The organism is Embleya sp. AB8 (assembly GCF_049739465.1).
Classification (GTDB): domain Bacteria; phylum Actinomycetota; class Actinomycetes; order Streptomycetales; family Streptomycetaceae; genus Embleya.
Genome location: NZ_JBMHHY010000005.1, coordinates 1 through 115,343, shown reverse-complemented (window position 1 = coordinate 115,343; position 115,343 = coordinate 1). Strand labels below are relative to the sequence as shown.

The window sequence follows — 115,343 nt, the reverse complement described above, 5'->3', positions numbered from 1 at the left end:
GACGGTGAGGTTCTCCCGGCGACGCGGGGTGGGTCGCCGTGCGCTCATGCTCCGCCAGGAACGCACCGTTCGACAAACCTTGTTGCCGACTCGGCAAAAGATGTGCCCACCCGCTCCACCCGTTGCGTTCACCTCGATGGCTGCGGGTTCAGAAGCTGCGGGGCGGCCTGCTCCGGCCCCGCAGCCCCCGGTGTGGCCGGCCGTTGGCCGCGGTTCGGCGTGTCAGCGCCCCCGACCGTGGCCGCCCCAAGTGATCGACGCGCGAAGCGCGGAGAGCGGCGGAGCCGCAAGTTTGGACGGCGTGGCCCGGAGCGAAGCGGAGGGACACGCCGTCCCGAGCGAGGTGCCGCTTTTTTGCGGAGGAGCGAAGCGGAGGAGTAAAAAGCGGCACCTCGCGAGCCGGCGGCGAAGCCGCCCAATAGGCAGAAGTCGCCCAATCAGAAAGTGACGTCCGTGCACTGGTAGAAGGCGTTGCCCGTGTCGGCGACGTCCCAGACGGCCAGGATCACCGCCCGGCCGCTGCGGCCTCCCGGCAGCGAGCCGGTGTGCGAGATGATCGCGTCCGGTTGCACACCGTTGTAGGGCACGGTCAGGAACGGGGTGCTCTCCAGTTGGGACCTGGTGACCGTCTGGGTCGGGTCCCAGCCCTGCTTGGTGACGAAGTAGCGGAACGACGTGGTCGCGTGCCTCGCGGTCAGCTTCCAGGTGAAGGTCTCGCTCGCGCCGGAGCTGACCTGGGTGCTCGGCCACGCGCCGCCGCGCGGGTCGTCCAGTTCGGCGAAGCGCGCGTTGCCGCCGGCGCAGAGCGTGCCGTCGTCCGGCCCCCAGGCCGGGAAGCCCTTGGGGCCCTCCACGCTCTGCGGTTCCCACTGGATCTCGCCGCAGTTGGCGACCGTGCCATCCGCGCAGTACGCGGAACGGCTCGGCGGGCCGGTGATCCAGCCATGGCCCTGGGCCGAGCCGGCCAGGATCAGCGGTATCGAGACGATGGGCACGGCCAGCGCCGCCAGGATGGTCCTTGTACGCATGAAACTCTCCTTGGGGACGAGTGAATGCGAAGGACGTTCGAACGGTCCGGGTCCGCGTCGTACGTCATTTTCACCGGATGCTCACATCCGTACTGCGTTCCTCAAGTTAAGAGGTCCAGACCAATCGGTCAATGGTTCACACCAAAACGGGACATACGAACTCACCGGCGATACAAGGGGGTTGGTGATCCCGCTCTACGGCTGCTCCACCCCGACACCGAACTCCGGTGCCAGTACCTCCAGTTCGGCCATCGCGCCGATGGTGATCTCCCGGGTCAACCGCTCCGCCTCCGGCGCGTCGCCCTCGCGGACCGCCTCGGCCACCCGGACGTGCAGCGTCACCGCCGCCGGGTCCGGGTCCGGGAACATCACGTGGTGGTGGGTGCGGCCGGTGAGCACCTCGGCGACCACGTCGCCCAACCGGGCGAACATCTCGTTGCCGGACGCGGCCAGGATCACCCGGTGGAACGCGATGTCGTGCACCAGATACGCCTCCAGCTGCCGGCCGCGCGACGTGGACACCATGCCCAGCGCGTGCTCGGTCAGCGCGGCACACTGCGCCGGCGTGGCGGACGCCGCGGCCAGCGCCGCCGCCGCGGGTTCGATCGCCGAGCGCAGTCCGGTCAGCGAGCGCAGTTGGCGCGGGCGGTCGACGCCGGCCAGCCGCCAGCGGATCACGTACGGGTCGAAGACGTTCCACTGGTCGGGCGGACGGACGGTTACCCCGACCCGCCGCCGCGACTCGACGAGCTGCATCGATTCCAAAACCCGAATCGCCTCGCGGACCACGGTGCGCGAGACCTCGAAGCGGTGCTCCAGCTCGTCGGTGCGCAATACCGTGCCGGCCGGGTGGATGCCGGCCGTGATCGCCGGCCCGAGGGATTCCAGCACCTTCATATGCAGGCCCACCTGCGAGATGGGCAGGCCCCGGCCCTCGTTCTCCATGGCCGAAGCCTACTGGGCGGGGTGCGGCAAGCTGCTCGGATTACGTATGACTTAATTGCGCCCAGCTCTTGATTAAGTCATACCTATGCGTTTGGGTATGGGACGGCGCCCGTGCACAAGCCGGGCAAAGACAGCGAGGTATCGATGAACGCCCCCCACGTCGTGGTGGTCATGGGTGTGTCCGGCACCGGGAAGTCCACGGTCGGTCGGCTGCTCGCTGCCGAACTGCGGGTGCCCTACGCGGACGCGGACGACTTCCACCCACCCGCCAACATCGCCAAGATGTCGGCCGGGATCCCACTGGACGACGTGGACCGGGCACCCTGGCTGGACGCCATCGGCGACTGGCTGGGCGCACACCGGCACACCGGCTGCGTGATCGGCTGCTCCGCACTCAAGCGCGCCTACCGCGACCGGCTGCGCCGGGCCGCACCCGAGGTGCTCACCCTCCACCTCGTCGGGGAGCGCGCGTTGATCGCCGAGCGACTGCACCAACGCACCGGGCACTTCATGCCGGAGGCGCTGCTGACCTCACAGCTCGCCGACCTGCAAGCACTGGAGCCGGACGAAGCGGGTGTCACCCTCGACATCTCGCCCGGCCCGCAGGCCATCGCCGAACAGGCCGTCGCCGCACTGCGACGCCTGGAAACACCTCGAACGAACACCGCGAATCAACCGAATCAGGGGACCCCGTGACCACCATCGACCTGCCGATGCTGGCGGCGGCACCGGCCGCGCCCATCACCTCGGCCGGACACGCCCAACTCGGCCTGGCGGTACTCGTCGGCATCGGCGTGATCGTGCTGCTCATCGGCCGGTTCAAGCTGCACGCGTTCCTGGCGCTGACCATCGGCTCGCTGGTCCTGGGCGCGGTCGCCGCCGCGCCGCTGGACAAGGCGATCGCCAGCTTCACCTCGGGGCTCGGCTCCACCGTCGCGGGTGTCGGTGTACTGATCGCCCTCGGCGCGATCCTGGGCAAGCTGCTCGCCGACTCCGGCGGCGCCGACCAGATCGTGGACACCATCCTGGCCAAGGCGAGCGATCGCACCATGCCGTGGGCGATGGCGCTGATCGCGGGCATCATCGGACTGCCGCTGTTCTTCGAGGTCGGCGTCGTACTGCTGATCCCGGTCGTCCTGCTGGTCGCCAAGCGCGGCAACCACTCGCTGATGCGGGTCGGCATCCCGGCGCTGGCCGGCCTGTCCGTGATGCACGGTCTGGTGCCGCCGCACCCCGGCCCGCTCGCCGCGATCGACGCGATCCACGCCGACCTGGGCGTGGTGCTCGCGCTCGGCGTGGTGGTGGCGATTCCGACGCTGGCCATCGCCGGTCCGCTGTTCGGCCGCTACGCCGCCCGCTGGGTGGACATCGCGCCGCCGGAGCGGATGATCCCGGAGCGGCCCTCGGCCGAGCTCAAGCAGCGGCCCAGCTTCGCCGCCACCGTCTGCACCGTGCTGCTGCCGGTGGTGCTGATGCTCGGCAAGGCACTGGTCGACATCGTCGTGGACGACCCCGCGGACCGGGTCCAGCGGGTCGCGGACGTGGTCGGCTCGCCGCTGATCGCCCTGCTGTCCGCCGTACTCGTGGCGATGTTCACCCTGGGCCGGGCCGCCGGTCTGGGCCGGGACAAGTTGTCGACCACCGTGGAGAAGGCGCTGCTGCCGATCGCCGGCATCCTGCTGATCGTCGGCGCGGGCGGCGGCTTCAAGCAGACCCTGGTGGACGTCGGGGTGGGCCGGATGATCCTGGACATCTCCCAGGACTGGGCCATCTCGCCGCTGCTGCTCGCCTGGCTGATCGCGGTCGCCATCCGGCTCGCCACGGGCTCCGCGACGGTGGCCACGATCTCCGCCGCCGGACTCGTCGCGCCGCTCGCCGCGGACATGAGCACCACCCATACCGCGCTGCTCGTGTTGGCCGTCGGCGCCGGGTCGTTGTTCTTCAGCCACGTCAACGACGCGGGCTTCTGGCTGGTCAAGGAGTACTTCGGGATGAGCGTCGGCCAGACGGTCAAGACCTGGTCGCTGATGGAGACGATCATCTCGGTGGTCGCGGGCAGCTTCGTGCTGCTCCTGTCGCTGGTGTTGTAACGCCGCCGCGCCAACGCCACCGCCGCCGCACCACCGGGTCGCGTCGCCCGGCACGCCGCCGGGCGGCGCGGCCCTGGCACCAGGTTCCACCGCGATCGCCCGGCCAGGCCGTAGGCTGCCGGCATGTCGGGTCCTCAGGATGTCGATCGCGACCAGGACCGGGTCCGCGCCGCCGCGTTCCGGCTGGTGTCGGCCGGCGGCGGCGCCCCGGTGGCCCCCGAGGCGGTGGCCGCCGCGCTCGACCCGCCGGTGGCCGAACTCGGCCTGGCCGACGCCGACGACGTACTGCTCGCCGCCGTGCACTGGTCGCATCGGCGAATCGCCCGTCGCTTCTTCGACCTCACCGCCGGCCGCCTCGGCCTGGCCGCGCTGCGGGCGGGCCTTGCGGATCTGCTCCCGCTCGATCCGGACCGGGTCGAGGAGACCGTCCTGGAACTGGCCGTCTGGCACCGCGCCCTGGTCGCCACCAAGGTCGCCGAGAACAACCGCCGCGAACGTGAGGACCTGAGCGTGATCGTCCGCGGCATCCTGCGCGACGCCCGCGACGGCGGCGAACTGATCGACGACGCGGACGTGGACACGATCGCGGCCGACGTACTGGCCCTGATCGACGGCCTCGGCATCCACGTCCTGCTCTACCCCGACCGGATGCCCCCGGCAGCCGCCGCCCGCGCGCTGACCACCGAACTCGACCGGATCACCCGGCCGGGCCCGATCACCGGGACCGGCTGACCCCGGGCACGGGCACATCGGCCCCACCGGCCCGACATCGCCGACCACCCCCACTCGCCCCCGCCCCCGCCCCCGCAAGCGCACCGACCGACCGCGCCTACGGCAGCCGCGCGCCGATCCGCAGTAGCACGTCACCCGAACCATCCGGCGCCGGATGTACCGACCACACCCGCTCCGCGATCGTGGTGCCGGCGGCCGTGGTGTACTCCGCGACCCACAACGTCACCCGCTCGTCCGCGTCGATCAGCACCTGCGCCGCCGTCCGCGACCCGTCGGCGAAGCGCAGGTCACCCGGCTCGGTCGGCACGTGGTGCGGGTCCACCGCGCCGAGGCCGTGCAGCCGGACCAGCGCGCCGGGGTGCAGATGCGAGCCGGCCGCCCGCAATTCGGGGCGCTCCGTCGGATCGCTCACGCGTGCCTCCTCCATCGGGTGCGCAGCCCACGCACCGTGGCCGGCGGATCCCAGCGGCCGGCCCGGTCGCGGACCAGCGGGTAGCAGGCCAGACCGAGCAGCGCGGCGGTGAAGTGCCCGACATCGGTGAACGTCCGGCCCGAGATCAACGCCTGGCCGTAGCTCGCCAGGATCACCGCGAGGTAGAGATAGCGCCACGGCGCGACCAGCAACCAGGCCAACACCGCCTCGATCCCGGCCAACGCGTAACTCACGCCCACGTCGAGGGTGTTCACCGCCGACCCGGGCGCGAAGCCGTGCCGGATCGCCAGGTACAACACGCCCTCGCTGAGATACGTCGCGCCCACGTGCGCGATGCCGAGCACCAGCAGCCAGCGCCAAGTGCCCAGCCAGCGCTCGGCGGTGGCGTGGAAGACGCTGTAGAAGAACGCGTAGTTCAGCCATCCCCCGCCGTCCAGCCAGAACAGACTGGAGATCAACACCCGCACCGGGTTGGTCGCCAACTCGTGCAGATTCGTCGACCGCTGCGCCAGGAATTCCTGCTCGAACTCCGGGTCCAGATGCCGCAACACCCGGGTGGTCACCAGCAGGATCGCCAACCAGATGTAGGTCCCGGGCGCGCTGCGTACATAGCGCCACACTGCGGTCGCCCAGCGCCGCGGGCGGGGGGCCGATCCACCCGACGCGAGCGGATCGCCGGTGGGATCGTGGGTGCGGTGCGGCTGCGACACGGCCGACTCCTTGTCCGGATCGCGGCCGGCGAACGGGGGGTGCCGGCCGGCCGGTGATCGATGGGCGGCGGACCCGGCGGGCAGGGCCGATCCCCGGCCCATCCAACGTCATCCGGCGGCGGGCCGCCCGCCGTGGTGCGCCCATCGGGTGACCCGGGCGGAGCCGGCGGGCGGCCCGGTCAGGTCCAGTCCCAGCCGATGCCGAGGATGCCCGGCCCGACGTCCTGTTCGGCCAGGTGGACGATGCAGTGTCGGCCGTTCAGGGTCAGATCGCGCCGACCGGTGCGCGGCCCGCCCGCCGTACTCTGCGCGAACCGCCGGCAGTGCACCGGCAGAGCGGCGGGGTCGAACCGGACCTGGAGCACGTACTGCCCGCACGGGAAGGTGAAGCCGCGCAGATACTCGTCGCTCGGCCCGCCGGTGCCGTCCTCGAAGCCGTAGCCGAACACGTAGGTGTCCCCCGCCCGCAGCCGGGCGTCGAACAACAGCTCCGCCACCAGCACGGTCGAGTTCCGGCTCCACCGCACCCGGCCCACCCGGCAGTTCTCGGTCGCCCGGACCCGTACCCGCTCGGGCACGCAGCCCCGGTCGCCGATGTGGATGGCGAGGTAACGATCCACTCCGTCGCGGTGCGCGCGCACCACGTGTTGCGAGGCGCGGCCCAGGAGTTCGCGGTCGGGCCCGACCCGGACCCGTTCCAACTGGCAGACCGTGTGCAGGCCGCCGTCGGCCGGCGACTCCAAGTCGGCGAGCAACCGGCCGAGCGAGACGGACTCGTCCATCACCGCGCGATACGACCGCGACGCGGTGCGCTCGGCCGCCTCCGGTTCGAGCAGCCTGGTCAGCGCCCCCGCCGGCAGCTTCAGCACCTCCTCCAACTCCCGTACCGCGCGCAACGATTCCGGCCGTTGCGGGCGGCGGGCGCCCTGCTGCCAGTAGCTCAGGCTGGTCACCCCGACATGCACACCGCGCTGAGCCAACCGGTGTTGCACCCGGTGCAGGGCCAGCCCGCGCGCGGCCAGCGCGGCGCGCAGGGCCAGATGGAACGGACCGGTGCGCAGGGCCCGCGCCAACTCCGCCTCGACCGGGACGCCTTGGGTATCGGTGCGCGGCATCGTTCGCCTCCCTTGTGAATGTTCACGCCCGGCCGGTCGGGGCCGACGGCCTCGACGCGGGTATTCCAGCCGACCGGACACGTGTCGTTCACAGGCCGGTCCAGGCGTTCACATCACCGCTTCACCCCGCATTGAAGCGTCTTGAAACACACCACGACAACACCCGATGCTCCACCTTGCAGCGTCCGGACGCGCGCCACGCCCCACCCGTCCCTCCTCTCGGGAAGGAACGCCATGACTCGAACGTCCCCACGCACGGGCCGCTTTGCCGGCCGTCGTCGTTCCGCGCTGACCCTCACGGTGGTCGCGCTGCTCTCCGCGCTGCTCGCGGTGCCCTCGGCCGCGTCCGCGGCGCCCGCCGCGTCCGTCCCCACCGCCGCATCCATGGCAGCGGACGCACCGGACGCGCAGGCCCAGCCGCTCGCGCTCGGCGCCAAGAAGTTGAACATCACCATGCAGGCCCAGCAGAAGACCAACTGGTGCTGGGCGGGTTCCGGCAACACGATCGCCACCTGGTACGGCCGCAACTACAGCCAAAACCAGTTCTGCAACGCGGCGTTCGGTCGATCGCAGAACTCCGAGTGCCCCAACTCCCAGGCCAACCTGGGCAATGTGCAGAACGCGCTGGACTGGGCCGGGATCAACTCCGGCTCCTACGTCAGCGGTTGGCTCCAGTACAGCACCGTGCAAACCGAGATCAACGCCGACCGGCCGATCGAGACCCGGATCCAGTGGTCCTCGGGCGGCGGGCACATGCACGTGATCTACGGCTACGACACCTCGCAGAGCTGGGTCTACTGGGGCGACCCGTGGCCGAGCAACTACCGCTACAACTGGGGCGCGCACGACTGGTACGTGGACAACAACGAGTTCTCCTGGACCCACTCGCTCTACCGGATCGGAGCGTGACGCGATGACCGGAATCGGCCTCAAGCGGCTGTTCGCGGTGGGCACGATCGCCGCGGCGCTCACCCTGACCCTCACCCCACAGGCCGCGCACGCGGCGTCGGTGCCCGCGCCGCCGGCGCCGGACGCGGCGAGCGTGAGCGCGGCGCGAGACGTGGCCGCCGCGCCGGGCACGTTGGACACGCTGGCCAGGTTCTTCGCCCGGGACGGCGCACTCACCGCGACGGACGCGGCGCCGCGGATCGACGGCTCGGTGGTCGCCGTGTACACGCTGTCCCCGGAGTTCGTCGCGGCCCGGCCGGGGGCTTGGGCGGTGCCGATCGCCCGGCCGGAGTTCCTGGCCGCCACCGCGGTGTCCGCCGACGGTCGCCGGGCGTCGGTGTGGACGGCCGACACCCCGCGCGGCCGGCAGGTGGTCAACATCGCCGAGGGCGACGACGAGACGCGCTACGCGGCGGCGGGCGCGCGGCTGTCGGCCGGCGGTGTGGTCTTCCGCGAGCCGCAGATCAACGCGTGGTACGTGCAGGGCGGCGACCGGGTGTTGCCGCTGAACGCGGACGCGGAGCGGGCGATCGGCGCGGGCGGGACCACCGTGGTGGCTTATCAGCAGCGGGTACACCGGGCCTACGCGGACAAGTTGCCCGGGTCGGCCTACGACGCGAAGGGCCTGGCGGGCGGCTATGGGCCGGGCGCGGGGCGGACCGACACCGGTGACGATCCGTTCGGCGTCGGCCCGACGGCACTTGCCGCGGGTGGCCTGCTCGGCGTGGTGGGCGCGGGCGGCGTGCTGGTACGGGTACGGCGCCGCCGTTCCTGAGCCTGCGCCGCAGTAGGTGACCAGGGCCTTCCCGGGCCCGGGGTCGGCGTCCCCCGCCGACCCCGGGCCGGGAGGGCCCTTCCGGCGTGCCGCCGATCGAGGCGAGCGGCCGCGGAGCCGGTGTCGCGGCCGGTTCGGCGGCCCGGTGGGTTCGGTGTCTCGGCCGTCGGCCCTTAGCATGTGGCCGGAATGCCGATTCGCCGGCGGCGCTGCGGCGAACCGACACGCAACGATGATTGAGGAGCGGTTCGTGCGAGAGATCGCCGTCTTCAGCGGTAGCGCACACCCCGAACTGGCCGCCCAGGTCTGCGCGCACCTCGGTGTCCCGCTCAGTCCGACCCGGGTGAACAGATTTGCGAACGACTGCCTCGAGGTGCAACTTCAGGCCAACTGCCGCGAGCACGACGTCTTCCTGATCCAACCGCTGGTGGTGCCGGTCCAGGAGAACCTGGTCGAGCTGTTGTTGATGTGCGACGCCGCGCGCGGCGCCTCGGCGGGGCGGATCACCGTGGTGATGCCGCACTACGCCTACGCCCGCTCGGACAAGAAGGACGCGCCGCGCATCTCGATCGGCGGGCGACTGGTGGCCGATCTGATGGTGGCCTCCGGGGCGAGTCGGGTGCTGGCGATGACGCTGCACTCGCCGCAGGTGCACGGCTTCTTCTCGGTCCCGGTCGACCACCTGCACGCGCTGCGCGAGTTGGCCCAGCACTTCCGCGGCCACGATCTGTCCAACACCACGGTGGTCTCCCCCGACCTGGGCAATGCCAAGGAGGCCGCCGCGTTCGCCCGGATGCTCGGCGCGCAGGTCGCCGCCGGCGCCAAGCAGCGGTTCGCCGACGACCGGGTGGCGATCAGCTCGGTGATCGGTGAGGTGACCGGCCGGGACGTGATCGTCCTGGACGACGAGATCGCCAAGGGCAGCACCGTCCTGGAACTCCTGGACCGGCTGCGCGAGTTGGGTGCACGATCGATTCGGGTGGCGTGTACGCACGGGTTGTTCGCGGCGGGCGCGCTCAAGCGCCTGTCGGATCAGCCCGATGTACTGGAGATCGTCTGTACGAACACGGTTCCGATCCCGATCGAGGAACACACCGACAAACTCCGCGTATTGTCCATCGCCCCGGCCCTGGCCGAGGCGGTCCGCCGGATCCACAACGGGGAGAGCGTCAGCGCGCTGTTCGACATGTGATCGGCGGCGGGCCCCGAGCCGGGTATCGATCCGGGCACCTGACACCACGTCAGCGCGATGGTGGCGCGGCCCGCCGATCCAGTACCGCCGTCACCGCCGCGACCAGTTCCGCGGCCAACGGCTGCTGCTCCGAAGCGGGTTGCTCCGAGGCGGGTTGCTCTGGGGGCACCGCGGCAAAATCCTCGCCGTCCCGCCAGTGCCCGGCCGGGATACCCACCAGCGGGTAGAGCGTCCGCACCGGCGATCGTCGCCACAGCAGCGTGGTCGCCGCGATCGGTGCGAAGAGCAGCAGGCCGAGCGGCCAACCGCACATCCGGATCAGCCCGCTCGCCAACAGGGCACCTACGAACGGCAGTCCATGCACGCCCGCCGCCGCGATCGCCACCGCGACCGGCTTGGGCACCTTACGCTCGGCATCCGCGCCGGGCAGCCGCCACCCCTCGGCCAGCCAGCTGATCTCGGTGAGGAACAGGAGCAGCAACACCGGGCCGCCGAGGAAGACCAGGGCGAACATCGTGCCGGAGTTCGCGAAGTCCAGCACGTTGCGCCCCACGCCGCGCCGGGACCAGGTGGCGAAGTCGTGGCTGTTGGTGGTCAGTACGCGCCGATACCCCGAACCGTCCGCGCCGTGCACCAGGATCAGGAACATCACGAACCACGCGGCCACCGCCTGGACGAACACCCAGTACGCCGCGCCCACCAGCACCAGGGCCTGCCCTGCCAGGAACCCGGCCAGCACGGCCAGTACACAACCGCCCGCGTAGACCAGGACGAATCCCGCCCACACATCGGTGTGTCGGTGTGCGCTGTGCATGGTCTGCCAGGACGGGTTCTGCCACAGCATGAACACGCCGGTGGGCACGAGCAGTACGGCCGCGAACAGCACGGTCAGGCACAGGTACGGATTGGCCGTCCGGGCCCGGATCCGCACCGCGAGTTCCGCGGGCGCCCGGCGCCCGGCGGCGCGGCGCTCCCACGCCTGGAGTTGCCGGGCCGACGCGAGCGCGAACGTGGCCCCGACGGCGTAGGACAGGAACAGGACCGCCTGGATCGGAATCATCCCGCTTGCCTTTCCCTCGGAACGGGCTCAGCTCAGGCGCAGGTCGGTGGTGATCTTGTCGGTGGTGACGAGGGCCTGTTCGGCCCGGACGTCCGTCATGAACACGAACGGCGGGATGATCGGCGGCAGCGGCAGACCGTCGGCCGCGAAGTCCAGGCAGAGCAAGCCCTCGATACACCCGTGCAGTTTGGTGAGGTAGATCCGGACGTGCCCGTCCAGGTCGAGGCGAGTCGTGTCGATCCGCATCCCCGGCCCGCCGCCGCCGTCGCGTGGCGCCAACCGGTAGTCCCGCAGCCGCGCCGAATCCATGGTCAGTACCAGCACCCGCAGCGGTCCGCGTACGGTGTCCACCGTGGTCACCCCGGCCAGCGCGAAGCCGATCGGTGCGAAGAAGCTGGCCGTGATCGCCGGGGGTGTGGCACCGGCGACGACCCCGGCCGCCGGTGCCGGTGCCGCCGCCGCTGCCGTTGCGGTACGGCCGCACATCGCCGAACTCCCATGCGCCGTACAGGGATCCGCGGCGTGCTCGGCCGCTCGGGCCCGGGATCCGCCCGGGCCCAGCACGGACGCCACGATCAACAGCGGCAGTACCACCGCGAGCGCCGTCGCCGCGCCGCCGACCGTACCCGGCCCGGGTCGATCCTCGGTCGGGCCCTGCCGCCGATCCGAACCCGGCGCGGACCCCGAACCCGGTGCCGGCCCCGACCCCGACCCTGACCCCGACCACCCGAGCACCGTGATCGAAGTGACCGATCCGATCGGCGCGGTGGGCAGCGCCGGGTTCGGCTCCGGCTCCGGCTCCGGCGAAGCGGTGTGCGAGGCAGCCGACTTGCCGAACCCGTGTCGTCGATCCACCCACCGCGTCCGGGTCGTCCCCGCTGCCCCCGCCGCCCCCGCCGCCCGCTTCGGCCGCCACGCGAACCCCATCGAACTGCCCAGCACCCCGAGCAACATCCCCAGCAGGAACCCGCCGAGGTTGGCCGCGACGAACGAGGCGATCGAGGCGATCAGCGCGAAGATCCCGACGAAGTGGCGGTGTTGGGCGGCGAACCACATGAACAGGCCCGCGACGATCAGGATTGCCCCGATCGCCAGACTCGCGATGCCCGCGATGCCGAGACTGACCATCACCGGCAACGGGGAGAGCGGTACGGCCAGGATCTCCAGGCCGGCCGCGATCAGGTACACCCCGCTCCAGAACGGCCGGGTGCGCCGCCACCTGCGCACGGCCCGGCGCTCGGCCCGAAACGGCAGGTGGCGGTCCAACCACGATCTGGGCTCCATGTCGGGCCGCCCTTCGCAGGTGACGCGGAACAGATGACGTGGAATCAGAAGCAGCCGTTGCCGTCGAGACTCACCGCGACCCGCAGGCCCTTGAGGTTGAACGTGCCACCGGTGGCGGACCACGCGTGCGAACGCACCCCGGCCACCGAGACATCGCCCGCCTGGAGGCCGAAGCTGCCGCGCTCCCCCTGCGCACCGGGCACCTTGTCCAGCGTCGAGGCATCCCGGCCGATCTCCACGGTGCCGAACTGGGCGTCGCCGACCAGGTCTTCGGCGCCGATGATCAGGTTCTTCGCGGTCACCACGCCCGCGTCGCCGCCGGCGGTGAGCTTGAAGGTGATGTCCCCAAGCGGGGTCTTGACCTTGGCCGACTGACAGATGTCGCTGAGCGTGGCGTCGCCGATCGCGAGCATCGAGACCGGGTGGCCCTTGCCGTCGAGCGAGCTGTTGGTACTCACGTAGGAGGACAGGCCGGTGCTGGTCAACTTGCCCGAACTGACCTGGAAGCTGGTTCCGGAGACGGCGAACGACGCGGCCAGCGCGCCCTGGGCCATGGCCAGCGTCAGGAAGCCGACCGTGCCGATCCCCACCACGCCGAGCGCCGCCGCGCGGCGCCAACTGGTACCGCCCTCGTCGGCCTCCGCCGACGGGTCGGTCGGGTCGAGGTCGCGTTCCGAAGCCGAGCCGTTTCGTGCGGACACTGTGTTCCCCTCTCTCGTGGGACCTGGCCGTTCACGAGTCGCCGAGGCGACGCTCGCGCACCCGGAAGGAGCGGATGCGCCGACGCACACAGTGGCGGGGCAGCAAACGTGCGGGGCCGGATTTCGACTGCCGTGGGGCGGGGAGCGGAGCTGCCGTCGCCGCTGTGCGGATACCGTGCCGGGCCCGAGGGTAGGCTCCGGTTTGAATAAAAGTCAACGAACTTCCGGGAACTTTCCACCACTTCGTCCCGCGCGGGAAGGTGGCGGGGCGGCGAGGGCGGCGGGGTCGCGGGGCGGCGGGGCGGCGAGGTAGCGGGGCGGCGGGGCGGCGGGGCGGCGAGGTAGCGGAGTAGCCGCGAGGGTCAGGGTGGCCAGGCGGCCGGGATGGCCGAAGTGGCCGGGACAGTCAGGGTGGCCGGGGTGGCCAGGCGCGGGGCGGCGGAGGCGGCCAGGCGGCGGGGCAGCCGAGCGCAACAGGCCCGGAGACAGGGCGCGGCTGGCGGGGGCACAGCAGCGCGGGCACACCCGGCGGGAGCGCAGCCGTCGGGAGCGGTTCCGGCACGGGCCCAGCTGGCACGGGCGATCCCGGCACCGGCCCAGCCGGCACAGGCGGTTCCGGCACGGGCGCAGCCGGCACAGGCGGGGCTCCGGCACCGGCCCAGCCGGCACGGGCGATCCCGGCACCGGCCCAGCCGGCACAGGCGGTTCCGGCACGGGCGCAGCCGGCACAGGCGGGGCTCCGGCACCGGCCCAGCCGGCACGGGCGATCCCGGCACCGGCCCAGCCGGCACAGGCGGTTCCGGCACGGGCGCAGCCGGCACAGGCGGGGCTCCGGCACCGGCCCACCCGACACAGGCGATCCCGGCACGGGCCCAGCCCGGCACGGGCGATCCCGGCACGGGCCCAGCCGGCACAGGCGATCCCGGCACCGGCCCACCCGACACAGGCGATCCCGGCACCGGCCCACCCGACACAGGCGATCCCGGCACGGACCCAGCTGGCACGGGCCCAGCCGGCACGGACCCAGCCGGCGGGCGCGGTCCCGGCGCGGGTCAAGTTCGGGTTGGGCGTGGGTGGGGCGTCGCGTGGCGTAGTACGTCGGCGGTCTGTGGGTCTCGGGTGGCGGTTGCGGTGAACATCGTGCTGATTTGGTCCACCAGCCAGTCGGCCAGTTCCGGTGCCGGTACGTGTGTGTCCGCCAGCCAGATCTGGGCCGTGGCCTCGATCAGGGCGATGGCCGTGCGTACCGTCAACTCCAGCCAGGGGCCCGGCTCTTCGATCTCCAGGTGCAGGCACATCTGCTCCACCGCGTGCCGCCGGACCCGGTCGATCACCGCGGTGGCGTGCGACGCCTCGACCGCCGAGGCGCCGCGCAGCAGCGCGAGGTAGCCGGCCGCGTGCCGTTCCACGAACACCAGGTAGGCCAGCACGATCCGGTGCAGCCGCTCGGCCAACGGACCTTCGTGCGGGGTGTCGAAGCGGGTGATCAGCTCGTCCGCGGCCTGGGTCAGCGCCGCCTCGTACAACTCCCGCTTGGACGAGAAGAACCGGTAGACCAGTGGCCGGGACGCGCCCGCCTCGGCCGCGATCTCGTCGATGGTCACCCCGTCAGGTGCCCGTCGGCTGAACAACTGCTGGGCCGCCGCGACCAGTTCGCCGCGCCGCTGGGCGGCGGAGAGCCGGCGCCGCCGGGATTCGGGCGGCGCGGAACGAGGTTCACGGCTCATCGGCACAGCGTAGCCGGCCCGATCTCCCGTGGGTATTGCCCTTATGAGACATGGCGTCTAATTTACGAAACGTCCGTACGCCTCGAGTTCCCGGCGCGCCGCACGATCCGGCCGCCGGAACCGGCCGGACGTTCCGGCCGGAGCATCTGGAGGGCCTGTGACCACTCAAGCATTCCGCCGGCTCGAAATCGCGCTGGCCGCCCCGCCGCCCGGCAGCTTCGACACCCTGTCCGAGGCCGACCTGGAGTTCCTCGCCACATCCCTGGCCGCCGGCCGCGAACGGCAGTCGGCCGGACTCGACGAGGCGGCCGAGAACGCGTTGCGCCTGGTCCCCGCGCTCGCCCGGGGTCCGGTTCGACGCATCCTGTTCCGGTGATCGGCGTGGACGTCCTGTTGACTCGGATCGAGATCGACAAGCTCGCCCGACTGCTCGAAGTACCGGCCGAACGGCTGGACTTCCTGCACGACCGACCCGCGGCGGACGTACGGCGCTTCCGCGAGCAGACCACCGCGACGCTCTTCGACACCCGGCCGGACATGCTCGACCGGATCGCCCGGGCCACCAAGCTGGTGCCCGCCGTGGTGGCCGCGACCATCTCGCAGAAGGCGCTGGGCCCGCAGCTCGCGGCGCGCGTGGCCGGGCGGTTGGAGGCGGCCCGCGCGGTGGACATCATCGAGCGGGTGCCGCTGGCGTTCGCCGTCGCGGCCACGCCCCATCTGGACCCCCGGCAGGTGCGCGACCTGGTCGACCGGCTGGACGAGGACCTCCTGGTGGGCATCGCCCGAGCGCTCGCCGACGCGGGCGACTTCGTCACCATGGGCCGGTTCGTCGGCCGGATCCCGGACGGCGCGCTGCGCCGGATCCTGGCCGAGGTGGACGACACCGTGGTGTTGCGGGCCGGCTGCTACATCGACGACGCGCAGTGTCTGGACCATGTGGTGGACCTGCTCGGTCCGGACCGGCTCGAGTCGGTGATCCGCTCGGCCGCGGCCGGCCTGTGGCCCGAAGCACTCACCGTGGCGGGCCTGGTCGGGCCCGGTCATCGGGTCCGGATTGCCCGGCTGACCGCCCGTCAGGACCCGGATCGGCTGGACTCGTTGGTGCTCTTCGTCCACGAACAGGGGTTGTGGGAGGCGTTGTTGCCGCTGGTTGCGCTGCTGGATCCGGACGACCTGCGCGCGGTCGCCGAGTTGCCGACGTTGCGAATCGAGGAGGTGCTCGGCGCGGTGGTCCGGGCGGTGGTGGCCACCCGGCTGTGGGCGGAGTTCCTGCCCCTGGTCGAGGTGCTCCCGGAGCCGTCCCGGGCCGTGATCGCCTCGGCCGCCGGTCGGCTCACCGACGCCGAACTGGACGCCCTGGTCGGCACCGTGTCCGAACGCGACCTGTGGGACGTGGTGTTGCCGCTGATGGAACTGATGGACGACGGCGCCAAGGAACGGATCCTGGCGCTGCCGGTCTTCCGGGAGTACGCGGAGGAGGAGAGCCCGTAGGGCGTGGGTCCTCGGCGCGGCGGAGGCAGGCGCGGGGACCGGGACGCGGACGGTCGGCGCCGATTGCGCCGACCGTCCGCGCCGAGCCGGGCTTCGCCGGCCGCCGTCCCTGCTTCACCGGGCGGCGATCGCCTCCCCGTCCTGCGGAACCGCGACGGGCGTGGGGGCACTGTTTCGGCGCAGCGCGAGCGTGACCAGCAGGCCGACGATCATCCCGACCGCGGTCAGCAGGACGACCAGGAACTCGCCGTCGGCGGTGGCGTCGCGCAGTGCCGCGCCGCTCTTGCCGCCGGTGCCGAGGTCGGCGATCGCGGTGAACACGGCGAGGCCGATGGCGTTGCCGAGGTTGAGCGTGGTGGACGCGATGCCGTTGGCGACGCCCTGTTCGGCGGCGGCGGTGCCGGTGGCGGCGGCGATCCACATCGCGGTCCAGACGATGCCCTGACCGACGCCGGAGACGACCAGGCCGGGTACCAGGAGGGCGTAGCCGGCATCGGCGTCGAAGCCGGCCGCCAGTGCGGCGGTGCCGAGCGCGCCGATCACGAAGCCGATCAGGAGCGTACGGCGATTGCCGATCCGAGTGGCCAGGCGTTCCCCGCCCTGGGTGCCGGCGGCGATCGCGATCGAGGGGATCAGGAAGGCGAGTCCGGTCTCCAGTGCGCTGTAGCCGTGCACGCTCTGCATCAGCACGGTGAGGAAGTACGGCAGGACACCGAAGGTGGCCATGTAGATGAAGGTGATGCTCATCCCGACGGTGAGGCTGCGGTTGCGGAACAGCCGGAACGGCATCAGCGGGTCGGCGGTGCGCGCCTCGACCACCGCGAACAGCGCGAGCAGCAGCACCGCGAGCACGAAGGCGCCGACCACCACCGGGCTGCCCCAACCGAGTTCGGGTCCCTCGACGAGGGCGGCCACGAGCAGCGTGGAGCCCGCGGTGACGCTGAGCGCACCGGGGAAGTCGAAGCGGCGGCGAGCCCCTCGGGCCGGGTCGCGCGGGATGACGAACAGCGCGGCCACCGCGACCAGTCCGGCCAGCGGCACATTGACGAAGAACACGGCGGGCCAGCCGAAGTTCTCGGTCAGCACGCCGCCGAGCAGGGCGCCGATGGTCAGTCCGCTGGCGCCCGCGCCGCCCCAGACCGCGAGTGCCCGGTTCCGCTTGGGGCCCTCCTCGAAGAGGGTGTTGATCAGCGCCAGGGTGGCGGGCAGGAGCAGCGCGCCGGCGACGCCCTGTACGGCGCGCGCGGCGATGATCGTGCCGGCGTTCGGCGCGAGGCCGCCCGCCAGCGAGGACACCGCGTAGCCGGAGAGCGCGACGACGAAGGTCCGCCGCCGGCCGAGCAGGTCCGCGGCGCGCCCGCCGACCAGGAGGAAGCCGCCCGCGAAGACGACGTACGCGCTGACCACGAGTTGTTGGGTCTGGCCCGGGAAGCCCAGGTCCGAGCCGATCTCGGGGAGCGCGACGAAGACGATGTTGAGGTCGAGGGCGTAGATCGACTGCGCCAGGGCCAGCAGCGCGAGCGTCCAGCCGAGGTGTCGCCCGGCGGAGCCGGAGCTGGTCCCCGGTCCGGCCGGCGCGGAGGAAGCGGACATGCGGATACGCCCCATTTCGGGTCATGTATCGGTCTTGTGGCATGGATCCGGCGATCGACGGGCGTGGTCGTCCGATCGATCGCAACCGTACGAATGATTGCGTACAGTTGGACTATCCGGCAAGGCCGATCCCGCTGCTCCGGGCCGATCCGGGCCCGTCCAGGCGCCGAAATTGCGCAATAGGCGCAGGTCAAATGGCAGGCCACGGCGGATTGTTCGAATGTCGCGGTACAGTTGGAGCATGAGCTTCCGCCACCCAGACCGCGACCAGATCCGGATCGAGGGCGTGCTGACCGCCCTCGGCAACCCGCTGCGACTCGGCGCCGTACGGGTGCTGGACGCCGGCGGTGAACACAACTGCGGCAGCGTGCTGGCCGTGCTCGGGGTGACCTCGAAGTCGACCATGACGCACCACTGGCGCGTACTCCGGGACAGCGGCGTCATCCGCCAGGAGCCGTCCGGCCGAGAGAATCTGCTGTCGCTGCGCCGCGCGGACCTGGACGCCCGCTACCCGGGTCTCCTCGACGCGATCCTGACCGGCGCCCGGAACGACGGGCCGGACCCGAAGCACCCGGAGGCGGCCGGGACGGGCGCGTGGGCGACGGGCACGGCATCGGGCTCGCGAACGGCGGACGCGCCGGGCCGGTGAGCGGCGGGCCCGACTCGGCGTTCACCGGGGCGGTTGCCCCGGCGCCCAAACAGTGGCCCCCACCCGGCACCCGCGAAGGGACCGCGCCGAGCGGGTGCGCGGCACGGCCGACCCGACGTCTGTGGCGGCAGCAGTCCGCAACCAGCCGCCGGCCGTGGTCAGTTGCCGGCGGCCACGGCCTTGAGTACGGCGAGCGACTCGCGCATCAGCTGCGCCAGGTCGAGCTCGCCCGAGTCCTCGATCCAGCGTTGGCAGGCGACCCTGAATACGCCGATGCCCACCTCGGCGGCCAGGCTCGCCGCCGGTTCCGCGACGCCGCGCCCGCGCAGCGCCTCGGCCAGGGCCGCGGCCAATGACGCGAGCTTGATCAACTCGCGCTCCCGCAGGTCCGCGTTCGCCGCGATCGCCGCCCACCGCCGACGGGCGAATTCGCGCCGCCCCACGAACAGCCCGGCGGCGGCGTCGAGGGCCGCGGCCATCGCATCGATCGGCGGCGCGCCCTCGGGGGCGTCGGCCACGCCGGTCACGAAAAGCTCCTGAAGCGCACCCGCGCCCCCGAACAACACCTCACGCTTGTCGGCGAAGTGCCGAAAGAACGTACGTTCCGTGAGCCCGGCGCGCTTGGCGATCTCCGCGACCGTGGTCTGCTCGTACCCGCGCTCCCCGTACAGCTCCAGCGCAGCCTGTTCGAGCCGCCCACGTGCGTTCGGCTCCCATCGACCCATGTGGGCGATCCTACCTTGATGACAGTCACTGACATCAAGTGCTACGGTCGTTGATGACAGCGACTGACATCAACCTGTCTCCCGACCATCGCTTGGAGTTCCTCCCATGCGTGTTTTCGTCACCGGCGCCTCCGGCTTCATCGGTTCCGCCGTCGTTCCCGAACTCATCGGCGCGGGCCACAAGGTCGTCGGCCTGGCCCGCTCCGACGGGGCCGCGCAGGCGCTGGTCGCCGCCGGGGCCGAGGTACGGCGCGGCGACCTCGAAGACCTCGACAGCCTGCGGGCCGGCGCGGACGACTCCGACGGCGTCATCCACCTCGCCTACGTCCACGACTTCTCCCGGATGCCGGACTCGGCGCGCATCGACGTGCGGGCCATCGAAACGCTCGGCGCCGCGCTGGAGGGCTCCGATCGGCCCCTGGTCGTCGCCTCCGGGACGCTGGGTCTCGCCCACGAGGGGATCGCCACCGAGCGTGACCAGCCCGACCCCGCCGCACCCGGCGCGGTGCGCGCCGCGGCGGCGCGGGTCACCCTGGACCTCGCCACGCGCGGTGTGCGCTCCGCCGTACTGCGCCTGCCCCCGTCGGTGCACGGCGAGGGCGATCACGCCTTCGTGCCGGCGCTGATCGACATCGCCCGGGCCAAGGGTGTCTCCGCCTACGTCGGCGACGGATCGAACCGCTGGCCGGCGGCGCACCGCTTCGACGCCGCACGGCTGTTCCGGCTCGCGGTCGAGCAGGCGCCGGCCGGATCCGTGCTGCACGGCGTCGCGGACGAAGGAGTCCCGACCCGCACCATCGCCGAGCTGATCGGCCGCCGACTCGACGTCCCGGTGGCCGCCATCGCCCCCGAGCAGGCGACCGAACACTTCGGCTGGCTCGGCACGTTCTTCGCCACCGACATCCCGACCTCCAGCACCCTGACCCGCAAACTCCTGGGCTGGCAGCCCACCCACCCCGGCCTGCTCGAAGACCTGGACCAGGACCACTACTTCCGAACCGCCTCCGTGTAGCCGGCGACACCGAAGCGCGTTCGCCCGGTTCGGTGTCGGGCCCTAGGGGGGCGTCGGGGACTCGGTCACCAGTGCGCCGAGTTCGAGCGGCGGGGTGGGTCGTCCTCCGGGAGTTCGACCGCCGCCGCGCTCGGCGCCGGGCGGGGGCGGCGCGGGACGTACTCGCCGGCGGCGCCACCTCGGCCTCGATGGATGTGCAGGCCCGCGATCGGGTCGGGCACCGCGTCCAGCGCCGCCCGCACGGCCGGCAGCGCGCGCCACGCCTGCCAGTCGGCCTCGTCCCGGAAGGAGATCTCGAAGACCAGGCCCCTCGAATGTGTCCGCCACTGCCACATCAGCGCACCGGCGGTCAGCGCCGAGGCCGCCGGCGGATCGGCGGATCGGCGGATCGGCGGATCGGCGGATCGGCGGATCGGCGGATCGGCGGAGGCAACCTGCCACGACCGGGCCGACGTCCCGGCGTCGAATACCTCGATGGACCACCACTCCGCCGCCATGTCCTTCACGGTAGCCCGGCCGTCGGATCGGCAAAACCCATATCCCGCCCAGGATTTCGGCAGGAACGAGGCCGGCGCGTCGGCGACCGGGTCGGGCTGTTCGAGCCCCATCATGTGTGCGGCGTCGGGCACCCCCTACATCCCGGCGACCCGTCGGACGATCTCGCGGCACAGGGGGCCCACGCCGGCCGGGTCGTCGGTGTACTGCGAGGGTTTGACGCAGATCGTGGTGAAGCCGCGGGCCATTTGTTCGGGGATTGTCTCCAGGGCGGGGGCGATCGGGGCGGGGCGGTGCGCGTCCGGGAAGGTGGGGCGGATTCCGCCGACCATTTCCAGGGCTTCCGGGTCGCGGCCGGCGGCAAGCAACTCGGTGCGCAGGCGGGTGAGTTCCGCGTCGGTGGGCTGCCCGAGCGGGTGGAACCCGTGGCCGTAGCGGACCAGCCGGCGCAGCAGCGCGTCGTGTACCGAGCTGCCGCCCACCCACAACCGCGGGCCGGACGGGCGGTAGGGCTTGGGCACCAGGTAGGCGTCGGTGAAGCGGTAGTGCTCGCCGGCGAAGGAGGCCGGGGTGTCCCGCCACAGCACCTCCCACGCGGCCAGGTGCTCGTCCAGGAGCCGCCCGCGCCGCTCGAACGGGACGCCGAGCGCGGCGTATTCGGGCCGATGCCAACTCACGATCGGCTGCGCCACCAAACGCCCCTCGGCGAGCAGATCGAGCGTGGCCAACTGCTGGGCCAGCGCGAGCGGATGGCGCAGCGGCGCGATCACCCCGGCCGCGATCAGCCGCACCCGGCTGGTCCGCGCGGCGATCGCGGCCAGCAGGAGCAGCGAGTTGGGCCACGGCGTGGCCGGGTCCTGGTTGCCGGGCAGCGCGTATTCGCGCGGGTTGGCCATCAGCCCGTTCGCGTCCGCGCCGGGGCCGAGCACGATGTGCTCGCTGACCATGACGCCATCGAAGCCGGCGTCCTCCGCCTCGACCGCCATCCGGACCAGGGCGGGCAGGTCGTGTGGATCGGTCAGCGTCCAGTTCTCGCTGAGCACCAGGATCAGGCGTGGTGCGGGCATGGTGGGTCCTGCCTTTCACTGTGGTGGGATTCGCGGTGTGAGGGGGTGCGAAGTCCGGTCCTATTCGGCCGTGTACACGGTGAGGCGACGGTGAGTTCGGGGATCTTGTGTGCCTCGGCGGCAATCAGGTCGCCGTCGGGGACGTAGCCGATGTCCCAGCCGTTCCCGATCACCCACGCGTCCGGGGGCAGGCTTTGCGCGTGCCGGGCGGCGGCGGCCACGTCGGCGATCGAGCCGGCGGCGGGGTGGGACACGTCGACCGCGAGCGGTGGCCGGGTGGCGCCGAACGCGCACGCGTGCAGGTGCGAGTCGTTGATCCCGGGCAGCGCGGTGCGCCCGGCCAGGTCGATCACCTCGGTGTCGGGGCCGATCAGCGGCCGGATCTCGGCGTCCGAGCCGACCGCGACGAGCCGACCGGCGCGCACCGCGAGTGCCTCGGCGACGGTGAACGCGGCGTCCACGGTGAGGACGCGGCCGTTGCTCAGGACCAGATCGGCATCGACCGGCATACGGGTCTCCGTGGGTTGTCGGACGGACACCGGGGCACGCTCACCCGATATTATTTGAGGCCAAACGATATGGACCGGACCCCAGCATCACAAGACCTTGCGATGTCGGCCGAGCCGTGCCTATCGTTTGGGATCAAATTTTTGCGAGTCGGGTCGAGTCGGGGTCAAGGTCGAGCCCGTTCGTGGACGGAAAGCCGGGTTTCGATGCGTGCCTTGATCATTCGCCACGACCATCCTTCGCACGCCGGATACGTGGGCGAACGACTGGTCGAGCGCGGCTACGAACTGCACGAGGTGACGGTCGTACCCGAGGAGCGGTTCTACTCCCCCGACGTACGGGTCACCTTCCCCGATCCGGCGGACTTCGACGTGGTGGTGCCGCTGGGCGCGCCGTGGTCGGTCTACGACACCGCGACCATAGGTAGCTGGATCGGCGACGAGCTGGCGCTGCTGCGCGCGGCGTTCCGGGCGGACATACCGATACTCGGGATCTGCTTCGGCGCCCAGGCGCTGAGCGCGGCACTCGGCGGGCGGGTCGAGCGAGCCCCGATGTACGAGATCGGGCAACATTCGATCGAGACCGACGACCCGGGCCTGATCCCCGCCGGGCCCTGGTACCAGTGGCACTTCGACCGCTTCACCGTGCCGCCGGGCGGCCGGGAGATCGCCCGCTCGCCGATCGGCCCGCAGGCGTATGTGGTGGGTCGCTCGCTCGGCGTGCAGTTCCATCCGGAGGTCACCCCGGACGTCGCGGGCGCGTGGCTGGACCACGGCGGCGACGTGCAGGCCGCCGAGCTCGATCTGGATCTCGCCGAACTGCGCCTGGTGCCGGACGGGGCCCGGGAGCGGGCCGCCGGGCTGGTGGACGCGTTCCTGGCGCGCGCGGTGAGTCACCGGCGGTAACGCACGGGGTCGGTCGCACGGGGTCGGTCGCACGGATCGACCCTGCGGCGGGCACCGATGGTTCCGGCGCCCGCCGCGGGGGCTTGATCAGACCCGGCGGCCTACTTCTGCTTCCGCCTCCGGATGCCGACTCGGATCAGCACGAAGCCGATACCCGTCAGCGCTACGGCGAAGGTCGCGAGCAGGACCGGGGAGAGTCCGACGCCGGTGCCCGGGAGGGGCTTGGGCCCGGGTCCGCTCGGGTTCGCCCCGCCGGCGGGCGGGGTGGTGGACGGTGTCGGGTGCGGATGCGGGTGGGTGGGCTTGGCCGACTTGGTGGGTTGACCGGACTCCGCGGGTCCCGTGGGCGGAACGAGCGGACACGTCGGCGGGTTGGGGGTGGGTGACTCGGACGTCGGGGGCTGAGTCGTCGGGGGCTGAGTCGTCGGCGGACAGGTCGGCGGCTGAGTCGTCGGCGGGGGCGACGTAGGTGGCTGCGAGGTGGGCGGCGGGCTCGTCGGCGGCTGCGTGGTCGGCGGGTTGGTGGTCGGCGGCTGCGTCGTAGGCGGCTGCGAAGTCGGCGGAGGCGTCGTCGGGGGAGGTGTCGTCGGCGGCTTGCTCGTCGGAGGCTGCGAAGTCGGCGGGTTGGTGGTCGGCGGCGGCGAGGTAGGCGGCTGCGAAGTCGGCGGCGGCGACGTAGGCGGCATCGTCGTAGGCGGCGGCCCCTCGCGATGGCTGTTCGTCACCGTCACCGCTGCCTGCGTACCGACCTGGACCACGCCGGGCGGCAGGTTCGGATCGGTGTCCACAAAAGTCACGTCGGTGTCGGCGGGCCGGTCCACCTCGTCGACCGTGCAGCGCGCGCCGGACGGTACGGCGATCGTCCGGCTCTGGTCGGCGCCCAGCGTGAAGCGCGCGTCCGCGGCGGGCAGCACGATCGGCAACTCCGTGCCGTCCAGGTCGCGCACGACACAGTCGACGGTGAAGGTGTAGGGACCCTTCCCGGTCGCGGCGCCGGTCACCTTCTTGGTGACCACGAGTTGCCCCTGGTCGAAGGTGTTGACCGCGGTGATCGTCACCGTCCGGTCGGTACCGACGACCACGGCCGTGTCCGGCGAATGATGGTCCACCGCCCAGGTGCTCGCGCCGCCGTTCTGCGTCTCGGTGGCCCAGCAGCGGGCCCCGGTCGGCAGCGGGAAGCCGAGGTCGACATCACGTTCACCGGCCCCGGTGAAGGTGTACGGCCGGCGATCGGCCAGGGTCAGCACCCGGCCGTCGCCGGTGTCCAGGGTGCAGGACAGCAGCAGGGTGTACTGCCGGTCGGCGGCGAATCCGGCACCGGCGCCCGCGACCTGCTTGACCAGGCGCAGCTTGCCGGTGGCGAAGGTGTTGACCGCGGTGATCGTCACGTCCGGCGCGTCCTTGGTGACGATCACCGCGTCGGCGTGGCTGCCGTGGTCGACGGTGACCGTACCGGCTCCGCCGGTGGCCGTCTCCTCGGCCCAACAGCGCGCGCCGATCGGCAGATCGGGGATCCGCAGGCTCTCCCCGGCCTTGAGCTGGTAACGCTTGCGGACCACGAAGGCCACGGCCGGCGAACCGCCCGTACCCTCGGCCTCGCGGATGCAGGTGACCCGGAACTCGAACACCGCATCGCGTACGTACGGCGCGTCGCTCGGCGCGCCGGCGACCTCCTTGTGCAGGGTCATCGAGCCGGTGGAGAAGGTGTTGGTGAAGCCCACCACCACCGTGTCGGGCTGGTCCGGGCCGGGTCGCACGGTGACCGGGCCGACCGGCGGCGGCGCCTGGTCGGCGCCGGCCGGGTCCACCTCGGTGACGATGCACTCGCTGCCGGCGGGCAGGTCGTCGAGTTGTCCGGTCAGGTCGGGGGCCTTGAGCGCGAGGGTGCGCACGACCGCGTCGGGCTTGCCGTTGAAGGTGCAGGCGACCCGGAAGCGGAAGGTGCGGTCGGCGAACGCCGCACCCGGGCCGTCGATCTGCTTGACCACCCGCAGGGATCCGGTCGGGAAGTCGTCGGCCACGGTCAGGCCCGCCATCTTCCCGGGCACCGAGTCGACCACCGCGGTGCCGGTCGGGCCGCCTGCGGAGTCGGTGGCGGTCACCGTGACGGTGGTCGCCCCGCCGTTGACCGGTTCGGTCGCGGTGCACTGGGCGCCGGTGGGCAGTTGGTCGATGCTCTGCACGCCCTTGCCGTCGAACACCAGGTCCTTGGGGAATCCGGCGAGTCGTTGCCCAGCGAGGGTGCAGTCGACCCGGATGGTGAACGGGCCGGTGCCGACCTCGGCCGCCGCCGCGCCGGTGACGGTCTTCTCGACGCGCAGGCCGGCCTTGGTGTACTCGTTGGCGATCACCAGGTGTTGGCCCTCTTCGTCGGGCCGCGCCGGGGTGATCACCGCGGTCAGTGCGTTGGCCTCGCCCAGGTGTGGGCTGTGCGCGCCGGCGGAGTCGGTCTCCCAGACCCGGCAGGTGGCTCCGGCGGGGACACCGACCAGTGCCATCGGCGTGTACGGGGTGATCTGCCAGGTGCCCTCGCGGACCTTCTGCGGCGTGCCGCCGGCGGGGGTGACGGTGCACTGGTAGGCGACCGTGTACGGGCCGGGCGGCAGGCCCTCGGGCAGCCCGGTGACCGCCTTGTCCACGCGCAGGTTGCCGAAGCGCATCCCGATACCGACCTTCGGCGGCTCGGTGACCGGGAGTTCCTCCGGGGCGCCGTTGCGCACCACAGTCTCGGAGTGGGCGAAGGAGTTCCAGGCGATCGCCGGGTCGCCCGGTTCCTGGAGGTCGACGGGCGAGGCCATCGGCAGCCGGACCAGGATCTCGCCGCCGGGGGCGAGCAGCGGGTCGAAGGCGACGCCCATCTCCACGCCGGTGGTGTCCGGGGTGAAGCCGTCCTGCCAGTTGCCCGGCGCACACGCTCGGCTGGGGGTCTCGATGGTGGTGCCGCACGGGTTGGCGACGGTGGAGTAGCGGGTGCTCAGCGTGCCGGGGCCGACCAGTTGGGGGGCGCCGGTCAGGGTCGGGCGCGGGACCCACTGGGTGCCGCGCTGCTGGTTGCCCAGCAGTACGCCGGTGTCCCCGCGATAGGGGAAGACGTCCAGGAGGCGGATGTTCCTGCCCGGTTCGGTGCCGGTGTTCACCGCGCGGATCAGGTATTCGAAACGTTGTCCTGGCTGGACCAGCGCGGTGCACGGGTACTGCGTGTAGGTGAGGCCGCCGCTCTTGAACAGCGGGCAGGTCGGCGAGTCGAGCGGGACGTAGGTCTGGGTGACCGAGTTGTACAGGCCCAGACTCGGGTCGCCGGTCACCCACTTGGATGCCTCGAACGCGGTGCCGGGCAGTGTGGTCACCTCGGCGCGCGAGGTGCAGTAGGTGCCCTTGCCGAAGTTGGCGACGTCGTCCACCGCCTTGCCCTCGCGGGCCGAGCCCGGCGCGCAGTCCAGGTCGGGGCGCTGGTCGGAGCCGGCGCCGGCGATGTTCTGGATCACCGAGTCGCCCGGCACGCCCGGGGCCAGTCGGACCTGGAAGGTGATCTTGAGTTCGGCGCCCGGCAGCAGGGCGAAGCCGGTGAAGCGCCAGATCACCTTGGTGATCAGGCCGGTTCCGTCGCGCTGCGGCTGGTAGAGCGGAACCGGCGTCGGGGTGGTGCCCGGACCGGTCGCGGTCACCCGGAAGGGCATCCCGCCCGGGCCGGCAAACGACTCGTCGAAGCGCAGCAGCGCCGGGATCGGGTCGGCCACCACCGGGTCGGGCACCACGCCGGTGCCGGTGTTGCGCACGGTGATGGTGAACGGCGCGGTCTCGCCGGGGCCGATCCGCGAGTCGGGGGTCTTGGTCACCGCGAGCTGCGCGGTGCCCTCCTGCAGGGTCAGCGTGGCGGTGCTGTCGCCGAACGGGAAGAGCCCGCCGGGCGGTTGCAGCGTGCTCTCGCCGGCCGCCTGGGCGGTGTCGGAGAGTGTGTCGGGCACCTTGGTCGCCGGATTCGAGCGCAGCGTCTCCCGGGCGGTGACCTTCAGACAGACCGTGGCCTGCGGACACACGCCGTCGGGCGGGTAGTTGGACCCGGGCGTCAGGTCGTAGCCGCCGCGCGAGGAGCTGAAGGTGAAGCGCAGGCCGCGCACGTCGGCGGCGTTCACGCCGGTGGGCAGCGCGGGCGTCTCGCTGTTGGTGACGGTGCCGTTGATCCAGGTCGGGGTGGGGCCGGCGCACCCGGTGGTGCAGGCGTCCACCCGGACCTGGTTGGCGCCGGGCGGGAAGCTGACCCCGGCGATCCGGACCAGGTCCGTGGCGTCGGAGAAGTTGACGTCGTTGTCGGTGACCACGAGTTGCTTGAGGTTGATGTTGCCGTTGTTCTCGGCGCGGATCCGCAGGTCCACCTCCTGGCGCGGGACGCCCGGGAGCGGACGCGCGACGGTGGAGGGGGCCAGGCTCTTCTGGATCGAGCCGCCGGTCCGGGCCGGCGCGGTGGTGGTGTCGGTCGCGGTGCACGCCGGGCCGCCGATCGGGGTGCCGGCCGAGGCGATCTGCATGCAGTTGTGGATCGCCTGGCCGTCGGGGACGCCGTCCCGGCGCAGCACGGTGACGTCGAGGATCAGCCGACCGCGCGAGGGCAGTTCGCCGTCGACTCGACCGCGCACCCCTCGGGCGCGGGCGAGCAGCGCGGCGTCGTCGGCGTTGTAGGGCACCCACGCCGAGGCGGCGGGGTCGTACACCTCCAGCACGACGGGCAGGCCGGAGGGGTAGCGGTAGCGGACCGAGAGCGAGGTCAGTTGGGCGATGTCGAAGATGGTGCCGGTCGCGGTCGGGTCCGGCGGGTCGGTGATCGAGGGTTGTACCAGCGCGCCGTTGCCCTCGTTGGCCAGGTCCAGGGTGAAGGTCACCGGCTTGCCGGGCGGCAGTTCGTTCTGGTCGGCGGACTTGCTCTGCCGGATGTCGGTACGCGGCGACTCCAGCGGCAGCGCCTGGCACGCGGTGGAGGCGCCGTCGCCCGAGCCGTCCACCGGGTTGCTCGCGGCGGCGTCGGCGCAGTTGGCCACGCCGTTCTGCGCGTTGGACTGGTCCACCTTGGCGTTGAGCGTGCCGTGCAGGGCGAGTGCGCCGGTGGCGTTGGGCACGATGGTGCCGTGGCCGGCCGCGTCGGTGCCGACGAAGGTGACGGAGACCCGGCTGGGCGGGCCGCCGTTGGGGCAGCCGGTGGTCGGCAGCACCTGCCGATCCGGCGGTCGGCTCAGCGGCACCGGGGTGGGGGTGCTGCCGTCGCGGCAGGTGACGGTCAGTGTGCCGCCGGTCGCGCCGCGGGGGAAGTCGATCCGGTACTTGCTCACATCGACCTTGTCGAACTCGCTCACGGCGGTCGCGGACGGTTCGGTGATGGTCAGTGAGGCGACCGGGAAGGACGCGGTGTTGGTGGCGCTCGCGATGATCGTCACCGGTGCGCGGGTGCCGAATACGGCGGCGCCGTCCGCGACGAAGTCGCCGTTGGTGTCGGAGAAGAACTCCTTGCTCGCGGCGACCGTGGCGATGTTCGGCAGGATGTCGAAGTTGGCGCAGGCCGGCGGGCTGGTCACGGCGCCCGCGACCGGGTCCTGGGCGGTGGTCGTGGCGCAGTTGGCCACCGTCTTGCGGGTGGCCGGATTCAGCGGTTCGCCGGTCGAGCGCAGCGTGTCGCGCAGTACCAGGCGCAGCCGCACCGTGCCGCCGGTGGGGTCGTAGGGCAGCACGGCGCCGGTGGAGTTGGAGAACTCCAGGCGTACACCGGTGACTTGGCCGGGGGCGACGCCGGGGGGCAGCGGGACGTCGGGGCCGAGGCCGAGGGGGCCGGGGAGGTATTCGGCGTCGGTGCACGGCGAGCCGACCGGCTTGGTGCACACCAGGGCCCGCACCTGGTCGGCGCCCGCCGGGAAACGGTCCACCGGGCCGACGCCCACCAGGTCGAAGTTGTCGAAGGTGGCGGGGCCGGCGTCCTCGACGGTGAGTGTGCCGACCTGCGCGGAGGTGGAGGAGGCGTTGCGCACCCCCAGGGTGATCGTGCTCTGTGCGTGCGACTGGGCCACGGCCGCGCCGTCCGCCCACTGCTTGGTGGTGATCGGTCGGACCTCGCGCGGGATCCGCACCGTGACGTCGGCGCTCGCCTGTGCGGGATCGGCATTGTCCGCCTTGATCGTGGCGGTGTTGGTGATCTTCGCGCCGTCCTGGAAGGTGGTCTCCTGCGGCACCCGCAGTGCGATGGACAGGTTGCGGCTGGCCCCGGCGGGCAGCCCGGTGCTCCCGGCCGGCGCCGGCGGGCTGGGCAGCGGCTCGGTGAAGGTGATCACCAGCCGGCGGGTGGCCGGGTCGTAGTTCACGGTGCGGGTGTCGGTGGTCTTGGGCAGCGAGGTGATGTCGAAGCCGGCCGGGAGCACGTCCTCGACCGAGGCATTGACGCAGGAGGTGGTCAGCGACGAGCAGCTCGCGGTCAGCTCGTAGGAGAAGACCGTGCCGGGTTCCAGCGGCATCGTGGCCCCGGTCACCTTCTTCTGGATCCCCACCACGGCGTCGACCGCGACCACCTTGCGGGCGGCGGGTTTGCTCCCGTCGTCGGCGGCTGCGCGCCCGCCCTGCCAGGGCAGGGCGAACAGGCCGGCGACCATCGCCGCGACCAGGACGAGGCAGCCAACGAACAGCCTCGGGTGTACGCGCATGCGCTACCTCGCGAGATCAGACCACTCCATGTAAGTGGATCATCACATTAAGTGATCGTTAGTGATCTCTTCGGCATTCGACCCGGTCGGCGTGCCCCGGGGACAAACGCCACCCGATCGGACCATCGGGTCACCACGGGCGACGATCCCCGACGGTCGCGCGTGATCATCCGTCCGCGCGCCGTTGCAAAAAGGATCAACACGGGGGTTGACACTGAAAGTTGGTCTAGACCAACCTAGGGGGAACGGGGATCGGAGAGGTGTGTGTCCCGGCCTGGCTGCCTGCTGCTCGAGCGGGCTGATCGGCGGGGCGCCGTGCGTCCGCATTCGGGTGTTCACGACCTGTGCGGAGCACCGAATTCAAGGAGGTAGGAAACCCGGCGCCGGCTTCGCGGAGGACGACCTCCACGGGGCGACCCGCCGGGGACGGCAGTGCGTGCACTTGCCAAGTCCGCTTGCCGAACAGCCCGTTCACCCCTGACAGCCCCACTCGACGGGCGCTCCGCGACCGGATCCGGTCCCGGCCCGCGCGACCGGTCGGCGCTGTGCCGCATCCTGCCCTCGGACCTCCCGAGGCAGCCCGCCCACCGGGCGAGTGCGCGGTCGCTCCACCGCGTCCCGCCTCGGTCGGTCGGCCGAATTCTCGCCACCTGCCCACGACTTCACGCTCGGCGATGGCCCGAGGCCGCCCCGGCGCGGCTACCCGGTCGGCGCCGACCGTGGTATTCCCATGCCCGAAATCCGCTGCGAGAGCGGTCGATTCGCCCAGCCACGGAATGATCGATCCTGGAGTGCACGCGTGCCGACGCCCGACCCATATCCCCATCGAGCCGCCTCGGACATCCCCTACTTCAGCGAGACCGGTGAGACCTACCGGGCCCCCACGCCGCTGCGGGACCTGGCCAAGTCGCGCCCGCTTCGGGTGTTGTCCGAGCAGGACTTCGAGTTCTGGCAGAGCTACGGCTACGTCATCGTCAAGGAGGCCATCCCGGCCGCCGCGGCGAGGCAACTGCTCGACTTCGCGTGGGACTTCCAAGGCCTGGACCCGGACCACCCGGAGACCTGGTACGCCGCCGACCGGCAGTTCCGCTCCGATCTGGACCGGGAGCTGCACATCTACGGGTTCGTCGAGGCGTACCACCACCAACTGATCTGGGACAGCCGGCAGGCCCGGCGCGTCTACGACGCGTTCGTCGACGTGTGGGACTGCGAGGAGTTGTGGGTGACGCTGGATCGCCTCAACCTGAACCCGCCGAACATCAAGGACCGCGACCGCGCGCACATCGCGCCCACGGACCAGGGCTTCGACATCGAGCTGCACTGGGACGTGGACACCACGGCGGCGATCCCGCCGCAGCGGGTCCAGGGCATCATCGCGCTCAACGCCACCGCACCCGACCACGGCGGATTCCAGTGCTCGCCGGAACTGTTCCACCGGTTCGACGACTGGCAGGCCGGACAGCCCGCCGACCGGGATCCGCTCCGGCCCGGCGTCGACCGCGCCGAGTTCCCGGTGATCCGGCCCGAGCTCGCGCCCGGCGACCTGCTGATCTGGAACGGCCTGCTCGCGCACGGTGTGGCCCGCAACAGCTCGCGGCGCGGGGTACGGGCGGTGCAATACCTGTCGATGATGCCCGCCCTGGAGAGCAATCCGGAGCTGACCCGGTCCCGGGTCGAGTCCTGGCGCCGGCTGAGCACCCCGGACTGGAACAAGACGCTCGTCGGCGACGCCAGGAAGCACGAATCGCTCAGGTACGAAACGGCAACGCTGAACGACCTCGGCCGCAAGCTCCTGGGGCTCGATTCCTGGACCGGGCAAGAACTCGCACAGTCGACCGGAGAACCGGCATGCACAAAATCTGCCTGACCCTGCCCACCAACCGGGCCTGCACCGCCACGATCTCCGCCATCGGCGCAGAAGCGGCGTACGCGGCACGGCACTTCGAGGTCGAGGTGCACCTGCTCATCCTCGACTCCGCCGACCCGGCGACCTTCGCCGAACACGCCGAGGCGGTACGGGCCTTACCCACCACGGCGAACGTGGTCACACACCACCTCGGCGAGGCCGAACAGCGCGACTTCCTGCGCGCGGTGCTGGACCGCGCCGGCGCCGGCAAGCCGGATCTGCTGCTCGAGTTGATGCTCCCGGCGCAGCCGTCGTACGGCGCCTGCACCAATCGGGCGTTCCTGATCGCGAGCGCCCTCGGCTGCGCGTCCATCCATCGCCGGGACTCGGACAGCGACTACCAGGTGGCGGACGGCGCACCGGTCTTCCCCATCCACCACGAGCTGGGTTCACTCGGCAGGCGCGCCCGCGACGCGGCGTCCGGGGTCACCGAGACCACACTGGACCCGGCGCGGGCGGCGCGCCCGGTGGTGTTGGTCGGCAGTTCCTTCGTCGGCGAACTGTCGGTGGACATCGGCGAGATCCGCGACCTGGACCCGGAGATCTACCACGACGTGGTCAGCCTGTGGGCGCCGCCCGAGTGGTCGGCCGAGCAAAAGCGGGAGTTGGTCGCCGAGTCGTTCACCGGCGCGGGCACCGACCCGTTCGTCCGGGACCACTCGATCCTGACCGTCGTCGACCCGATGCGGGTGGACATGTGCAACGTCGGTTTCCACCGGGACATCTACGAGCGGGTGCCACTGCCGCCGGCGACCGACACCATCGGCAGCGACTACTTCCTGCTGCACCTGATCCACGACGCGGCGTTGCCGGGGGTCCTGCACAACCGCAACATCGTGAACTTCTACACCCCGGAGCGCCGCACCGACGCCGGATTCGCGGCCTATCAGCTGCGGTTGACCAAGTTCTTCCTGTCGATGCTCTACTTCAACGACATCTACGCCCGGATGGCGGCGGCCGGCGACTCCCCCGCACTCGTGGACGACGCAGGGCATGTACGCCCCGCGACGATCGTCGAGTTCGCCCGGGAGAGCACCCGCCTGGACCACGCGGAGAACATCGAGCGGCTGCGCAGCCTGGACCGGTCCTATCGCCGGCTCGGCGGTCGATACGCCGCGTTCGCCGACACCCTGGCGGCGCGCGGTCCGCGACTGCTCGACGAAGCCCAGGCGGACATCGAGGACTTCGCACTGCTGATCGAGGCGTGGGCGGGGCTGATCCACGCGAGCAAGGCCACGAGTGTCCACGAACCGCACGAATAGTGGGACCCGGACCATCATGTACCTGAACGAAAGCATGCACACCGCCCTGGCCGACGCCGACGAGGACCTGATCGTCTTCGATCTCGCCGGCATCGAGGAGCGCTACACCACGCTGCTCCGCGAACTCCCCGACGTCGCCGTGCGATTCGCCATGAAGGCCTGTCCCGTGGACGAGGTGCTGGCCTGCCTGGCCCGACAGGGGGCCGGTTTCGACGCGGCCGGACCGCAGGAGATCGCCCAGGCGATCGCGACCGGCGTGCCGGTCGAGCGGATCCACTACGGCAACACGATAAAGTCCGACCGCAACATCGCCGACGCGTACCGGCTCGGGGTCCGGGACTTCGCCACGGACAGCCTGGAGGACGTCGCGGCGATCGCCGAACACGCCCCCGGCTCCCGGGTGTTCTGCCGACTGGCGACCAGCGGCGACGGCGCGCTGTGGGGGCTCAGCCGCAAGTTCGGCTGCTCGGCCGCCGACGCGGTGCTCATCCTGGAACGGGCCCGCGCCGAGGGCCTGGTCCCGGCCGGGCTCTCCGTGCACGTCGGTTCGCAGCAGATGACCACCGAGGCGTGGCAGGACGCCATCGACCGCTTGGCGGACGTACTCGCCACGCTGAATCGACGTGGCATCCGGCCGGACCACATCAATCTGGGCGGCGGACTGCCGGCGCTCGGCTATCTGGACAAGCGAGGCCGGCTGCTGGATCCGCCGTTGGACAAGATCTTCGCGGTGATCCGGGAGGGCATCCGGCGACTTCGCGAGGTCTCGGCGGCACCGCTGGACTTCCTGCTGGAACCGGGACGCTACTTCGTCGCCGACAACGGCGCGATCCGGGCCCGGGTGTCCCGCCTGTCCTCGCGCGAACAACTGGACGGGGTCCGCCAGTACTGGCTCTACCTGACCTGCGGGAAGTTCAACGGCCTGTACGAGATGGACGAGTTGCAGTATCGGCTGGTGTTCCCCTCGCACGGGGGCACCGAGTACGTGCCGGCCGTGATCGCGGGCCCGACCTGCGACAGCGACGACGCGTACGCCCACGAGGACAACCTGGTCCAGGTGCCGAAGGGCATCGCGTCGGGGGATCCGGTGTGGATCCTCTCCTGCGGGGCCTACGTCACCAGCTACACGACCCAGGGGTTCAACGGGTTCAGTCCGCTGCCGTACCTGTGCGTCGACGGCGTCTCCCTGGAAGGTCTGGTCTAGATGGGCCGCGACGTGCGCATTCGGCACATCACCGAAGCCGACTGGGACGCCATCGTCGCCCTCGAGGCCGAGGCCTACACCCGCGACGCGCTCTCCGAGCAGCGGGCCGCGTTGGAGTCGCGGGGCCGGTCCTCGCCGGCCACGTGCTTCGTGCTCGACCTCGAACAGGAGCCGGCCGGCTACCTGTTGGCGCTGCCCTATCCGATCTTTCAGTATCCGGACCTGTCCCGGCCGGAGGAGGTGGTCTTCCACTCGCGCAACCTGCATCTGCACGATCTCGTCATCGCCGAACGGTGCCGGGGTCACGGGTTCGCCCGCGAACTGCTGCACCGGTTGACGGCCACCGCCCGGGCCAAACGCTACGAGCGCATCTCGCTGGTGTCGGTCGGCGGCAGCGAGCGGTTCTGGTCGGCGAACGGCTTCAATCCGGTGCGCGAGGTCACGCTGTCCGCGAGCTACGGCGCGGACGCGGTGTACATGTCCATGGCGGTGGACGGGGACGCCGCGCCGAGCAGACGAAACCCATCGATGACCCGGCGTGCGGAGCACCTCCGGAAGACGAAGTAGGCCCATGCACATGTTTCGCGTTCGCGATGACTTCCGCCGCGCGCAGTTGGCGATCGCCGCACTGTTCTGTTTCCTCGGACTCCAGTACGCCACCTGGGCCTCGCGGTTGCCCGCGATCAAGACGAAGCTGGACCTGAGCGAGGCCGAGGTCGGCCTGCTGCTGATGGCCTGCGGCGCGGGTGCGGCGGCCTCGTTCCCGTTGGTGGCGGTGCTGACCCGGCGGCTGGGCTCGCGGGTGCTCGCGCTGGCGTCGGCGCTGGTGTTGGGCGGGCTGCTGCTCGCGCTCGCGGTGGCACCGAACTATCCCATCGCGTTGCTGATCATCTGCCTGGACGGGGTCGCCGTCGGCTGCCTGAACGTGGCGATGAACGCGCAGGGGGCCGCGCTCGAGGTCCGCTTCAAGCGCACGGCGATGGCCAAACTGCACGCCACGTTCAGTGCGGGGTCGTTGTGCGCGGCGCTGCTCGCGTCCGGGATGAACACGCTGACCTCGACGCTGGCCGCGCATTTCGCGGTGGCGGTGCTGGTGTTGGTCCTGCTGCTCGCCTTCGCGGGGCCGGGGTTGCTGACCGAGGACCCGGCGCCGGCGCCCGAACCTGCGTCCGAGCCTGCCGGCCCGGGCTCGGACCAGGCACCGCGGCGGTTGACGCTGCCGTCTCGGCTCACCCTCTGGATGGGGCTGGCGATGGCGTTCGGCACCGTCACCGAGGGGGCGATGAACGACTGGTCGGCGCTGTACATGAAGGACGTCGCGCATGCGACGGCGGGCGTCGCGCCGCTGGGCATCGCGGTGGTGTCGGTGATGATGGTGCTGGCCCGGGTGTTCGCCGACGGCTGGCGGACCCGCTGGGGCGACGGGCGGATCGTCCGGGTCGGCAGTGCGCTGGCGGCGGCGGGGTTGGCGGTCGCGCTCCTTGTGGGTGGCGTGGTACCGGCCCTCCTCGGCTTCGCGTGCGTCGGCCTCGGCGTCGCGGCGGTGACGCCGTGTGTGTACGTCGCGGCGGCGCGCGCGGGTTCGGACGCGCTGGCCCTGGTGGCGGCGATGGGTACGACCGGCCTGCTGGCCGGCCCGGCCGTGATCGGCTTCATCGCGAGCGGCAGCAGCCTGGTCTGGGGCATGGGCGCGGTGGCGGTCTCGGCCTTCCTGGTGTCGGTATGCGCGACCCGGATCCGCTGGACGAGCGTCGGGGACGGGGAGGCCGAGCCAACGACGGAGGCGGATGCGGATGCGGATGCGCCGACGCGGGCCACGCCGACCGCGGAGCCCAAGCCGGCGGCCTGAGTCGGGGCGGCGGCGGGCGTGCCGGGGCGCGGCCGAGGCGGCGACGGAGACGCCGCGCCACCGGGCCCGGCCGGGGCGGCGCTCGGTCAACCCACCAGTTCCCGGCGGTACTTCGTGGCCAGTGCGATCGCCTTCCCGCCGAGGGCCACCACGCCGACCAGGGTGCCGGCGTGGTGGTAGCCGACCGCGCAGTCCCCGTCCCAGTCGCCCTCCAGGAGCCGGATGTCCGCGCCGCCCAGGCCCGGTGCGCCGTAGGACTGGAGGCGTTCGTCGTACTGGTCCGACCAGAACGTGGGCAGCGGCGCGAATGCGGGTGCGACGCAGTCCGTGCCGGCGAGGTGGGCGGCGAGCGTACGCGCGGCGTGCTTCGCGCTGTCCGTCGGGATACTCCAGTGCTCGACCCGGCGCGGCACGTCGTCGTAGCGCGGGTTGACGAACCGGGCCACATCGCCCACCGCGACCACGTCGGGCCACGATTCGACCCGCAGCAGTTCGTCGCAGCGCACCCCGTCGCCGAGGTCGAGGCCGTTCCCGGCCAGCCATTCGGTGTTCGGGATCGAGCCGACCGCCTCCACCACGGCGTCCGCCGGCAACGTTCGGCCGTCGTCCAGGACCACCCCGGTGACCCGCTCCTCCCCCGTCAAGTGGTCGACGGTGTGGCCGAGTTCGAAGCACACACCCCGGGCCAGGTGCCGCCGGCGCAGCGCCGCGCCGAGGTCGGCGCCCAGTGGCCGGTACATCGGTTCCGGCTCGGGCGCCACCACGGTGACCTCCGCACCCAGTGAGCGGGCCGTCGCGGCCACCTCGCAGCCGATGAAGCCCGCGCCGACGACCACGACGCGTCGCCCGGGCCCCAGGACGGCCCGCAGTCCGTGTGCGTCGTCGAGGGTGCGGACGACATGCCGCCCGGCGCTCGGCCCGGGGCGGTTCAGCCGTCGCGGGCGCAGCCCGGTGGCCACCACCAGTCCGGCGTAGGACAACGATTCGCCGCCCGCGAGCCGGACTCGACGGCCGGCCAGGTCGGCCCCGACGGCCGCCTCGCCGAGCCGCCAGTCGACGTCCGCGCAGCTCGCCCGCAGGCGGAAGGCGACCGCGGCGTGCGACACCTCGCCGGCCAGCACGTCCTTGGACAGCGGCGGCCGGTTGTACGGCATGTGCGGCTCGTCGCCGACCACGGTGATCGCGCCGGTCCAGCCCGCCGCGCGCAATTGTTCGGCGGCGCGCAGGCCGCCCATCGACGCGCCCACCACGACGACCCGTTCGGCATCGGTCATCGCTCAGTCCTCGATCGTGATGGCCTGGAGCGGGCATACGTCGGCGGCCTCCTCGACGGCGTCGCGCAGCGCGTCGTCCGGGTCGTCGACGAATTCCAGCCGGCCGGCGGGGTTGATCCGGAAGACCTCGGGTGCGGAGAACACACACTGCCCGTGGTCCTGGCAGCGGTCCATGTCGACGACGACCTTCACGGTGCGGGTCCTTTCTGATCGGGAGTTCGGGAAGACGGGAGGTCGGGCAGGCGGGAGGTCGGGCACCCGGGAAAACGGGAGGTGCGCGGGGCCGGACGTCAGCGCCGCGGGGCCCGGATGCCCCGCAGCTCCCAGTCGCCGCCGAGCGCCGTGGAGCGCACCTCCTCGGACTCGGTGGGCTGCGCGCCGCAGTCGTCGCGGATCGGGGTCGGGCCGGTGACGATGTGGTTGACCAGCCGGCCGAGCCCCTCCGCCTCGACCTCGACGACGTCGCCCGGCTCGACCGGACGCGACCCGGCGGGTGTGCCGGACAGCAGTACGTCGCCGGGGTTCAGCGTGATGGTGCGGGCGATGTCGGCGACGAGGTAGTGCATGTCCCACTCCATCTCGTCGGTCGAACCCTCCTGTACCACCGCGCCGTTGACGTAGGTGCGCAGCGCCTTGCCGCGGAAGTCCCAGCCCTCGACCAGGCCCGGGCCGAGCGGGCACAGCGTGTCGGAGCCCTTGACCCGCAACATCGAACCGGCATCGGTGTCCCGGAAGTCGTGCAGGCCGTAGTCGTTGGCGACGGTGTAGCCGCGGATGTACGCGCCCGCGTCGGCGGGGGCGATATTGCGGCAGGTGCGGCCGATCACGATGGCGATCTCGCCCTCGTAGTTGAGGTATTTGCACCCGGCCGGGCGCACGACCGCGCCGCCGTGGGAGTTCAGCGCCGAGGTCGGCTTGTGGAAGTAGGTCGGCGCGGGCGGCAGCGAGGTGCCGAACTCCTCGACCCGGCTGCGGTGGTTGAGATGTACCGCGATGATCTTGCCGGGTTCGACCGGCGGCAGGTGCCGTGCCTCGGCGGTCTTGATCCGGCGGCCGTCGGCGGCGATCAGTTCGTCCCCGTCGCGGACGACCTCGACGACCGCGCCGGCCAGCAGGATGCGGCGGTATTCGGCAATGCTCATACGGCGGTTCCTCGTGTGGTGGGGTCTTGGCCGGCCGGGGTGTGCGGGCTCGGCGCGGGTGCGGTCCAGCCACCGGCGGGCCGGTCGAACCACACGTGTGCCTGACCGGTGCCGGTGGCGTTCTCGTAGTCGCCGACCAGTCGGCCGGGCGCGGTGCAGCGGTCCTCGCCGAGCGCGCCGAGCATCATCAGGTAGTGCCCGAAGCGCGCCTCGGGCTTGTACCGCATGAAGTCGGGCATGCCGGCGAGCACGCTCGCGTGGTCCCCGCGTTCCAGCCAGGCGATTCGCTGTTCGTCCGCCGCGCGGGCCTGCGGGGTGCGTACGTTGACCGGGTCGGACGCCTCGTGCGCGCGTAGTTCGCGCAGGTTCCAGAAGGTGTGCGAGAACGCCCCGGAGGCGATCAGGAGCACCCGACGATCGGTGGCGGCGATGCCGTCGGCAAGGGCGCGGCCGAGCCGCAGGTTGTCCTCGACGTCCGCGGTCTGGCAGCAGCCGATGCCCATCCAGCGTTTGCCGGGCACGCCGAGGTGGTGCCACAGGTTGACCGTGGCGTAGTGGATGGGCAGGAACGGGTCCTCGATCGGGGTGATCCAGGTGCCGTGTTCGGCGGCGAACCCGGCGGTGGCGTGCGCGAGTTCCGGGTCGCCGGGGAAGGCGTAGGGGATCTGCCGCATGCCGCGCGGGAGTTCCTCGGAGGTGTACAGGCCGGCCCGGTGCGCCTGGGCGGCGATCACGAATTCGACGGTGGTCGCCCAGTGCGAGTCGAAGACCACGACGGTGTCGTAGTCGAGCCGTTCGAACACCTCGGTGCGCAGCTCGGCCAGGGCCGGGACCAGGCTGATCTCCCGGCCCTCGTTGAGTTCGTACCGGGTCTCGCGCGGCAGCATGATGGTGGGCGAGTGGGCCAGGATGCCGGCGCCGACGATCTCTCCCATGGTCAGCGCCATCCGTTCGGTGCCGTCACGGTGTTCTTGACGTCGCAGTAGAAGTCGAAGCTCCAGGTGCCGCCCTCGCGGCCGATGCCGGAGTGGCGGGCGCCGCCGAACGGGGCGCGCAGGTCGCGGACGAAGAAGCAGTTGACCCACAGGGTGCCGGCCACGAGTTGTTCGCCGACCCGTCGGGCGCGTTCTTGATCGCCCGTCACCAGCGTTGCGGCGAGCCCGAATCGGCTGTCGTTGGCGAGTGCGATCGCCTCGGCCTCGGTGCCGAAGGTCTGGAGGGTGAGCACCGGGCCGAATACCTCCTCCCGGACGATCTCGCTGTCCTGGGCGACGTCGGTGAGCAGCGTGGGCCGGTAGTACAGGCCGCCGAGGTCGGTGTTGCGTTCGCCGCCGAGCAGCGCCTTGGCGCCGTCGGCGAGGGCGCGACGCACGAAGCCGTCGACACGTTCGACGTGGTCGGGGTGGATGTTGGGGCCCAGGTCCGTGGCCTGCTCGCGCGGGTCGCCCTGGATCAGGGTGCGCGCCCTGGCCAGGAAGCGGGTGGTGAACTCGGCGGCGATGGAGGCGTCGACGAGCAGTCGGGTGCCGGCCAGGCAGACCTGGCCGGCGTTGTCGTACTGTTCGACGGCCAGCTCGACGGCCAGCTCCAGGTCGGCGTCGGCGAAGACCAACAGCGGTGATTTGCCGCCCAGTTCGAGGCTGACCGGGGTCAGGTTGGCGGCGGCGGCGGCGCCGATGTGCCGGGCGGTGGGTACGGATCCGGTGAAGCTGATCCGGCGCACGTCGGGGTGGGCGGTCAGCGCCGCGCCGACCTCGGCGCCGTAGCCCTGGACGACATTGAACACGCCGGCCGGGAGTCCCGCCTCGGCGGTGATGTCGGCGAGGAGCGATGCGGTCAGCGGGGTCCACTCGGCGGGCTTGAGCACGACGGTATTGCCGGCCGCGAGCGCGGGCGCCACCTTCCAGGTGGCCAGCATCAGCGGCGCGTTCCACGGGGTGATCAACACACACGGCCCGGCGGGCTCCCAGGAGACCTCGTTGGTGTGGCCACGGGTGTCGAAGTCGTCGTGGCCCAGTCGATCGGTCAGCCAGTCGGCGAAGAAGCGGAAGTTGTGCGCAACGCGCGGCATCACCCCGCGCAGGTGCGAGCGAAGCAGTGCGCCGTTGTCGGTGGTCTCGACGATCGCCAGGTCGGCGAGTCGGGCCTCGACGCCGTCGGCGATGGCGTGCAGCAGCCGGGCCCGCTCGGCGGGTGGGGTGGCGGCCCAGCCGGGGAACGCCTGTCGCGCGGCGGCGACGGCGGCCTCGGCCTCGGCCCGGCCGGCCCGGGCGATCTCGCCGAGCACGGCGCCGTCGATGGGCGAGACGTCGGTGAAGGTGTCCGAGGACCCGACGCGCTCGCCACCGATCCAGTGCCGGGTGTCGACGGGGACGCCGGCAACGGTGACCTCGGTCATGGATAACCCTCCAAGTCGTTTGACCCCAAACAATTTACCGAGCCGCGATCGAACCGGTCAAGCCCTCGGCACGGCGAGCCGTTCCACTGTATCGTTTGAGCCCAAACAACACCGTCGGGTGCGCACCCTCGGCCCGCCCGCCGCGGCCCGATCCACCCGGCGAGGCACCCGACAATCCGGCGACGAAAGCGGGCATCATGGCGCGGCTCACCCACCAGGACTGGCTCGAACGGGCGGCCCGACTGCGCCCGGTGACGGTCCATCACATCGACGGCGCGGACCACCCGGGATCCGGCGAGACGTTCCCCGTAATCGCCCCGCGCGACGGCACGGTGCTGGCCCAGGCGCCGCGGGCCGGGCAGGAGGAGGTGGATGTCGCGGTGGCCGCCGCGCGTCGGGCCTTCGACACCGGACCGTGGCCCCGACTCGCGCCCGCCGAACGCGGCCGGGCGCTGCTCCGGTTCGCCGACACGATCGAGGCGCACCGCGAGGAACTGGCGCTGACCATCGCGCTGGAGATGGGCAAGCCGATCACCGAGGCGTACGACATCGAACTGCGGGCGGTAGCAGCCACGTTCCGCTGGTACGGCGAGATGGCCGACAAGCTGATCGACGAGGTGCCACAGACGCCCGCCGACGCACTCGCCCTGGTCACCCGCGAACCGGTGGGCGTGGTCGCCGCGGTCGTCCCGTGGAACTTCCCGCTCACCATGGCCGCGTGGAAGGTCGCCCCGGCGCTCGCGGCCGGCTGCACGGTCGTACTCAAACCCGCCGAGCAGTCGCCGCTGTCCGCGTTGCGCCTGGGCCGGCTGGCCACCGAGGCCGGGCTGCCGCCGGGGGCGTTCAACGTGGTCGCGGGCGAAGGTCCCGCCGCCGGGCGGGCGTTGGGCCTGCACCCGGACGTCGACGTACTGGCCTTCACCGGCTCCACCGCCGTCGGCCGGCACTTCCTGCGCTATGCCGCCGACTCCAACCTCAAGCGGGTCTGGCTCGAACTCGGCGGGAAATCACCCCACATCGTGCTCCCCGACGCCGATCTGTCGGCTGCGGCGGCCAGCGCCGCGTGGGGCATCTTCTTCAACCAGGGCGAGATGTGCACCGCGCCGTCCCGACTGCTCGTACACACCTCGATCGCGGACGAACTGGTGGCCGCCGTGGTCGAACGGGCCCGGGCGCTGCGGATCGGCGACCCCCTGGACCCGGACACCACGATGGGCGCTCTGGTCGGCGCGGCGCACCTGGCCCGGGTCGAGGACCACATCGCCCGAGCGCACGCGGCCGGCGCCCGGTTGCGCACCGGCGGGGCGCGCCTGGACCGGCCGGGCCACTTCCTGGAGCCGACCGTGTTCGACCGGGTCACCCCGGACATGCCGCTCGCCCGCGAGGAGGTGTTCGGCCCGGTCCTTGCCGTACTGACCTTCGACACCGAGGACGAGGCGGTGCAGCTGGCCAACGCCACCGAATACGGCTTGGCGGCGGGCGTATGGACCACCGACCTGTCCGCCGCACACCGCATCTCCCGCGCCGTCCGGGCCGGCACGGTATGGGTGAACTGCTACGAGGAGGGCGGCCTGAACGTCCCCTTCGGCGGCGTCAAACAATCCGGCCACGGCCGGGACAAGTCGCTGCACGCCCTCGACAAGTACACCGACCTCAAGACCACCTGGATCCGACTCTGAACCGGCCCGCCGCGCGCGCCCGAACCCCCCGGAGAACACTGTGCCCCTGACCCGACCCCTGATCGCGCTGCCGTGCCGCTTCGCCGCCAGTACGTCCGCGCTGCGCTACGGCGCCGAGGTGACCGCACGGGCGCTGGCCGAGGCGGTGTACGCGGCGGGCGGCGAGCCGTTCATGATGCACCCGGCCGAACCGGCGGGCGCGGCGGCCCGGTTGGCCCGGGCCGACGGCCTACTGCTGCCCGGCGGCGGCGACTTGGCGCCGGGGAGCTACGGCGCGGAGACCGTGCATGGCGAGGTGTACGACGTGGACGCCGCCCAGGACGCCTTCGACCTGGCCGCCGCCGACTACGCCCTGACCACCGGCCTCCCCACCCTGGCCGTCTGCCGCGGCCTCCAGGTCCTCAACGTCCTGCTCGGCGGCACCCTCACCCAGAACATGCCGACCCACCACCGCCACCTGGTCCACCCGGTGACCCTGACCCCCGACTCCACCACCGCCCGAGCCGCCGGCACGGAACACCTACAGGTCTCCTGCTACCACCACCAGGCCATCGACCACCTGGCCCCCGGCCTACGCATCACCGGCACGGCAGCCGACGGCACCATCGAAGCCGTCGAACCGATCGCAGCCCCCGGCTGGTGGGTGGCCATCCAATGGCACCCCGAAGACACGGCCACCACCGACTCGACCCAACAGTCCCTGTTCGACACCCTGATCGAGGCGGCCAACCGAAACACCCGGGTCGCCCGGGCCGGTTGACGTGCGGGCGAGGTGGAGGTCGAACGCCGTCCCGATCTCCTCGCCCGCCGTCACGCGGCCGAGCAGGCCCTTCAGAGCCTGGAACGCGACGACCCGAACTGACGCGCCGCCTGCAACGAGATCCTCGCGGTCCTCACCGAGGCCCGCGAGGCCACCGGGTGACCTGGGCCTGGGAGTACGTACCCGACGAGCCGTACGTGACGGCCGACGCACCACCGGTTCTGATCGTCCAGATCGCTTGCCTGGCCGGATACTCCACGGGCTCGCGGCGGTGGCTAGTGCCGCGCCCGGCAACGTTCACCCCGTCACGGCGCCGGGCATGGCACTAGTCGGACACGCCGGCCCGGGTTCGGGCCTGGGTCAGGCGGTCGAAGGTGTGGATCAGGGTGGCTCGGCGTTCGGCCTTGTAGGTCTCCTTGGGGGCCAGGCCGTCGATGGTGCGCTCCCAGATGGCCATGAAGGTTTCCTTCCAGCCTTCGATCACCTCGGCCGACGGGAGGCGGTCGGCGACGTAGCCGGACTCGGTGAGGGCAGCCACCAGTTCCAGGTTGCAGGGGACGGCCACGCCCCAGTAGTCGTCCGGTTCCAGCCCGACGGGGTCGCCCGCCATTGCCTCGGCCACCTCGCCGACCAGGCGGTCGATGATCTCGGTCAGGTGCTCGGCGGCGGTATCGCTCTCGAAGTTGCCACTGCCCCAGGTGCCCACGGAGTCTCCTTGGTCTCGGCGCGCACGCACTCACGCGCGCGGTTCGCGCCGAGCGAAGCAGATCGGTCCGACACGGGTGTCAGACGTCGCGCTCGCGCACGGCCAGTACGGCGATCACCACCGAGGCGAGGCCCCAGGCGGGGAGGGTGATCCAGGACTGCGTGGTGGAGGCGTGGTGGCCGACGATGCGGCCGGAGCCGAGATGGCTCAGCTGCACCCACGCGGGGAATGGCAGGTTGTCGCTCAGCCGCGCGGTGAACTCGCCGACGTGCAGGAACTTTTGGTCCGACAGCGCGAGCGGCACGACCAGGAAGGTGACCATGAGGGCGAATACGGTGGCCGGCCCGTTGCGCACGAGCGCGCCGACGGCCAGACCGATCAGGCCGGACACGGCGAACGTGAGCATCGCGGCTCCGATCAGCCGGGGGACGCCGGGGGTGTCCCATGAGTACGCGGTGATCCGGTCCCCGTAGATCGCCAGGGTCAGCCCCACGCAGCACACCCCCGTGATCAGGCCGACCACGGCCAGGACACCGGACACCACCACGGCCTTGGCGACCATCACTCGGCCGCGCGCGGGTACGGCGATCAGCGTCGTACGGATCAGCCCGCTCGCATGTTCCCCGACCACGGTCTGCGCGCCGACGACGCCGGCGATGGTCATCAGCAGGAGATAGGCAGGTGGGTAACAGATCTCGTGGCCCAGGTCGAACGCCTCCCGGAAACCGGCGTCGTAGCCGGGCCAGGAGGCGTGGGCGCCCCGGGCCGAGCGGTAGGCGACGTAACCGGCGAGCAGGATCAGGAGCAGCAGGATCACCGGGGTCGAGCGGAGCGTGCGGAACTTGATCCATTCGGCGGCGATCAGGTCCCGCCATCGGGCGGGGGACGAAACGGTAATGGTGCTCATCGGCTCGTCTCCTTCGCGTTCGCGTTGGCGTTCGCGTTCGCGGTTGCCGGGGCGCGGAACTGCGCGCTGTCGGCCGTGAGTTGCATGAACGCCTCCTCCAGCCCGCCGCCGTGGGCGGTGACCTCGTGGACCAGGACCCGGTGCGTGAAGGCCAGTTCGTTGACCCGCGCGGTGGTCAGACCGGTCACGGTGAGCGCGTCCGGGTCGCCGCCGACCGTCGCCGATCCGCCCGCGTCCGCCAACAACCGGGCGAACAACGCCGGTTCGGGAGTGCGCACGGTGATCGTGCCGGTCCCGGCGCGGGCCGCGAAGTCGGCGAGCGGCTCGTCCGCGATCAGCCGTCCGGCGCCGATCACCACGAGGTGGTCGGCGGTCTTCTGCATCTCGCTCATCAGATGGCTGGACACCAACACCGTGCGGCCCTCCCCCGCCAGCTCCCGGAACAGCTCGCGCGCCCACCGGATACCCTCCGGATCCAGGCCGTTGACCGGCTCGTCGAACAGCAGCACCGGCGGGTCACCGAGCAACGCGCCCGCGATTCCGAGCCGCTGCCGCATCCCCAGCGAGAATCCGCCGATCCGCCGCCCAGCCGCCGACCCCAGGCCGACCGTCGCCAATACCTCCCGAACCCGGCCGCGCGGCAGCCCGTTGCTTCGGGCCAGGGCCGCCAGGTGCGCGTACGCCGTACGGCCCTTGTGTACGTCGTTCGCGTCAAGGAGCGCGCCCACGTGCCGCAACCCGGCGCCGGCCGCCCGAAACGGCCGGCCGTCGATGGTCGCGCTGCCGCCGGTGGGCTTGTTCAGACCCAGGAGCAGGCGCAGCGTGGTCGTCTTGCCCGCACCGTTGGGGCCCAAAAAGCCGGTCACCCGGCCCGGTCGCACGGTGCAGGTCAGTCGGTCCACGGCCGGCGCGTCGCGGCCGTAGCGCTTGGTGAGTTCGTTGATTTCGATCACCCGGCAACGGTGTCCCGGACCGACACCCCCGCGCGTCCGGACCCGGGCGGATCCGGTGGGCGCTCGGGGTAGCCGCCCGGGGGTACGCCCGCAGGCTGACGTCCGGCCCGACAGGTGCCGGCTACGATCGGCCGGTGCTCCAAGGAAGCTGGTCTCCCCCGCCATCGCGCAACTCGCGTACGCCGCTGCCGCTCCGCTGGTCCGCGCTCGCCGCCACGCGGGCCGGTCGGTACACGATCGGCGGGTGTACGGCCGTGTTGTGGTCGGCGCTGCACGTGTTCCTGTACCTGGTGCCTGAGCCCTTCGCCCACGTCACCATGTGGGCGGGTGCGGCGACGGCGGTGCTGTTGGCGCTGCCGGTCGGGCCGGTCCGCCGGTGGCCGGTGCCGGTCCTCGGGGTGCTCCTGGCCGAGTCGATCGTGGTATTGCTGCTGCGGGACCGGGCCTGGCCGCTGTTCCCGGCCATCGCCGTGCTGATCGGGCACCTCGCGGCCACCGGCCCGCGTCGGGTCGGCGTCGCCGCCGCCGTGCTCGTACCGGGCGTGTGGGCGGGCGTGTTCGTGGGTCGCTCGCTGACCGTGGATCAGGGCAACGACGGGGTCGGCGACGTGCTCTCGCAACTGGCCGCCGCCGGCGCGGTGGTCGGGATCGGCTGGCTGATCGGCGACGCGATCCGGCGCCGGCGCGAGTACCGGGCCGATCTGCACGCGGCGGCGGCGGCCCGGGCGGTGTTGGCCGAACGGCTGCGGATCGCCCGCGAGCTGCACGACATGGTCGCGCACAGTATCGGCGTGATCGCGATCCAGGCCGGAGCCGCGAGTCTGGTCCTGGACACCCGGCCGGCCGGCGCGCGCAAGGCGATCGACACGATCGAGGCCACCAGCCGCGAGACGTTGGCGGAGTTGCGCCGGATGCTGGTGTCGCTGCGCCGGGCGGACAGCGACGCCGACGGCGACGGCGGGTCGGAGTCCGGTCGGGAGGTGCCGGGCGTGGGCCTGGAGGGTGTGGACCGGTTGGCCGCGAATACCGCGGACGCGGGGATGCGGGTCGAGGTGGTCTGGCGGGGAGCGCGCCGCCCGCTGCCGCCCGAGGTCGACCTGGCCGCGTTCCGGATCATCCAGGAGGCGGTCACCAACGCGCTGCGCCACTCCGGCACTCGGCGGTGTCGGGTGTCCGTCGAGTACCTGGACGCGGAGTTGGCCATCGAGGTGGTCGACGACGGGACGGCGGACCCGGCGCGGGCCGTGGCACCGGGCGGCGGGGGCGGCGGCGGTCTGGGCATCTCCGGGATGCGCGAGCGGGTGGCCCTGGTACACGGCCGGTTCAGCGCCGGGGCGCGGCCCGAGGGCGGCTTCCGGGTCGCGGCGAGGCTGCCCGCATGAGCACCCGCATCGTGCTCGCCGACGACCAGGAACTGATCCGCGCCGGGCTGACCATGGTCGTCGCCGAACTCCCGGACCTGACCGTGGTCGGCGAGGCCGGCACGGGGGCGCAAGCGGTCGAACTGGTGGCCCGACTGCGCCCCGACGTCGTGGTGATGGACATCCGGATGCCCGGCATGGACGGCATCGAGGCGACCCGGCTGATCACCGCCGACTCGACGACGACCAGGGTCGTGGTGCTGACCACGTTCGACGACGACGACAACGTCTACGGCGCACTGCGCGCGGGGGCCAGTGGGTTCCTGGTCAAGGACATGGCGCTGGTGGACATCATCGCCGCGATCCGGGTGGTCGCCGCCGGGGACGCGCTGATCGCACCGAGCGTCACCCGCCGCCTGATCGCCGAATTCGCCGGCCGCGAACCGGCCGTACGGCCTACCCGACGCCCCCTGACCGGCATCACCGCCCGCGAGCGAGAAGTACTCACCCTGGTCGGCCGCGGCCTGTCCAACCAGGAGATCGCCGCCGAACTGTTCATCGGCCCGGCCACCGCCAAGACCCACGTGGCCCGCCTGCTGACCAAGCTGGCCGCCCGCGACCGCATCCAACTCGTCATCGCCGCCTACGAGGCGGGCCTGGTCACCCCGTCGGGTTGACCCCCACCGACCGGGCAACGACGGCAACCGGGCGACGATACGCGCCTACGACCGCGCCGGCACGCTCCCGGCCAGGGCCGACACCGCTCCCCCGCCTACCCCCGCACCCGCCCGGACCGCCGCCCGTCACCGCCCCGTCCATACCCCGGCCACCGAACCGGCCCAACCCGCCTACCCCTTCGCCCGACGCCCCCCGCGCCTGGGCTTCGGTGCGTCGCCGCCCAGCAGGTCCTGGCGGCGTTCGTCGCCCTTGGCCTCCAGGCGCGCGACGATGCGGCGCAGGCTGTCGGCCAGTGTGCGGCATTCGGCGGGGGTCAGGTCGTCGGTGACGAAGGCTTCCTCGGCGTTGAAGGCCGGGAAGACCCGGGCCATCAGCTCCTCGCCGGCCGGGGTGAGCGAGAGCAGGACCAGCCGGCCGTCGCCGGCGTGCGCCGCGCGCGCGAGCAGGCCGCGCGTTTCCAGCGTGCGGGCCACGCCGGTGAGCGTGCCCTTGGAGATGCCCGCCTCCTCGGCGACATGCCGGGTCTCGCTCTCGCCCCAGATCCACACCTCCCACAACACGGTGAACGCCGTCCAGGTCAGTTCCGCGTCGCGCAGCACCGAGTTCTCCAGGTGCTGGCGCACCGCGGCGGCGGCGCGATAGATGTTCGACACCGCGGCCATCTGCTCGCGCCGCAGCGGGATGTCGCCCAGACGTGCCTGGACGGCCTTCTCCGTTTCGGTGATGGACCGCTTGCCGACCACGTGCTCCGCCTTCCTCGTCGAACACACTTCCTCGAACGCGCCCGAGCGGTGGCTCGATACGCCTTCTGCATCCCGAAATCTAGCCCTTGTGGGGACCTGTTTGCATCCGTACGATCGGCGACACTCGCAGATCGTACGGGCCCAAACGAATGGGTTCCCGCCCCTCGGAGGCGCCGGGCATGGCAATCAGACAAGCGTCGACGACCAGCACCACCGACCCCGACCAGCCCGCCCCCGCGCGTGGTTCGCTCGGCGTCGCGCACATCGTCTTCTTCGTGGTGGCGGCCTCGGCCCCACTCACCGTCGCCGCGGGCGGCATCCCGCAGAGCCTCGCGGTCACCGAGACCTCCGGGATCCCCGCGGTCTACCTGGTCCTGGCCGCGCTGCTGGCGATCTTCAGCGTCGGCTACGCCGCGATGAGCCGGCGCATCACCGGTGCGGGCGCGTTCTACGCCTACGTCGCCCGGGGCCTGGGCCGAGTCGCCGGTCTCGGTGCCGCGTTCGTCGCGCTGATCTCGTACAACGCCATGCAGATCGGCATCTACGGCCTGTTCGGCTTCACCACCGCCGACTTCCTGGACGCCAAGTTCGGGCTGCAGGTGTCCTGGTGGGTGGTGGTGCTGATCGGCATCGTGCTCGTGGGCACCCTCGGCTACCTGCGGATCGACCTCAACGCGCGGGTGTTGGCCGCACTGCTGATCGCCGAGACGGTCACCGTCCTGGTCTTCGACGTCGGCGCGTTCAGCCAGGCGCCCGACGGCGTGTCGCTGCACCCGTTCACCTGGGACGCGCTGACCTCGGGCTCGACGGGCGCGGCGTTCTGCTTCGTGATGGCCTCCTTCACCGGCTTCGAGTCGGCCGCCATCTACGGCGAGGAGTGTCGCGACCCCAAACGCACCGTGGCCCGCTCGACCTACATCTCGGTCGGCGTGATCGGCGTGTTGTACGCGATCACCGCTTGGGCGCTGATGAGTGGCGCGGGCACGGACCAGGCGGTCGCGGCGGCCGGCGAGCACGGACCGAACCTGATCTTCGTACTCGGCGGCGAACAGATCGGCTCCGGTTTCGCGGACGTGGCCCAGGTCTTCCTGATCACCAGCCTGTTCGCCGCGCTCCTGTCCTTCCACAACGCGGTCGCCCGCTACTTCTTCGCCCTCGGCCGCGAGGGTGTCCTGCCCACCCCGCTGGGCCGCACCCACCCCCGCACCGACTCGCCGCACCTCGGCTCGGCCACCCAGACCGTGCTGGCCGCGGCGGTGGTGATCGTCTTCGCCGCGCTCGATCGTGACCCGATGGCGACGCTGTTCAACTGGTTCACCAACCTCGGCGCCCTCGGCGTGATGTTGCTCCTGGTGCTGACCTCGCTGGCGGTGATCGCATTCTTCGCCCGGCAGGGCGCCGACGGGGAGAGCGCGTGGAGCCGGTTGTCGGCGCCGGCCGTGGCGGCAGTGCTGCTCGCGGTGGTCTTCGTCGCCGCACTGGACAACTTCGGCGTACTGCTGGGCGTCGACTCGGGCTCGGCGCTGCGCTGGGTGTTGCCCGCACTGGTCCTGGGCGCGGGTGTGGTCGGCGCGCTGTTCGCGCTGTACCTGCGGACGGCCCGGCCGCAGATCTACGCGGGCATCGGCCGCGGGCAAGGCTGACCCGATAGGCACGAATAGCGAATGACGAATGACGAATGACGAATGGCCCCAGCACCGCGAGGTGTTGGGGCCATTCGTCGTCGGCACGACCCGCGCTACACCGCGCCCGCGCCCGTACCGGCGCCCGTACCCACGCCCGACTCGCCGCTCGCCAGCAACGTCCCGCCGTTCCACACCACGCCGACCTGGCGGTAGTACGCCCCGATCGGCTCGTCCACCTCCAGCCGGGCCAGTTCCTCGGTCGGCGCCTCGAACAGGGTCAGCTCGGCATCGCCGACCCACGCCTGCCCGCCCTCGGCGGACTCCGCACCGGCGACCACCAGTTCGTCCAGGGCCAACCCGCCACCCGGTTCGATCGACGGCAACCAGCGGTGGTGCGCCATCGGGTGGCCGTTGACGAAGCCGTTGCTCGGCGCCGGTTCGCGCAACGTCACCACCGCCTCGGCCAACCGCCGGTCGCCGGCGGCGAGCGTGGCGCCGAACCTCGCGCCCGCCTCGATGCGCGGCGCCGGGCCGTACGGGTGCGGGCGGGTCTGGTGGATCGAGCCGAGCTTCTTCGGATAACCCTGGTGCAGCCCGCGCGCGATGGCGAAGTCCTTGTCCACCCAGATGTGTACGCAGCGCGAGTAGGTCACCCCGGCGTACTGGCAGCGCACCACCGCGAAGCACTCCTTGTACTGCGCCCGTACCGGATCGAGCAGTTCGGCCCGCCCGGCCGCGCAGGACTGCCAGTCCGCCCAGATCAGCGCGACCGCGCCCGGGTCCTCGTCGGCGAGCGCGAGCTGCGGCGGCAGCAGTTCGGCCACGCGCGCCGGGTCGGTGCGGTACTCGATGGTCAGCAGGTCGCCCGAGTAGTGCCACGGGGGCGCGGGGATCATCGACGACCGGCCGGTGCCGGTCTTGGGGTGGAAGAAACCGTGCACACCGCGTACGCCGGTCATGGCGCCTCCCTCTGCGAACCCTCTGCGAACCCTGATGGATCGTTTGGGTCCGTACGATATGCCTCCCTCGGCGAGTTGTCACGCACGCAAAGCCTTGCCCCAAACCCTTGTGCGACACGTGCGACGTCCATATGGTTTGGGCTCAAACGAATTGACCGTGCGTTCGGTGCGAGGAGAATCCGGTGAATCCATCCGCAGTGGCCCGGGCCCACGAGGTCGTCGCCGAGCTGAAGGCCCGCGGTGTCGACGTGGTCCGGGTGGCCTACCCGGACCTGATCGGCACCGATCGCGGGCGCGACGTACTGGTGGACCACCTGCCCTCGGTATGCGCACACGGACTGGCCTTCTGCCGCGCGGTCTTCCACACCACCCCCAGGGGCGAGACGGTCGCGGTGGCCGGCGGGATGGACGCGGGCCTCCCGGACATCTGCGTCTACCCCGACCTGGACACCCTGGTCGACATCCCCTGGGAACCCGGCGTCGCGTGGTGTCTGGGCGAGACGATCGACCCGGCCACCGGGCGCCCGGCCGGCGAGGCGCCGCGCGCCCTGCTGCGCGGCGTGCTGGCCGGGCTCGCCCAGGAGAGCGGCCTTCGCCCGGTGATCGGGCCCGAGTTGGAATACTTCCTGTGCGAGCCGGATCCGGCCGGCGGCTGGCGGCGCTACGGCGACGCGCCGGGCAATGTCTATGTGGCCGGCCGGCGCGGCGACCCGGACGGGCACCTGCTGCGCACCCTGCGCACCCTCGGCAAACTGGGCATCGGCGCCACCACCGGCAACCATGAGTACTGTTCCGGCCAGTTCGAGATCAACCTCGACCACTCGGACGCGCTCGACGCCGCCGACCGGGCCTTCCGCTTCAAGGCGTCGATCAAGGAACTGGCGCGCCTGGAGGGGCGATTGGCCACCTTCATGGCCAAACCCTTCGCGGACGAGGGCGGTTCGGGCTTCCATCTGCATCTGAGCTGCGTGGACGCCGACGGCACCAACTCGTTCGACGACCCGGCCGGCCCGTACGGGCTGTCCGCCGCCGCACACCACGCGATCGCCGGCATCCTGGCGCACGCCCCCGCGCTGGCCGCGCTGCTGAACCCGACGATCAACTCGTACAAACGATTCGGCCCGGACACCCTCGCGCCGTGGCTGATCGACTGGGGCCTGGACAACCGCAGCGCGCTGGTCCGGATCCCACCCGAGCGCGGCGCCGGCGCGCGCCTGGAGATCCGCCTGGGCGATGCGAGCGCCAACCCGTACCTGGCCGTCGCCGGTCTGCTCGCCGCCGTCCGCCTGGGCCTGCGCGACCGGGCCGCGCCGCCCGCGCCGCTGGAGGGCTACGGGTACGACAGCACCAAGGCGCCGATCCTGCCCGCGACGCTGAGCGAGGCGCTGGACGCGTTCGAGGCCGACAAGGCGCTCACCGAACTGCTCGGCGCCGAGTTCACCGACACGTTCGTCACCTACAAGCGCGACGAGGTGGCCCGCTTCCACCGACACGTCACCGACTGGGAGTTCACCGAGTACGCCTACCACCTCTGACTCCGAGGCAAGTCCGAGACAACGCCGAAGCAACGCCGAGGCAACGTCGAGTCTCGTCACCCCCGCCGATCCACCCGCGAGGAGTTTCCGTGCGCACCCCCACCACCGCCTCCGCCGTCCCCGAGCCGATGCCGCTGGCGGAGATCGACCTCGCCGACAACGACCGTTTCCTGGACGGCGAAACCCCCTGGCGGATGTTCCACACGCTGCGCCGCGAGGACCCGGTGCACTGGCAGCCCGAGCCCGCCCCGAACAGCGGCTTCTGGGCGCTGACCAGGCACGCCGACATCGTCGCCGTCGACCGCGACCCGCAGACCTTCACCTCCGGCCGGTTCACCAACCTGGAGGAGGTCGACGACTCGCAGATCGCCATCCGGCGTTCGCTCCTGGAGACCGACGGCCTGCGCCACACCGCACTGCGCCGGCTGCTGCAGAAGCAGTTCACGCCGCGCGCGATCGCCGACTACGGCACCTTCCTGCGCGGGCTGACCGCACACACCCTGGACAACGCGCTGGCCAAGGGCACCTTCGACTTCGTCCACGAGGTCTCCGCCGACTTCCCGATCAACGTACTGGCCAAGATGCTGGACGTGCCCGGCGAGGACACCGAGAAGCTGATCGACTGGGGCAACCGGATCATCGGCAACACCGACCCGGACTACGCGGACGTACTCCTGGAGAGCGCGGCGAGCGAGCGCTACCGCGACCTGCCCTTCCGCAGCCCCGCGTCGCTCGAAGTCTTCGCCTACGGGCGCGAGTTGGCCGCCAAGCGACGCGGCGGCGAGGGCACCGACCTGGTCAGCCGGTTGATCAACCGGACCCCGTCGGACGGTGTTCCGCTGTCGCAACACGACTTCGACAACTATTTCCTGCTCCTGGTCGTGGCGGGCAACGAGACCACCCGGCATGCCATCTCGCACTCGATGCTGGCACTCCTGCGCAACCCGGAGCAGTTGGCGCTGCTCCGCGACAACCTCGCACTGATGCCGGACGCGGTCGAGGAGTTCCTGCGCTGGGCCTCCCCCGTCTACCACTTCCGCCGCACCGCGACCCGGGACGCCGAACTGGGCGGCAAGCGCATTCGTGAGGGCGACAAGGTGGTGTTGTGGTTCGCCTCCGGCAACCGCGACGAGGCGGTGTTCGCGAACCCGTACGACTTCGACGTCACCCGCAAGGGCGTCGACCACGTCACCTTCGGCAAGGGCGGCCCACACTTCTGCCTGGGCAACGCGCTGGCCCGGCTCGAGATGCGAATCATGTTCGAGGAACTGCTGCCCCGCATCGCCGACATCCGCCTGGCCGGCGAGGTCCGCCGGGTGCGCTCCAACTTCGTCAACGGCATCAAGGAACTGCCGGTGACGGTCACCCCGGCCTGAGCCCGGCCGGCCGATGGGTAGGGTGCGCCGCATGGACTCTCGTGCGGTGGTCGGCGGGTTCGGGCTGGTCGCGGTGCTGCTCCTGGCCGGATGCGGGAGCACCGACGGCCACCGGGCGGGGGCAACGGGGACCGGTACCAGTGCGCCGAGCCTCGATCCGGCGATGATCGAACGTGCGGCACTGCTCGGCACCACGCCCGGGATGGTGTACGTCACCGACGTGCCCGGGTTCGAACTCGCCCGGCAGTCGGTCGCGGTGTACGGCGACGCCGGCTTCCAGGCGACGTACGTGTCGACGACGGGTCGGCAGATCCATCTGGCCGTGGACGCCCAGGGCGCGGCGGCCTGCCCGGCCACGCCGCCGCCGACGCCGCCGCGCGAGAGCTGCTCGGCCGACGGCGACGCGTGGTATCGCGCCACGCCGACCGAACACACCTACACCCGCGCGGTGGCCGGCCTCGTGCTGCACCTCTGGGCCGCGCCGGCCGAGGTCGACCGAGCCACACTCCGCGCGGCGGCACTGGCCGCGCGCCCGGCGAACGACGCGGAATTGCCCGCGGTGCTACCCCCGCCGGAGCGGGATGGACCGCCCGGCCCGACCCGGCCGAGTGGGTCGGCCGAATCGGCCGGATCGGCAGGAACGACCGAGCCGAGCGGATCAGCCGAACCGGCCACCCCCACCGCGCCCGTCCGGCGCGGGGATCTGCCGCCGGTGGGCGACGGCGCGCCGATGGACCCGCCCAGGCTCGGCGGGTGACGACGATACGGGCTGCGCATAAGCCTTTTTCGAAATGGCGGTTCGTTTCGGTGAATTCCGCGCGCGGCGCGCCGCCGAGCACGGCGAAGAAATTGCCGCGTGGAATGTCCTCCGAGCAGAAGATGCCAACGAGTTCGGTTAATCGAAATTCACCGTCATTCGTTGCCCGGTGCAGGCAACCTCCTCGTCAGCATGCCGAGCAAGCCCGCACCCGCTCGGCATCCATGCAGGGTAGGAGCCTGATCGTGCATTCCACAGGACGATTTCCAGCCGGCCCGAATGGCCGATAATCGTTCTTGTTCGGCCGGCTACGGCCGGCTTAGCGTCCTCCCCGAGATCAAACAGGTCTCATCGAATCGCCGGACCCACCAAATTCCGACGACCGATATCGCGGGAGTTGTCATGAACGACAAGATTCTGCTCGAAGAAACCACCGAGACGCGCGACTTCGCCGACCTGGACCTCGACGTCCGCATCACCGACGGCGAAATCGAAGCCACCAACTTCGGCTCGGGCCGCTGCCCGACCACGTCGCCCAACCTGACCAGGAGTGTGCAGTCCCGCTGCGGCATGTGCTGCTGATCCGTAGGTCCGGGGGCGGGCGGGTCTGCCCGCCCCCGGCTGTCGACTCCCGGCGCGAGCCGGTCATCCGGGCATGGGATCGGTACGGGACACGGTGCGAGACTCCAAGCGGAATCCTGGACACGACGTCGGTTGGCACGAGGGGCGAACCGACGCACGAGACGACGAATACACGCCGGCCGGCCCGATCTTCGTGCGGATGACCACCGTGCCGCACACCGGGAAGGGCCCGGTCGCGGACACAGCCGACGCGAACACCCCTGCGGGCCTACGGCGGCTCATCGCCGACCCGCTGCTGCGCGAGGCCGTCGGGGTGGCCAGCGGCAGCCTGTCCGGCGCTTTGGACCGGCTCGACACGGGCGTCGACCCGGGCCCGAAGCGGCTGACCGGCACCGCCCTTTCGATGACCCGCTACGCGCTGCGGATGAGCGGCCGGCCCACCCCGTTCGGCCTGTTCGCAGGTGTCGCCGCGGCCCGCCTGGGACCGGTCGCTCGGACGAGCGTACGCGGCCCCGGCGCCAAGGCCGTCCGGCTCGACGCGGGTCGCCTGCACGAGCGGGTCCGGGCCTGGCTCGCCGCCCCCGAGGTCCGCCGCCGGGTCGACGTGGTACTCAACGACCTGTGCCGGGTCCGAGACGGCCGGTTGATTCTGGCCGGCCCCGAGCGGGAGACCTCGGTCCGGCTCAACGCACTGGTCGCGCACGTGTGCGCGACCACGACCCACCCCGTCCCGTACCAGAGCGTGCTCGACGGCGCCGACGCGGCCTTCCCCGGCGTCGGCCGCGACCGGCTCGATGCCTCGATGGCGCAACTGCTCCGGCACGGCTTCCTGCTCAGCTCGATCACCCCGCAGCGCCTGGACGACGCGCTGTTCGATCGGATCGACGCCGCGATCGAAGAACTCCCGGACGAGGCACGCGACTTCCGCGCCACCCGGGCCGCCGTACGCGAGTATGAGAAGGCCCGGCCCGGCGCAGGAGCCGATTCCTGGCGTCGGTTGATGGCCCTGGTCGATCCGCGCGGGGACGCGCCCCATCCACCGGTCCAGGTGGATCTGCGGATGGACGCCGACCTCATCCTGCCGCCGGCCGTGGGCGAGGAGGCGAGCGCCTACGCCGACGCGATGTGGCGGCTGTCGGACGCGTGGATCACCCACGCGCACCTGCGCGACTACCGGAACCGCTTCATCGAGCGGTACGGCACCACCCGGTCCGTGCCACTGGCCGAACTCGTCGACCCGCACCGGGGCCTGGGCTATCCGGCCGGCTACGGCGAACCCCTCGACGACAGCGAGCAGTTCACCGGCTACCGGCCCGGCCGCGGCCGACGAGTGCTGACCGGCGAACTGGTCCAGGAGGCGCTCCTGCGCGAGGACCGCGAACTGCGGCTCACCCCGGAGCTGATCGACCGACTGGCCGACACCGGCCAACCCGACGCCGATCTGCCCGCCGCGCCGCCGAACACACTGGAGTTGTGTTTCCAACTCCTCGCCGACGATGTCGATGCCCTGGATCAAGGCCGGTTCCGCCTGGTCGGCACCCCGCACTCGGGTTCGTGGGTGGCCGGCGCGATAGCCGGCAGATTCACCGAACTCACCGACAGGACAGAGCAGTTGGCCGATCTGGTGGCCACCGCGGTGGATGCCGACGCGGTAGCCGCCCAGGTCACTTTCCGGCCCTTCGCCGCCCGCGCGCTGAACATGATCCAGGTACCCCGACTGTTGCCCTACGAGATCCCCGTCGGGATCTACGCCGACCGTCGCGAACCGCACTGCCTGGACTGGCGCGAGTTGCGCGTGAGGGTGGACGAGACCGGCCTGAGGCTGACCCTGCCCGGGACCGGGCAGCGGGTCATCCCCGTGGTGCCGCACATGCTGGCCCTCGATCGCGAGGCGCCCAAGGTGGTCCGGTTGATGGTGGACATCGTCTTCGGCCGATCGCGGACCTGGACCGGTTGGCACTGGGCCGGCCTCGAGACACTGCCGCTGCTGCCGCGGGTGACCTTCGGCCGGGTCGTGGTCGCGCCCCGGCGCTGGACGCCGAACCATGCGATGCGCGCCGCCGCCGACGAGCCGCGCGAGTTCGACCGCGCGCTGTGCGAATGGCGCGAACGCTACGGTGTCCCGGGTCGGATCCAGGTGGCGCGCGGGGACCGCGTGTACGGCCTCGACCTGACCGCGCCCTGGCACCGCACCCTGCTGCGGCACGAGGTACGCACGGATCGACTCGCCCTCTTCGAGGACCTGACCGAGGACGGTCGCGGCTTCGGCTGGGCCGACGGACACGGCACCGAGGTGGTGGTCCCACTGATCCGGCGGGCAGCGCAGCGGGTCGGCAGCACGCCCGTGTCCGCGACCGCGCCGGCACCGGTCCGGGTCGCCGAGCCGGCCGTCGCCGACTACCGACTGCCCGGTGAGGACTGGCTGTTCGCCAAGCTGTACGCAACCCCCGACACCCACGACGAGCTGCTCCGGGTCCGACTGCCCGCGTTGCTCGCCGACATCGGCGAGCATCTCGACGACTGGTTCTTCATCCGCTATGTCGACCCCGACCCGCACCTGCGGATCCGCCTGCACGGCGAACCGGGGCCACTGCGCGAGCGGGTGCTGCCCGAACTGGCCAGGCACGCCCGGGCGATGCGCGACGCTGGGGCGATCCGCGCGCTGGTGCTCGACACGTACGAACCGGAGACCGAGCGCTACGCCGGGCCTGCCGCGTTGGCCGCCGCGGAGCGCCTGTTCACCCTGGACAGCAGATCGGCGGTGATCCAACTGGGCCTGCGCGCCCGGGGGGCACTGGCCGTCCCGGACGAGGTGCTGATCGCGGTAAACCACGCACTGCTCCTGGAGAGTCTGGGCGACTGGGACTGGTGTTCGTGGGTCGAGGACGCGTTCGTCAAGGATCCGCAGCAGACCGCGTTCCGCCGACACCGGGCCCTGGCCCGGGAGTTGATCCGGCCCGGCCACACGGCGGCGGCGGTCCGGGACAGGCTGGGCGTACCAGCCCTGGCCGAACTGTGGACCCGGCCGGCGGCGGCGCACGCGTACGGCGCGATCGTGCTGTCCGACGAGGCCCGCCGACCGGCGGACACGGCGCACGAGAACGCGATACTCGGCCTGTTGCACATGCAGCACAACCGCCTGCTCGGCATCGACCGGGCAGGCGAGGCTCGCGGCTACACGATCCTGCGCGGCATCGCAAGCGACCACCTCGGACGGTTGGCGCACGCCTCGTCGCGGCTCCGGACCGGTCCGGTGAGCGCCCGCGACCCGGCACGAGAGCGGACCGCGGCGAACGCGCAGGACGTGGTGAACCCGGCGGGTGTGCGGAACACGGCGGACACGGTGCCCACCGTGAGCGGAACGGCGGGCGAGGAACGGGAGCAGCGCGATGACTGAGCGGACCGACCACCTCCCGACCACGGACCACACGGGGACCGAACCCCGGTACGCGAACCGGGCCCGGGCGACCGTGGCGCGCGTGCTGGACCGGCTGGCCGATCCGGCGGCCGTGGCGCGCGATACCGCCGTCCTGGGCAACGAGTCCGTGACTGGCGACGCGCTACCGCTGTGGACCGACCTGTCGCTCTCCAGCGGCTTTCCGGGCGTCTCGCTGGCGTTCAGCGGTAGCACCCCGCACACGGGGGCCGAGCATGTCTCCCGCGCGCATGCCCACCTGGTCCGGGCGATGGCGGCGCTGGCTGGGGAACCTCTCGAGACCAACGGCATGTTCTTCGGGCCGGGCTCGGTCGCCTTCGCCACGCTGGTCGCGCACAACGCCACCGGCGGGTACGGGTCCGCCCTGGCCCGAATGGACGAACATCAGCGCAGGGTGGTCCGCGCCGCACTGCCGCGGCCGGACCGCGACGGGCCGCTGACCACCAACGGCGAGTTCGAGGTCGTACGCGGGCTCAGTGGCATCGGCCGCTACCTGCTGGCCCGGCACACCGCCGGCGCGGCGGGCCTGGCCGAGACCGAGATGGTGCTGTCGTACCTGGTCGGATTGGCCGACGGAGAGATCACCCATCGCGGTCACAAGGTGCCGCGTTGGTGGACCCTGGCTGCTCCCCAGCTCGGCCTGGAGGCGGAGATGCCGGACGGCCACCTCAACCTGGGCCTTTCGCACGGCGTGGCGGGGCCACTCGCGCTGCTGTCTCTGGCCTGGCGCGCGGGCGTGCGGGTCCCCGGCCAGCAGGCGGCGATCGAACAACTCGTTGCCCTGCTCACCGAGTGCGCCGTGACCGACGGCGACGCGCTGTGGTGGCCCGGGTTCCGTACCCTGGACCAGTGGGCGGCCGGACCCGACCCGACCATCAAGTCACCACGTCCGTCCTGGTGTTACGGCGCTCCCGGGGTCTCCCGCGCGATCCAGCTGGCCGCCCTCGCCCTGGACCGGCCGGACTGGCACGAGCTGACCCGCCGTTCGCTGACCGACCTGCTCGGCACACCGATCGCGCGGTGGGGCATCGACAATCCGGCCCTGTGCCACGGCTCGGGCGGGCTCCTGCATCTGCTCGGCCTGCTCGGGGAACACGTCGCCGACCCCCGACTGCCCGCGTTGCGCGACGAGTTGGCCGCGCTGGTCCTGGACCAGTATCGGGACGAGTATCGCTTCGGCTTCCGGGCGACGATGACCGACGTGCCGCAGGACACGGACGTACCCGCCTTCCTGGAGGGCGCGGCCGGCGTGGCCCTGGCCCTGGACGCCTACGCCGAGGGCGGAGCGAGGGCGGGCTGGGACCAGGTACTGCTCGTGGTCTGATTCCCGGGTCGCGGGGGGTCAAAAAGCGCGCGGTCCCGGGTACGTTCCCCTGCCATGGACCCCTCCAGCGGCATTCCCCGCGCCCGGCCCGGATCCCGCCGCCGATTCCTGCTTCCCCTGGTACTCGCCGTCCTGGCCGCACTCGTCTCGCCGAGCGCCTTCGCCGCGTCGTCCACCCCCCGGTCCCCCGGCGCCGCCGCGGCCACTCAACGCTGGGGCAACGCCCGCCTGGATCAGGTCACTTCGCTGACCACGCACAACTCGTTCACCAACTACGAGGATTCGCGCTGGTCCTCGGTCAACCAGGCCGAGTCGATCCGCGGCCAGTTGGACCGGGGCGTCCGCGGCCTGATGCTCGACACGCACTGGTACGAGCACAGCACCGCGCTGTGCGTGATCAGTTTCGGCAGCGACTGCTACCCGAGCGACGTCTACCTGTGTCACGGCGACTGCAAGACGTTCGCGGGCGTGACCTACGCGCTGCCCCGGCAGAGCTTCACCGCGGCGATGCAGACCGTGGTGGACTTCCTGGCCGCAAATCCGCTGGAGGTGGTGACGGTGTTCCTGGAGGACTACGTCGACACCGACCAGCTGCGCCCGTCGCTGGATCGGGTACGCGGCCTGCCGGACCTGCTGTTTCGGCCGGACACCGCCGGGGTGCGCGACCACGGCTGGCCCCGGGTGGCGGACCTGGTCACCGCGAACAAACGACTGCTGCTGTTCTCCGACCGGGCCGACAAGGAGAGCCTGGGTGTCATGTACGACAAAACGTGGACCGTACAGAACTACTGGAGCCTGGGCGACCTGGGCAACGACCTCGCCTGCACCAGTCGGTGGTCCGACGTGCCGTTGGACCGCGCGGAACCGGGCTTTCGGCGCTTGTTCGTGATGAGCCACTTCCGCAACGTACCGACGGTGGGTACGGCGGCCCTCGACAACGGATCCAAGCTGCGAAATCGCATCACCCAGCAGTGCACACCGGCGGCGGGGCACGCACCGAACTTCGTCGCGGTCGACTTCCACCGCCAATCGGATGGCAGCGGCCACACCCCGGCATCGACGGTCGCCGAACTCAACGGAGGCTGACAGCGGCGCGGCCGGACGGGCGGCGCGCTCAGGGGCACGCCAGACGCCCAAGCACGCCCGCGCCACAAAGCCAACCAACCCCAGCCCGTCCGGCGCTTGAGGACACCCGGCCGCGAGCCGCTTGCGCGCCGACCCACCCAAGCGCGCCGAGCCACGAACCCAGCCAACTCCAGCCCGTCCAAGCAGCCCGCGAGCCGCTTGCGCCCCGGCCCACCCAAGCACGCCGCACCACAAACCCAGCCAACTCCAGCCCGTCCGGCGTTTGAGGACACCCGGCCGCAGGCCGCTTACGCGCGGCCCGCCCAAAGCACGGCGCGCCACGAACCCAACCAACCCCAGCCCGTCCGGCGTTTGAGGACAAGCGGGCCGCAGGCCGCCTGCGCCCCGGCCCACCCAAGCACGCCGCACCACAAACCCAGCCAACTCCAGCCCGTCCGGCGCTTGAGGACACCCGGCCGCGCCGGCCCACCCAAGCCCACCCGCGCCACAAACCCAGCCGACGCCGGCCCGTCCGGCGCTTGAGGACCAGCAGGCCGCCCGTCGATGCGACGGCCCGCCGCCAGAGGCGCTTGTCGGACCGCCCCGCGTGGGCGGTCCGACCAGCACGTCCGACGGGTGGTCCTCAGGCGCGCTTGGCGGTACGCGCGCCGGTCGTGCGCTTGGCCGCAGCCGTCTTGCGGCCGGGTGTGCTGCGCGAGGTCGGCTTGGTGGCCTTCTTCGCGGCGGCCTTCTTGGCGGTGGTCTTCTTCGCCGTGGTCGCCTTGGCGGTGGTCTTCTTGGCGGTCACCTTCTTGGCCACCGTCGACTTCGCGGCGGTGGTCTTCTTCGCGGCCGTGGTCTTCGCCGTGGCCTTCTTCGCGGTGGTCTTCTTGGCGGCGGCCGTGGTGGCCCGCGCGGTGGTCTTCTTGGCCGTCGTCTTCTTGGCGGTGGCCTTCTTCGCGGTGGTCTTCTTGGCCGCGGCCTTCTTGCCCGCGACGGTGGTGCCGCCGCTCAGTGTGCCCGGCGAGGCCTTCTTGATCGCGGTCTCGCCGCGGGTCAGCTTCTTGGTGCCGCCGGTGAGGTCCTTGAAGCCCTGGCCGGGGCGGAAGCGCGGCACGGACGTCTTCTTGACCCGAACCCGTTCGCCCGTCTGGGGGTTGCGGGCGTAACGCGCGGCGCGGTCGACCTTCTCGAACGACCCGAAACCGGTGACCGAGACCCGCTCGCCGGCAACGACCGAACGGATGATGGTGTCCAGTACCGCGTCGACCGCTTCCTCGGCGGAAGCCCGGCCGCCGAGCTTGTCGGCGATGGCTTCGACGAGTTGTGCCTTGTTCATGAGACGCCTTTCGTGGTGCGGGGGTACCGATCGTTTTCGACCGGCCGGACCATCCGACCGATCGGGTCGAACGCCGTTGCGCCAGTACCCATTTCCATGACTGTAACTCTCCGTCACACGGGCGGCATTTCGAACCGCGGTAACGACGCGCTCGAAACACCCCCTTGGATCAACGTCGGCGGCCCCACGAGGAGATCACCGAGGCGCCGACCAAATCCGCGTGTGAGCCCGAGACGTTGCCCACCCGAACATCGTTTCGCCCTTACGCAGCAAGGCCAGAGCCACCGAACCGGGGGTCGGATCCGCCGCCCGGGAACGCACGATCCGGCTCCGCCGATCGGGAACTCCGTCCCCACCCGCGCCCCGATTCCCTCGATTTCACGCCACCGGCACCCCAACGCCCGTTCGTGGCCGAGCCCCGCGCCGAGGCCCGCCGGCAACTCACCGAATCCGACCCCGAATCGCCGAGGCGTCATCGCCCACCCGACCCGAACCGAAAGCACCCTCGGCGCACCCGCCGCGAAGCCCGCCTGCGAGGCTCGCGAACCCACCCGCCACATCACCCGAAAAGCCCGCTGACGTGCACGAACACCCCAGATCAGGCCAGGTCCGAGTAGGCGGCGGCAGAGCAGAATCGGGCACCAAGTCGCTTCCTGCGCCAACCACCCGAAATCCGAGCCACGGCACCGGATCCGACCCCCGCGCATCGAAGGAATCGCCCCACTCGGTCCCGGATCCGGGGCCGGAACACGGAAAATCCCACCACTCGGGCACCGATCCGGGCCCGAACCCGGCGAATCAGCAGATTGGCGAGCCGATCCGGGCGCGCCGCGTGGGAAATCCGGCCGGCCGAGGACCCATCCCGGCCTCGGATCCGGGGAGTCGGGGCGGTGGGCGAGAAGATTTCCGGGCCGGACAAGGCCGGTCGACTGCTCGGGACCCGGATTCCCGCACCGGGCAGGGCCGATCGAGCGGCGCGGACCGGCGGACGCGCCGGCCCGAATCAGGCCCGCGCACGACGAATCCCCGGTCCTACCGGCCCCACCCGGGCCCATCCGCACGAACCAGGCAACACGTCTCGGCCCGCCCGAACGAACCGCGCCACCCGCCCACCCTCGCCCGCCCACACCGCACGACGCGCCTCGGCCCACACAGGCGAACCACACAGCCCAGCCGGGCCCACTCGCACGCGGCAAACGGCGCGCCCGGCCCACTCGTACGATCCGCGCGACGTGTGCTCAAGCGGATCCGAACGCACCGGCCCGGCGCGCCCGGATCCGCCCGTGCGAAGCGCGCGGCCCGCTCGTGCGCACCGCGCGCCACCGCGCCGGCCTGCCCGTTCGGCTCGGCTCAGCCCGGTGCGGGCTCTGCCGAGGGCGTGGGTTCGCCGCGGACCGCTGCGGCTGTTTCGTCGCGCAAGGCGATGAAGTCCGGCGTCGAGCGGATCGAGGTCGGATCGGCGGGGCGGGTTCGTGGCAGTGGGGACTCGCGGTCGAGGACGATGCGGCCCGGGGAACCGCCCAGGGCCACCACCCGGGTGGCCAGATACGCGGCCTCGTCCACGCTGTGCGTGATCAGCACGATGGTCTTGCCGGAGCGCAGCCACAGCGCGCGCAGTTCGTCCTGGAGTTGTTCGCGGGTGAGCGCGTCCAGGGCCGAGAACGGCTCGTCCATCAGCAGGATCGCCGGATCCGGCACCAACGCCCGGGCGATCGCGACCCGCTGCTGCATGCCGCCGGACAACTCGTGCGGGCGCGCGTCGGCGACCTCGGCCAGGCCGACCGTGCCCAGCAGGTCCGCCGCCCGGGCCCGGCGCGCGGTTCGGTCGGCACCGAACGCCGCCGCGCCGCGCAGGCCGAATTCGACGTTGCGCCGCACGCTCAGCCACGGGAACAGACGTGGCTGCTGGAAGACCACACCCCGGTCCGGGCCGGGCCCGCGTACCGCCCGCCCGAACGTGCGCACCTGCCCGGACGTGGCGGGCAAAAACCCCGCCAACAGCCCGAGCAGCGTGGTCTTGCCGCAGCCCGAGGGGCCGACCACGACCAGGAACTCACCCTCGGTCACGCTCAGGTCGAGCCCGGCCAACACGACCCGCCCGGGCCGCCCACGCGAGCGGTATGTGTGCCCGACCCCCGTCAGATCCAACGCCGGACCGGCGGGCGGCGGCGCGGCGTCAGCCGGGGAACGCATCGGCGAGGTCCCTCGTGTCGATCCCGGCCCGGAAGGTGGCAAGCGGCGGCACCGCGTCGATCTTGCCCTGCCCCTTGAGGAATTCCGCCGCGCCGAGCAGGTTCTGCGCGAACGCCCCGGGCGTGGCGGGCGTGCCCAGGTATTGCGCGGACTTCTGCTGCGTCGCATCGAGCAGCACCAGCTCGGCAATCTGCGCCTTCGCCTGGTCCGCCGGGAGGTTCAGCTCCGCGCCGATCGCGCCCGCCGCCTCGTCCGGCTTCTCCCGGATCAGCCCGACCGCGCGGTCCTGCTCCTTGATCCAGGTCTGCACGGTCGTCGGGTACCTGTCCGCGAATTCCTTGCGCACCACCGCGAGGTCGGCGGTCGCCTTGCCCTGCTCGGCCAGTTGCCGGCTGGTGACCAGTACGTCGCCGCTCTTGCGCAGTTCGGCGAGCGTGGGGGTCCAGACGTACGCCCCGTCGATGTCGCCGCGCTGCCAGGCGGCCAGGATGTCCGGCGGCTCCAGGTCGATGATCTTGACCTTGGCCGGGTCCACGCCGGCCCCGGTGAGCGCGGCGAGGAGGCTGTAGTGCGCGGTCGAGCCGTACGGCGTGGCCACCCGCTTGCCGGCCAGGTCGGCGACGCTCGCCACCTTGCCCTTGCGGACGACCAGGGACTCGTTCGCGCCGATCACGTCGAAGATCCAGGGCACCTGGTAGGCGATGTTCAGCGGCGCGGACAGGCCCTTGGTCACCGGGCTGGAGCCGGCCAGGCCGATGTCGATCCGTCCGGCGATCATCGCGGTGTTGACGTCGCCTCCCGAGTCGAACTTCGTCCAGGTGATCCTGGTATCGGGCAGCGCAGATTCGAGCCACTTCCGGTTCTTGACGAGCAGATCGCCGTTGGGGATCAGCTGGTAGCCGATCCGGATTCGGGCCGGCGCGGCGGGCCCGCCGGCGGCGCCGGCGACCGTCTTGGCATCGCCCCCGTCGTCGCCGGCGCACGCGCTCGCCGCGAGCAGGGTCAGCGCGAGCAGCGGCACGGCGATCAGGGTTCTCAGCCGGCTGCGGGGAGTTCGGGTACGGCGTAGCGAGCGCATCGGGCGCATGGGGTGATTCCTGTTCCGTGTGGGACGGTGTGAGTCGAGGCGGTACGAGTTGGAACGGTGCGAACACGAGGCGTGGGCTCAGCGACCGCGCCACGGGGTCAGCCGGCGTTCGACGGCCTTCAGGCACGCGTCGATGGCCAGGCCGGACAGGCCGATCACGATGATCCCCAGGACCACCACGTCGGTCTGGTTGTAGCGCTGGGCGTCGCGGATCATCCCGCCGATGCCCGGCACACCGTTGACGGTCTCGGCGGCGACCACGCTGGTGTAGGCGACGCCGACGGCGACCCGAACGCCGGTGACGATCTCCGGCAGTGCGGACGGCAGCACCACGCGCCACGGCAGTTCCCAGCGGCGGGCGCCGAGCGAGCGGGCCGCGTGCAGGTGGTCGGGGTGTACGCCGCGCACCGCGTCCGCGGTCGCGACCGCCACCGGCGGCAGCGAGGCGATGACCAGCAGCCAGATCTTCGGGCTCTCGTCGATCCCGAACCAGATCACCAGCAGGCTCAGATAGGCCAGCGGGGGCAGCGTGCGGACAAAGTCGACCAGGGGTTCCAGGATCACCCGGACGGTGCCGATCAGGCCGATCAGCAGGCCGAGCACGACGCCGGCGGCGACGCCGAAGCCGCTGCCGATCAGGATCCGGCGCAGCGACGCCCACAGGTGCTCGTGCAGCAGGTGGCCGGAGTAGCCGCGTTGGCCGTCGTGCACGCTCTCGGTACGGATGAACTGGTGCCAGACCGAGGCCGGTTTGGGTACCAGGACCGGGGGCCAGACCTCGAGTTCGGTGACCAGCCACCAGGCGCCGAGCAGTACGGCGAGGGCGATCGTGCGCAGTGCGGCCCGGCGGGCGAACCCGGCGCCGCGGCGGGGTCGGTCGCGGGCGGGGTCGACGGGCTTGCCGGCGGCGGGTATTCGGGGTTCCGGGCGGGCGTCGGTCGCCGCGTCGACGGCGCTCATCGGGTGCCGCTCGGGGCCGGGAGGGGGCGTGCGGTGACGAGTGGGACGACATGTTCACCGACCCGGTAGGCCTCCTCCAGGTGCGGCCAGCCGGACAGGATGAACTCGTCGATGCCCAGGGCCGCGTACTCGGTGAGTCGTTCGGCGACCTGTTCGTGGCTGCCGACCAGGGCGGTGCCGGCGCCCTCGCGGACCAGGCCGATGCCGGCCCACAGGTTCGGGGCGATTTCCAGGTCGCGGGCGGCGCCGCCGTGCAGCGCGGCCATCCGGGCCTGGCCGACCGACTCCATCGCGGCGAATCGGGCCTGGGCGGCGGCGATCCGGGTCGGGTCCATGCCGTCGAGCAGGCGGTGTGCCTCGGCCCAGGCGGCCTCGGGGGTGTCCCGGGCGATCACGTGCAGCCGCAGCCCGAAGCGGGGGGCGCGGCCGTGCGCGTGCGCCTTGGCGCGGACCCGCGCGACACGTTCGGCGACGGCCGGTCCCGGTTCGCCCCACAGCAGGTACACGTCGGCGAAGCGCGCGGCGACGTCCTCGGCGGCGGGCGACGCGCCGCCGAAGTACACGGGTGGATCGGCGCTCGCCGGCCTGCTGCCGGCGGTGGCCAGGCCGTCCTCGACCCGGTAGTGCGTACCGGCGAAGCCGAACGGTTCACCCGCCCAGGATCGGCGCAGCACGTCCAGGAACTCCCCGGTGCGCGCGTAGCGGTCGGTGTGGCCGAGGAAGTCGCCGTACGCGCGCTGTTCGTGCGGATCGCCGCCGGTGACGATGTTGACCGCGAGTCGGCCGCCGGACAACTCGGCGAAGGTACGGGCCTGTTGCGCGGCGAGCGTGGGCAGCACGAAGCCGGGTCGCAAGGCGACCAGGAAGCGCAGTGTGCGGGTGCGCTCCAGGAGCGCCGAGCAGACGATCCACGGGTCGGGGCAACCGGCCCCGACCGGCGTCAACACCGCGTCGAAGCCCGCCTGTTCGGCTGCTGCGGCGATCTGCGCGAGATAGCCGAGGGTGGCCGGCCGGGGGTGCGTGAGGGCCCCGACGGTGGTGGTGGCGGCACCGACCTGGTGACCGTCACCCGAGGTGGGCAGGAACCAATGGAAACGCGAACTCATCTATCTCATCCCGACAGCACGGCACGGCATGCCGACATCGCCGTCCGGCCCGCGCGCTGCGGCGGCCTTGACGGCAGGTCAAAACATGCGTGGCAAAGGAGGGTTCGACGGCACGCGAACAGCACGCGAACGGCATGCGGCCGGGATCGAGGCGGGGGCCGGGGCGGCCCGAGGCTACCCGGAGGGGGTTCCGTGACGTCGAGGAAAGAGCGAGAAGCGCGCGCCGATCAGGCGCGGCGCGAGGAATCCGGACAGATGGCGGTCGCCACGCGCTGCAAGTCGACGTGGAGTCGCGCGACGAGGCGAATCGGATTCATGCCGCAGAGCGTACCGGAGCCGACCGTCGGCCGAAATGGGGGTCGGTATCCGGACCCGACCGGCCATCGGGTGTGCCGCCGCGCGGAGTTGGCCCGACCTGCGCGCGGAGTCGGCCCAACCCGACCTAATCTTCCGCTTGTTCCCGGGTCCCCGGCCAGTCCAGCTTCAGTCGTTGCAACTTCGGGAGGGCGGCCACGATCAGGTCGTAGGAGTCCTCGATCAGGTCGCGCACCATCGGCTCCGGCAGTGAGCCGTCCAGGGTCACGGTGTTCCAGTGCCGCTTGTTCAGGTGATAGCCGGGGATGATCGCGGGGTGGTCGGCGCGCAGGCGGATCGCCAGTTCCGGGTCGCACTTCAGGCTCACCCGCAGCGGCGCGGGATCGGTGAGCGTGCTGATCGCGAAGATCTTCCCGCCGACCTTGAACGTGGACAGGTCCGGAGCCCGCCCGAACGGGAACTCCTCGACGGCCCCGTTGAACCCGAGACACATCGCCCGAAGTCGCTCCGCCGCCATCGACTCCTCTTGATCAACCATCCCGCCAGTATGCCGACCCCGCTCCCGGGTGCACCCGACGGAGGCGGCGGCCACCGCATCCAACCCCACCGATCGGCCGGCGCGCAAGAGTGGCCGACCCGCGCCGACCTGTCTCCGGCCCTCGTCCGGTCCGCCCGCCGGCGCCGCTCGGTCGGCTCGAATTCGCCCTCCCACCAGGCAACTTGTCAATGCCGTAGATATCCATACGTATCCGTACGGCTGCGGAGAGTACGGGGCGAAAAGCCCGCAAGCACCCGCATACCAAGACTTCTGTTCATCCGGAACCGGAACCGGGCCTTCGGCTTGACGTCGGGGCGACAACCCGATGATCGTGTTGCGGCCGCCGGTGTTCCGTGAAGGACTCGCGACGGAACCGGCCGGACAACCCTCTTGCGGAGAAGGGCTACCGATGGGCCGATTTTGGAATCTCTCGACGCAGAAATCATCCGACAAAACCTCGCGGCCGTCGCCCCCCGGGCCGCCGATGTCACGTCCCACTTCTACGCGCTGCTGTTTTTGCGGCGGCCCGACCTGCGCGACCTGTTCCCCCCGGCGATGGACGTACAACGCGATCGCCTGCTGCACGCACTGATCCGCATCGTCGGCGATCTGGAGAACGCTCCGGCGCTGAGCAACTTCCTCGGCCAACTCGGCCGGGATCATCGCAAGTTCGACGTGCTCGCCGAGCACTACGACCTGGTCGGGGAATGTCTGGTCAGCGCGCTCGCCCGGTTCAGCGGCGAGACCTGGAACGCCACGGTCGAACACGCCTGGGTGCGCGCCTACGGCGCGGCGGCCGGCATCATGATCGGCGCGGCCGAGGAGGACGCGAAGACCAACCCGCCGCACTGGGCGGCGGAGATCGTCGCGCACGAGAAACCCGCCGACGACATCGCCGTGCTCACGGTGCGCCCCGACCTGGCGTTCCCCTACCGGGCGGGCCAGTACACCTTCCTGGAAACGCCGTGGTGGCCACGCGTGTGGCGGGCCTACTCGATCGCCAACGCCCCCGATCCGCAGGGCCTGCTCACGTTCCATGTGCGCTCGGTGCCGGCCGGTTGGGTGAGCAACGCGTTGGTACACAAGGCCAAACCGGGCGACCGGATCAGACTCGGCGCCGCCATGGGCGAGATGGTGGTCGACCACCTCGCGCCCAACCCGGTGTTGTGCGTGGCGGGCGGTACCGGACTGGCGCCGCTGAAGGCGATGGTCGAGGAACTCGCCTACTACGGCACCGATCGTTTCGTCGACCTGTTCTACGGCGCCAGCGCGCACAGCGGACTGTACGGCCTGGAGGACCTGTTGCGGCTGTCGCAGCGGGTGACCTGGTTGCGGGTACGGCCCGCGCTCGACGACCTGACCTTGGCGGGGATCAGCGGAGGGATCTCCGACGTGGTGAGCGAGTACGGGCCGCGCTACGACTGCGACGCGTATCTGAGCGGGCCGCCCGCGATGGTCCTGGACAGCGCTCGGGTGTTGCGCCGACTGGGCCTGAGCAGCAGTCAGATCCACCACGACCCGGTGCTCGGCGGATACCCCGCCGCCGACGCCGAGTCGCCGACCCCCGTCGGCGCGGAGGCCCCGGGTTGACCGCCGGACCACTCGCGCCGCTGCCCGTACCCGACCAGTTCCGAAACAGGCTCCCGTGACCGCGTGGTCGCGCCATCGAGCCGGTTCCCAGGAGAACATTGACCGATCACGGCCTCACCCGGATCCGCGCCGAGCAACCGCCGCGCCCCGGGCCGCTTCCCGAAGTTCCGCCGGCACCACCGCGGTTCCCACCGATGCCGGTCATCCCACCGAAGCCCGCGGCGCCCCCGGCCGCGGCGCCCGACCCCCGACCCGACGGCGCCGTGGACCCGGCCCGGGCCCGCGACTTCCTGGACCGCTTCCACCGGGAGACCAGGGCGCCCGGCGATCCGGAGCTGCGCTGGCAGCGGATCGCCGAACAGATCCGGGACACCGGCACCTACACGCACACCTCGGCCGAACTCACCTGGGGCGCCCGGGTGGCCTGGCGCAACTCGGCCCGGTGCATCGGCCGGCTCTACTGGAACAGCCTGTCCGTCCGGGACCGCCGGCACGTCGACCGGGCCGGCGAGGTGGCCGCGCAGTGCGCGGGACACCTGCGCGAGACCTGGCGCGGCGGCCGGATCCGACCGACGATCACCGTGTTCGCCCCGGATTCGCCCACCGGACCCCGGGTGCGGATCTGGAACGAGCAGCTGATCCGCTACGCCGGCTACCGCCGACCGGACGGCACACTCGTCGGCGACGGCCGCAATCTGGGCATCACCGACCTGGCCCACGAGTTGGGCTGGCGCGGCGCGGGCACCGACTTCGACCCGCTGCCCCTGATCATCGAGGACGCGGACGGGGTGCTCCGGTCCTACGCGTTGCCCCCGGACGCGGTCCGGGAGATCGACCTCACCCATCCCGACCACCCGGGGTTCGCCGGGTTGGGCCTGCGCTGGCACGCGATTCCGGCGATCGCCAACATGCGCCTGGAGATCGGCGGCGTCTCGTACAGCGCGGCGCCGTTCAACGGTTGGTACATGGGCACCGAGATCGGCGCCCGCAACCTGGTCGACGCGGACCGGTACGACATGTTGCCCGCCATCGCCGACCTGTTCGGCCTGGACACCTCCAGCGAGCGCACGCTGTGGCGGGACCGGGCCACGATCGAACTCAACCGCGCCGTACTGCACTCGTTCGACGCGGTGGGCGCGACCATCACCGACCACCACACCGAGTCCGTGCGCTTCCTGCGCCACGTCGAACGCGAGGCGGAGGCGGGGCGTGGTTGCCCGGCGGACTGGAGCTGGATCGTGCCGCCGATCTCCGGCGGACTGACCCCGGTCTACCACCGCTACTACGACGACCACGACGAGAGCACGCTGACGCCGGCCTACCTGCTGGACGAGGCGGCCGGTCGACGATCGGCGGGCCTGCGTCCGTGAGGGCGTAGCCGCGCCCTCGGCGGAGCGGGCGACACGTGTCCGCTCCGCCGAGGCGCCCCGTGGGGTTATGTCTCATTGGGACATAACAGTGTTATGGTGGCCATATGGGCAGCGACGACGAGGTCGAACCGGACGGGCGCAGGCGGCGCACCCGGCGCAGCCGTGCGGCGATGTCGGACGCCGCGGTCGAACTCCTGCTCGCGCACGGCCTGGCCGGGGTCACCGTCGAGGCCGTCGCGGAGCGGGCCCGGGTCACCCGGCGCACGTTCAGTCGGCACTTCGCCGGCAAGGAGGAGGCGATCCTCGACGAGTTCCGGGAGAACACCGCGCGGATCAACGACGCGCTGCGCGCCCGGCCGGTCGCCGAGCCGCCGCTACTCGCCTACCGCCGTGCGGTGGCCGACTGGCTGACCGCGGAGTACGCCGGCGCCGGTCCCCGACTGGCCCGCCATCTGGCGCTGTTCCGTCGGGTCGACGAGGAGCCCGCGCTGTTCGCCGCCTACCAGCGGATCCGGATCGAGGCCGAGGCCGAGTCCGTCCGGGTGATCGCCGCCCGGCTGGGCACCGACCCCGACCGCGACCCACGACCGGCGGTGATCGTCGGCGCGGGTGCGGGGACCCTGGTCGCCGCGCTGCGGGCCTGGGCGCGGGCCGGCGACCCCGACCCGCTGCCCGCGCTCGCCGAGCGGTTCTTCGCCACCCTCGAAGGCGCGCTCACGGGCACCCCCACCGACGCCCTCGCCGATCCGGCGGGCACCACCCATTCCCCGAAGGTCGTGCACCACCATGAGCCACACCACCCCTGAATTCCCCGAGTACGCCGCCGAGTTCGCCGGCCGGGTCGCCCTGGTCACGGGCGCGGCCTCCGGCATCGGCCTGGCCATCGCCCGCCGGCTGACCGCCGGCGGCGCCGCGGTCGTCCTGGCGGACTACCACGAGGCGGGCGCGCGGGCCGCCGCCGCCGAGCTGGTCACGGGCGGCGCCCGGGCCGCGGCGGTCGCGGTGGACGTGACCGACCCGGCCTCGGTCGAGGCCGCCGTGCGCTTCACCGTCGACACGTTCGGCGCGCTGCATCTGGCCGTCAACAACGCGGGCATCGCCGGGCCGAGTGCGCCGACCGGCGAGTACGACATCTCCGCGTGGGACCGGGTGCTGGCCACCGACCTGTCCGGCGTCTTCTACTGCATGCGCCACGAACTGCCCGCGATCCTGGCCGCCGGCGGCGGGGCCGTGGTCAACATGTCCTCCATCCTGGGCACCAACGGCTTCGCCGGACAGCCCGCCTACGTCGCGGCCAAGCACGGCGTGATCGGGCTGACCAAGACCGCCGCGCTCGAATACGCCGCGCAGGGCGTGCGGATCAACGCGGTGGGCCCCGGCTTCATCGAGACGCCGCTGCTCGCGGACGCCGACCGCGCCGTGCACGAGCACCTGGTCTCGCTGCACCCGCAGGGCCGACTCGGCACCGCCGAGGAGGTCGCCGAACTGACCGCATTCCTCCTGTCCGACCGGGCCTCGTTCGTGCAGGGCGGCTACCACCTGGTGGACGGCGGCTACGCGGCCCGCTGAGCCGGTGCCGGTTCGAGTCGCCGGCGGTCGGGTGTTTCGCCGATGCCGAGGCGGGAAATCTCGGGAGCCGCAGTCGCGACGAGGCTACGGCGGACGTGTCCCCGACGCGTCGTGGCATCAGATGTAAGGAATGGATCGATGGCTACAGGCAAGGTGAAGTGGTTCAACGCGGACAAGGGCTTCGGCTTCATCCAGCAGGACGACGGCGGCCCGGACGTGTTCGTCCACTTCTCGGCCATCCAGAGCACCGGTTTCAAGTCACTGGAGGAAAACGACGCGGTCGAGTTCGACGTGGTCCAGGGCCCCAAGGGACCCCAGGCGGAAAACGTCGCCGTCCTGCGCAACTGATCCGCCGCGAGGCGCTCGGCACACAACCGGGACATCGCCGGGACCCCGGTCCCGGCGATGTCCCGGTCCACGTCGCGGCGCCGACGCCCCGGCCCGGCGGTCCGGGTCAGCCCGCCGGGATCTCGAAGAGCATGCACGAGCTGGTCGCGTGGGCCAGCAGCCGGTCGTTCGCGTCGTAGAGGTGGGCCTCGGCCAGCGCGGTCCGCCGCCCCCGGTTCAGCACCGTGCCCACGGCCCGGATCTTGCCGGTGTTCACGGTGATCGGCCGCAGGAACCGGGTGGACAGGTCGAGCGAGGTGTAGCCGGTGCCCGCCGGCAGCGTCGAGTGCACCGCGCAGCCGGCCGCCGAGTCCAGCAGGGTCGCGTACAGGCCGCCGTGCACGCTGCCGATCGGGTTGTAGTGCTCCTCGCCGGGGGTCGCCGCGAACACCGCGCGGCCGTGCTCGACCTCCTCGAGGGCGAACGCCAGGGTCTCCGCGATCGGCGGCCCGGGCAGCCGGCCGGCCAGGATCTCGCGCAGGAAGTCGAGCCCGGACATGGTGCCCACGGCCGCCGCGGAGACCGTCGGGTCCTGCCAGGTGTAGCTGCGCGAGCGAGTCATGTCCGTTCCCATCCTGCCGACGACGCCGATCGGGATCATCGCCGAGCGGGATCACCGGGGATCACCGACGACGGATCACGTACCACGATGATGATCGACACGACCGGCGGCCCACCCCCCGGGGTCGGCTCGGACGATAGGTTCTCCCCGCACGTGCGTGATCACACGGGGAAGGTCTCATCGGCATGTCGCGAATATCTTCGGCGTCCCACGGGGGATGCGACGCCCGGGCGTGCTGCCCGTGTTGAGCGGGGCCGCGGCCGAGCCGGCCACCGGCGTGTTGTGGGTGGCCACCGCACTCACCGCACTGCTGGTCACGCTGGGACTGGCGTGGGGCGCCCGGCGGTTGCTCGGATTGCCGGTGGGCACCCGGCGCACACTCGGCGCCGGGCTGGTCGGGTTCGCCGTGTCGTGGGGACTGGGCGGGAGCATCCAGCGGCACAATCCCGGCGTGTTCATGACCGTCACGCTCGGCGTGATGTTGCTCGCGTCGATGACCTTCATCGTGGTGAGCGAGGCCCTGGTACCGAGCGGATCCTGGCCCGGCACCGTCGAGTTCGTCCGCGGCCTGCGCCGCCGGGTGGCCCGTGGGCGGCGCTACTCGCAGATCAGCCGGATCGCCGCCCGGCACGGCCTGGGGCCGTATCTGCGCGGCCGACGCCGAGCCGACCCGGTCGACCGCCGCGCCGCCCTGGCCCGCTCGCTGCAGGAGGCGCTCCAGGAGGGCGGGGTGACCTTCGTCAAGCTCGGCCAGGTGTTGTCCACCCGCCGCGATCTGCTGCCGATCGAGTTCGTCGACGCGCTCGCGCTGCTCCAGCATCAGGTGGCGCCCGCGCCGTGGACGGAGGTCGAGGCGGTACTGACCGCCGAACTGGGCGCGCCGGTGGCCGAGGTGTTCGCCGAGTTCGATCCGTCGCCGCTGGCCGCCGCGTCGATCGCGCAGGTGCATCGGGCCCGGCTGCGTTCCGGCGACGAGGTGGTGGTCAAGGTGCAGCGTCCGGGCATCGGGCCGATCGTCGAGCGGGACCTGGACATCCTGGCCAGGCTCGCGGCGAGCCTGGATCAACGTACCGCGTGGGGGCGCGCGCTCGGCCTGGTCGAGTTGGCCGACGGCTTCGCGGTGGCGCTGCGCGAGGAGTTGGACTTCCGGATCGAGGCGCGCAACACGAGTGCGGTGCTCGCCGCAGGCGCCGGGCGGCGCGATGCGCGGCTGGTCCTGCCCCGGCCGCATCCGGAGCTGAGCACGGCACGGGTCCTGGTCCTCGACTGGTTGGACGGGGTCCCGCTGGGCACCGCCGCCGCGACGTTGGCCGAGCGCGAGCTCGACCGGGGCGAACTGGCCCGTACCCTGCTCGGCGAGTTGCTGCGGCAGATCATGTTCGACGGGGTGTTCCACGCCGACCCGCATCCGGGCAACATCATGGTCCTTGGCGACGGCCGGTTGGCGCTGCTCGACTTCGGCTCGGTGGGTCGGATCGATGCGCAACTGCGGGCCGGACTCCAGGACTTGCTGGTCGCGCTGGGTCGCGCCGACCCGGCCGCGATGGCGGATGCGCTGCTTCAGGTGGTGACCCGGCCGGCCACGCTGGACGAGCAGCGCCTGCAACGCGCGCTCGGCCGGTTCATGGCCCGCCATCTCAGCGCGGGTCTGGCCCCCGACCTGGCCATGTTCACCGACCTGTTCCGCCTGGTGTCCGCGTTCGAGCTGACCGTGGCGCCGGAGATCGCGGCCGTCTTCCGGGCGTTGGCCACCGTCGAGGGCACCCTGACCGGGCTCGAACCGGGTTTCGACATCTTCGCCGAGGCCCGGGAGTACGCCGGCGGACACATCGCCGAGCAGCTGCACCCGACCGGTCTGCGCGACGCCGCGACCGGGGAACTCCTGCACCTGCTCCCGGTGTTGCGTCGCCTGCCGCGTCGCTTCGAGCGGGTGGCCGGCGCGTTGGAGGAGGGCCGGCTCGGCGTCAATGTGCGACTCCTGGCCGACGAACGCGACCGTCGGATGCTCACCTCGATGTTGCACCAGACCCTGCTGACCGTACTCGGCGCCACTGCCGGGATCATGGCCGTACTGCTGCTCGGCACCCACGGCGGGCCGCAGGTACGCGACAGCGTCGGGCTGTACCAGGTACTCGGCTACAACCTGCTGGTGGTCAGCTGCGTACTGGTCCTGCGGGTGCTGTTCACCATCTTCCGGGCGGAACGCGTCGGCGCGTCCCGGCCCGGCGTGCGATCACTCGATCGGTGAAGCGATCACTCATTCGGTAAAGGGGAAATCCGATGAAACGTTGGCCTGCCGCGCTCGTCCTCGCGTTCGGCATCACGATGGGTGCCGGCGGCGCCCAGACCGCGGTCGCCGCCACCGCGCACAGCCCGGCCTGCGCCGCCGACGCGTCGCCCGGGCACACTCGCCGGCATCTCCCGGAGGCGGAGATCTTCGTCACCGACAACACCGCCGTGATCAGCGACCCGGCCGATCCGCGGCTGAACACACAACTGAACGGGTTCGCCTGCGAGGTGCGGTCGATCATCCGCCGGCATGGCTCCGATCCGGAGAAGTCCTCGCTGCTCGACGGCGTGTTCTGGTCGAGCACGCTGCAGAACACCACCTACGAGCGCTCGCGCGAGTTCGACGTCGACGACATCGACGCCGCACGGCTGCACGACGTCGCCGAGGTGCTGCGCAAGCGCTTCGCCCAGGAGTCGGTGCTGACCTTCGAATACCTGCGGGCCGATGCGCCGCGTGCGGGTGCGATCGAGGTCGAGGTGCCCGGGGTGGACGTACAGCGCCTGCACGACGGTCTGGCCGCCGACCCCGAGGCGCGCGACCGGTTGTCCGGCGGCTCGGTCACCGTGCGCGGCGGCAAGCTGATCCTGGTCGCCGACCGCGCGGACGCGGCCCTGGTGCAACGCTTCGTCGGCACCCTGGGCGGCGACTGGTCCAAGGCGACGATCCGCTACGGGGACCGGGAGTTCGTCGGCTGACCCCGACTCGGGCGCGGGACACCGAAACGCCGGACGGGCCTTTGCGGCCGGTCCGGCGTTTCTTGCATATGCGAGTTCGATCTTCCGTTCGGCTTGCACTTCAACATATTGTTGCGCTTTATCGCTCGCAGATGCGAGATTGACCCGAATCATCCTGTGGGGGGATTTCGCATGCCCGGACTCCGATCAGGCCGTTTCGTCCGATCCACCCGACTCACCCGATCCGCCCGGTCCGCTCGATTCGCCGTGGCCGTCGCGGCAGTCGCGCTGCTCGCCGCCGGCTGCGGCGGGGGCTCGAAGGACGAGTCCGCGTCGGCGAAACAGCCCACGAACCCGGCCGCCGCCCCCGCGACCGCGCCGGTCGCGCCGCCCGTCGTGCCGGCCAAGCCGGGCGAGGTGCGGATCGTCGGGAAGATCGCCCGGCCCGGCACCCTCACCCTGGCCGACCTGCGCAAACTGCCGCAGGTGAGCACGACGGTGGAGTACGGCAGCGCCAAGGGGCAACAGAAGCACACCTACGAGGGCGTCCCGCTGTACGACGTGCTGAACGCCACCGGCCCGATCGTCGATCCGGCCGCCAAGAACGGCGGACTGCGGCTGTTCGTCGCGGCCACCGGCGGCGGCGACTACCGGGCCGCGTTCGCGTGGGCCGAGCTCGATCCCGGCTTCGCGAAGAGCCAGATCCTGGTCGCGGTCAGCGAGGACGGCGTGCCCTACGAGGACACCGCCGGGCCGCATCTGGTGGTTCCGCAGGACACCCGGGGCGGGCGCTACGTCTCCGAGTTGAACCGGTTGTACGTGGGCAGCGTGGACGAATCGGCCGACCGTGCCCGCTGAGCATCCGCTGAGCCGGCGCGGCCTGCTCGCGGTCGGCGCCGGCACCGGTGCCTTCGTCGCGGGCGGCCTGGCCGGGGCGACGGTGCCCGGCCGGGCCCGGTCGCCGCACGTCGATCCGGTCGTCCCGTTCCACGGCCCGCACCAGGCCGGCATCCTGACCCGCCGTCAGCCCTACGCGCTGCTCGCCGCGTTCGACCTGCGCCCCGCCGTGGACCGGGCCGGCACGGCGGACCTGCTGCGCCGCTGGACCGACGCAGCGGCGCGCCTCACCCGGGGCGAGCCGCTCGACGCCGGCTCGGCCGCCGCGGCCGGCCTGGACGCCGACGTGCCGCTCGGCGCCGGGCCGGCCGCGCTCACCGTCACCGTGGCCTTCGGCAGCGGCCTGTTCGCCGCCGCCGGCCTGGCCCCGCCCGCCGCACTGCGGCCGATCCCGGCCTTCCCCGGCGACGAGTTGGACCCCGCGCGCGGCGACGGCGACCTGCTGGTGCAACTCGCGGCCGACGACCCGATCGTGGTCACCGCCGCGCTCGGCGTGCTGCGCCGACTGGCCCGGGGCCTGGCCCGGGAGCGCTGGCGGATGCGCGGGTTCGCGTCGCCCGACAGTCGGCGCAACCTGATGGGCCAGATCGACGGAACGGCCAATCCCGTACCGGCCGATCAGGTCCTGCTCCCCCGCACCGCCCCTTCCGCCCGGTTGGCCGGCGGATCCTTCCTGGTGCTGCGCCGGATCCGGATGCTCCTCGACCACTGGGAGACGCTGCCGCGCGCGCACCGCGAGCAGGTGATCGGCCGCCGGTTGGCCGACGGCGCGCCGCTGACCGGCGCTGCCGAGCACACCCCGGCCGACTTCGACGCGGTCGGCCCGGGCGGTGCGCCGGTGATCGCGGCCAACGCGCACATCCGGCTCGGTACGGCCGGGTTCAACGGCGGCGCCACCATGTTGCGCCGAGGCTGGTCCTACGACGACGGCCCTCGTTCGGACGGCAGCCCGGACGCGGGCCTGCTCTTCCTCGCCTGGCAACGCGACCCGCACACCGCGTTCGTCCCCGTCCAGCAGCGCCTGGCCCGAGGCGACGCACTGTCGCGCTACACCGTGCACGAGGCGTCCGGGCTGTATGCCGCACCGGGCGGATGCGCGCCGGGAGACTATCTCGGCCAGGCCCTGCTGGAGGGCTGATATTCCATCAACTCCCTTTACTGACACGGGATTTCCGGCAGGCCGCAGCGCCCGGCCGAGCACCCCGAGGGCCTGGACGAGGTTGTTGGCGGATCCGCCGATCACCGGTAATGATTCGGGTATGTCACGCACCTTCGCAGAGTTGTCGGCCGAGGCCGAGTCGGCGCCCGTGGCCGGTTGGGACTTCTCCTGGCCGGCCGGACGGGCCACCGAGGCCCGCCCGTCGTGGGGATATCAACGCCTGATGGGCGAGCGGCTCGCCGGCGTCACCGCCGCCCTGGACATCCAGACCGGCGGCGGCGAGGTATTGGCCGGCGCGCCGAAGTTGCCGCCGACGATGGTGGCCACCGAGTCCTGGCCGCCGAACGTGGCCAAGGCCACCCGACTGCTGCACCCGCTCGGCGCGGTGGTGGTGGCCGATCCGGACGAGCCGCCGCTGCCGTTCGCCGACGCGGCGTTCGACCTGGTCACCAGCCGGCATCCGGTGACCGTGTGGTGGGCCGAGATCGCCCGCGTACTCCGGCCCGGTGGCACGTACTTCGCCCAACACGTCGGCCCCGGCTCGGTGTTCGAGCTGACCGAATACTTCCTCGGACCGCAACCCGAGGCGCGTGAGGGTCGCCGGCCCGACCTCGAGAGCGCCGACGCCCGGGCGGCCGGTCTGGAGATCGTGGATCTGCGGCTCGAACGGTTGCGGATGGAGTTCTTCGACATCGGCGCGGTCGTCTACTTCCTGCGCAAGGTGATCTGGATCGTGCCCGGGTTCACCGTGGACGCCTACCGGGACCGGCTCCGCGAGCTGCACGAACTCATCGAACGGGACGGCCCGTTCGTCGCGCACTCGACCCGCGTGCTGATCGAGGCGCGACGCCCGGACTGACCCGGCCCCGGTCGCCGGCGGGCCCGACCGGGGCCGGGCCCGCCGCGGGGCTCGGTCAGGTGAGCGCGACCAGGTCGAGATAGTCCTCGCTCCACAGGTCCTCGTCCGCGTCCGGAAGCAGCAACACCCGGTCCGGGCGCAGCGCCTCGATCGCGCCCCGGTCGTGGGTGACCAGCACGATCGCGCCCGGGTAGCCGGCCATCGCGGCGAGCACCTCGTCCCGGGAGGCCGGGTCGAGGTTGTTGGTCGGCTCGTCCAGGAGCAGTACGTTGGCGCCCGAGTGCACGAGACCGGCCAGCACGAGCCGGGTCTTCTCGCCGCCGGAGAGCACCCCGGCCCGCTTGTCGACGTCGTCCCCGGTGAACAGGAACCCGCCGAGCACCCGGCGTACTTCGCCGTCGGTCAGGTGTGGGGCCGCGGCGGCCAGGTTGTCCCGGACCGAGCGGGTCGAGTCGAGCGTGTCGTGCTCCTGGGCGAAGTAGCCCACCCGCAGCCCGGGTCCGGCCACCACCCGACCGCCGTCCGGCGTCTCGCGCCCGGCCAGGACGCGCAGCAGGGTGGTCTTGCCCGCGCCGTTGGGGCCGAGCACGACCAGCCGGCTGCCCCGGTCCACGGCCAGGTCGACGCCGGTCAGGACCCGGTGTTCGGCGTAGGACTTGGTCAGGGCGATCGCGCCGAGTGGGATCCGGCCACAGGGGGCCGGTTCGGGCAGTCGGATCCGGGCGACCTTGTCGGTGCGCCGGACGGGGGCCAGTTCGGCCAGCATCCGGTCCGCGCGGCGGACCATGTTCCGCGCGGCCACGGCGGTGGCCACGTGCGCGCGCATCCGGTCCGCCTGTGCGTGCAGGGACGCGGCCTTGCGCTCGGCGTTGGCCCGCTCGCGGGTGCGGCGGCGCTCGTCGGCGGCGCGTTGGGCGAGGTATTCGGCCCAGCCGGTGTTGTGCACGTCGAGCGCGCCGCGGCCGGGGTCGAGGTGGAAGACCCGGTTGACGGTCGCGGCCAGCAGGTCGAGGTCGTGGCTGATCAGTACCAGGCCGCCGCGGTGGCCGAGCAGGAAATCGCGCAACCAGCCGATCGAGTCGGCGTCGAGGTGGTTGGTCGGCTCGTCCAGGAGCAGCGTGCCGTGGTCCGCGAACAGGATGCGGGCCAGTTCGACGCGGCGTCGTTGGCCGCCGGACAACGTGCCCACGGGTTGGTCGAGGACCCGTTCGGGCAGCCCGAGTCCGGCGGCGACCCGGGCCGCCTCGGCCTCGCCCGGGTAGCCGCCGCGCGCCTGGAACTCGGCCTCGGCGCGGATGTAGGCCCGCATCGCCCGCTCCAGCGCAGCCGGTTCGCCGGCGTCGGCGAGCCCGGCCTCGGCCGTCCGCAACGCGCGGTCGGCCGCGTCGAGTCCGCGCGCGGAGCGGATCCGGTCGGTGACGGTGACCGTCTGGTCGGCGGCCCGGGAGTCCTGCGGCAGGTAGCCGAGCGATCCGGTGCGGGTGATGGTGCCACCGGCCGGCCGAAGCCGGCCGGCGACGGTGTCGAGCAGGGTGGTCTTGCCCGCGCCGTTACGGCCGATCAGGCCGATCCGGTCGCCGGGGGCGATGGTGCAGGTCACGTCGGACAGCAGGAGACGGGCGCCGACGCGCACGTCGACACCACGAAGGGTGATCATGGAATGACGCTCCGAGATGGCAAGAGGACACACGGGTGACGTGTAAGCGGGTCCTCGAGCTAGGAGATTCGGGGCGTAGACATGCCGACCAGCCTAACCACCCGACCCCGGGGATTGTCGAAGGCTTTTGTCGTTCGGCACACCGGCTTCGGGCAAACCGGCTTCGTCACACGCCTGTCGACATACCGGGCCGGCGCCTGCGGGGGCCGGGTCGCGGTGATGTCGCCCGCCCGCTGTCCGAGTTCGAACGCGGTGCGCAGCGGGGGGCCAGGCGCCGCCGCAGGTCCCGGTCCGGCAGCTCGGCCGTGGCCGGGTCGCGGTCCGCGAGTTCGACGGTGGTGTCCCGATCGATGCGATACACGGCTCCGCCCGGCTGGTTTCGCCCGCTCGCGAAAGTGTGGAGCGGGCCCGGCGGTCCCGGTCAGCCTGTGCGGCATGTCGACGCTCAGCCTGCCCCGCCAGTTCATCCGTACCCGACGCTTCACCGTGGGCCTCCCGTCCGCCTTCACGATCTCCCCCGACGGCGCGTCCGTACTGTTCCTGCGCAGTCGCTCCGGCGACGATCCGCTCGGCTGCCTGTGGTGCCTGGACCCGGACCCGGCGACCGAGCGCCTCCTGGTGGATCCGACCCGGCTGGACGAGCCGACCGGCGGCGCCGGGATCACCGGCTACGCCACCGACGACTCGGTCACGCTCGCCGCATTCGCCCTGGCCGACGGGTTGTGGGTGGTCGAGGTCGGGACCGGACGGGCCCGCCGGCTGCCGGTTCGGGGGCCGGTGCTCGACCCTCGGCCCGACCCGACCGGCCGGCGGATCGCCTACCTGCGCGACGGCGCGCTGCGGGTGGTCGAGGCGGACGGGTCCGGGGATCGTGCGCTGGTCGAGCCCGACGCGGCGCATGTGCGATTCGGCACCGCCGAGTACGTCGCGAGCGCATCCGTCGGCCGCGAACGCGGCTACTGGTGGGCCCCGGACGGCACCCGGCTGCTGGTCGCCCGGGTGGACGACAGCGCCGTACCGATCTGGCACGTGAGCGACCCGACGGAACCGGCCGCACCGCCACGTACCGTGCGCTACCCGGTGGCGGGCGGCGCCAATGCCGAGGTCGGCCTGTGGCTGCTCACCCTGGCCGGCCCCTGGACCCAAGTGACCTGGAAGGTCGATGAGTTCGAATACCTCACCGCGGCCGGCTGGGATGCCCACGGCCCGTTCGCCGCCGTACAGAGCCGCGACCAGCGCACGGTACGCACCCTGGCCATCGACCCCGCCGACGGCCGCACCCGCCCGCTCGCCACCCAGCGCGACCGGCACTGGGTACACCTCCTGCCCGGGACACCCGTGCGCACCGCCGCCGGCGCGCTGCTCGCGCACAGCGACGCGGACGGCACCCGCCGGCTCACCCTGGACGGCGTCCCGATCACCCCGGCGGGCCTGCACGTGCGCGAGGTGTTCGGGGTGGACGGCGACGAGGTGTTGTTCGGCGCATCGCCCGACCCCACCCAGGCCCAGCTGTGGAGTTGCCGCCCCGGCGGCGACGCCCACCGCCTGGACACCGAGGCGGGGGTACACCACGGCGTGCGCCGCGCCGGCACCCTGGTGCACACCGCGCGTACCGCCGACCGACCCGGCGCACGCACCGTGGTGCGGCGCCCGGGGCGGCCCGCCGTGCCCGTGCGCTCGCTCGTGGACACGCCGGTACTGCGGCTGCGCGACACCCGGCTCACCACCACCGAACGCGGCCTGCACAGCCAGTTGTTGCTGCCGTCCGGGTATCGCCCGGGCCAGGACCCGGCGCTGCCGGTCCTGGTCGACCCCTACGGCGGCCCCGCGCTACAGCGGGTCACCAGGCAGCAGTCCCCGATGGCGTTCGTCTCCCAGTGGTTCGCCGAGCAGGGCTTCGCGGTGCTGATCACCGACGGGAGCGGCACCCCGGGGCGCGGCCCCGGGTGGGAGCGCGAGGTGGCCGGCGACATCCTCGGTCCGGTACTCGCCGACCAGGTCGCCGCACTGGCCGAAGTCGTGTGCCTGCGGCCGGAGTTGGACCCGAGCCGGGTGGCCGTACGCGGCTGGTCGTTCGGCGCGACGCTGGCCGTGGCGGCGGTGCTGCGCCGGCCCGAGGTGTTCCACGCGGCGATCGCCGGGGGCGGCCCCAGCGACCAACGCCTGTACGACACACACTGGCGCGAACGTTTCCTCGGCCGGCCGGACGAGCACCCCGAACGCTACGCCGCCTGCTCCCCGTTGACCGAGGCGGCGAACCTGCGCCGCCCACTGCTGCTGATCCACGGCCTGGCCGACGACAACGTCTTCCCCGCACACACCCTGCGGCTGTCCGCCGAACTGCTCGCCGCCGGGCGCCCGCACGAGGTGCTCCCCCTGGTGCGCACCGGCCACGCGCCCTCGGACGAGAACCTCTTCGAGCAGCTGCTGCGGCATCAACTCGACTTCCTGCGACGGCACTTGCGCATCCCGACGGCGTAACACCGGCCGCCCGGCTCAGGCACCGGCAACGGCCGCCACGGCGGCGGGAATCGGGGTGGAGCCGCCGATCAGGTCCAGGCTGTGCCCGGCGGTCGCGGGTGCGGTCAGCAGCGCGGCCAGTACGGCGGCGACATCGTCGCGGGTGACCGGGCCTCGGCCGGTGTGCTCGGCCAGCGAGACCAGGCCGGTGCCGGGGTCGTCGGTGAGCCGGCCGGGGCGCAGGATCGTCCAGTCCAGCGCGGCCCGGCCCCGGATGTCCGCGTCCGCCGCGCCCTTGGCCCGCAGGTAGGCCGCGAACACCTCGTCGGTGTCGGCGGGCGGTTCGTGGTCGACGCCGATCGCCGAGACCACCAGGAAGCGCCGGACGCCGGCCTGCTCGGCGGCGTCCGCGCACAGCGCGGCGGCGGCCCGATCCACGGTGTCCTTACGGGCGATCCCGCTGCCCGGCCCGGCCCCGGCCGCGAACACCACGGCGTCGGCGCCCGCCAGGTGTTTCGCGAGTTCGTCGACGGAGGCCGCCTCCAGGTCGCAGACGACCGGCTCGGCGCCCGCCGCGACCAGGTCGTCCGCCTGGGCGGGTTTGCGGATCAACCCCACCGGTTCGTCGCCCCGCGCGGCGAGCAGCGCCGCCAGGCGCAGTGCGATCTGACCATGTCCACCTGCGATGACAATGCGCATGCGGTCGATGCTACTGGCGCGCCGGGCGGGTTCGGCGGAACTCGGCGGTCGGATGTCCGGGGGGATCCGACCGCCGTCGCGCGGGCGCGCTATTCGGTCGCCTTGGGGTAGGGCCACGGGTTGGCGGTGCACAGTGTGCCGTCGGCCGCCTCGCGGCTCTTGGTCTGCTGCATCATCACCGGGGCCAGGCCGCCGGGCCCGCAGCGGGTCTCGTGCTGGTGTCCCAGCCGGTGGCCGACCTCGTGGTCGATCAACATCCGCCGATAGTCCAGCACGTCCTCGCCCTCGTCGTAGGCCGTCGAACCCTGGGCCCAGCGCCATGCGTTGATCATCACCCACGGTGTGCCGCTCGCGTTGCACGACACATTGGCCACGCTGGTGTCGCCCACGATCGGCGAGCAGATCCGATGCAGCGTGCCGGGACTGGCCAGGCGCACCACGAAGTTCACCGTCCCGGCGTCGGTGCGCGCGAAGGTCAGGCCGTCGTGGGACCAACTGCGCGGGTCGTTGAGCGTACGCTGCACGGTCTCGGCGAACAGCGGGCCGTCCAGCGCCAGGCCCTGTTCGATCTCGACCCGGTAGGTGTACCGCTTCCCGGTCCCGGGCGCGGCGTCCTCGCCCGGAACGGTGGCGAAGTCGCCGCCGAGCCGCAGTCGGGGGTCCAGCGGGTAGCGCGCGCCCGGGCGCCGCGCGGCGACGTCCGGCGATGCGGCCGGCCGGTCGGGTAACTCCCGCTGGGCGGACGGCTCGTCGGGCCTCGGGCCGACCCCCGTCGGCCGCGCTCCGGGCGTCCCGGCCGGGGAGGCGGCCGAGTCGACGGCGGGTGCACCGCCACCGGGGCCGGATATCCGGGGAACGACGGCGATCAGGAGCAGCACCGCGGCACCCACCCCGATCGCGGGATAAGCGCGTCGCCCGGCTCGCGAACGGGCGCGGGAGCGACGCCGGTTGCCGGTGCGGGTGGGTGCCTTCGCGCGACGGCCGGCCCTGGCGCGCCCGCTCACCCCGCCCCCGGTCCGGCGTCCCGCAGTGTCCGGGCGATCGATTCCCAACGGGGGTTCCGGGCGATCGCGAGGGCCTGGTCGTCGGTCAGCGGCATCCGTCCCTTGGCATCGGTGACCGGTCGGCCGTCCAGCGGACCGTTGGCCCAGAACAGCCGCAGTACGCTCGGGCCGATCGGGATCTGTAGGGCCTGGCCCCACGGCACACCGTCGCGGCGGATGGTCTCCACGCCGAATCGGGTGCCCGACCTCGGCGCGCCGACACACTTGAGCGAGTAGGTGCGACCCTGGTCGTCGGTGCGGTCGGGCACCTGCTCGCCGCCTGCGCACACGGTCGGTCCGCCGGTGCGCAGCGACACCGACACGCCGGCCGGACCCGGGCCGCTGTCCCAGGTCAGCTCGGCCGAGAGGCCGTTGTCGGGCGAATACCCGGTCCGGATCGGCGACTTGGTGCCGCCGACCGGCAGCAGGTCGACCAGCGCCTCGCCCAGCTCCCGGGCGATCGTGTCCCGGGCGTCCGCGGTCCTCGGACCCGGGTCCGGCAGCGTGCTCGTGGCCGGTGCGGCGGCCCGCCGCGGCTCGACGTCGCCCCGCTCGACGGCGACCGTGGCCGCGAGGCCCAGGACCGCCACCGTCGCGACCACGGAGACCGCGACGCCGCCCGCGCGGACCCGGACCCGCCGCCTGCCGCGGCCGGTCGCGCGGGCCACCACGTCGGCCATCGGACGGGTGCCCTGGCCCACCAGCTCGGCGTGCAACTGCCGCCGGAAGGCGCCTTCGAGGCTGCCTTGGGGGTCCGGTGCGTCTTCGGATTCGGATTCGGATTCGGGGGTGGGAATCGCCCTGTGCGTGGTCATGGTCACCTCCCTTCCTTCTTCCTGCTCGTCATCGGTCGTCGCCGATGCGGATGGATTCGTCCTGCGTTGCATCACTGGTGTGCCACGCGTGCGTCGACGGTGCGTCAGCGCACCAGTGGGTTGTCCGTGAGGGTGCCGCGCAGTCTGGCCAGCGCCCGCGGGCCGGCGCTCTTGACCGCGGAGGTGGACATGCCGAGCATCTCGGCGACCGCCTCCACGCTGTGGTCCTCCCAGTAGCGCAGGACCACCACCGCGCGATCGCGCGGCGGCAACCGCATCAGCGCGTCGATCAGGGTCAGCCGGACGTCCGGCAGGTCGGCGTCGGCCGCCGCGTCCGGCCGGCGCTCCAGGGCGACCGCGTCGATCCCGAGCAACTCGGTGGAGCTGCGCCGGCGGCGGCGGTCGAGATAGGCGTTCAGGAGCACCCGTTTCGCGTAGGCGTACGGCTGGTCGGTGTGCTCGATGCGGCGCCAGGCCACGTACAACTTCTCCAGGGCGATCTGGGTGAGGTCCTCGGCGAGATGCCAGTCTCCGCACAGCAGATACGCCGTCTGGCCCAGCCGCTGCGCCGAACTCCGCGCGAACTCGGTGAATCCTTCCCGCCCCTGCGCACCCATCCCGACCTCCCTTCCTGCCGCGTCCGTCCCTGATCCATACGCATCGAAGGGCCCAAGTGGATGCACGTGTCCTGCGTCACAGCAGGTGGGCGGCGGCTCGGCGGGTGTCGCGATCGGTCCCCTGGATGGCATGTCGAGCCGTTCGATCGGCGCCGCGCGGGTCATACGCTGCTGCCATGCGACGGCGCCGGCGCCAGTGCTCGCGCGGTGCCGAGCGCCGACGACCGGTGACCACCCGGGCCGCCGGGATCCGACCGCGGGGAGCGCCGTCGGGTTCGGATGCGGTCCCGATGTGCGCGAGGGAGGGGTTTCGCCGTCACGGGGCGGCGAAACCCCTTTCGTTCGTTCCGGGCGTACGGGCGGGTCGGGTGCGGCCGTCCGGGGTCGGCTCGGTCTCCGAGGCCCGGCGACCGGCGACCGGCGACCGGCGACCGGCGACCGGCGACCGGCGACCGGCGACCGGCGACCGGCGACCGGCGACCGGCGACCGGCGACCGGCAAAGATATCCGGGCCGCAGCGATGAGTTCGTCCGGCGATCGAAGTCTGCACATCGAACGGCCCCCGAGTGGCGGGGGTTCGCCACCACGGGGGAGGCGAAAACCCGCCCACTCGGGGGCTGCGGTGCGTTACGTATCGCGGACGATACGTAAGGCGTGAGGCGTGAGGCGTGAGGTGTGAGCAGGGACCCGTGCGGCGTTACGGGTGCAGTGTGGCGCCCTTGAACACCTTGTCCACCACGTTGCGCGGCCCGTACACCGCGAGGCCCACCAGGTCGAGGTTCCCCCGCCCGACGGCGCGTACCGCCGCGCGGTTGTCCCGGTCGTTGCCCGTGCCGAAGAGGTCGGCGGTGAACACCGCCGTCGGCAACTCGCGGCCCAGCGCCCGGGTGTGAGCCGACGTCAGCAACTCCTTGCCGCCCTCGAAGATCAGCACGGGCTGGCGGAACATGGGCAGATAGTCGGTGCCGTCGGCGTCCGCGTACGGTTCGCCGATCACCTCCGGCAGCCGGGTGCCGAGGCCGCTGACCAGGAAGGCGGTCACGTTCAGCCGCTGCCAGGTGTGCAGGTCCTCGCGGAGCAGGACGGCGATCTTGGTGTCGAAACGAATGGGCGTGTGCTCGGATTCCATGATCCGAAATCCTTCCGGGTCCGGACCCACCCGTCTTGTACGATCCTGACGTGAATGCCGGTTCGAGGATCGTGGCCTGGCGGCCCGCGGTGGCCGGGGTGACCGAGGTCATGCACGCGCAGATGACCGGGCACGCCTACCCCATGCATACGCACACGGCCTGGACGCTGCTGATCGTCGACGACGGCATCGTGCGTTACGACCTGGATCGACACGAACACGGTGTGCTGCGGCAGACCGTGAGCCTGTTGCCGCCGCACGTGCCGCACAACGGCACCGCCGCGACCTCGTCCGGGTTTCGCAAGCGGGTGCTTTATCTGGACTCCTCGCATCTGGCCGACTCGCTGATCGGCTCGGCGGTGGGCCGTTCCGTGTTCGACGACCCGGAGCTGCGTGCGCGCGTCGATCGGCTGCACGTGTCCCTGCTCGGGGACGGCGAGGAGTTGGAGGCGGAGAGCAGACTCGCGTTCGTCGCCGAGCGGCTGCGCGGGCATCTCCGGGGTCGACTCGCCGCGCCGCCGGTGGTCCGCGATCGGAGTCTGGCCCGGCGGCTGCGCGACCTGTTGGACGAGCGCTTCGTCGAGGGCGTCACCCTGCGCGAGGCCGGCGAGCTGCTGTACGCGCATCCGACCCACTTGGTCCGGGCCTTCGGCCGGGAGTTCGGCATCGGGCCGCATCAATACCTGACGGGCCGTCGGGTCGAGCTGGCGCGCGGCCTGTTGCTCGACGGAATGCCCGCGCACGAGGTGGCCACCAGCGCCGGCTTCTACGATCAGTCGCACCTGAACCGGCACTTCAAGCGCACCCTCGGCACCAGCCCCGGCCGGTACACCCGTTCCGCACCGCGCCGGCTCGGCGGCTGAACCGAACCCCTGCCGGGCACCCCCTACTTCGCCCCTACCGATCGTTCCCGGCAACCGGACGTCGGTGTCCTGTGGTGGGGTATTCGTGGTGACACCGGCCGGGATGCGGGCACGGCGGAGGATGGGTTTGACCCGACGAGGGGGAGGCGAACAGTGACGCACGGAGCCGCGCGGCGATTCGACCCGGCCGCCGAGGTGCTGCTCGGACTGGCGGTGGCGAGCGGGGAGTCCGGGGACGCGGGCCGGTTGCGGCATCGACTCGGCGAGGTCGATCCGGCCTACCTGGCCGACGCGGCGCTGCCGATCGACGCGCGACGGCAGGCGGTTCGCGATCCGGACGTGCTGGTCCGCCGCGCGGTGGCGCGCAACCCCCGGGCCACGGTGGCCGACCTGGCCGAGTTGCTGAGCCGGCCGGACCCGGTGGTGGATCGCCTGGTGTACCGGCACGCCACCGCGCTGCCGTGGATGCGGCGGGAGATCCTCACCCCGGGCCGGCATGCCGACCCGAACGCGCTCACCATGTTGTGGGAGGAGATCCGCACCTGCGCCGAAGACCCGCCGGATCACCCGCACTTCGTCGGCGCGGCGGTGGTCTCGGGCATCCCGGCGCTGATCGACCACGCCCTGCGCACCTGCGGGTCACGCTTGACTCGGGCCGAGCAACTACGCGGCCTGCTCGGGCTGTTCGCCGACCCGAACCGGCTGACCAGGCTGCTGATGGAGGCAGACTTCGGCGGCCGGGAGCACGCCACCGGAACCGCAACCGAACCCGATGCCGGAGCCGGCCCGGGCCCAAGTGCGACCAACGGCACCGGCACCGTGACCGGCATGGGCGCCGGCACCGGTCTCGAACCCGAAGGCGGCTCCGACCCGGGCGCCGGCCCACTCCCCGCTACCGCGCCGGCCCACACCACCGGCACCGCGATGCCCGCCCCCGATGCACCGGCCGAGCCCGCCAACCGACCGGCCCGCGACACCGACACCGACACCGGTCCCACGGCGATCCGCACCCACGACCTCACCGTTGCCGGCCGCGCCCGTCGCACACCGGCCGAGCCCAACCGGGGGGCGGGACTCGGCACCGACGCCGCGTCCGGAGCCGCCGAGACCGGCCCGGAACCGGCGCTCATACCGGTCCGCCCCGACGTCGTCGCCGTCGCGGTGCGCGCGCCCGGCACACTCGGCCGATCCGAGCGCCGAGCGGCCCGCGCCACCGGATCCGACGCCGCGCCGGCGCCGACCCACCCCCACGACCTCGCCACCGCCGGCCGCACCCACCGCGCACCGGCCGAGCCGGACAGCGGAGCGACCGCCGACGCCGAACCCGACGCAGGAGCCCCGACCGCCCCCGCGCCCACCGCCATCGCTGCTCGCACCCCCGGCGCACCTGCCGAGGGTCGCGCCGGTACCGGGTTCGCCGCCGACACCGCCGCGTCCCCCGGCCGGCCCGACGTGGTCGCCCTTGCCGCTCGGGCGCTCGCGGCCGGGCAAGTGGGCCTGCTGCGGGACGCCGTGCGCGTCGCGGAGGGGAGCGAGGGCCTGGTGGCCGGATTGCGGCGCGGCGAGCCGGAGGCGGTCTGGCGGCGGGACATCGACTGGGAGCGGGTGCTCGCCGCGCATCGGGAGGCGTCGCTGCCAGTGGCGGGGGCGACCGCGCTGGCCGCCCGGGCCGACTGCCCCGAGCACCTGGTGGCCGAGTTGTACCGGGCCCACCCCACCGCCGTGGCCCGGGTCGCCCGGCCCTCGGCCACCCTCCTCGAGGCCGCCGTACGGCTGCCCGGCCACCCCGAGGCCACCTCGATCGCCGCCGCCGCTGCCGCGGCCGGGCTGGTCCGAGCCCGCCACGCGGTACTCGTGTCGACCGTGGTCAGGCCCGCCCGGACGGCCGTCGCGATCCTCGCCGAACTCCCGCAGCCCGGGCCGCTGGGCCGGCTGATCCACCGTCACCTGGGCTCCTCGGCGGCCCGCTGGGCAACCCTGCGCAATACCCTGTCGCGGCATCGGGGCACCTTCGCCGAACTCCTCGCCGGGATCGCCGACGGCTCGATCCCGGCCCCCGCTGCCGCCGTGCCGCCGGCCCTGTCCCGGGTCTGCCGCTTCCTGCTCTACGCCGCCCCCGACTCGGATCTACGCGCGCTGTTGCCGCAATTGCCCGACGAGTTGTTGGGCGACCTGCTCGGCAAGGGGCCGCTTCCCGCACCCGCGCTGGATGTCGCGCTGGCCACCGAGGACCCGAGGGTCTGCGCGGCCGTCGCCCGCAACGCCGGGCTCGACCCGCGTCAACTCGGCCGGCTCGCCGCGCTGGACGAACCGAGCGTCGACGCGGCCGTGTACCGCAACCAGCACACCCCGCTCACCCTGCGCCGCACCATCGCGTCCGGCGTCCCACGCACCCCGGGTCGGACCGAACCGGTGCCGCTGGACCCGGGGTTGCGCGCGGAACTGCTCGACTGCCGGGATCCGCGCCGGCTCAGCCCGCTGGTGGTCAGCGGCGATCCCGAACTCGTGCATGCCGCGCTGTCCGCGTTCCCCTCCGCCGACGCGCGCTGGTTCGCGTTCCTGCGGGTGTGGCAACGCGGCGGCCCCGACGCGGTCCGGCGGTTGGTGGAACTGCTCGGCGGCCCCGGCCACTCCCGGCAGACCGCCACCGTCCTCGACGCCCTCGAAACCCCGGACGGGCCGGGCGGGTTGGGCCCACTGCGGATCGACTACCAGGATCCCGAGGCGCTCCCGCGCGTGTTCGCCACCACCCGAGGGCGCAACGCCACCCGCCGGCTGATGGCCACCCTCGTCCACGAGCCGTATGTCTACGACCTGCCGCGTCTGGTCGCCGGGCACCGCAAGACGCCCTACCCACCCGAGTCGATCGACGAACTCCTGCGCCACGAACACGCCGTCGGCGAACACGCCCGCCTGCTACGACTCGCGGTGGTCAACCGCGCGTGCGGCACCGGCGCCGGGGAGTCCGACCCTGAACCCGTCGACCGGCTCGCCGCGGTCGCCTTCAGGCGGGCCGACGCGGACTGGGTGAACGACTGCGTGGCACACGAACTCCTGGACCCGGTACGGCTGGTGGACACCGCCCGACCGGCCGCCGAGGTGTTGCGGGCGCTGCCCAAGCTGACCCCGGACACGGTGGCGGGGCCGATTCGGGCCCGGCTGGCCGACCTGGTCCGCAGCCGGCTGGCCGGCCATGTCGAGGCGACGGTGATCGGGCTCGGCCTGCTCGACTCGTTCGCGGGCACCGTCGCCGAACTGATCACCGTCGCCGCGCAGGCCGCCGGTGCCCGGCCCGGACCCGCGCAACGGGCCCTGGACGACGCCGAGATCGCCGAATTCGCCCGGGCACAGGCGAGTTCGCCGCCGGCCGGTCGGGACGGCGAGCCGGCCGCGCCCACCCTGCCGACCAGACGCGGCCGGCGGCACACCCCCGACCGGGGCTGCGCGCTGGCCGCCGCACACCTGTTGCGGGCGATGGTGCCGGGTGCGCCGCTGCCCACGGACCCCGCCGTACTCGCGGTGTTGGCCCAGACGCCGGAGGCGGACGTACCCGGCCTGCGGCACCCGGACTGGCTGGTCGCGGCCTGTCAGGCGAGTCCGGCCGAACTCCCGCGCGAGCGCCTGTCCCGGCGCGATCCGGTCGGCTTCCGGGCCACCGCGTCGGCCTCGGTCCGCTACCGCGCGGGCCTGGTCGGCCCGGCCGAGCTGATCGCCACCACGCCGGCCCGTGCGCTGAGCGCGGCCCGCCCGGGCGAGTTCTCCCAGTTGGCCCGGGCCCCGCTGACCCGCGCGGTGCGCGCGCTGCTCGCCGAACGTCTGGGCCACCACCCGCGGCGCTGGTTGGCGGCACTGGACCTGATGGACACCGACGGGAACGAACTCCCGCTGCCGGAACTGCTCGACCGGGTGCCGGCCGACCCGCCGACCCGGCCCGATCCGGCCCCCGCGATGTTGTCCTGCGCGGGCTCCGCGCTGCTGGTCTATGCGGATGTACACGTGCTCCGCGCCGTTGTCCCACTCCTCGGCCCGGGTTCGGCGACCGCGCTGGCCCGGGACGCGGAGCGCAGCCGGCATGTCACGGACGACCTGGTCGAGTACGCCCTGAGTCTGCCCGACGTCGGTCCCGCGCTGGTCCTGGCCGACGGCGACCCGTGGGCGCCGCGCAGCCGATATGTTCGGGAGCAACTGCTGAGCCGGGGTGATCCGGAGCTGGAGGATCGACTGTACGGCGAGGTGAAGCGGCGCGGCGAGGTGACCGAGCGGCGGCGGATCCTGGCCCGCGCGGCCGACGACCCCAGGCCGCTGTCCGCCGCGCTGCGGGCTCGGTTGCTCGATCCCGGCGTGTTCTCCAGGTATTGGGCCGACACACTGCGGGTCACCGTCGAGGCCGCCGACGCCGACGTGGTCGAACTCGCCCTGGAATCGTTGGCCGGCAAGTTGTCGCTGCCGGACCAGTTGCTGGCCGCGCGCAACGTGTTGCGCTTCGGCGGCGCGCCGCGGCTACGCGCGATGATCGACCGTGGCCTGCTCGGATCCGGCGCCGCGAAGGTGGCCGCGAAGGCGCTGGCGGCGCACGAGCAGGCCGCCGAACCCGACGCCGGTCAGGCCGTGTTGACCGCGCGCATCGACCGCGAGTTGGCCCCCGCCCGGCTGGTCGCCAAGCTGCGCACGTGCGAGCGGTTCGCCGATGCCGAGCGTGTCCTGGATCGCCCCTACGCGCGCGACTGGGCGCTGTTGGCCCACGAACACGCCCGCGAGCCGTGGCCCGCCGGGGTCCGGCACGCGCTGGCGAGCCGCCCGGACGCGCCCGACGAGATCGTGCTGGCGATGCTGACCGACCTGTATCCCGCCGAGGCGTTCGCCGCGGCCCGGCGCGGCCCGCGGTTGGCCCGTACGGTCGCCGCGTGGGTCCTGCCCAACGGCGGCACCGCCGAGTGGCACGCCGAGTTGGAGCGGCTGGTGGCCGCGGGCCTGCTCACCGGGTCCGACCTGGTGCACGAAGTGGGCCACGCCGACCGGGTGTTGCGCTACCTCGCGGACGCCCGAGCGCGGGTGGACACCGCGCCGCCGGTGCGCGCGGCGGTCCGGGCCGCGCATGCCGAGATCACCGCGCTCACCGTCGAGTTGCTCGGCACCGAAGACCGGTCGTGGCAACGCCTGTTCGCGGCGCTGACCGAACGCGACGAGCACTGGCGCCGGGCCGAGGGGCCGGCCGCCGGGGTGGCCGCGCTGCTCGCCCACGCGGCCCGCGAGCCGCTGGGGCGGGTCTTCGGTGCTCCGCCGGGCGCGGGCTGACCGCTCGCCCGCGCCGGTGGGGGCGCCCGAGTCGGCGGGGGCCCGCGCCGGCAGGGCCCGGGTCGGGCTCAGCCGGCCAGGTGCTTCTCCAGGTCACCGAGGATCGAGTCGGCCGCGAGCACGCCCAGGCCGAGGTACCAGGTGTCGTCGGGGACGGTGACCGCCTTCCCCTTCTCCACCACGCCGAGCTTCTTCCACAGCGGGTTGTCGGTGACCCGGGCCTGCGCGGTCTTGTCCGCCGGGCCGTAGGTGCCGACGAAGATCCGGTCCGCGTCGGCCTCGGTGATCCGCTCCTCGGACAGTTCCACGGCCAGATCGTCGATGTTCTGGTTGGCCGGGCGCGGCAGGCCGACGTCCTGGAGCACCGTGCCGATCAGCGACTTGTTCGCGTAGAGGCGGATCTTGCCCGGCATGAAGCGGACCATGGAGATGGTCGGCTTGTTCGGGCCGAGCTTGTCGCCGAGCGCCTTGGCCCGGGCCTGGTAGGTGTCCAACTGCCGCTTGGCCTCGGCGGTCTTGTCCAGGGCCGCCGCGTTCAGCAGGAAGTTTTCCTTCCAGGTGTAGCCGGGCCGCACCGAGAACACCGTGGGCGCGATCTTGGCGAGCACCGGGTACTGCTGCTCGGCGCGCAGCTTGCTGCCCAGGATCAGGTCCGGCTTCAGGTTCTCGATCGCCTCCAGGTTGAGGCTGTTGATCGTGCCGACCTTGGCCGGCTTGCCCGCCTTGCCGTCCAGATAGGCCGGGAGTTCCTGGGACCCGTCGGTGAACGCGACGCCGACCGGCTGGATGCCGAGCGCCGCGACGTTGTCCAACTCGCCGGTGTCCAGGACGACGACCCGCTTGGGCTGCGCCTTGAGCGTCACATCGCCCATCGCGGTGCGAATCGTCCGGGGATATTGCCCGGGCGCCGCGTCGGTGCCGAGGCCGGTGGTCACCTGGCCGGCGTTGCCGAACTCCTTGCCGCCGGCCGCGACGGCGGGCTTGCCGCCGCCCTTGTTCCCGTCGGACGAGTCCGAGCCGCCGCACGCTCCGGTGAGCAGGGCGGCGGACAGGGTCACGGCGACGGCGGCGATCCGGCGGCGGGGTATCGGCATGGGTCCTGGTTCCTCGGCTTCCTTGGCACGGACCAGCGGAGCGGACCGGGCGTCACGGCGGGCGACGACCCGGATCACCCCGCTGAGGTAAGGCTTACCTTGCCTCACTCTAAGGGGTGCTCGGTGCGGATCGACCATCAGGGGTGAGATCGGGCACCGCCGGCCCGCTCGCCGCGCCCTGCGTTGACGGCGTGCCGGGGCGGGGCGAGACTCGGGTGGGCCGGCGGGGATTCGGGGAGGTGGGGCGGTGCCGAGAGCCGACGTGGCCGGTCCGGACTTCGCCGCGCTGCGCCGCGAGGAGTACGGCTACCTGGACGAGCAGGGTCTCGTCTACCTCGACCACACCGGCGCCGGACTCGCCGCCCGCAGTCAATGGCGCGCGCATGCGGAGCGGATGTCCCGTACCACCTACGGCAATCCGCACTCCGAACATCCCGCCTCGACCGCCTCCACCGAGCTGATCGAGCACACCCGCCGGGCCGTGCCGGCCCACTTCAACGCCGATCCGGCGCACTACGCGGCGGTGTTCACCGCGAATGCCACCGGTGCCTGCCGACTGGTCGGCGAGGCCTACCCGTTCGGTCGCGGCACCCGCCTGGTGTTGCCGATCGACAACCACAACTCGGTGAACGGGATCCGCGAGTACGCCCGCGCGCGCGGCGCGCGGACCCGCTACGTCGGCCTGACCGGACCCGAGCTGCGCCTGGACGGCGAGGAGTTGGGCGCGGCGCCGGCTCGCCGGCGCGGCCTGTTCGCGTTCCCCGCGCAGAGCAACTTCACCGGCGCCCGGCATCCGCTGGAGTGGATCGGCGCGGCTCGCGAGCGCGGCTACGACGTACTGCTCGACGCGGCGGCGTTCGCGCCCACCAATGTGCTCGATCTGGGCGCGGTGCACCCGGAGTTCGTCGCGGTCAGCTGGTACAAGGTGTTCGGCTACCCGACCGGCGTGGGCTGTCTGATCGCCCGGCGGGACGCCCTCGCGCGACTGCGCAGGCCGTGGTTCGCGGGCGGCACGATCGAGGCGGTCAGCGCGCAGGGCGGCCGGCATCGGCTCGCCGCCGACGAGAGCGCCTACGAGGACGGCACGCTCAACTTCCTGGCCATTCCCGATGTTGCCGAGGGGTTGGCCGTGGTCAACCGGCCGGGCATGCCGGCGATCCACGATCGGGTCGACGCGCTGACCCGGCAACTGCTGGCCGGATTGACCGAGTTGCGGCACCGCGGCGGGGAGCCGATGATCCGGGTGCACGGGCCGACCACGACGGTCGCGCGCGGCGGTACGGTCGCGCTGAACATACTGGACGCTGCCGGACATGTGGTGGACGAGCGGATCGTGGCGCGGGATACGGCCGCCGCCGGGATCTGCGTCCGGACCGGCTGCTTCTGCAATCCGGGCGCGGGCGAGGCGGCATTCGCGATCGGGCGACGCACGCTGCGCGGCGCGGTGTTGCGGACGGCCGCCTCCGGCGGGACGCTCGACGACTACCTGAGCCGACTGGGCCTGCCCTCCGGCGGCGCGGTCCGGGTCTCCCTCGGGCTGCCGTCCACGCGGGCCGACATCGACACGTTCCTCGACTTCGTCACCCGCACCTATCGCGACCGACCGGCGGACGCACGGGGGTTGGCCCCACGGCTGCGCTGCTGACGGGGTTCCGGCGGCGCGGTGCGGGGCTCAACGTCCCGCGCGGGGGCAGCGCCGGGTCAGCAGCGCGGCGGTCGCAGCCACGAACAGCACGGCGCAGCCCGCCAGTACGGCCCAGCCGAGCGCCGGCAAGTGGTCGAAGCTGTCCCCGTAGGAGGCGAGCAGCGGCGGCCCGAGTACCGAACGGCTGTGCTCCCAGCGGCTCGACAGGTCCAGATCGCTGCCGAGCGCCTCGAACGCCCACCGGTTGGTCATCGCATAGCTGAGCGTGTGCCCGACCGCCGGCATCCGCGGCACCGGCACGAACGCGCCGGAGAACAACACCTGCGGAAAGCACAACAGCGGCAACATCAATGTGGCCTGCCCGACCTCGGTGACCGCGGCGGAGGTCAGCAGCCCGAGCGCGAGCGCGGCGGTGGAGGCGAGCAGCAGGGTGACCAGGAGGGATCCGTACACTCCCCAGGATTCGGCGGGCAGCCGGTCCATCGCGCGCAACACCGCGAGCAACAGCAGGTCGGCGAGCGCGAGGATCGGCAGCAGAACGGTGAACTTGGCCGCCAGGTAGGGCCCAACCCGCAATACGGTCAGCCGCTCGCGGCGGACGATCGGCAACTCCACGCAGATCTGCAACAACCCGTAGGTCAGCCCGAAGAAGAAGCCGCCGAATGCGATCCAGAACAGGATCATCGCGGCCCCGGAGGGACTCGGCTCGAACGCATCGAACGCGCCGGGTCGGAACAACGTCGCGAACATGGCCACGATCACCAGCGGCGAGCCGATCAGCATCGCGGCGGTCAGCCGGTCGCGGGTGAGCAGTTCGAGGTCGCGGCGGGCGAGGATGGCCCACTGGCGCAGGGCGGGTCCGGGGCCGGCGGCCGGGCGGCGTGGGGTGGAGTCGGCTTTCGGTTCGGCTTCGGGTTCGGCGCCGGGTTCGCCTCCGGGCTCTCGGACGGTGTCCGCGCCGACCCCCAACTCCGGTTCCAGTGCCCCGACTTCGGGTTCCAGGATCAGCTCCGGCTCGCGTCCGGCGTCCACGCTCGCGCCGCGGGCGGCCACCGCGGCATACACGTCGGCCTCCGTCTCGACGCCGAAGTGTGCGCGCATCGCCCTCGGGTGGCCGACATAGGCGAGTCGCCCGTCCGGGGCCAGGAAGGCCACCCGGTCGCAGCGGGTCAGGTCGGCCGGGGCATGGGTGGTGAGCACGACGGTGGTGCCGGCTCGGGCCAACTCGCGCAGTACGGCCAGCAGTTCCGCCGCAGCGGCCGGATCCAGGCCGGAGGTCGGCTCGTCCAGGAACAACACCCGTGGGCGGGTGAGCAGTTCGACCGCGATGCTCGCCCGCTTGCGCTCGCCGCCGCTGAGCGCGCCGACCCGACGGCCCGCGCACCCGGTCAGCCCCAGCGCGGCCAGGGTGCGGGCGACGGCGGCGTCCACACCCTCGACCACCGGGCCACGCAGCGCGGCGGCGTAGCGCAGGCTGTGGGCCAACGGCAGCGCCCGATGCAGGATGTCGTCCTGCGGTACGTAGCCGAGGCCGTACGCGTCGGGCCGCCCGCCGTCGTGCCGCACGTCGCCGGCGCTCGGCAGCCGGATCCCGGCCAGGGTGTCGAGCAGCGTGGTCTTGCCCGAGCCACTGCTGCCCGCGATGGCCGAGACCTCGCCGGCCTCGGCGACCAGGGAGACGTCCCGAAGTACGGTACGTCCGCCGAGTGTTCGCCCCACACCGCAGGCCACGACCCGCACCCCGTGCTCCCCCATGACCAACTCCCCCGTCGGTGCCCCGAATTCCCGAACGGGTCATGTATAGCCGCTCCGCTCGGCGCGGTCACCCCACCCGCCCTATCGAGGAGCGGGGGGCTCGTCGAGCAGGCGGACCCGGTGGGCGAGGGCGGCGGCCTCGCCGCGGGTGGCCACCTCCAGCTTGGCCAGGATGTTGGACACATGGACGCTGGCGGTCTTGACACTGATGAACAGCGTCTCGGCGATCTGTCGGTTGGTCCGCCCGTCGACCAGGAGACGCAGTACCTCCCGTTCCCGGGGCGTCAGTTCGCCGGCCCGGTGGGCGGGGCGCGTGGTGGATCGCCCGGCCGGTTCGAGCCGGGCGCGGCGGGCCAGCAGCTCGATTTGCTCGCGCAGCGGCGCGGCGCCGAGTCGTTCCGCCGCATCGTGGGCCCGGCCGAGCGCCTCGGCGGCGCCGGCCCGGTCGCCGGCGGCCACCAGCGCGGCACCCAGGTCGACCTGCGCGACGGCGGTCGGATACGGCTGCGTGGTGGTCGCCCAGGCCGCGGCGACCTCCTGCCACTGCGCCACGGTGTCGGTGCCCTCGGCCCGGTCCAGGTGCGCGACCAGGGTGAGCGCCTGGACCCGGTCCAGCTCGCAGTCCACGGCAAGTGCCGTGCCGGCGGCCCGGATCCGGCGCAGCACGGCCCGGGTCTGCTCGGTCGCCTCGTCCTCGGCGTACGCGCGGGTCGCCTCGATCAGCAGCGGCAGGGCGAACCGCTGGTTGCCGATCGGGAAGCCGGCCCGCAGTTCGGCGTCCACGATCTCGCGGACTTCGGCGCGCCGGCCCAGGGCCCGGGCCAGGGCCAACTCGGCGGCGGACTGCGGGATCCGGTGCTGGGCCTCCTGGTAGCCGGCGCGCCCGGCCTCCTGCGCGCGAGCCAGTCGGGTGCTCGCCTCGGTCAGCTTGCCCTGGGCCAAGTGGGCCAGGGCCAGGGCCCGTTCGGCGTGCCCGGTGGCGTAGCCGTCGGGCTGGTACTCGCGTACCTGGTCCACCGCCTCGGCCACCTCGTCCCAGCGGCCGAGCGAGTACAGGCTCTCCGCGAGGTTGCCCAGGACGAACCCGGCGGTGTTGCGGATCACGCCGCGCTCGCGGGAGAGGTCCAGGGCCCGGCCGGCCGCCTCGACGGATTCGGCGTGCCGGCCGATCCCCTCCAGTACGGAGGCCCAGTTGCCGAGCACGTAGACCAGGGTGTCCGGCTTCTCGGCGGACGCCTCGGCGACCCGGACCGCCTCGATCCCGTGCGCCAGGCCCTCCTCGATCTCGCCGATCCCGGCCAGCAGCCAGGACAACGTCTGCTGGGTGGTGGCGACCATGTCGTGGTCGCCGAGGCGTCGGGCCACGTCCAGCGCGCGCCGGGCGATCTGCGGGGCCTGGTCGGCGCGCCCCTCCAGGAACTCCGGGCGGGCCATCCGGATCAGCACGGTCGCGTACTCGGGCGAATCCGGCCGATCCCGCAACAGCCGCTGCGCGTGCTCCAGTTCGGGCATCCCGGGGCCGTGGCCGAGCCGGCTGAGGGTCTTCGACCGCTGGGTCCACAACACCGCCGCGCGGACCGGCTCGCGGTCCTCGTCGACCAGGTCCAACGCCTGCCGCAGCAGCGCGAGTTCGCGATCACCGGAGTTGTCGTAGCGGGCCGCGACGATGGCCCCGTCGAGGACGGCGGCGAGGGTGGTACCGGTGAGCCGCTCGGGGTCGGGCACCTGGTCCCACATCGCGATCGCGCTCTCGTACAGCCCCCAGGCCTCGCCGAACGCGTACCGGTCGGCGGCAGCCGCCGCGGCGGCCACGCTCGCGGGCAGCGCCTCGGCGGGGCGCCCGGCGGCGATCCAGTAGCGGGCCCGGCGCTCCACGTGGTCCCGGTGGAGCGGCAGTTCGCCGCGTGCCACCAGGGCGTCCAGGGCCTCGGCGAACGCGGTGTATCGGCGCATACGTTCGCCCGGGAGCAGGTCTTCCAGCGCCGCCTCGCGGACCAGCGCGTGGCGGAACGAGTAGCCCTCGCCGTCCGGTTCGGCCACCAGTACGTGTCCCGAGACCGCCGCGCGCAGCGCCGTCTCCAGGGTGTCCGGGTCCAGGCCGGCCACCTCGGCGAGCAGGCGGTGTTCGACCCCGATACCGCCGACGGCGGCCAGTCGGACCACTCGGCGGGCCTGCTCGGGCAGTTGCTCGATCCGGATCAGGAGCAGGTCGCGCAACGTGTCGGAGAGGCCGGTGAGCCGGCCGTCGCGGACGCTGTCGGCGAGTTCCTCGACGAAGAAGGCGTTGCCCTCGGAGCGCTCGTACACCTGCCGGGTGAGCGCGTGCGAGGGGGTCTCGCCGAGTAGGCCGGTGAGGTGTTCCTCGACCTGGGGCATGGTGAGCCGGCCCAGTTCGAGCCGGCCGACGGTACGGATACGTTCCAGTTCGGCGACCAGGCGGCGCATCGGGTGGCTGCGGTCCATCGCGTCCGCGCGCAGCGTGCCGACCAGCAGGATTCGGCCCCGGCGCAGCGAGCGGACCAGGAAGGCGAGCAGCTCGCGGGTGGCCGAGTCGGCCCAGTGCAGGTCCTCGAAGGCGACGATCAGGGTGCGGTCCGCGCCGATCCGCTCGAGCAGGCGCAGCGCGGACTCGTAGAGCCGGGCCCGCTCGGGCGGCGGGCCGGCCACGGGTTCGTCGGCGAGCGCGGGCGAGATCCAGGCCAGGTCGCCGCGGCGGTCGCCGAGCATCGGGTCGAAGGTGTCGCCCAGGGTGCCGGCGAGGGTGCGCAGGATCGCCGCGAACGGGGCGAAGGGCAGGCCCTCGGCACCCAGTTCGAGGCACGCGCCGACGGCGACCGAGGTCGGCTCGGGGCGGTCGGCCGCCGCGGCCAGGAACTCGTCGAGGAGGCGGGTCTTGCCGACGCCGGCCTCCCCGGTCAGCAGGACGACCCGGGGCTCCCCGCCGTCGGCCGCATCCAGCGCCTCGACAAGTCGACCCAGCTCGGGCTCACGGCCGACGAAGAGCGGCATACCGACAAGAACAGTCACAAGGCGCAGCTTCCCATGCGGCCCGGCCGGGCGAATCCGCCGGGTGGCCTCACCGGGCCGCCTGCCGGGCCCAGTCGTCCCTGGTCAGGACGTACTCGACCTCACCGTGCTCGGACCCCTCGATCGGCTCGGACCAGTCCTCGAACCAGGTCCGCAGCAGGGTCAGCCCCACCTTCTCCATGACGCGCCGAGAACCGCTGTTGACCGCCATCGTGTTCGCGGTCACCTCCCGCACCCCGAGCTCGGCGAACCCCTTGTCGACCAGGGCACGTGACCCCTCGGTGGCATAGCCGAGCCCCCAGGCGTCCCGGCGCAGCCGATATCCGAGCTCGACCACGTCGGCGCGGTCCTCGGCGACCGGCCGCAACTCGAACCAGCCCACGAACCGCCCACCGACCCGCTCCCGCGCGGCCCAGAAACCGGGGCGACCCCAGGCGGGATGCGCCCGCATGAGCCGCGGCAGCACGGTGTCCCGAACCTCGTCGGCGGGCGTCGCCCACCCGCCGCTGAGGTACCGCATCACCTCGGGATCGGCGTCCAGGTCGACCAGGTGAGTCAGGTCGGACTCGGTGAACGCGCGCAACTCCAGCCGGGAGGTCTCCAGAAAGATCGACACGAAGGCATCCTGACGGAACGGGCGAGCCCGGGCCGGCAAATTTCCGCCGCACACGGCGGCGCGTACCCCTGCCGGGTGGGGGTGGGGTGGGGCTATGGCTTCGGCCGAGGCGCGCGGTCCGGATGGACGTGCGCGCGGGCGCCCTGCATCCCCTCGGCCGAGACTGGCCGCACGGAACCCGAGGGGAAGGAAACCGCCTCGACCGAATCGACCCGCGCCACCAACGCCACGCAAGGAGAACGCCGTGCCCACCGCCACCCGTCGCAACAACACCCCTCCGCCGCGCACCGCGAACAGCGAAGCCGACGTGCTGCGCGGATTCCTCGACGGCAGCACCGGGCGCTGGGCCGCCCCGGACCAGACCCCTGGCCTACAACTCGACCAGTACCGTGCCCAGGTGCCGTCCCGCAATCACGTCCGGGAGGGCGCGCGGCGCCTGGTCGATCCCGGTCAGTCGTACGTGCGGGAAGCGGATCGCGCCGGAGCGGAGCCAGCCGCCGAATCGGTCCAGCCATTCGGCCCGGGTGGCCGCGTCCTCGACGTCGTCGGCACTGAACCCGCGCAGTTCCAGGCGCTTGAGGACGAGTTGGAACGAGTCCAGCTCCACCATCGCCGAGGTGCCGGCGCCGTGTTCGGCGAGTTGCCCGGACAGCGCGCCGATCAGGACGAACCGGGCCGCCGGGCGGGCGGCGGTGACGGCGGCCCGCAGTTGCTCGCCGCCGACGTTGTCGAACAGTACGTCGATGCCCTCCGGCGCGGCCTCGGCCAACTGGTCGGCGATCGGTCCCGCGCCGCGCACCACGGCCGCGTCGTAGCCGAGTTCGGCCACCAGGCGGTCGGCCTTCGCCCGGCTGCCGGTGCTGCCGATCACCCGGCCGGCGCCCAGGAGCCTGGCGAGCTGCCCGGCCATCGAGCCGATCGCACCGGCGGCGCCGGCGACGAATACGGTGTCGCCGGGGCGAATGCGCAGCCCTCGGGTCAGCGCCGCGTACGCCGTCCAGCCCTGGGACAGGTGCGCGATCGGATCGGGCAGCACGTCACCGAGCGGCACGCACTCGGTCGCGGACAGTACGGCGTACTCCCGCCAGCCCAGCCAGTGTTCGACCAGATCGCCCGGGCGCAGCGCGCTGTCGGCGGGCGCGCGGACCACCTCGCCGATCGCCGCTCCGGCGAGCGCGTCACCCGGGCGCAGCACGGGGTACGGAGTGCCCTCGACGGCTCCGCCGATCACCATGCGCATCGACGCGAAGACCCGGAACCAGCGGTTGCGGACCAGCACTTCGCCGGGCCCCGGCACCGGCATCGGCACCTCGACCACGGCCAGATGTTCGGGGGTGGGCAGGCCGGTGGGGTAGTCGACGAGGCGGACCTCGCGGACGGTGGCGGGCAGGGCGGACATGGGTGCTCCCGGGATGTGGGACCGGCCGAACGGGCGACGCGGGTGTCGGCACGGGTGGCGGTACGGGTGTCGGTACACGTCGGCCGGCCGATCGGTCGACGGGTCGGCCGGTGTGTCGGCCGATGGGTCCACCCTGCTGTGGTCGGTGCGGCGGGTCGCGATCCGGCCGGGGATTTGGCGGGTTTCTTCCACCACGGGCCGCCGAAACGGCGGATTCCTCCACACTCGACCACCCTGGCCGCCGCCGCGTCCACGCCGCGACCGAGACCAATTGGACTCGTTCAACCCGCCGTCGGGCCACCGCGCCGCCGGAGAACGATCCGACACAAGAACGCCCCCGCGAGCCGCGTGGCCCGGCCGATCGTGCCGGGTCGCGCCGCTAGGCTGCGGGCGTGGGGTCCGATCTTGTCTGGTATGCCGCGTACGGGTCCAACATGCATGCCGCTCGGCTTGCCTACTACCTGCGTGGCGGTCGGCCGCCCGGTGGGGCCCGGGTCTATCCCGGCAGCCGGGACCCCGCCGACCCGCGCGCGAGCCGCGCCGTCGTACTGCCCGGGCGGTTGTACTTCGCCCTCGAGTCCCCGGTGTGGACCGGTGGGCTCGCGCTGTACGACCCGCTGGATCGTGGTCGCATCCCCGGCCGGGCCTACCTGCTGACCGCCGCCCAGTTCGCCGATCTGGCCGCGCAGGAGATGTACCGCCCGCCCGGGACCGACCTCGACCCGGCCGCCCTGGCGACCACCGGCCGGCTGACCCTGGGCCCGGGACGCTACGAGACGATCGTCCGAGTGGGGGACGTCGACGGCCGCCCGATGCTCACCCTGACCGCCCCGTGGCGCAGCGCCGACGTCGCCTGGACCCCACCCGCCGCCGCCTACCTGCGCCACCTCACCTCCGGCCTGGCCGAAGCGCACGGCTGGTCCCGCCGCCGCGCCGCGCGCTACCTGGCCGGTTGCCCGGGTGCCGCCGGTGCCTGGACCGCCAGGGCGATCGCCGCGCTGGCCGACCCGGGCGCGTGACAACACTCGACCGAGGCCCGACCGAACCTCAGCGATAGTCGGGGTTCTCGAAGTCGTACCGGCACCCCGCGTCCCAGCCGGCCCGCTGGTTGCCGTACGCCGGCATCCCGCCCGCGTCCTTCAGCAGCCGGGCCAGGTGCAGCAGGTTCCAGGTCATGAACGTGGTGTTGCGGTTGGTGAAGTCGTTCTCCGGGCCGCCCGAACCGGGGTCCAGATAGGACGCCCCCGGCCCCACCTCGCCGATCCAACCCGCGTCCGCCTGGGGCGGGATGGTGTAGCCCAGGTGTTGGAGGCTGTACAGCACGTTCATCGCGCAGTGCTTGACGCCGTCCTCGTTCCCGGTGATCAGACAACCACCGACGCGCCCGTAGTAGGCGTACTGCCCGGCGTCGTTGAGCAGGCTCGAACACGCGTACAACCGCTCGACCACCCGCTTGAGCACGGAGCTGTTGTCGCCGAGCCAGATCGGCCCGGCCAGGACCAGGATGTCCGCGGCCATCACCCGTTCGTACAGCGCCGGCCATTCGTCGCCCGGCCAGCCCCGGTCGCTCATGTCCGGCCATACCCCGGTGGCGATGTCGTGGTCCACGGCCCGGATCTGATCGACCGTCACCCCGTGTCGGGTCATGATCCGGCGGCTGACGTCCACCAGGCCCTGGGTGTTGCTGACCTCGGGTGAGCGCTTGAGCGTGCAGTTGACGAAGAGCGCGCGCAGATCGTCGTAGCGGGCGGGCGGGGGTGGTTCGAGGTCGGTCATCGGAGGCTCCCAAGGGTCGGTAGGGGTGTTCGCGGCCAGCGTCCCCCGCCGGCGCCCCGATCCCCGGCACATTCGGCGGCGCGTCGCGGTCCCGACGGCGGTCCCCGACGGCAGTCCCGACGGCGGTCGGCAACGGCGGTCGGCCACGGCGGTCCGCGACCGCTCGTCGGCGATCGTGCCCCGCCGTACGGTCCCGATCCCGCATCATCCGCCGTGATCCGCTCGGATCTGTTGATCACACCGGGCCGGTGGTCTTGGATGGCCGGGTGGTACCGCGGATGTACGACACACATCGCACTGGTGACTCGGGGGTTACACCATGACGACCGATTTCGACTCGATAATCAATCCGGGGATGCCCCGGCCGACCCGGAGTCCGTTCGCCGCGACATCGAGCAGTGCGGCGAACACGCCCAACCCGCGCCCCGGTTGCAAGCCGCAGGCGCCGGATGTACACGTCGAGCCGGGCACGCTCGACACCGCCGCCGGCCGACTGCGCGAGATCGCGGGCGACTTTCGCAGCACCGGCCTCAAGGGCGTCACCGCGCTCGAACCGGTGGCCAAGGCCCTGGCCGGCTTCGACCTGGCCAAGGCGGTCGACGGCGCGCACAACGCCTGGCACGACCGGACCATCGCGGTCGCCGACACACTCGCCGGCCGGGCCGGGAACCTGACTACCACGGCAGGCAATTGGCGTACCACCGAGGGAACCGTCTGCACCAATTTCGGAGGCTGACATGGTCGACTTCATCCACCTGCGTGACGTGGATCTGGGCACCCTCACCACCGCCGCCGAGGTGTGGGCCACACTGCCCGACCGGATGCACACCCAGCACGGCGACGTGGACCGCGACGTGGTCTCCCCACTCGCGAACGGCGCCTGGAAGGGCAGCGAGGCCAACGCCGGAATCGGCGAACTGCGCGGCATGTCAAGCCAGATCGAGGACGCGCACACCGAGGCGGCGGCGCTGCGCACGGTGCTGCTCGACGCGGCGAGCGACCTCAAGACCGCGAAGGAGCACCTGACCAAGGCGATCGCCGACGCGGTCGACCAGAAGCTGACCGTGGACGACACCGGCGGCGTGCACTGGACGGCACCGCCATATGCCCGCAACCTGGCGCCGGACGACTACGACGCGGCCACCAAACCGTTCAAGGAGGCCGCCCAGGGCATCGCGGATCGTATCGGCAAGGCGCTCACCGAGGCCACCGCCGCCGATCAGCGCGCCGCGTTCGCGCTGAACTCGGACACCCGGGGCGACGACCCGAAGCGGTTCAACGGCAAGGCGATCGGCGCGGGTCCGGAGCAGGACGCGCGCCGGGCCACCGAGTTGGCCGACAAGCTGATGATGCTCAGTCCGGCCGAACGCGCCGAACTGCGCAATCTGCTCGCGGCCAACGCCGACGATCCGGCGTTCGCCACGCCTTTCCTGAACCGCGAGGGCCCACGCGGCACACTGTGGCTGACGGGCATGCTCGCCAAGCTCGGCGGCGGCGATGTGCCCAAGGACCAACTGGACGACCTCAAGGCGATGCAGGCCGACCTCGGCCGGATATTGGCCGCCGGCACCGGCAAGGGTCCCGGGCCGCACGTCGACCGCGCCTGGGTCGACGAACTCATGCGCGCCGGGCGGGAGAAGATCGACATCGGGCTGTATTCGTTTCAGCCCTATGGTTACCAACTCCTCGGCACCCTGCTGGACACCGGGCATCAGGACACCGATTTCCTGCGCCTGATCGGCCAGGACATGCGCGCCATGGAGCGGGACGATCCCGCCGTATGGATCAAGAACACCCCGTCGGGTGCGATGTACAACGGGTTCCGACTCGACATCGCCGGCGGACACGGGGCGGGGCTCGACCCGATGACCGGGCTGATGGCCGCCTTCGGCAACAACCCCGAGGCGGCGAAGGAGTTCTTCGATCCCGCCAAACATCCGGGCGAGGTGGCCTACATGCTCAAGGGCCGGCACTGGTTGCCGGACTGGGACGGGGTGGGACCGATCCCCAAGGGGTACAACCCGCCCGGGTACGACCAGTTGGGTCGGGCGTTGGAGGCCGCGGCCACCGGGCAGGTGCCCACCGGGGGGTACGGTCTGCCCGCCGGCGCGCACCCGCCGCACGACGAGACGATGAAGCAGATCATGCGCGACACGGTCGCCGCGCTCGGCGGAGAGGACGGCAAGCAGGGCAAGTTCCCGGCGAACCTGCGGGACAGCGTCGGCAACCTGGTCGCGTCCTTCATGGGCGACGGGGTCTACGACCAACTCGTGGCCAAGGACGCCCAGAACGGGCCGATGTTCCACGACCAGGACCTGATGCGGGTGATCACCGGCGCGGGCAACGACCCGGAGGCATTCGCGGTGATGCACGGCGCGACGGTGCAACACGCCGCCGACGTATTGGCCGCGCATCCGGTGGTCAAGGCGCCCGGCGCGCTGCCCGCGATGGACGTCGACGCCCGGAAGGCGTTCAACGCGCTGGGCACCATGGACGGTCTGCGGGACGAGGCGATCGTCTCGGCCCGCGAGGCGGGGGTCACCGATGCGATGTGGAACCGGAAGTACCAATACCTGGCCGGCGCGCAGATCCTCAGCTACATCCCGCAGGTAGGCATCCCGGCCGGGCGGATGATGGACGTGTACACGGCACACGCGCTGGCCGCGGACACCGCCGGGCTCGAACACAAGTCGGGGCTGAGCCGGACCGAGAACTACTGGAGCGGGTGGTCCAGTTCGAAGGCGATGGCGGAGGAGTACGCGCGCACCAACGACACCAGCCAGTCGGAGATCGCCGATCTGGCGGAGGAGCGGCGCGGCAACGCGATGGACATCGCGGCGCGGCGGTTGGGGCGGAAGTAGGACGGGTCGTTTCGGCTGCTGTTTGGGCTGCTGTTTCGGCTGCTGTTTCGACTTCCGCCGCCGGGTGAGCAGGCCGCCGTCCGGACGTGCCTCGGGCGTCCGGGCGGCGGCTCGCGTGCGGCGTGGTGCGCGGCGCGTGGCGTGGTGGGCGGCGCGTGGTGCGATGTCGGTGCCGTCGGGCAGACTCGGCTGCCCCGAAATGATGGAGAGGCCGATCATGACCGAGCCCAGCGTGCCGCTGCACCGTTCCCCCCGGTGGAGCGCCGACACCCGCACCGCACCCTCGGATCTCGGCGACGAGCGGGAGATCCTGACCGGCTTCCTGGACTGGCATCGGGCCACGTTCGAGCTCAAGTGCGCGGGTCTGGCGGCGGATCTGCTGTCGGAGCGGTCCATCGCGCCGTCCGGCATGTCGTTGCACGGGCTGGTCCGGCATCTGGCCGGGGTCGAACGCTGGTGGTTCCGGATCCAGTTCGCGGGCGAGGACGTGCCGTTGTTGTACTACTCCGACGACGACCCCGACCAGGACTTCGACAGCCTGGCCGGGGATCCCGCCGAGGCGTTCGAGCTCTGGCGGGCGGAGTGCGATCGGTCCCGGGCGATCACGGCGGCTGCGTCGTTGGACGGGACCGGGATTCGGCGGACGACGGGCGAGCCGTTCTCGCTGCGTTGGCTGCTGGTGAATCAGATCGCCGAGTACGCCCGGCACAACGGGCACGCGGACCTGCTGCGCGAGCGCCTCGACGGGGCGGCCGGGATGTGACCCGTCGAGTCGGATCGGGTTCAGGTCGGATCGGGTTCAGGTGGGGTCGGGTTGGCGGGATCGGGGCGCGGTCCAGGGTGTGGTGGGCAGGGGGTACGGGCACGCCGGCGCCGGGGTGCCTCCGTCGACCCGGACGTGGGGGCGCTCCCAGGGGCGGTCCGCGGCCAGGTGGGCGGCTTCGGCGGCCCGCCACAGCCGCCAGAACCAGGCCAGTTGCGGGCCGTCCCGGTCCAGGGTGCGGGCGGCGGCGAGGGCGGGCGGGGTGTCCACGCGGATGCGTAGCGCGGTGACCGGGCCGAGTTCGCGGCGGGCCGCGCCGACACCCTCCAGGATCAGCACCGGCGCGGGCGGCACCTCGCTGTAGCCGCTGATTCGGTAGCCGGCCCAGTCGTAGGTGTCGCAGCGTGCCGGTTCGCGGCGGGCGAGCGGTTCGAGCAGTTGCTCGCGCAGGCGCGGCAGCCAGCCGAAGAAGTCGCCCGGGCGGGCGAAGTCGTCCAGGCGGACGACGGGCGCGCCGGCCAGGTGGGTGGCCAGGGCGTCGGCGAAGGTGGTCTTGCCCGAGCCGCCGATGCCGTCGACGGCGATCAGTCGGGTCGCGCCGATGGACGGCGGCAGTGCGACGACGCGCGCGGCCAGGCGGGTGGGCATCCGGGCAGCCTACGTGGTGTGCGGATCGGGGCCGGCGGGCGGCTCGGGTGCTCTTGTACATTTGTACTTGTACATCTGTACCAGTCGGTGGGTACGCGGTGGGTACGCGGTGCGTGTGGTCGGAGGGGAGGGGTCCGTGGCCTGGCTGTTCCTGGGATTGGCGATCTCGTGCGAGGTGCTCGCGACGAGTCTGCTGAAGAGTACGGAGGGGTTCACCCGGGTGTGGCCGACGCTCACGTGTCTGGCCGGCTACGCGGGGGCGTTCTATCTGCTGACGTTGTCGTTGCGGCAGTTGCAGGTGGGTACGGCGTATGCGATCTGGTCGGGGCTCGGGACGGTGGCCATCGCGTTGATCGGGGCGGTGTTCCTGAACGAGCCGATGACACCGGCCAAGGCGTTGGGGATGGCGTTGGTGATCGCGGGGGTCGCGGTGTTGAACGTCGGCGGTGCGCACTGAGCGCGGCCCGGGATCCGGCGGGGCGGCGGTTGCTGATCCTGCGAGGGGCGTGCGAGGTGATCGCGGAGGTGGGCGTGGGGAACACGACGCATCGCCTGGTCGCGGCTCGGGCCGGGGTTCCGTTGGGGGCCACGACGTACTACTTCGCTTCGCTGGACGACCTGGTCGCGGCGGCCTTGGCGCACGCGTCGGCGGAGACGGTGGAACTGGTCGCCGAGTGGGCGGAGCGGACCCGGGACAGCGACGATCCGGCCGGCGTGCTCACCGCGCTCACCGCGGAGTACCTCGCGGACCGGTCGCGGGCGTTGCTCGAATACGAGCTGTATCTGGCGGCGGCGCGCAGCCCGGAACTACGCGGGTTCGCCCGGGCGTGGGTCGAGGGGGTCGGCGGGTTCCTGTCGCCGCGCGTGGGGGCACGGGCGGCGGCGGGGGTGGTGGCGGTGCTGGACGGGACGATGTTGCAGGTACTCACGTTGGGCGCGGCGTTGGACGAGGGCCAGCTCCGGTGGGCGCTGGGTCGGTGCCTCGACGCGTGAAGTCGGCGGGGGGCTTTTGTCCTCAAACGCCGGACGGGCTGGGTTGCTTGGCCGCCATCGCGTCGGCACGCAGCCTGCGGCTCGGCGTCCTCAAACGCCGGACCGGCTGGGGCTGTTCGGCCGCTGGCGCGTCGGCACGCAGCCTGCGGCTCGCCGTCCTCAAACGCCGGACCGGCTGGGGATGCTCGGCCACCGACGCGTCGGCACGCTGCCTGCGGCTCGCCGTCCTCAAACGCCGGACCGGCTGGAGGCGGCGGCCCGCCTGTCCTCAGGCGCCGGACCGGCTGGGGATGCTCGGCCGCCGACGCGTCGGCATGCAGTCTGCGGCTCGCCGTCCTCAAACGCCGGACGGGCTGGAGGGGTGGTCGACCCCCATCGTGCGGGGGCGCGGCCTGTGGCTCGTCGTCATCGGGCGCCGGATCGATCGGGTGGTCCCCTTGTCCTCGAGTGCCGGACCGGCTGGGGCTGCTCGGCTACCGTCCGCGTCGGCGCGTGGTGTGGGTTCGTTGGTGCGGTAGGGTTCGCGGTGCGAAGGGGAGTAGCCCCGTGAACCGGTTGTCGACATGCTGGAGTCTTTTGGCTCCCGGTGGCCGGGCCCGTGGAAGGTCACGGGTGGGCGAGACCTTCGACCAGGTAATGACATGTCCGCTTTGTCATGCCGGGTCGAGTGGTCCTCCGGCTGCCGAGTGTGGCGCTTCGTGGAGATCCCGGGCCCGGCTCTCGTAGGAAGCCACCCACACATGCATCTCGATCCCCTGGCGATTCTGACCGCCTTCGGGCTGATCTTCGTCGCCGAACTGCCCGACAAGACGATGTTCGCGTCGCTTGCCATGGGCACCCGTATGCGGCCGCTCTTCGTCTGGTTCGGCACCTCCGCCGCGTTCATCGTGCATGTCGCGCTCGCCGTCGGGGCGGGCGGGCTACTCGGGATGTTGCCCGGGTGGATCGTTCAGGTCGTGTCCGCCGCGCTGTTCGGCGTCGGCGCCTTCATGCTGCTGCGCGGTGGCGTGGACGGAGACGACGAGGGCGCCGGCGGCAGGCGGGTCGTCGGTTTCTGGCCGGTGTTCTCGACCGCCTTCATGGCCGTGTTCATCAGCGAGTGGGGCGATCTGACCCAGATCACCACCGCCAACCTGGCCGCGACCAACGGCACCTGGTCGACCGCGATCGGCTCGGCCGCCGCGTTGATGGCGGTGTCCGCGCTGGCGTTGCTCGCCGGGCGGTTCATCGCCAACCGCGTGCCGCTGCAGACGGTGCAGCGGGTTGGTGGCGTGTGCATGCTCGGTTTGGCGATCTGGTCGGTGGTGGAGATCTTCGTCTGAGGTATCGGTCGGATCCGAGGTTCAGTCGATCGGCGAGGGGCGCGGTGGGGTCAGGGCCGCGCGGGCGAGCCGGTCCGGGATCTCCCGGGGGCCGAAGACCGCGACCCGGGTCGGTACGTATGCGGGGGTGTCGGTTCGCAGCGCAGTGACCCAGGCCCGGCCGACCGTGGTCTGCGGAGCGAAGGGCCGCAGGAAGACGAAGCCCACGGCCGGCCACAACAGGAAGTAGCCGATCGTCAGGGGGCCGATGTAGCCCACCGCCAGGGAGACGAAGGTCAGCACGAAGCCGATGCCCATCAGGTTGGTCATGGTGCGGGCGCCACGCTCCGCCGCCCCTTCGGGCAACAGCAGTCCGTCGCGTTCGAGTCGTGCCCACGTCGGTCGCCAACCGGCCGTCGGCGTGGACTCGGCGATCCGAGCCACGACCGACTCGACCGGAGCGGTCCGCTGGGGGCCCACCGCGTCGAACACCATCCGCTCGTACTCGTCCTCCGGTTCGGCCGCGAGCAGCCCGATCGAGTGGTCCTTGCCGATCACCGCCCGCCCCCGACCGAGCATGTGCACGATCGTCACCTGTGCGAGCCGCGTCGGGCCGTCGACCAGCAGGGCGATTTCCCAGATGTCGAGGACACGTCCGGCGGCGGGCGGGGCGGGGTGGCGGCGCAGCCCGGCCAGGCGCCGGGCCCGGACCAGGTGGATCACCGCGACGCAGACCAGACAGGCGTACGCCGACCCGAGGAGCAGCGCGCTGGTCCCCGTCGGCAGGTCCAACCCCCGAGGGTGCATCCACGCCGGGCCGCCCGACAGTCCCTCCGTCGCGATGTGCCCGCCTGTTGCGATTGCGGCAATCATGGCCACCCCCCGGTGGTCCCCCGAGCGGCACGCTCGTCGTGGCGCCCCTGTCCATCACGATGACGCCTTGCCGGGCTCGCGTCCGGGGGAGACCCCTCGTCGCCGAGTCGAGGGTTGCGTCGTTCGGCCCGAATGTGACGTAGAACGCAGGGATGAAACGGACATAAATTATATAGCCGACTTCGGGTCGTAATTCATTTTCGGTGCCCGGCGATCAATCTTGATTATTTTGGGTTACCGGATCGTCACGCCACTCTCCGAGATATCCCCTCGTCACCGCCGGTGCGCCGAGTCCGATGCCGGCCGAGATGTCGCCTTTATTCCGCCTTTACCCCCCGCCCAAAGCCGGCGATTCGGTTGTGAACCCGCATCCGCATTGCCTACCTTTCTCGCCGATTCACCTTTCGGGTGAACCCTGCCGCCGGTACGCCGAATCCCGTCGCCGGCAGCGGGAGCTCTACATCGAAGAATCCGACGGGAGCGGGGGAACCAGGTGAATCGCCGTGGCCGGGATCGTTCCGGTGACGGCTAGGGGTGAAGTCGCGTGTTGCGCGACCGGGCTGCTCCAGTCCGAATCCGACAGCTCACCTCGTAGGCGACAGGAGAGGACCCCATTTCATGCTGTCCGCAAACGCTCGCCATCGCGCCGCTCGACCCGCCAACGTCCGCCGCTTCGTCGCGGCGGTGGGCATCGCCGGCATGGGTGCCGTGCTCCCGGTGGCCGGCGCCGGTGCCGCCCACGCGCAGGTCCCCACCACCGAGCAGGCCCCCTCGGGCGCCTCCGCCGTACTGTCCGCGGCGCCGACCGCCGCGGTCGAGAGCGCCCCGGTCCAGACCGAGGCCCCCGCGGTCGCCGACAAGGCCGCGTACCTGGTCAAGGCCGGCGACACGCTGTCCCAGCTCGCCGTCACCAACCAGATCACCGGCGGGTGGCAGAGCCTGTACGAGCTCAACCGCGAGGTGCTGCCGTCGGGTCCGGACCTGATCGAGATCGGCCAGTCCCTCAAGCTGACCGGCTCGGCCACGGCACCCGCCACGGCCGACACCCCGGCCAAGCCGAGCATCACGGTCAAGCCGAAGAGCACGGTCACCCCCGACCCGGCCACCGCCAAGCCGGCGAGCAAGCCGTCCGCCGACGTGTCGGTCAAGCCCGCCGCCAAGATCCCGGCCCAGCCGAGCACCGGCGGCGGCTCGTCGACCGCGTCGAGCAAGGCCGCCCAGGCCGTGGCGTTCGCCAAGGCGCAGGTCGGCAAGCCGTACGTGTACGGCGCCACCGGCCCGAACGCGTACGACTGCTCGGGTCTGGTCCAGGCCGCGTACCAGTCGGCGGGCGTCTCGCTGCCCCGGGTGACCAACGACCAGTTCGCCGCCGACCCGCACGTGTCGATCGCCAACCTGCAGCCCGGTGACCTGGTGTTCTTCTACTCGGGCATCAGCCACGTCGGCATCTACATCGGCGACGGCAAGATGGTGCACGCCGCCAACTCGCGCAAGCCGGTCGAGATCGCCTCGATCAACACCATGCCGATCGCCGGCGCCACCCGCCCGGCCTGATCGCAACCGGCCCGGCAAGGCTGCCACTGCCTCGCCGACGGGTCGTGAGCCAACCGCACAGCCCGGCAGTGGGATGTGTTCTTCGGCGCCGTGGGGGCCCCCCCCCCCCCCGGCCCCCCCCCCCCCCCGGGGGGGGGGCGCCCCCCCCCCCCCCCCCCCCCCCCGCGCGCCCCCCCCCCCACGGGGAAGGGCCCGCGGGGCCGGGAAAAGCAACACGCCGGCC

General features: G+C 72.2%; 96 protein-coding genes, 1 pseudogene and 1 riboswitch. Of the genes and pseudogenes, 50 read left to right on the top strand and 47 right to left on the bottom strand.

Annotated elements, in window-relative coordinates; all coding sequences use genetic code 11:
* Positions 1–437: 437 nt before the first annotated feature.
* Positions 438–1,028, bottom strand: a complete 591-nt coding sequence (locus tag ABIA38_RS08940) for a lytic polysaccharide monooxygenase auxiliary activity family 9 protein (RefSeq protein WP_424637944.1) — start codon at positions 1,026–1,028, stop codon at positions 438–440.
* A gap of 195 nt (positions 1,029–1,223) precedes the next feature.
* Positions 1,224–1,973 carry a FadR/GntR family transcriptional regulator gene (locus tag ABIA38_RS08935; RefSeq protein WP_424637943.1) on the bottom strand — a complete coding sequence of 250 codons (750 nt, stop codon included), beginning with the start codon at positions 1,971–1,973 and terminating at the stop codon, positions 1,224–1,226.
* Positions 1,974–2,117: 144 nt separating this feature from the next.
* Here ABIA38_RS08935 and ABIA38_RS08930 point away from each other — a divergent pair, with 144 nt between their 5' ends.
* The 3 genes from ABIA38_RS08930 to ABIA38_RS08920 all read left to right on the top strand — a co-directional run bounded on the left by ABIA38_RS08930 (position 2,118) and on the right by ABIA38_RS08920 (position 4,795).
* Positions 2,118–2,669 carry a gluconokinase gene (locus tag ABIA38_RS08930; RefSeq protein WP_424637942.1) on the top strand — a complete coding sequence of 184 codons (552 nt, stop codon included), beginning with the start codon at positions 2,118–2,120 and terminating at the stop codon, positions 2,667–2,669.
* A gap of 17 nt (positions 2,670–2,686) precedes the next feature.
* On the top strand, positions 2,687–4,063 hold the full coding sequence (locus ABIA38_RS08925) for a gluconate:H+ symporter (RefSeq protein ID WP_424638171.1): 1,377 nt from the start codon (positions 2,687–2,689) through the stop codon (positions 4,061–4,063).
* 123 nt (positions 4,064–4,186) lie between these two features.
* The gene (locus ABIA38_RS08920; protein ID WP_424637941.1) at positions 4,187–4,795 is read left to right on the top strand and encodes a TetR family transcriptional regulator C-terminal domain-containing protein; all 609 of its coding nucleotides are present in this window, start codon (positions 4,187–4,189) and stop codon (positions 4,793–4,795) included.
* Positions 4,796–4,892: 97 nt separating this feature from the next.
* Here the strand turns inward: ABIA38_RS08920 and ABIA38_RS08915 are convergent, their stop codons facing one another.
* The 3 genes from ABIA38_RS08915 to ABIA38_RS08905 all read right to left on the bottom strand — a co-directional run bounded on the left by ABIA38_RS08915 (position 4,893) and on the right by ABIA38_RS08905 (position 7,053).
* Complete coding sequence (locus ABIA38_RS08915; protein ID WP_424637940.1) at positions 4,893–5,207, bottom strand: hypothetical protein; 315 nt, start codon at positions 5,205–5,207, stop codon at positions 4,893–4,895.
* Positions 5,204–5,938, bottom strand: a complete 735-nt coding sequence (locus ABIA38_RS08910; protein ID WP_424637939.1) for a rhomboid-like protein — start codon at positions 5,936–5,938, stop codon at positions 5,204–5,206. Before ABIA38_RS08910 ends, ABIA38_RS08915 begins: the two co-directional genes overlap by 4 nt.
* A gap of 179 nt (positions 5,939–6,117) precedes the next feature.
* Entirely contained in the window at positions 6,118–7,053 is a 936-nt protein-coding gene (locus tag ABIA38_RS08905; protein ID WP_424637938.1) for a hypothetical protein, read from the bottom strand.
* A gap of 234 nt (positions 7,054–7,287) precedes the next feature.
* On the opposite strand from ABIA38_RS08905, the gene ABIA38_RS08900 reads away from it, so the two are divergent.
* The 3 genes from ABIA38_RS08900 (at position 7,288) to ABIA38_RS08890 (ending at position 9,968) form a co-directional block, all read left to right on the top strand.
* Positions 7,288–7,962, top strand: a complete 675-nt coding sequence (locus tag ABIA38_RS08900) for a papain-like cysteine protease family protein (protein ID WP_424637937.1) — start codon at positions 7,288–7,290, stop codon at positions 7,960–7,962.
* Between the two features lie 4 nt (positions 7,963–7,966).
* Entirely contained in the window at positions 7,967–8,776 is an 810-nt protein-coding gene (locus tag ABIA38_RS08895; RefSeq protein WP_424637936.1) for a hypothetical protein, read from the top strand.
* Positions 8,777–9,026: 250 nt separating this feature from the next.
* Positions 9,027–9,968 carry a ribose-phosphate diphosphokinase gene (locus ABIA38_RS08890; protein ID WP_424637935.1) on the top strand — a complete coding sequence of 314 codons (942 nt, stop codon included), beginning with the start codon at positions 9,027–9,029 and terminating at the stop codon, positions 9,966–9,968.
* A gap of 49 nt (positions 9,969–10,017) precedes the next feature.
* Here ABIA38_RS08890 and ABIA38_RS08885 read toward each other — a convergent pair whose 3' ends face one another.
* From ABIA38_RS08885 to ABIA38_RS08870, 4 genes are all read right to left on the bottom strand, one after another.
* The gene (locus ABIA38_RS08885; protein ID WP_424637934.1) at positions 10,018–11,028 is read right to left on the bottom strand and encodes a hypothetical protein; all 1,011 of its coding nucleotides are present in this window, start codon (positions 11,026–11,028) and stop codon (positions 10,018–10,020) included.
* 27 nt (positions 11,029–11,055) lie between these two features.
* A complete protein-coding gene (locus ABIA38_RS08880; protein ID WP_424637933.1) occupies positions 11,056–12,312 on the bottom strand; it encodes a DUF6114 domain-containing protein in 1,257 nt (418 codons plus the stop codon).
* Positions 12,313–12,356: 44 nt separating this feature from the next.
* Positions 12,357–13,013: a DUF6230 family protein gene (locus ABIA38_RS08875; protein ID WP_424637932.1), complete on the bottom strand. Its 657-nt coding sequence runs from the start codon at positions 13,011–13,013 to the stop codon at positions 12,357–12,359.
* 1,052 nt (positions 13,014–14,065) lie between these two features.
* Positions 14,066–14,740: a TetR/AcrR family transcriptional regulator gene (locus ABIA38_RS08870; RefSeq protein ID WP_424637931.1), complete on the bottom strand. Its 675-nt coding sequence runs from the start codon at positions 14,738–14,740 to the stop codon at positions 14,066–14,068.
* A 157-nt stretch (positions 14,741–14,897) separates the two neighbouring features.
* Between ABIA38_RS08870 and ABIA38_RS08865 the strand changes: the two genes are divergently transcribed.
* Together ABIA38_RS08865 and ABIA38_RS08860 are read left to right on the top strand one after the other, a co-directional pair.
* Positions 14,898–15,116: a hypothetical protein gene (locus ABIA38_RS08865; RefSeq protein ID WP_424637930.1), complete on the top strand. Its 219-nt coding sequence runs from the start codon at positions 14,898–14,900 to the stop codon at positions 15,114–15,116.
* Complete coding sequence (locus ABIA38_RS08860) at positions 15,113–16,231, top strand: hypothetical protein (protein WP_424637929.1); 1,119 nt, start codon at positions 15,113–15,115, stop codon at positions 16,229–16,231. The genes ABIA38_RS08865 and ABIA38_RS08860 overlap by 4 nt, the downstream gene beginning before the upstream one ends.
* Before the next feature lie 114 nt (positions 16,232–16,345).
* On the opposite strand, the gene ABIA38_RS08855 is transcribed toward ABIA38_RS08860, so the two are convergent.
* Positions 16,346–17,824 (bottom strand): MFS transporter, encoded by a 1,479-nt coding sequence (locus ABIA38_RS08855; RefSeq protein WP_424637928.1) that lies wholly within the window; start codon positions 17,822–17,824, stop codon positions 16,346–16,348.
* A gap of 241 nt (positions 17,825–18,065) precedes the next feature.
* Here ABIA38_RS08855 and ABIA38_RS08850 point away from each other — a divergent pair, with 241 nt between their 5' ends.
* Complete coding sequence (locus tag ABIA38_RS08850) at positions 18,066–18,473, top strand: ArsR/SmtB family transcription factor (protein ID WP_424637927.1); 408 nt, start codon at positions 18,066–18,068, stop codon at positions 18,471–18,473.
* Between the two features lie 158 nt (positions 18,474–18,631).
* Here the strand turns inward: ABIA38_RS08850 and ABIA38_RS08845 are convergent, their stop codons facing one another.
* Positions 18,632–19,198, bottom strand: a complete 567-nt coding sequence (locus ABIA38_RS08845) for a helix-turn-helix domain-containing protein (RefSeq protein ID WP_424637926.1) — start codon at positions 19,196–19,198, stop codon at positions 18,632–18,634.
* 106 nt (positions 19,199–19,304) lie between these two features.
* Between ABIA38_RS08845 and ABIA38_RS08840 the strand changes: the two genes are divergently transcribed.
* The gene (locus ABIA38_RS08840) at positions 19,305–20,210 is read left to right on the top strand and encodes an SDR family oxidoreductase (protein ID WP_424637925.1); all 906 of its coding nucleotides are present in this window, start codon (positions 19,305–19,307) and stop codon (positions 20,208–20,210) included.
* A gap of 65 nt (positions 20,211–20,275) precedes the next feature.
* Here ABIA38_RS08840 and ABIA38_RS08835 read toward each other — a convergent pair whose 3' ends face one another.
* The 3 genes from ABIA38_RS08835 to ABIA38_RS08825 are packed head-to-tail and all read right to left on the bottom strand — an operon-like array spanning position 20,276 to position 22,281.
* Positions 20,276–20,839, bottom strand: a complete 564-nt coding sequence (locus ABIA38_RS08835) for a hypothetical protein (protein ID WP_424637924.1) — start codon at positions 20,837–20,839, stop codon at positions 20,276–20,278.
* Between the two features lie 3 nt (positions 20,840–20,842).
* Complete coding sequence (locus ABIA38_RS08830) at positions 20,843–21,772, bottom strand: TIGR03619 family F420-dependent LLM class oxidoreductase (protein ID WP_424637923.1); 930 nt, start codon at positions 21,770–21,772, stop codon at positions 20,843–20,845.
* Positions 21,754–22,281 carry an amidohydrolase family protein gene (locus ABIA38_RS08825; RefSeq protein WP_424637922.1) on the bottom strand — a complete coding sequence of 176 codons (528 nt, stop codon included), beginning with the start codon at positions 22,279–22,281 and terminating at the stop codon, positions 21,754–21,756. Before ABIA38_RS08825 ends, ABIA38_RS08830 begins: the two co-directional genes overlap by 19 nt.
* A gap of 204 nt (positions 22,282–22,485) precedes the next feature.
* Between ABIA38_RS08825 and ABIA38_RS08820 the strand changes: the two genes are divergently transcribed.
* Positions 22,486–23,184, top strand: coding sequence for a type 1 glutamine amidotransferase (locus ABIA38_RS08820; protein ID WP_424637921.1), 699 nt, complete (start codon positions 22,486–22,488; stop codon positions 23,182–23,184).
* A 101-nt stretch (positions 23,185–23,285) separates the two neighbouring features.
* Here ABIA38_RS08820 and ABIA38_RS08815 read toward each other — a convergent pair whose 3' ends face one another.
* Complete coding sequence (locus ABIA38_RS08815) at positions 23,286–29,861, bottom strand: DUF5979 domain-containing protein (protein ID WP_424637920.1); 6,576 nt, start codon at positions 29,859–29,861, stop codon at positions 23,286–23,288.
* 799 nt (positions 29,862–30,660) lie between these two features.
* Between ABIA38_RS08815 and ABIA38_RS08810 the strand changes: the two genes are divergently transcribed.
* From ABIA38_RS08810 to ABIA38_RS08790, 5 genes are read left to right on the top strand one after another with little or no spacing between them, the layout of a single operon-like run.
* On the top strand, positions 30,661–31,728 hold the full coding sequence (locus ABIA38_RS08810; RefSeq protein WP_424637919.1) for a phytanoyl-CoA dioxygenase family protein: 1,068 nt from the start codon (positions 30,661–30,663) through the stop codon (positions 31,726–31,728).
* Positions 31,710–33,029 (top strand): DUF6271 family protein, encoded by a 1,320-nt coding sequence (locus ABIA38_RS08805; protein ID WP_424637918.1) that lies wholly within the window; start codon positions 31,710–31,712, stop codon positions 33,027–33,029. Before ABIA38_RS08810 ends, ABIA38_RS08805 begins: the two co-directional genes overlap by 19 nt.
* A gap of 16 nt (positions 33,030–33,045) precedes the next feature.
* On the top strand, positions 33,046–34,233 hold the full coding sequence (locus ABIA38_RS08800) for a type III PLP-dependent enzyme (RefSeq protein ID WP_424637917.1): 1,188 nt from the start codon (positions 33,046–33,048) through the stop codon (positions 34,231–34,233).
* Positions 34,234–34,800: a GNAT family N-acetyltransferase gene (locus tag ABIA38_RS08795; RefSeq protein ID WP_424637916.1), complete on the top strand. Its 567-nt coding sequence runs from the start codon at positions 34,234–34,236 to the stop codon at positions 34,798–34,800.
* Positions 34,801–34,810: 10 nt separating this feature from the next.
* On the top strand, positions 34,811–36,082 hold the full coding sequence (locus ABIA38_RS08790) for an MFS transporter (RefSeq protein WP_424637915.1): 1,272 nt from the start codon (positions 34,811–34,813) through the stop codon (positions 36,080–36,082).
* A gap of 86 nt (positions 36,083–36,168) precedes the next feature.
* Here ABIA38_RS08790 and ABIA38_RS08785 read toward each other — a convergent pair whose 3' ends face one another.
* The 5 genes and pseudogenes from ABIA38_RS08785 to ABIA38_RS08765 form a co-directional block, all read right to left on the bottom strand.
* The gene (locus ABIA38_RS08785; protein WP_424637914.1) at positions 36,169–37,356 is read right to left on the bottom strand and encodes an NAD(P)/FAD-dependent oxidoreductase; all 1,188 of its coding nucleotides are present in this window, start codon (positions 37,354–37,356) and stop codon (positions 36,169–36,171) included.
* 3 nt (positions 37,357–37,359) lie between these two features.
* Positions 37,360–37,548, bottom strand: coding sequence for a ferredoxin (locus tag ABIA38_RS08780; protein WP_424637913.1), 189 nt, complete (start codon positions 37,546–37,548; stop codon positions 37,360–37,362).
* A 98-nt stretch (positions 37,549–37,646) separates the two neighbouring features.
* Positions 37,647–38,492 carry a fumarylacetoacetate hydrolase family protein gene (locus tag ABIA38_RS08775; RefSeq protein ID WP_424638170.1) on the bottom strand — a complete coding sequence of 282 codons (846 nt, stop codon included), beginning with the start codon at positions 38,490–38,492 and terminating at the stop codon, positions 37,647–37,649.
* Between the two features lie 2 nt (positions 38,493–38,494).
* Positions 38,495–39,433 (bottom strand): catechol 1,2-dioxygenase, encoded by a 939-nt coding sequence (locus ABIA38_RS08770; RefSeq protein WP_424637912.1) that lies wholly within the window; start codon positions 39,431–39,433, stop codon positions 38,495–38,497.
* Positions 39,434–39,438: 5 nt separating this feature from the next.
* A pseudogene (locus ABIA38_RS08765) lies at positions 39,439–40,896 on the bottom strand (aldehyde dehydrogenase); the annotation flags it as partial.
* A gap of 197 nt (positions 40,897–41,093) precedes the next feature.
* On the opposite strand from ABIA38_RS08765, the gene ABIA38_RS08760 reads away from it, so the two are divergent.
* Together ABIA38_RS08760 and ABIA38_RS08755 are read left to right on the top strand one after the other, a co-directional pair.
* Complete coding sequence (locus ABIA38_RS08760; RefSeq protein ID WP_424637911.1) at positions 41,094–42,575, top strand: aldehyde dehydrogenase; 1,482 nt, start codon at positions 41,094–41,096, stop codon at positions 42,573–42,575.
* 46 nt (positions 42,576–42,621) lie between these two features.
* Complete coding sequence (locus tag ABIA38_RS08755) at positions 42,622–43,335, top strand: gamma-glutamyl-gamma-aminobutyrate hydrolase family protein (RefSeq protein ID WP_424638169.1); 714 nt, start codon at positions 42,622–42,624, stop codon at positions 43,333–43,335.
* A gap of 325 nt (positions 43,336–43,660) precedes the next feature.
* On the opposite strand, the gene ABIA38_RS08750 is transcribed toward ABIA38_RS08755, so the two are convergent.
* From ABIA38_RS08750 to ABIA38_RS08740, 3 genes are all read right to left on the bottom strand, one after another.
* The gene (locus ABIA38_RS08750; RefSeq protein ID WP_424637910.1) at positions 43,661–44,041 is read right to left on the bottom strand and encodes a DUF4259 domain-containing protein; all 381 of its coding nucleotides are present in this window, start codon (positions 44,039–44,041) and stop codon (positions 43,661–43,663) included.
* 79 nt (positions 44,042–44,120) lie between these two features.
* A complete protein-coding gene (locus tag ABIA38_RS08745) occupies positions 44,121–44,948 on the bottom strand; it encodes an ABC transporter permease (protein WP_424637909.1) in 828 nt (275 codons plus the stop codon).
* On the bottom strand, positions 44,945–45,901 hold the full coding sequence (locus tag ABIA38_RS08740) for an ATP-binding cassette domain-containing protein (RefSeq protein ID WP_424637908.1): 957 nt from the start codon (positions 45,899–45,901) through the stop codon (positions 44,945–44,947). The genes ABIA38_RS08745 and ABIA38_RS08740 overlap by 4 nt, the downstream gene beginning before the upstream one ends.
* Before the next feature lie 134 nt (positions 45,902–46,035).
* Between ABIA38_RS08740 and ABIA38_RS08735 the strand changes: the two genes are divergently transcribed.
* Positions 46,036–47,283, top strand: coding sequence for a sensor histidine kinase (locus ABIA38_RS08735; protein ID WP_424637907.1), 1,248 nt, complete (start codon positions 46,036–46,038; stop codon positions 47,281–47,283).
* Entirely contained in the window at positions 47,280–47,939 is a 660-nt protein-coding gene (locus ABIA38_RS08730; protein ID WP_424637906.1) for a response regulator, read from the top strand. Before ABIA38_RS08735 ends, ABIA38_RS08730 begins: the two co-directional genes overlap by 4 nt.
* A 171-nt stretch (positions 47,940–48,110) precedes the next feature.
* On the opposite strand, the gene ABIA38_RS08725 is transcribed toward ABIA38_RS08730, so the two are convergent.
* Positions 48,111–48,683: a MarR family winged helix-turn-helix transcriptional regulator gene (locus ABIA38_RS08725; protein WP_424637905.1), complete on the bottom strand. Its 573-nt coding sequence runs from the start codon at positions 48,681–48,683 to the stop codon at positions 48,111–48,113.
* A gap of 179 nt (positions 48,684–48,862) precedes the next feature.
* On the opposite strand from ABIA38_RS08725, the gene ABIA38_RS08720 reads away from it, so the two are divergent.
* Positions 48,863–50,326 (top strand): APC family permease, encoded by a 1,464-nt coding sequence (locus ABIA38_RS08720; protein ID WP_424637904.1) that lies wholly within the window; start codon positions 48,863–48,865, stop codon positions 50,324–50,326.
* Positions 50,327–50,421: 95 nt separating this feature from the next.
* Here ABIA38_RS08720 and ABIA38_RS08715 read toward each other — a convergent pair whose 3' ends face one another.
* Complete coding sequence (locus ABIA38_RS08715; protein WP_424637903.1) at positions 50,422–51,267, bottom strand: acetoacetate decarboxylase family protein; 846 nt, start codon at positions 51,265–51,267, stop codon at positions 50,422–50,424.
* A gap of 182 nt (positions 51,268–51,449) precedes the next feature.
* On the opposite strand from ABIA38_RS08715, the gene ABIA38_RS08710 reads away from it, so the two are divergent.
* The 7 genes from ABIA38_RS08710 (at position 51,450) to ABIA38_RS08680 (ending at position 61,363) form a co-directional block, all read left to right on the top strand.
* A complete protein-coding gene (locus ABIA38_RS08710) occupies positions 51,450–52,802 on the top strand; it encodes a glutamine synthetase family protein (RefSeq protein WP_424637902.1) in 1,353 nt (450 codons plus the stop codon).
* Positions 52,803–52,930: 128 nt separating this feature from the next.
* A complete protein-coding gene (locus tag ABIA38_RS08705) occupies positions 52,931–54,178 on the top strand; it encodes a cytochrome P450 (RefSeq protein ID WP_424638168.1) in 1,248 nt (415 codons plus the stop codon).
* Positions 54,179–54,209: 31 nt separating this feature from the next.
* The gene (locus tag ABIA38_RS08700) at positions 54,210–54,935 is read left to right on the top strand and encodes a hypothetical protein (protein WP_424637901.1); all 726 of its coding nucleotides are present in this window, start codon (positions 54,210–54,212) and stop codon (positions 54,933–54,935) included.
* A gap of 402 nt (positions 54,936–55,337) precedes the next feature.
* Positions 55,338–55,517: a hypothetical protein gene (locus ABIA38_RS08695; protein WP_424637900.1), complete on the top strand. Its 180-nt coding sequence runs from the start codon at positions 55,338–55,340 to the stop codon at positions 55,515–55,517.
* 199 nt (positions 55,518–55,716) lie between these two features.
* The gene (locus tag ABIA38_RS08690; protein ID WP_424637899.1) at positions 55,717–58,914 is read left to right on the top strand and encodes a lantibiotic dehydratase; all 3,198 of its coding nucleotides are present in this window, start codon (positions 55,717–55,719) and stop codon (positions 58,912–58,914) included.
* The gene (locus tag ABIA38_RS08685; protein ID WP_424637898.1) at positions 58,907–60,277 is read left to right on the top strand and encodes a lanthionine synthetase C family protein; all 1,371 of its coding nucleotides are present in this window, start codon (positions 58,907–58,909) and stop codon (positions 60,275–60,277) included. The genes ABIA38_RS08690 and ABIA38_RS08685 overlap by 8 nt, the downstream gene beginning before the upstream one ends.
* 54 nt (positions 60,278–60,331) lie before the next feature.
* Positions 60,332–61,363, top strand: a complete 1,032-nt coding sequence (locus ABIA38_RS08680; protein WP_424637897.1) for a PI-PLC domain-containing protein — start codon at positions 60,332–60,334, stop codon at positions 61,361–61,363.
* 622 nt (positions 61,364–61,985) lie between these two features.
* On the opposite strand, the gene ABIA38_RS08675 is transcribed toward ABIA38_RS08680, so the two are convergent.
* The 7 genes from ABIA38_RS08675 to ABIA38_RS08645 all read right to left on the bottom strand — a co-directional run bounded on the left by ABIA38_RS08675 (position 61,986) and on the right by ABIA38_RS08645 (position 68,859).
* The gene (locus ABIA38_RS08675) at positions 61,986–62,681 is read right to left on the bottom strand and encodes an HU family DNA-binding protein (protein ID WP_424637896.1); all 696 of its coding nucleotides are present in this window, start codon (positions 62,679–62,681) and stop codon (positions 61,986–61,988) included.
* A 1,350-nt stretch (positions 62,682–64,031) separates the two neighbouring features.
* Positions 64,032–64,874 carry an ABC transporter ATP-binding protein gene (locus tag ABIA38_RS08670; RefSeq protein WP_424637895.1) on the bottom strand — a complete coding sequence of 281 codons (843 nt, stop codon included), beginning with the start codon at positions 64,872–64,874 and terminating at the stop codon, positions 64,032–64,034.
* Positions 64,858–65,961, bottom strand: coding sequence for a glycine betaine ABC transporter substrate-binding protein (locus ABIA38_RS08665; RefSeq protein ID WP_424637894.1), 1,104 nt, complete (start codon positions 65,959–65,961; stop codon positions 64,858–64,860). The genes ABIA38_RS08670 and ABIA38_RS08665 overlap by 17 nt, the downstream gene beginning before the upstream one ends.
* 78 nt (positions 65,962–66,039) lie before the next feature.
* A complete protein-coding gene (locus ABIA38_RS08660) occupies positions 66,040–66,921 on the bottom strand; it encodes an ABC transporter permease (RefSeq protein WP_424637893.1) in 882 nt (293 codons plus the stop codon).
* Entirely contained in the window at positions 66,918–68,027 is a 1,110-nt protein-coding gene (locus ABIA38_RS08655; protein ID WP_424637892.1) for an LLM class flavin-dependent oxidoreductase, read from the bottom strand. The genes ABIA38_RS08660 and ABIA38_RS08655 overlap by 4 nt, the downstream gene beginning before the upstream one ends.
* Positions 68,028–68,254: 227 nt before the next feature.
* Complete coding sequence (locus tag ABIA38_RS08650) at positions 68,255–68,344, bottom strand: putative leader peptide (RefSeq protein ID WP_424637891.1); 90 nt, start codon at positions 68,342–68,344, stop codon at positions 68,255–68,257.
* Positions 68,345–68,469: 125 nt separating this feature from the next.
* Positions 68,470–68,859 carry an MmcQ/YjbR family DNA-binding protein gene (locus ABIA38_RS08645; RefSeq protein WP_424638167.1) on the bottom strand — a complete coding sequence of 130 codons (390 nt, stop codon included), beginning with the start codon at positions 68,857–68,859 and terminating at the stop codon, positions 68,470–68,472.
* Positions 68,860–69,300: 441 nt separating this feature from the next.
* Between ABIA38_RS08645 and ABIA38_RS08640 the strand changes: the two genes are divergently transcribed.
* The 5 genes from ABIA38_RS08640 (at position 69,301) to ABIA38_RS08620 (ending at position 73,757) form a co-directional block, all read left to right on the top strand.
* Positions 69,301–70,470, top strand: a complete 1,170-nt coding sequence (locus ABIA38_RS08640; RefSeq protein WP_424637890.1) for a globin domain-containing protein — start codon at positions 69,301–69,303, stop codon at positions 70,468–70,470.
* 194 nt (positions 70,471–70,664) lie between these two features.
* The gene (locus ABIA38_RS08635) at positions 70,665–71,840 is read left to right on the top strand and encodes a nitric oxide synthase oxygenase (protein WP_424637889.1); all 1,176 of its coding nucleotides are present in this window, start codon (positions 70,665–70,667) and stop codon (positions 71,838–71,840) included.
* Between the two features lie 104 nt (positions 71,841–71,944).
* A complete protein-coding gene (locus tag ABIA38_RS08630; RefSeq protein ID WP_424637888.1) occupies positions 71,945–72,646 on the top strand; it encodes a TetR/AcrR family transcriptional regulator in 702 nt (233 codons plus the stop codon).
* Positions 72,627–73,409 (top strand): SDR family NAD(P)-dependent oxidoreductase, encoded by a 783-nt coding sequence (locus ABIA38_RS08625; protein ID WP_424637887.1) that lies wholly within the window; start codon positions 72,627–72,629, stop codon positions 73,407–73,409. The genes ABIA38_RS08630 and ABIA38_RS08625 overlap by 20 nt, the downstream gene beginning before the upstream one ends.
* Positions 73,410–73,547: 138 nt before the next feature.
* Entirely contained in the window at positions 73,548–73,757 is a 210-nt protein-coding gene (locus tag ABIA38_RS08620) for a cold-shock protein (protein WP_424637886.1), read from the top strand.
* A gap of 106 nt (positions 73,758–73,863) precedes the next feature.
* Here ABIA38_RS08620 and ABIA38_RS08615 read toward each other — a convergent pair whose 3' ends face one another.
* Positions 73,864–74,358 (bottom strand): PaaI family thioesterase, encoded by a 495-nt coding sequence (locus ABIA38_RS08615; RefSeq protein WP_424637885.1) that lies wholly within the window; start codon positions 74,356–74,358, stop codon positions 73,864–73,866.
* 241 nt (positions 74,359–74,599) lie between these two features.
* On the opposite strand from ABIA38_RS08615, the gene ABIA38_RS08610 reads away from it, so the two are divergent.
* From ABIA38_RS08610 to ABIA38_RS08590, 5 genes are all read left to right on the top strand, one after another.
* Entirely contained in the window at positions 74,600–76,606 is a 2,007-nt protein-coding gene (locus tag ABIA38_RS08610) for an ABC1 kinase family protein (protein WP_424637884.1), read from the top strand.
* Between the two features lie 32 nt (positions 76,607–76,638).
* Positions 76,639–77,343, top strand: coding sequence for a hypothetical protein (locus tag ABIA38_RS08605; RefSeq protein ID WP_424637883.1), 705 nt, complete (start codon positions 76,639–76,641; stop codon positions 77,341–77,343).
* A gap of 246 nt (positions 77,344–77,589) precedes the next feature.
* Positions 77,590–78,180 carry a molybdopterin-dependent oxidoreductase gene (locus tag ABIA38_RS08600; protein ID WP_424637882.1) on the top strand — a complete coding sequence of 197 codons (591 nt, stop codon included), beginning with the start codon at positions 77,590–77,592 and terminating at the stop codon, positions 78,178–78,180.
* On the top strand, positions 78,170–79,357 hold the full coding sequence (locus ABIA38_RS08595; RefSeq protein ID WP_424637881.1) for a Dyp-type peroxidase: 1,188 nt from the start codon (positions 78,170–78,172) through the stop codon (positions 79,355–79,357). The genes ABIA38_RS08600 and ABIA38_RS08595 overlap by 11 nt, the downstream gene beginning before the upstream one ends.
* A 121-nt stretch (positions 79,358–79,478) precedes the next feature.
* Complete coding sequence (locus ABIA38_RS08590; RefSeq protein ID WP_424637880.1) at positions 79,479–80,237, top strand: class I SAM-dependent methyltransferase; 759 nt, start codon at positions 79,479–79,481, stop codon at positions 80,235–80,237.
* A gap of 55 nt (positions 80,238–80,292) precedes the next feature.
* On the opposite strand, the gene ABIA38_RS08585 is transcribed toward ABIA38_RS08590, so the two are convergent.
* Positions 80,293–81,894 (bottom strand): ABC-F family ATP-binding cassette domain-containing protein, encoded by a 1,602-nt coding sequence (locus ABIA38_RS08585; protein ID WP_424637879.1) that lies wholly within the window; start codon positions 81,892–81,894, stop codon positions 80,293–80,295.
* Positions 81,895–82,329: 435 nt separating this feature from the next.
* On the opposite strand from ABIA38_RS08585, the gene ABIA38_RS08580 reads away from it, so the two are divergent.
* Positions 82,330–84,375, top strand: a complete 2,046-nt coding sequence (locus ABIA38_RS08580) for a prolyl oligopeptidase family serine peptidase (protein ID WP_424637878.1) — start codon at positions 82,330–82,332, stop codon at positions 84,373–84,375.
* A 15-nt stretch (positions 84,376–84,390) separates the two neighbouring features.
* Here ABIA38_RS08580 and ABIA38_RS08575 read toward each other — a convergent pair whose 3' ends face one another.
* The 5 genes from ABIA38_RS08575 to ABIA38_RS08555 form a co-directional block, all read right to left on the bottom strand.
* The gene (locus tag ABIA38_RS08575) at positions 84,391–85,053 is read right to left on the bottom strand and encodes an NAD(P)H-binding protein (protein WP_424637877.1); all 663 of its coding nucleotides are present in this window, start codon (positions 85,051–85,053) and stop codon (positions 84,391–84,393) included.
* Positions 85,054–85,142: 89 nt separating this feature from the next.
* Complete coding sequence (locus tag ABIA38_RS08570) at positions 85,143–85,931, bottom strand: DUF3152 domain-containing protein (protein WP_424637876.1); 789 nt, start codon at positions 85,929–85,931, stop codon at positions 85,143–85,145.
* A gap of 122 nt (positions 85,932–86,053) precedes the next feature.
* Complete coding sequence (locus ABIA38_RS08565) at positions 86,054–86,911, bottom strand: hypothetical protein (protein WP_424637875.1); 858 nt, start codon at positions 86,909–86,911, stop codon at positions 86,054–86,056.
* Positions 86,912–87,015: 104 nt separating this feature from the next.
* A complete protein-coding gene (locus ABIA38_RS08560) occupies positions 87,016–87,528 on the bottom strand; it encodes a SigE family RNA polymerase sigma factor (RefSeq protein ID WP_424637874.1) in 513 nt (170 codons plus the stop codon).
* A gap of 697 nt (positions 87,529–88,225) precedes the next feature.
* Complete coding sequence (locus tag ABIA38_RS08555; RefSeq protein WP_424637873.1) at positions 88,226–88,657, bottom strand: DUF2000 family protein; 432 nt, start codon at positions 88,655–88,657, stop codon at positions 88,226–88,228.
* 50 nt (positions 88,658–88,707) lie between these two features.
* Here ABIA38_RS08555 and ABIA38_RS08550 point away from each other — a divergent pair, with 50 nt between their 5' ends.
* A complete protein-coding gene (locus ABIA38_RS08550; RefSeq protein ID WP_424637872.1) occupies positions 88,708–89,520 on the top strand; it encodes an AraC family transcriptional regulator in 813 nt (270 codons plus the stop codon).
* Between the two features lie 153 nt (positions 89,521–89,673).
* Positions 89,674–94,815, top strand: a complete 5,142-nt coding sequence (locus tag ABIA38_RS08545) for a hypothetical protein (protein WP_424637871.1) — start codon at positions 89,674–89,676, stop codon at positions 94,813–94,815.
* Between the two features lie 68 nt (positions 94,816–94,883).
* Here ABIA38_RS08545 and ABIA38_RS08540 read toward each other — a convergent pair whose 3' ends face one another.
* The gene (locus ABIA38_RS08540) at positions 94,884–95,909 is read right to left on the bottom strand and encodes an ABC transporter substrate-binding protein (protein ID WP_424637870.1); all 1,026 of its coding nucleotides are present in this window, start codon (positions 95,907–95,909) and stop codon (positions 94,884–94,886) included.
* A gap of 247 nt (positions 95,910–96,156) precedes the next feature.
* On the opposite strand from ABIA38_RS08540, the gene ABIA38_RS08535 reads away from it, so the two are divergent.
* A complete protein-coding gene (locus ABIA38_RS08535) occupies positions 96,157–97,554 on the top strand; it encodes an aminotransferase class V-fold PLP-dependent enzyme (protein ID WP_424637869.1) in 1,398 nt (465 codons plus the stop codon).
* A gap of 27 nt (positions 97,555–97,581) precedes the next feature.
* Here the strand turns inward: ABIA38_RS08535 and ABIA38_RS08530 are convergent, their stop codons facing one another.
* The 4 genes from ABIA38_RS08530 to ABIA38_RS08515 form a co-directional block, all read right to left on the bottom strand.
* The gene (locus ABIA38_RS08530; RefSeq protein WP_424637868.1) at positions 97,582–99,309 is read right to left on the bottom strand and encodes an ATP-binding cassette domain-containing protein; all 1,728 of its coding nucleotides are present in this window, start codon (positions 99,307–99,309) and stop codon (positions 97,582–97,584) included.
* Positions 99,310–99,390: 81 nt separating this feature from the next.
* A complete protein-coding gene (locus ABIA38_RS08525) occupies positions 99,391–102,336 on the bottom strand; it encodes a helix-turn-helix transcriptional regulator (protein ID WP_424637867.1) in 2,946 nt (981 codons plus the stop codon).
* A gap of 49 nt (positions 102,337–102,385) precedes the next feature.
* Entirely contained in the window at positions 102,386–102,952 is a 567-nt protein-coding gene (locus tag ABIA38_RS08520; protein WP_424637866.1) for a GNAT family N-acetyltransferase, read from the bottom strand.
* A gap of 370 nt (positions 102,953–103,322) precedes the next feature.
* The gene (locus tag ABIA38_RS08515) at positions 103,323–104,351 is read right to left on the bottom strand and encodes an MDR family NADP-dependent oxidoreductase (RefSeq protein ID WP_424637865.1); all 1,029 of its coding nucleotides are present in this window, start codon (positions 104,349–104,351) and stop codon (positions 103,323–103,325) included.
* A gap of 392 nt (positions 104,352–104,743) precedes the next feature.
* Here ABIA38_RS08515 and ABIA38_RS08510 point away from each other — a divergent pair, with 392 nt between their 5' ends.
* The gene (locus ABIA38_RS08510; RefSeq protein ID WP_424637864.1) at positions 104,744–105,370 is read left to right on the top strand and encodes a histone deacetylase; all 627 of its coding nucleotides are present in this window, start codon (positions 104,744–104,746) and stop codon (positions 105,368–105,370) included.
* 28 nt (positions 105,371–105,398) lie between these two features.
* Here ABIA38_RS08510 and ABIA38_RS08505 read toward each other — a convergent pair whose 3' ends face one another.
* A complete protein-coding gene (locus ABIA38_RS08505) occupies positions 105,399–106,127 on the bottom strand; it encodes a flavodoxin family protein (RefSeq protein ID WP_424637863.1) in 729 nt (242 codons plus the stop codon).
* 319 nt (positions 106,128–106,446) lie between these two features.
* Here ABIA38_RS08505 and ABIA38_RS08500 point away from each other — a divergent pair, with 319 nt between their 5' ends.
* From ABIA38_RS08500 to ABIA38_RS08490, 3 genes are all read left to right on the top strand, one after another.
* A complete protein-coding gene (locus tag ABIA38_RS08500; RefSeq protein ID WP_424637862.1) occupies positions 106,447–106,863 on the top strand; it encodes a WXG100 family type VII secretion target in 417 nt (138 codons plus the stop codon).
* A 1-nt stretch (position 106,864) separates the two neighbouring features.
* Entirely contained in the window at positions 106,865–108,988 is a 2,124-nt protein-coding gene (locus ABIA38_RS08495; RefSeq protein ID WP_424637861.1) for a hypothetical protein, read from the top strand.
* A 217-nt stretch (positions 108,989–109,205) separates the two neighbouring features.
* Positions 109,206–109,751, top strand: a complete 546-nt coding sequence (locus ABIA38_RS08490; protein WP_424637860.1) for a DinB family protein — start codon at positions 109,206–109,208, stop codon at positions 109,749–109,751.
* Between the two features lie 36 nt (positions 109,752–109,787).
* Here the strand turns inward: ABIA38_RS08490 and ABIA38_RS08485 are convergent, their stop codons facing one another.
* A complete protein-coding gene (locus ABIA38_RS08485) occupies positions 109,788–110,399 on the bottom strand; it encodes a uridine kinase family protein (protein WP_424637859.1) in 612 nt (203 codons plus the stop codon).
* 136 nt (positions 110,400–110,535) lie between these two features.
* On the opposite strand from ABIA38_RS08485, the gene ABIA38_RS08480 reads away from it, so the two are divergent.
* The 3 genes from ABIA38_RS08480 (at position 110,536) to ABIA38_RS08470 (ending at position 112,714) form a co-directional block, all read left to right on the top strand.
* Positions 110,536–110,856, top strand: coding sequence for a DMT family transporter (locus ABIA38_RS08480; protein ID WP_424637858.1), 321 nt, complete (start codon positions 110,536–110,538; stop codon positions 110,854–110,856).
* Positions 110,857–110,885: 29 nt separating this feature from the next.
* Positions 110,886–111,392, top strand: coding sequence for a TetR/AcrR family transcriptional regulator (locus ABIA38_RS08475; RefSeq protein ID WP_424637857.1), 507 nt, complete (start codon positions 110,886–110,888; stop codon positions 111,390–111,392).
* Positions 111,393–112,132: 740 nt separating this feature from the next.
* Complete coding sequence (locus ABIA38_RS08470; RefSeq protein WP_424637856.1) at positions 112,133–112,714, top strand: TMEM165/GDT1 family protein; 582 nt, start codon at positions 112,133–112,135, stop codon at positions 112,712–112,714.
* A 21-nt stretch (positions 112,715–112,735) separates the two neighbouring features.
* Here the strand turns inward: ABIA38_RS08470 and ABIA38_RS08465 are convergent, their stop codons facing one another.
* Positions 112,736–113,485 (bottom strand): TIGR04222 domain-containing membrane protein, encoded by a 750-nt coding sequence (locus ABIA38_RS08465; protein ID WP_424637855.1) that lies wholly within the window; start codon positions 113,483–113,485, stop codon positions 112,736–112,738.
* Between the two features lie 534 nt (positions 113,486–114,019).
* Positions 114,020–114,178, top strand: a riboswitch (cyclic di-AMP (ydaO/yuaA leader).
* 6 nt (positions 114,179–114,184) lie between these two features.
* Between ABIA38_RS08465 and ABIA38_RS08460 the strand changes: the two genes are divergently transcribed.
* Entirely contained in the window at positions 114,185–115,120 is a 936-nt protein-coding gene (locus ABIA38_RS08460) for an NlpC/P60 family protein (RefSeq protein ID WP_424637854.1), read from the top strand.
* The last annotated feature ends 223 nt before the right edge of the window (positions 115,121–115,343 follow it).

Excerpts from the sequence above, each read along its gene's own strand:
- ABIA38_RS08460 (WP_424637854.1), top strand. The coding sequence starts at position 114,185 with ATGCTGTCCGCAAACGCTCGCCATCGCGCCGCTCGACCCGCCAACGTC.
- ABIA38_RS08880 (WP_424637933.1), bottom strand. The coding sequence starts at position 12,312 with ATGGAGCCCAGATCGTGGTTGGACCGCCACCTGCCGTTTCGGGCCGAG.
- ABIA38_RS08855 (WP_424637928.1), bottom strand. The coding sequence starts at position 17,824 with ATGTCCGCTTCCTCCGCGCCGGCCGGACCGGGGACCAGCTCCGGCTCC.
- ABIA38_RS08940 (WP_424637944.1), bottom strand. The coding sequence starts at position 1,028 with ATGCGTACAAGGACCATCCTGGCGGCGCTGGCCGTGCCCATCGTCTCG.
- ABIA38_RS08515 (WP_424637865.1), bottom strand. The coding sequence starts at position 104,351 with ATGTCCGCCCTGCCCGCCACCGTCCGCGAGGTCCGCCTCGTCGACTAC.
- ABIA38_RS08760 (WP_424637911.1), top strand. The coding sequence starts at position 41,094 with ATGGCGCGGCTCACCCACCAGGACTGGCTCGAACGGGCGGCCCGACTG.
- ABIA38_RS08590 (WP_424637880.1), top strand. The coding sequence starts at position 79,479 with ATGTCACGCACCTTCGCAGAGTTGTCGGCCGAGGCCGAGTCGGCGCCC.
- ABIA38_RS08665 (WP_424637894.1), bottom strand. The coding sequence starts at position 65,961 with ATGCGCCCGATGCGCTCGCTACGCCGTACCCGAACTCCCCGCAGCCGG.
- ABIA38_RS08695 (WP_424637900.1), top strand. The coding sequence starts at position 55,338 with ATGAACGACAAGATTCTGCTCGAAGAAACCACCGAGACGCGCGACTTC.
- ABIA38_RS08620 (WP_424637886.1), top strand. The coding sequence starts at position 73,548 with ATGGCTACAGGCAAGGTGAAGTGGTTCAACGCGGACAAGGGCTTCGGC.
- ABIA38_RS08560 (WP_424637874.1), bottom strand. The coding sequence starts at position 87,528 with ATGGGTGCGCAGGGGCGGGAAGGATTCACCGAGTTCGCGCGGAGTTCG.
- ABIA38_RS08555 (WP_424637873.1), bottom strand. The coding sequence starts at position 88,657 with ATGGAATCCGAGCACACGCCCATTCGTTTCGACACCAAGATCGCCGTC.
- ABIA38_RS08785 (WP_424637914.1), bottom strand. The coding sequence starts at position 37,356 with ATGACCGATGCCGAACGGGTCGTCGTGGTGGGCGCGTCGATGGGCGGC.
- ABIA38_RS08625 (WP_424637887.1), top strand. The coding sequence starts at position 72,627 with ATGAGCCACACCACCCCTGAATTCCCCGAGTACGCCGCCGAGTTCGCC.
- ABIA38_RS08585 (WP_424637879.1), bottom strand. The coding sequence starts at position 81,894 with ATGATCACCCTTCGTGGTGTCGACGTGCGCGTCGGCGCCCGTCTCCTG.
- ABIA38_RS08530 (WP_424637868.1), bottom strand. The coding sequence starts at position 99,309 with ATGGGGGAGCACGGGGTGCGGGTCGTGGCCTGCGGTGTGGGGCGAACA.
- ABIA38_RS08905 (WP_424637938.1), bottom strand. The coding sequence starts at position 7,053 with ATGCCGCGCACCGATACCCAAGGCGTCCCGGTCGAGGCGGAGTTGGCG.
- ABIA38_RS08500 (WP_424637862.1), top strand. The coding sequence starts at position 106,447 with ATGACGACCGATTTCGACTCGATAATCAATCCGGGGATGCCCCGGCCG.
- ABIA38_RS08885 (WP_424637934.1), bottom strand. The coding sequence starts at position 11,028 with ATGATTCCGATCCAGGCGGTCCTGTTCCTGTCCTACGCCGTCGGGGCC.
- ABIA38_RS08705 (WP_424638168.1), top strand. The coding sequence starts at position 52,931 with ATGCCGCTGGCGGAGATCGACCTCGCCGACAACGACCGTTTCCTGGAC.
- ABIA38_RS08720 (WP_424637904.1), top strand. The coding sequence starts at position 48,863 with ATGGCAATCAGACAAGCGTCGACGACCAGCACCACCGACCCCGACCAG.
- ABIA38_RS08715 (WP_424637903.1), bottom strand. The coding sequence starts at position 51,267 with ATGACCGGCGTACGCGGTGTGCACGGTTTCTTCCACCCCAAGACCGGC.
- ABIA38_RS08850 (WP_424637927.1), top strand. The coding sequence starts at position 18,066 with ATGAGCTTCCGCCACCCAGACCGCGACCAGATCCGGATCGAGGGCGTG.
- ABIA38_RS08825 (WP_424637922.1), bottom strand. The coding sequence starts at position 22,281 with ATGCCGGTCGATGCCGATCTGGTCCTGAGCAACGGCCGCGTCCTCACC.
- ABIA38_RS08815 (WP_424637920.1), bottom strand. The coding sequence starts at position 29,861 with ATGCGCGTACACCCGAGGCTGTTCGTTGGCTGCCTCGTCCTGGTCGCG.
- ABIA38_RS08485 (WP_424637859.1), bottom strand. The coding sequence starts at position 110,399 with ATGCCCACCCGCCTGGCCGCGCGCGTCGTCGCACTGCCGCCGTCCATC.
- ABIA38_RS08635 (WP_424637889.1), top strand. The coding sequence starts at position 70,665 with ATGCCGGTCATCCCACCGAAGCCCGCGGCGCCCCCGGCCGCGGCGCCC.
- ABIA38_RS08565 (WP_424637875.1), bottom strand. The coding sequence starts at position 86,911 with ATGACCACGCACAGGGCGATTCCCACCCCCGAATCCGAATCCGAATCC.
- ABIA38_RS08495 (WP_424637861.1), top strand. The coding sequence starts at position 106,865 with ATGGTCGACTTCATCCACCTGCGTGACGTGGATCTGGGCACCCTCACC.
- ABIA38_RS08930 (WP_424637942.1), top strand. The coding sequence starts at position 2,118 with ATGAACGCCCCCCACGTCGTGGTGGTCATGGGTGTGTCCGGCACCGGG.
- ABIA38_RS08805 (WP_424637918.1), top strand. The coding sequence starts at position 31,710 with ATGCACAAAATCTGCCTGACCCTGCCCACCAACCGGGCCTGCACCGCC.
- ABIA38_RS08660 (WP_424637893.1), bottom strand. The coding sequence starts at position 66,921 with ATGAGCGCCGTCGACGCGGCGACCGACGCCCGCCCGGAACCCCGAATA.
- ABIA38_RS08920 (WP_424637941.1), top strand. The coding sequence starts at position 4,187 with ATGTCGGGTCCTCAGGATGTCGATCGCGACCAGGACCGGGTCCGCGCC.
- ABIA38_RS08670 (WP_424637895.1), bottom strand. The coding sequence starts at position 64,874 with ATGCGTTCCCCGGCTGACGCCGCGCCGCCGCCCGCCGGTCCGGCGTTG.
- ABIA38_RS08675 (WP_424637896.1), bottom strand. The coding sequence starts at position 62,681 with ATGAACAAGGCACAACTCGTCGAAGCCATCGCCGACAAGCTCGGCGGC.
- ABIA38_RS08605 (WP_424637883.1), top strand. The coding sequence starts at position 76,639 with ATGAAACGTTGGCCTGCCGCGCTCGTCCTCGCGTTCGGCATCACGATG.
- ABIA38_RS08745 (WP_424637909.1), bottom strand. The coding sequence starts at position 44,948 with ATGAGCACCATTACCGTTTCGTCCCCCGCCCGATGGCGGGACCTGATC.
- ABIA38_RS08770 (WP_424637912.1), bottom strand. The coding sequence starts at position 39,433 with ATGGGAGAGATCGTCGGCGCCGGCATCCTGGCCCACTCGCCCACCATC.
- ABIA38_RS08630 (WP_424637888.1), top strand. The coding sequence starts at position 71,945 with ATGGGCAGCGACGACGAGGTCGAACCGGACGGGCGCAGGCGGCGCACC.
- ABIA38_RS08800 (WP_424637917.1), top strand. The coding sequence starts at position 33,046 with ATGTACCTGAACGAAAGCATGCACACCGCCCTGGCCGACGCCGACGAG.
- ABIA38_RS08645 (WP_424638167.1), bottom strand. The coding sequence starts at position 68,859 with ATGGCGGCGGAGCGACTTCGGGCGATGTGTCTCGGGTTCAACGGGGCC.
- ABIA38_RS08655 (WP_424637892.1), bottom strand. The coding sequence starts at position 68,027 with ATGAGTTCGCGTTTCCATTGGTTCCTGCCCACCTCGGGTGACGGTCAC.
- ABIA38_RS08830 (WP_424637923.1), bottom strand. The coding sequence starts at position 21,772 with ATGCCCGCACCACGCCTGATCCTGGTGCTCAGCGAGAACTGGACGCTG.
- ABIA38_RS08840 (WP_424637925.1), top strand. The coding sequence starts at position 19,305 with ATGCGTGTTTTCGTCACCGGCGCCTCCGGCTTCATCGGTTCCGCCGTC.
- ABIA38_RS08925 (WP_424638171.1), top strand. The coding sequence starts at position 2,687 with ATGCTGGCGGCGGCACCGGCCGCGCCCATCACCTCGGCCGGACACGCC.
- ABIA38_RS08700 (WP_424637901.1), top strand. The coding sequence starts at position 54,210 with ATGGACTCTCGTGCGGTGGTCGGCGGGTTCGGGCTGGTCGCGGTGCTG.
- ABIA38_RS08540 (WP_424637870.1), bottom strand. The coding sequence starts at position 95,909 with ATGCCGATACCCCGCCGCCGGATCGCCGCCGTCGCCGTGACCCTGTCC.
- ABIA38_RS08575 (WP_424637877.1), bottom strand. The coding sequence starts at position 85,053 with ATGCGCATTGTCATCGCAGGTGGACATGGTCAGATCGCACTGCGCCTG.
- ABIA38_RS08580 (WP_424637878.1), top strand. The coding sequence starts at position 82,330 with ATGTCGACGCTCAGCCTGCCCCGCCAGTTCATCCGTACCCGACGCTTC.
- ABIA38_RS08870 (WP_424637931.1), bottom strand. The coding sequence starts at position 14,740 with ATGAGCCGTGAACCTCGTTCCGCGCCGCCCGAATCCCGGCGGCGCCGG.
- ABIA38_RS08895 (WP_424637936.1), top strand. The coding sequence starts at position 7,967 with ATGACCGGAATCGGCCTCAAGCGGCTGTTCGCGGTGGGCACGATCGCC.
- ABIA38_RS08680 (WP_424637897.1), top strand. The coding sequence starts at position 60,332 with ATGGACCCCTCCAGCGGCATTCCCCGCGCCCGGCCCGGATCCCGCCGC.
- ABIA38_RS08790 (WP_424637915.1), top strand. The coding sequence starts at position 34,811 with ATGTTTCGCGTTCGCGATGACTTCCGCCGCGCGCAGTTGGCGATCGCC.
- ABIA38_RS08490 (WP_424637860.1), top strand. The coding sequence starts at position 109,206 with ATGACCGAGCCCAGCGTGCCGCTGCACCGTTCCCCCCGGTGGAGCGCC.
- ABIA38_RS08935 (WP_424637943.1), bottom strand. The coding sequence starts at position 1,973 with ATGGAGAACGAGGGCCGGGGCCTGCCCATCTCGCAGGTGGGCCTGCAT.
- ABIA38_RS08470 (WP_424637856.1), top strand. The coding sequence starts at position 112,133 with ATGCATCTCGATCCCCTGGCGATTCTGACCGCCTTCGGGCTGATCTTC.
- ABIA38_RS08820 (WP_424637921.1), top strand. The coding sequence starts at position 22,486 with ATGCGTGCCTTGATCATTCGCCACGACCATCCTTCGCACGCCGGATAC.
- ABIA38_RS08615 (WP_424637885.1), bottom strand. The coding sequence starts at position 74,358 with ATGACTCGCTCGCGCAGCTACACCTGGCAGGACCCGACGGTCTCCGCG.
- ABIA38_RS08730 (WP_424637906.1), top strand. The coding sequence starts at position 47,280 with ATGAGCACCCGCATCGTGCTCGCCGACGACCAGGAACTGATCCGCGCC.
- ABIA38_RS08685 (WP_424637898.1), top strand. The coding sequence starts at position 58,907 with ATGACTGAGCGGACCGACCACCTCCCGACCACGGACCACACGGGGACC.
- ABIA38_RS08650 (WP_424637891.1), bottom strand. The coding sequence starts at position 68,344 with ATGAATCCGATTCGCCTCGTCGCGCGACTCCACGTCGACTTGCAGCGC.
- ABIA38_RS08845 (WP_424637926.1), bottom strand. The coding sequence starts at position 19,198 with ATGGGTCGATGGGAGCCGAACGCACGTGGGCGGCTCGAACAGGCTGCG.
- ABIA38_RS08505 (WP_424637863.1), bottom strand. The coding sequence starts at position 106,127 with ATGACCGACCTCGAACCACCCCCGCCCGCCCGCTACGACGATCTGCGC.
- ABIA38_RS08795 (WP_424637916.1), top strand. The coding sequence starts at position 34,234 with ATGGGCCGCGACGTGCGCATTCGGCACATCACCGAAGCCGACTGGGAC.
- ABIA38_RS08690 (WP_424637899.1), top strand. The coding sequence starts at position 55,717 with ATGACCACCGTGCCGCACACCGGGAAGGGCCCGGTCGCGGACACAGCC.
- ABIA38_RS08900 (WP_424637937.1), top strand. The coding sequence starts at position 7,288 with ATGACTCGAACGTCCCCACGCACGGGCCGCTTTGCCGGCCGTCGTCGT.